The organism is Polaromonas sp., from assembly GCF_035638815.1.
Classification (GTDB): Bacteria; Pseudomonadota; Gammaproteobacteria; order Burkholderiales; family Burkholderiaceae_C; genus Polaromonas.
Genome location: NZ_DASQZG010000013.1, coordinates 1 through 115,343, shown reverse-complemented (window position 1 = coordinate 115,343; position 115,343 = coordinate 1). Strand labels below are relative to the sequence as shown.

The window sequence follows — 115,343 nt, the reverse complement described above, 5'->3', positions numbered from 1 at the left end:
GGCACATCCAAGGGGAAATCAAAATGGTCGGACCCGCGCCCGAGCAATGCCGCAGCCCAGATGCGCAGGACCAGAAGATAGGCCAGATAACCAATACCCAGGGTTGCCAAATAGCGCACGGCCAGCGAGTCTGATCCCATCAGCATCTGCAAATGGGATGCCGCCCACATCACGCCCAGCACGGTGGAGCCGATCAACATCCCGTGAAGCCATAGCCGATGACGCTTGCGCAGTTGCCTTTCGACCCTGGTTTCCCACAGCCGAACTGATCGCCAGTTCGACAGATTGATCATTCGGCCACGTCCACCGGCACTCGCGCGGCGAGTGCGCACATCAGCTCATATCCCACCGTCCCCGCCGCGTGTGCAATTTCGTCGATAGACAAAATTGCTCCGCTGCTGGCCCGGCCCCACAGCGTTACCTCAGAGCCCATCCCGGCATCAGGCACAGGCGTGAGATCTACCGTGAGCATGTCCATGCTCACGCGCGCCACCATGCGGGTACGAACACCGCCCACCAGAATGGGCGTGCCCGTGGTGCAATGCCGCGGGTAACCGTCGGCATAACCACAGGCCACCACACCGATGCGCATCGGCCCGTCTGCTGTAAAGCTCGAGCCGTATCCCACCGCGTCGCCAGCAACCAGATGCTGAACCGCGATGATTTCTGACGACAAGGTCATGGCCGGCAGCAAGCCCCAGTCGGCTGCGGATTTTTCAGGATAGTCGGGTGCGCTGCCGTAAACGGCAATGCCGGGTCGCACCCAGTCGGATTTTTCGCCGATGTCCGGAGAGTGCCGTAGAGTGGCTGCGCTGTTGCTGATGGTGCGCTCGCCGGGCAGATCGTGCGTCACGGCTTCAAACTTCTGCATTTGATGCGCAATACCCTTGGGGCCGTCAGCGTCGCTGAAATGGGTCATCAATGAAATTTCTTCCACCTGTGGCAGCGCATTAAGCCGCGTCCACGCTGCGCGGTAGCGCTCCGGCGTGAAGCCCAGCCGGTTCATGCCGGAGTTCATTTTGAGAAACACGCGGTGCGGCAGCTGTGTCTTGTGCGCGGCCAGCATGTCAATCTGCTCATCGCAATGAACGGTGTGCCAAAGTCCCAGACGTGAGCACAGCTCCAGATCCCGCAGCTCGAAGCAGCCTTCAAGCAACAGGATGGGGCCGCGCCAGTCCAGCGCGCGCAACCGCTGCGCCTCAGAAAAATCCAGCAGCGCAAAGCCGTCGGCAGCGCGCAAACCGTCGAAGGCGCGCTCAATGCCGTGCCCGTACGCATTGGCCTTGACGATGGCCCACACGCGTGCATCAGGCGCCGCGCTACGGCAGCGCGCAAGGTTGTGCCGAAGTGCTGCAGTGTGAATGGTGGCAAGAATGGGACGAGGCATGGCGGGCTGGATGTTACAAACGGACGACTGATCAGCGGACTTAACGCAGGCCTGTCAAGGGCTATTTATCGATTCTGCCACCCTGCCGCGTGCTATAAACCTTGATCCTCAGGAGACATTCACTTTTATCGATGTGTATCAGCACGACTGATGTGCACGCCCCGGTGATCAAAACAGTTTAATGAAGCGCGGTTTTTACACCATCATGGCGGCCCAGTTTTTCAGCTCGCTGGCTGATAACGCGCTGTTTGTCGCTGCCGTGGAATTGCTCCGGACGGGCGGCGCACCCAAGTGGCAACCGGCTGCACTGGTTCCCATGTTCGCGCTCTTTTATGTGGTGCTGGCGCCCTTTGTCGGCGCCTTTGCCGATGCGCAGCCCAAAGGCAAGGTCATGTTCATCAGCAACGCCATCAAGGTGGCGGGCTGCCTGCTCATGCTGTTTGGCACTCACCCGCTGGTGGCTTACGCCATCGTCGGCCTCGGCGCCGCTGCCTACTCCCCCGCCAAGTACGGCATCCTGACCGAGCTGCTGCCCGCCTCGCAACTGGTCAAGGCCAACGGTTGGATTGAAGGCTTGACCATAGCTTCCATCATCCTGGGCGTGCTGCTTGGCGGTCAACTGGTTGGGCATTCTGTCTCGCACCTGTTTTTGTCATTCGACTTTCCGATTTTCGCCACCGGCGTAGATACCCCGCCAGAAGCCGCCATTTGCGCGCTCATTATTCTGTACGCGGCCGCTGCCTGGTTCAACACACGCATCCCGCACACCGGCGTTGAAATGCGTGCCATGCCCCGCAACAAGCTGGAGTTGTTGCCCGACTTCTGGAACTGCAATGCGGCGCTGTGGCGCGACAAACTGGGGCAGATTTCGCTGGCGACCACCACGCTGTTCTGGGGCGTGTCGGGCAACCTGCGTTACATCGTGCTGGCCTGGAGTGCGGCCGCACTGGGCTACAGCACCACACAGGCATCGTCTTTGGTGGGCGTGGTGGCCATAGGCACTGCGGTGGGCGCCATCCTCGCATCCATGCGGATGCGGCTGGAGCACGCGACCATGGTCATGCCACTGGGCATTGCAATGGGCCTGCTGGTGATTCTGATGAACTTCATCACCAACGTCTGGGTGGCAGCACCATTCCTGATTTTGCTGGGCGGTCTGGGCGGCTTTCTGGTAGTACCCATGAACGCGCTGCTTCAGCACCGGGGCCACAACCTCATGGGCGCAGGGCGCTCGATTGCGGTGCAAAACTTTAACGAGCAGGCCTGCATTCTGGCGCTGGGCGCCGGCTACAGCCTGTCTACCGGCATGGGTCTCTCGGCGTTTGGCGCCATCACCGCTTTTGGCGTGGTTGTGGCCGGTTTCATGTGGCTGATCCAGCGCTGGCACAAAAGCAACTGTGTCAAACACAAAGAGCAGCTGGATCATCTCCTGACTATCGCGCGCAGCGACAACTCTCACTGATGCACAACGCCGGGCAGGTCTTGTCCCGATGGGGGCGGCGCTCCTTTGTTCCTTGCCGGCCTTACACATCATGACTCAACGAGCCTTGCTACTTGCAGCCGGCGCCCTGGTGGTCAACGCCTTGATCTGGGGCTTGTCCTGGTGGCCGTTTCGCGAGTTGCATTCGCTTGGACTGCATCCGCTGTGGGCCACCGCGCTGATCTTTGTTTTCTCACTCGCTTGCATCACGGTGTGGCGCCCCGGCGGCTGGGCCGTGTTTACAAAACACCCCCTGTTGTGGCTGCTGGCAGCGGGGGCAGGGTTCACCAATGTGGGCTTCAATTGGGCCGTCACCGTCGGCGACGTGGTGCGGGTGGTGCTGCTGTTTTACCTGATGCCGGCATGGTCCGTCTTGCTGGCCTGGGCGGTGCTGGGCGAGAAGCCCACACGGATGTCTTTGCTGCGCCTGCTGCTGGCCATGACGGGCGTCATCATTGTGCTCAAGTCGCCCGACTCGCCCTGGCCTGTCCCTAAAGATATTGCGGACTGGCTTGCACTGATGGGTGGGTTCAGTTTTGCCGTCACCAACGTACTGCTGCGCAAATTGCAGTACACACCCAGTGAGGCCCGCATGATCGCCATGTTTGGTGGAGGTGCGTTAACGGCCTCTGGCACGGCATGGCTGGGCATGACTTTGAGCGCCGTACCCGCACCGTTATGGAGCCTTTCGTGGATCTGGCTTGCACTGGGGCTTGGCCTGGCTTTTTTGATCAGCAACATGGCGCTGCAATACGGTGCGGCGCGGCTGGCCGCCAGCACCACGGCCATTGTGATGCTCACCGAGATTCTGTTTGCCAGCCTGTCCGCGGTGGCCCTGGGGGCGGCCGAGCTGAGCTCGCGCACGTTGCTTGGCGGCGGCCTGATCGTGCTTGCTGCTGCTTTGGCGGCGCTTGCACCACCGAGTAAATAGCCCCCACGCTTGTCACTTCGTGTACTGGGCTGCCCCACCCCGGGGGGCCGCTGCCCTGCGGACTGGCAAAGCCAGATCCGCGGCCCCTGCTTGAAGGGGAGAAAGCCCCCGCGCTTGCTTACTACAGTACAGTGGCAGCTCAACCAGGAGCACATCATGAGCAGCATTTACGACTTTGAAGCCCAGCAAATCAACGGGAAGAGCGTGGCCCTGTCCGAATTCAAAGGCAAGGTCCTCCTGATCGTCAACACCGCCAGCAAGTGCGGCTTTACGCCGCAATTTGGCGGTCTGGAAGATCTGCACAAGAGCTACACCGGGAAGGGCCTGGTGGTGCTGGGTTTCCCGTGCAATCAGTTTGGCTCGCAAGACCCGGGCGCCGATGGCGAGATTGCCGAGTTCTGTCAGGTCAACTACGGCGTGAGTTTTCCGATGATGGGAAAGATCGATGTCAACGGTCCGGCTGCCCACCCGCTGTACAAGTGGCTGTCGTCCGAAGCGCCGGGGCTGCTGGGCAGCAAGTCGATCAAATGGAACTTCACCAAGTTCCTGATCGGTAAAGACGGACAGGTGATCCGCCGCTATGCGCCAACAGACAAGCCGGCTGATCTGGCAAAGGACGTCGAAACCGCGCTCGCCGCCTGACGCTGGCGTAGACCCCCGCGTGGGCAAGCGGCATCAGTAATTCCCGCGCATCCCACTCACGCCTGTTGATTCAACGCCTCGTCCAGAACCTCTATCCAGTGTTTGACGGGTGTGGCTGTGCCACTCTGCAAATGCGTGATGCAGCCGATGTTGGCCGAGACAATCACGTCGGGTGACATATCGCCCAGGTGTCCGAGCTTGCGGTCACGCAATTGGTAAGCCAGTGCCGGATTCAGTACCGAATACGTTCCTGCAGAGCCGCAGCACAGGTGCGGTTCACTGCTGGTGGTCTTGACCTGAAAGCCCATTTCGCCAAGGTATTTTTCAACCCCGCCCCGTAGCTGCTGGCCGTGCTGCAATGTGCAGGGTGGATGAAACGCGATGGCCGCTGCACTGCCTTTCACCTTGCCTCTCAAAGCGGGTGTCAGCTCAGGCAGCACTTCACTCAGGTCGTGGGTAAGCTCGCTGATGCGTGCTGCCTTGACTGCGTATGCTGCATCATCTTTCAGGATGTAGCCATACTCCTTGACGGTGACACCACAGCCTGAGGCATTCATGACGATGGCCTCAACCCCCGCGCCTTTACCGGCCTCTACATGCGGCCACCAGGCATCAATGTTGCGGCGCATTTCGGCTTTGCCACCGTCCTGATCGTTCAGGTGAAACTTCACGGCGCCGCAGCAGCCGGCTTTGGGTGCGACCACGGTTTCAATCCCCGCCGCATCGAGCACGCGCGCAGTGGCGCTGTTGATGTTAGGCATCATGGCCGGCTGCACGCAACCCGCGAGCATCAGCATTTTGCGGCTGTGCGTGCGCACCGGCCAGCTGCCCGCTTTTTGCGGAGGCGGTACCTTGGCTTGCAGGGTCGCGGGCAACATGCCGCGCACTGCCTGACCCAGTTTCATGGCCGGCGCAAACAGCGGCGAAGGCAAGCCTTCCTTTAGCGCCCAGCGCAGAACTTTTTCACCCACGGGCCGCGGCACACTCTCATCCACCAGCTTGCGGCCTATGTCCACCAGATGGCCGTATTGCACGCCACTCGGGCAGGTGGTTTCGCAATTGCGGCAGGTCAGACAACGATCCAGATGCATCTGCGTCTTGCGCGTCGGCGTCTCGCCTTCCAGCACCTGCTTGATCAGGTAGATGCGTCCGCGCGGGCCGTCGAGCTCATCGCCGAGCAGCTGGTAAGTGGGACAGGTGGCCGTGCAAAACCCGCAGTGCACACACTTGCGCAAAATCGCTTCGGCAGCCTGGCCATCAGCGGTGTTTTTGAATTCGGGGGCGAGCTTGGTTTGCATCAGAAGTCCGGGTACATACGACCACGATTAAAAATGCCTGCCGGATCGAATTCGCGCTTGAGTTGGCGGTGAATCCGGTCCAGTGGCGGTTTTAATGCATTAAATCGGCCATTGGCCCTTATTCCGCGGGCGGGAGATGCTATGAAAAGAGTAGCGCTACCGCCGACTGCGCCTGCTGCGGCGCGAATACGTTGTCCGTCTTCCGGCGCGGCGCGGACCCAGCGCTCCGCCCCATGCCACTCCACCAGCGGCTGCTCGGGCAAATCGAGCACCGGCGCCGTTTGCGGCACTGACAGGCGCCACAGATCACGATCTCCGCGCTCCACAAACCAGGGCAGCTTCTGGTCACGGCAAAGTGTCCAGTCCGGGGCCACCGCCGCGTTGTCCAGGCGATCGCCGCCCATGGTCTTGCAGGCGGCCTCCACAGCAGCCACCGCACCGCGCAAGCGCAGGTAAAGGGTTGCCGCACCCGCGTCGTCAACCCAGCAGCTGGCATTGAGCGGCAAAGGATGTGCACCCCAAGCGTTAAGTTGCTTCAACGCCTGCGACTGGCTCATGGCAAATTTCAGCGTGGCCTCGGCCGGCGCCATCGGAACCACTTTCAGGCTCACTTCCACAATCAGGCCGAGTGTGCCTAGCGCCCCCACCAACAGACGCGAGACGTCATAACCCGCCACATTTTTCATGACCTGCCCGCCAAACGTGAGCAACTCGCCTTTGCCGTTGAGCAGGGTCACGCCGAGAACGTAGTCGCGCACCGCGCCCACGCTGGCGCGCGCGGGCCCACTCAGCCCGGCAGCAACCATGCCGCCCACCGTGGCGCCTCCGGCGAAATGCGGTGGCTCAAAAGGAAGGCACTGGCCGCTGGCGGCAAGTAGAGCTTCAAGTTCAGCCAGCGGTGTGCCGGCCTTGACCGTGACCACCAGCTCCGTTGGCTCGTAGCTGGTGATGCCATTCAGGCTTGCGGTTTCAAGCAGCGCACCAGCCGCAGGCTCGCCATAAAAGTCCTTGCTCCCCCCACCCCGAATGCGCAGCGGGGTGCTGTCGGCTGCAGCGGCCTGCACCCGGTCGATGATGTGTTGAAGCGCTGGATCCATGGGCCCGATGGTACGGTGGTCTTCGAGATGGCAGTTTGATTTTTTTGAACAGCGCCCGTTCGCTTTTTTATCGCAGGGCCGTGGCGCCTAACGCCATGGCCGCGTCAGTCAACGAAAAAATTGACCGGTAAACCGGGCACATCGACCCGCATGGAAAACACGCAGCCCGACTGCGGCATGGCTTCAAGCTCGGCAGCCGGTCGGCCGTGGCGGGCGGTGGTCAGGTACAACGTCTTTAAATCGTCACCGCCAAAGCAGGGCATGGTGGGGCATAGCGCAGGCGTCGCGATGTCTGCCAGCACCTCACCATCAGGGGAAAGTTTGAGCACGCGTCCGCCTTCAAACATGGCGACGTAGTAGTTGCCCTCGACATCCACTGCGGCACCGTCGGGCCGCCCGCCGTAACCCGGCGCGCCCGGCTGCCAGCCTGGGGGTTTGGGTGGAAACTGTTTGAACACGCGGCCATGTTGCATCGCGTTGGTCGCCGCATCCCAGTCCCATGCGCGTATGACATGCGCGGTGGTGTCGGTCCAGTAAACCGTGCGGTTGTCTGGCGACCAGGCCAGGCCATTGGCTATGGTGGCGTTGTCGGCCTTCAGCTCAAATGCTGGGGCCTGACCATCACGGCAATCCATTGAAAAGAGCTGCGCTGCGGCTTTGTCGCGCGGCTCATACATGCTGCCAGCCCAAAAGCGACCTTGGGTGTCGCACTTTCCGTCGTTGAAACGCGTGGTCGCGGTGTCGTATCCGGCAACGATCAGTTGGGTCATTTGGCCGCCCCAGTCACGCGCACGGTAGATGCCGTCGCGCAGAGCCACCACCAGTCCGCCCCCGCGCGCTGGCGCAATACAGCCGGGCTCGGTGTGCATGGCCCAGCTTTCCACCGTACCCATAAAGACGTTGCAGCGGTGGATTTTCCGGCCCGGAATATCCACCCAGTAAAGCATCTGTTCATCCGGGTGCCAAAAAGGTGATTCGCCCAGTTCACTGGGCTGCCCAACCACGGTTTGCCATTGCATCGTCATCAAATATGCTCCACTTGAATACTCATCTGCGCACTCATCGATTCGCCTGGCGCCAGCACGCGGATGCCGAGTTCCTCAGCCTGCAAGGCCGACCCCTCCAGCAGGTTGATGGCGTTGTTGACATGACTCACCGGCTCAATCGCTACAAAGTCACGCGTTGCGTTGGTAAACACCACCAGTCGGTTCAAGTTGGAACTGATCCGGGTAGACAACGCCTCGTCACGCAGGTGCACGACGCCACTCCAGCCTTCGAAGCAATGATCCACGTCCAACGACGCGCAGTCCTGCCGCAATCCGCGCGATGGTTCGCGGTGGGTTGGCAATTTTTCGTCGCTCATTTCCCAGCGCCCCGTCGCTTCAAACATGACATGGCTGCGGCTGCGCTTGACAAAATAAGGGTGCCATCCCAGTCCCGCAGGCGCCGGAGTGGAGGCTTGATTGGTCATGCTGAGTGTCAGCTCCAATTGATTGCCGTTCAGTCGAAAAGTTTGTGAGGCGTCGAAGGCAAAGGGCCAGGACGCGTCTGCCCTGTGCTCACAGGCGAGCATCAAAAGGCCTTCGTTCTGGTCCAGCACCTGCCACGGGCGCTGCCAGCCCAGTCCATGAATGGCATGTGGTTCGGGCGCGTTGTTCTGCACCAGGGGGTGGCTGGTGCCCTGCCATTTCAAGGTGGCATGGCCGATACGGTTGGAATACGGCACCAGGGGGTAACTGCCGGCTTGGCGCGCAGTCACCAGCTGCGCAGCCGGCGTAGAGCGCAAAACGGGTGTGTCACCCAGCCACAGGCCCGCAATACAGCCCCCCAGCCCGGGCTTGATTTCGCAGCGCAGGCTGCCACTGGACAGGATGATGGAATCGGTCATGCTGCCATTGTGCATCGACCCTTTCACAGGCCGTTTCGTAACCGATATCTACCTGACAAAAAAAATGGCCCGCAAGAACCTGGGTTCTTGCGGGCCAAACATCCAAAGGAGATTTTCGCTGTTGTAACTCTTGCCCATGGCTGCGCGGCAGCCACGGTGTATACCGATTAACGGCTGTACGCAGTCTCGCCGTGAGAGGTGATGTCCAGACCTTCGCGCTCGTCTTCTTCATTGACGCGCAAACCGATGGTCATGTCCACAATTTTGTAGGCGATGAAGGAAACAACGCCGGACCACACGACTGTGATCAGCACGGCTTTGAGCTGGACCCAGACCTGGCTGACGATCGAGTAATCCGCTGCAGTAACCATGGTCACCGTGACCCAGTCGGCCACATAACCGGGGCCACCCAGGCTTGGTGAATTGAACACGCCGGTCAGCAACGCGCCGAGGATACCGCCAATGCCGTGCACGCCGAAGACGTCGAGGGAGTCGTCCGCACCCAACATTTTCTTCAGGCCATTGACACCCCAGAGGCAGGCGAAACCAGCGATCAAGCCGATGATCAGGCCGCCGCCGATGCCGACGTTGCCGGCTGCCGGCGTGATGGCCACAAGGCCAGCCACTGCACCCGACGCAGCACCCAGCATGGAGGCTTTGCCGCGCATCAGCGCTTCACCCACGCACCAGGCCAGCACCGCAGCCGCCGTGGCACCCAGGGTGTTGATGAAGGCCAGTGCGGCAAACCCGTTGGCTTCCAGCGCAGAACCGGCGTTGAACCCGAACCAGCCCACCCACAGCAGGGCCGAACCAACCATGGTCAGTGTCAGGCTGTGCGGGGCCATTGCTTCCTTGCCGTAACCGATACGCTTGCCAACCATATAGGCGCCGACCAGGCCCGCCACAGCGGCATTGATGTGCACGACGGTACCCCCAGCGAAATCAAGCGCGCCCGATTGCCAGATGTAACCAGCTTTGGACGTCATCTGCTCAGCGACTTCCTTGGCGGTATAAGCATCAGGACCCATCCAGAACCAGACCATGTGCGCGATCGGTGCATAGCTGAAGGTGAACCAGATCACCATGAACATCAGCACAGCGGAGAACTTCATGCGCTCCGCAAACGCGCCAACAATCAGTGCGCAAGTGATGCCGGCAAACGTGGCCTGGAAGGCTGCGAAGATAATTTCGGGAATCACGACGCCCTTGCTGAAGGTGGCTGCGTTGGCAAACGTGCCCGCGGCATTGTCCCAAACACCTTTCATGAACAGGCGGTCGAATCCTCCAAAGAAGGCGTTGCCCTCCGTGAAGGCCAGGCTGTACCCGTAGATAAACCACAGCACAACGATCATCGAGAAGGTGACCATGACCTGCATCAGCACCGACAGCATGTTTTTGCTGCGGACCAGACCGCCATAGAACAGGGCGAGTCCTGGGATGGTCATCAAAATGACCAGCATGGTAGAGACCATCATCCAGGCGGTGTCGCCCTTGTTGGGCACGAGCGCCGGAGCGGCTGCGGCCGCCGGGGCGGCGGGGGTTGCTGCAGCGGGAGCCGCGGCAGCGGCAGGGGTTTCTGCAGGCGCGGCAACGGCGGGAGCTGCGGGTGCAGCCGCCTCAGAAGCTGCTGGCGCAGCAGCAGGAGCCTGCGCGAGGACCGCGGTGGCACCGCTGAACAGGCTGAATCCCAATACAAGGGAAGCGAGTAGTTTTTTCATGTCTTGTTCTCTCTAGGGTTGGTGCCTTACAGCGCTTCTTTGCCGGTCTCGCCGGTACGGATACGCACAACCTGCTCCAGGTTGTAGACAAAGACCTTGCCGTCGCCAATCTTGCCGGTGCGGGCTGCGCCCTCAACGGCTTCGATGACGCGGTCCACCAGGTCGTCGGATACGGCGGCTTCAATTTTGACCTTGGGCAAAAAATCGACAACGTACTCAGCGCCGCGGTACAACTCGGTGTGCCCTTTCTGGCGACCAAATCCCTTGACTTCAGTAACGGTGATGCCCTGCACGCCAATGCCGGACAGGGCCTCACGGACCTCATCGAGCTTGAACGGTTTGATAATGGCGGTGACGAGTTTCATTTGTTCTCCTTTGCCTCAGCTTTCAAGCCGTGTTATTTCAGAAAGTTTTCTTGATGGACAGGACCAAGCCATCTTTGGCAAGGTCACGGGTACCCGAGCCAGGCAGGGTGTAGGGGGCGCCTAACCCGTTGGTGCCAACCGCTGCCAGGCTGATCACCAAACCGTCGATGTCTTTGTTGACGGCCAGAGAATAGTCCGTATAGGAATTGCCATTTTTGATTTTCTGTGCGCCGATGTGCGGCACGATGGACCAGCCGGAACCCAGGTCAAAATTGGCGCTGAGGTCTAGGTAGCCGCTGTTTTTGCTGTTGGCCGTTCCAAACAGGTTGGTCGTGGCATGGGAATATTTGGCGGTAACGACACCAAAGGTAAGGGCGCCGTAGAGCTCGAAGGTGTTAGGACTGACAAAACCAGCCGTCTTCTTCATGTTGTTGCCGGCATACCAGTAGTAGAGGCCGCCGACGTCGTAACCTACGCCTTCGGCGAGGGACCCCTTGTAGCCGCCGTAAAAGTCGATTTCAATTGGGCCTTTGGTTGTGCTTGGACTTGTCGAATCCTTGATCCAGGTGATGGTCGAAGCCCAAGTACCCAAGTAGAAACCGCTTTTGTGGGCGTAATCGATTCCGCCGTTTAGCGCGGGCTTTTTGCCAGACTGGGATATGCCGCGATAGCGGTAGTCGGAGGTGGCCCCCACGTTATAAGAAAGGGTGTAGTCCGGTGCAGGGGCTGCGGTTTGGGCAAAGGCAGAACCTGCCAGGGCAAGTACCATGACCAGCATTGATTTTTTGGCGGCTGAATTCATTGAAGGCTCCATGGAGAATTAAAAGAGGAATTGGACGACTTGAACCGTAAGCATGGAGCGTGCCAAAATTTGTAGGCATTAACTCCTTCATAGTCGCGAGAAGGGAGTCTCGCGTTTGAACTGAAATAAATACAAGAAGCACCGAAAGCGTGCACTCGCACGCGCTCAGTTTTGGTGCAATCAACGTAGGAGATACAAATGAGCCTGTCTTTAGTGCGGAGCCGAGCCTTGCTTGGGATGCAAGCGCACCCGGTGTGCGTTGAAGTACACTTGGCCAATGGCTTACCCAGCTTCACTTTGGTGGGGCTGGCCGAAACCGAAGTGAAGGAGGCCAGAGAGCGGGTCCGTTCAGCCATTCAAAACACGGGGCTTGAGTTTCCAAGCAACAAACGGATCACCGTTAATCTCGCCCCGGCCGATTTGCCCAAGGATTCTGGAAGATTCGACTTGCCCATCGCCCTGGGGATTCTGGCGGCCAGCGGTCAGCTCGACGCGCGCAAGCTGGAAGGCCACGAATTTGCAGGGGAACTTTCACTGGGCGGAGAGCTTAGAGCCATCCGCGGTGCTCTGGCGATGAGCCTGGCTTTGCCCGAACAGGCACCGGGGCAAGCCCCTCCCAAACTGGTGCTCCCCGAAGGCAGCGCCCAGGAAGCCGCGCTCGTGCCGCAGGCCGAGGTTTATCGGGCGCACCACTTGCTCGATGTGGTCAGGCAGTTTTTGCCGGGTGACGCACCGCCCGAACCGACAGAAGGCTGGCTCAAACTGGAGGCCATCGCCGCTCCGGGCGCCGCCACATACCCTGATCTGTCTGATGTGAAAGGCCAAGCTGCGGCCAAACGCGCCCTGGAGATTGCCGCGGCTGGCGGACATAGCCTCTTGATGATGGGCGCGCCAGGCTCGGGCAAGTCGATGTTGGCCCAGCGATTCGCGGGCTTGCTGCCCGCCATGAGCCCTGAGGAGGCGCTGCAAAGTGCGGCGATTGCCTCGCTAAGCGGCCGTTTCTCACTGGATCAATGGGCTGTGCGACCGACGCGATCTCCGCATCACACTGCCAGCGCGGTGGCACTGGTGGGCGGCGGATCCCCCCCAAGGCCGGGCGAAATCTCTTTGGCGCACCACGGCGTGCTGTTTCTGGACGAACTCCCCGAGTTCCCACGTGCTGCCCTGGAAGCCCTGCGCGAGCCATTGGAATCGGGAAACATCACCATCTCACGCGCCGCCCAGCGTGCGGAGTTTCCGGCGCGCTTTCAGTTGATTGCCGCCATGAACCCCTGCCCATGTGGATACCTTGGCTCCTTGCTACGCGCCTGTCGCTGCTCGCCCGACCAGGTGTCGCGCTACCAGGGCAAGCTCAGCGGGCCTCTAATGGACCGCATTGACCTGCATGTGGAAGTGGGATCCCTGGCTGCGGACGACCTGGTCAATGCCCCGCCCGGCGAAAGCACAGACAGCATTCGCCAGCGAGTGGTGGCTGCGCGCGCGAGGGCGATCAACCGTCAAGGAATGCCAAACCAGGCGATGCAGGGTGATGTCATTGATGCGCAGTGCCAGCTGGACGAGGCGTGCGCAAAGTTTCTCAACACCGCTGCTGCCCGCCTGGGGTGGTCGGGACGGAGCATTCATCGCTGCCTCAAGGTCGCCCGCACCATTGCCGACCTCGCCGGCGCGTCGACCGTGCAGCTGACCCATGTGGCGGAGGCAGTGCAATACCGTCGCGTGCTCAAGGCGGCTCAATAAAAGTTGTTATTGCTACTGACTTGCGCAGAGAAACTTCCGACCCGTTCAGGACTGCGCGTCAGCTGATTCAGCCTGTTAGCGATCGTTGTATCCGGTTTGTTGTTGATGCACGGGCTGGGCCAGCGGGGCGGGTGCACGATAGGTCACGCCATCGTTGGCCCGAATGCCAGAACCGTCAACTGTCACGCGGCTGCCAACCGCCGGCGCCTGAGGCACTTCTACGACACGGCGTGAGCCGTCTTCCATGCGTACACCCACCTGGTAAACCGTTTCCTTGCGCACGTGTTTTTCAATCGCGTTGCCGGCAAAACCACCGCCGACAGCACCGATCACCGTGGCCACGGCCCGACCATTACCGTGGCCCACCTGGTTGCCCAGTACCGCACCCAGAACGCCACCAGCCACCGTTCCGACACCGACGCCCGATGGCTTGGTGGAGCGCTCGATCGGCGTGACGGACTCAACGGATCCACATGTCGCGCACACCTGAACAACAGGGGCCGGGGCTGGCGGGTAGTAGGGCGCAGGTGCCGTAGAGGCCCGCGCATAACTGGGCGCAGACGCTGGTTTAGGCACTGGCTTGGCAATTTTTTTGGCAGGGGCGGGCGCAGGCTTGGGAGCGGCGGCGGCTGGTTTTTCTACGAGATCATCCGCCGCATTGCCTTGTGTGTAGGCCGCCACTTTGGGCATGGTGGACTGGGTGGTCGCACCTAGTGTGGTGGTGGGCGCCGGGGTGCGCTGCTGGTAGATCATGGTGGCGCCCATGGCCAGAACCGCGACGCCAAGAATGCCTACCGCGGCCCACAGGGGCTTGCTGGAGGGGGAGGCTGCCTGCAAACCAGGTTGAGGATTGTCGATAGAGGTGTTCATGGCTTTTCTTCCTGTAAAAATATTCCTGAAGGGTCATCATCAGGACTTCGAACATTGCGTCGTGCGAGCCCGGGCTTGATCACACACTGGGGGACATCCAGGCACGCTGCCCTTCTGTAACGCCTTCCAAACCCCGAAGGTACACACCGCCGGGTAAAACGCGGTGTGCATGGCGTAAAGCCGTGCCAAGCCGCGGTAAAGGCAGGGTAAAGCGGCTCGAAGCTTGTGGCCAATTCACGCCCGGCAACGTGTTAACTCCACAAACGCTAGGATCGCTGCATGAAAAATCAACGCCAAGTCCTCTTCCTCACCGCTTCCACCCGGGAAGCTCCAGAAGATGGCGGCCATATTGGCAATACCGAATGGCTGGCCAGGCAGGCGGCCAAGGGTTTAACCGCCGGCACACCAGAAACCTGGCACCACTTGTCCCGCATGCAGCTGCCGATGTTTGTAGACCAGCGTCACACCACCGGCCAGTACGACATGCCCAGCGGCGACATGAAAACCCTGCTTGATGCGACCATGGCCGCGACCGACATCGTGTTTGTCGCGCCCGTCTACTGGTACAGCATCCCCGCGCCACTAAAAATCTATCTGGACCACTGGAGCGGGTGGATGCGCGTGCCTGGGCTGCCTTTCAAGGAGCAGATGGGTGGCAAAACTCTGTGGCTCATCGCCACCAGCGGCGACCGTACCAAAGCACAACCCATGATCGACTCCGTCAGGCTGTGCGCACAGTTCCTGTCCATGACTTATGGCGGTGAGCTTTGGGGCAAAGGCGGGCCACCCGATACGGTGAAGACGGATACCGAAGCCGTGGCTCAAGCCGCCACGTTTTTGGTTGCCTGAGTGCTCCGGCTGAAGCGCTTACAGATTGGGCGCCAGCAAACGCTGCAAATCTTCGGCTTTTGCCCCGCGACGTTTGGCAAGATCCTGCAACTGATCGTCCCCAATCTTTCCGACGTTGAAGTAAACGCTGTCGGGATGGCTGAGATAAAACCCGCTGACGCTCGCCGCGGGCGTCATGGCCAGACTGCTCGTCAGCGCCATGCCAATGTCGGCGGCCTGTAGCAACGCAAACATCTCCTGCTTGACGCTGTGATCCGGACAAGCCGGATAGCCCGGGGCCGGGCGTATGCCCCGATATTTCTCCCCGATCATCTCTTCGGTGCTGAGAGACTCTGTGGATGCATAGCCCCATAAATCCTGCCTCACCCTTTTATGCAGGGCTTCGGCGAAAGCTTCGGCAAGCCGATCCGCAAGGGCCTTGAGCATGATGGACGAATAGTCGTCGTTGTCATCATTGAAGTACTTTTCTTTCTTCTCGGCACCCAGCCCCGCCGTGACGGCAAACAGTCCGATGTAATCCTGAAGAGCTGAACCTTTCGCGCCCTTGGGCGCCACAAAATCGGCAAGACAGCGACTGGGGCGCATCACACCATCGATCGCCGTTTTTTCCGACTGCTGGCGCAGACCGTACCAGGTCATGGCAATTTGGGAGCGCGTCTCATCGGTATAAATTTCAATGTCATCACCCACGCTGTTGGCCGGATAAAGACCAACCACGCCACTGGCCGTCAGCCAGCGGCCTTCAACCAGACGCTTGAGCATGCGCTGGGCATCGGCATACACACGAACAGCCTCGGTGCCCACCACCTCGTCTTTGAGAATCGCCGGAAAAGGGCCAGCGAGATCCCAGGTCTGGAAGAAGGGCCCCCAGTCGATGTAATTCGCCAGCTCCGCCAGATCGAAATTCTTGAACACCCGTCGGCCAATGAACTTGGGAGCTGGCGGTGTGTAATGCGCCCAATCCATCGGCGTCGCGTTTGCACGGGCTTTGGCCAGTGACCACATCGGCGTTTGCTTCTTGTTGGCGTGCTGGGTCCTCACCTTTTCGTAGTCGGTATTCAGCTCGTCGATGTATTTGGCCGCCTGGTCAGACAGCAGGCTTTGCGCCACGCTGACGCTGCGTGAGGCGTCGGGGACGTAGACCACGGGCCCTTCGTAATGCGGAGAAATCTTGACCGCTGTGTGAACCCTTGAGGTGGTGGCGCCGCCTATCATCAACGGGATTTTCTTGATGCGGAAGTGATCGTCCTTTTGCATCTCACCCGCCACGTACTGCATTTCTTCCAGGCTGGGCGTGATCAGCCCGGACAAGCCGACGATGTCCGCACCTTCAACCTTGGCACGCGCCAGAATTTCGTGGCATGGCACCATCACGCCCATGTTGACCACGTCAAAGTTGTTGCACTGCAAAACCACCGTGACGATGTTTTTGCCGATGTCATGCACATCGCCCTTGACGGTGGCGATGATGATCTTGCCCTTGGATTTGACATCGCCGCCTGCGGCTTCAAGCAGCAGTTTTTCGGCTTCAATATAGGGGAGCAGATGCGCAACAGCCTGCTTCATCACGCGGGCGCTTTTTACCACCTGCGGCAAAAACATCTTGCCCTGACCAAACAGGTCGCCGACGACGTTCATGCCATCCATCAGCGGGCCTTCAATGACGTGCAACGGACGCCCGCCCTCAGCTTTGATGGACTGCCAGACTTCTTCCGTATCCACAACGATGTGTTCGTTCATGCCGTGCACCAAGGCATGCGACAAGCGCTGGCGCACCGGCAGGGCGCGCCATTCGTTTTTCTTGCTGTCGTCTTTGGCGCCGCTTTTTGCCGTCTCGGCGACTTCAATCAGACGCTCGCTTGGCGTTAGTTCAGGCTCACCCGGTTTGTGGACCGGCGTGCGATTCAGCACCACGTCTTCCACCCGTTCACGCAAGGTGGGTTCCAGGTCGTCGTACACGCCGACCATGCCGGCGTTAACGATGCCCATGTCCATGCCGGCCTGAATCGCGTGGTACAGAAACACGGTGTGAATCGCTTCGCGCACCGGGTCGTTGCCGCGGAAAGAAAAGCTCACATTCGACACGCCGCCCGACACCTTGGCGCCCGGCAGGTTGGCCTTGATCCAGCGCGTCGCGTTGATGAAATCCACAGCGTAGTTGTTGTGCTCTTCAATCCCGGTTGCGATCGCAAAAATGTTGGGGTCGAAGATGATGTCTTCTGGCGGAAAGTCCAGCTCGTCCACCAGCACACGGTAAGCGCGCTCGCAGATTTCGATTTTTCGCTCGTAGGTGTCGGCCTGGCCCTGTTCATCAAAAGCCATGACCACAGCAGCTGCGCCATACCGCTTGAGCAACTTGGCTTGGTGCTTGAAAGGCTCAAGCCCTTCTTTCATGGAAATGGAGTTGACGATGCCTTTGCCCTGAATGCAGCGCAGGCCGGCTTCAATGACGCTCCATTTGGAGCTGTCGATCATGATGGGCACGCGCGCGATATCGGGTTCGCTGGCGATCAGGTTCAGGAAGCGAACCATGGCGGCCTGGCTGTCCAGCATGGCCTCGTCCATGTTGATGTCGATGATCTGCGCACCGTTTTCAACCTGCTGGCGCGCCACGACCAGAGCCTGCTCGTACTCGCCATTGAGAATCATGCGGGCAAAAGCCTTGGAGCCGGTCACATTGGTGCGCTCACCGATGTTGACAAACAGGCTGCCTGCGTCAATGGCGACCGGCTCCAGGCCGGACAGTTTCATGGGGGGAACGTGAACTTCGGACATTGACTCACCTTGGATAAGGAAGCTTTAAACAAGCTTCCTGAGGTGAGCGCCGTTGCATAGGCAGGCCGCAGGCACTGCTGTCACCCAAGCCTGACGAAACATGGGTTTCGCTGCAACGCTCCTTGGGTTGCGATTATTTTAAACCAAGGATCGCAGCAGACATGGGGTCATCAGGCTGTCAACCGGGTCAGGGCTTCCTGGTATTTGGCCGCCGTCTTTTCAATCACGTCTTGCGGCACTTGAGGCGCAGGTGGTGTCTTGTCCCAGGGCTTGCCATTGATTTGTGTTTGCTCCAGCCAATCACGAACAAACTGTTTGTCGTAGCTGGGCGGGTTGCTGCCTTCAGCAAAGGCCTGCTCATAACCCTCGACCGGCCAATAGCGCGATGAGTCCGGCGTCAGCACCTCGTCCATCAGCGTCAAAGTACCCTGCTCGTCGAGGCCGAATTCGAACTTGGTGTCGGCAATGATGATCCCCTTGGTCAGCGCGAAAGCCGCAGCGGTTTCGTAAATGCGGATGCTGATGTCGCGGATCTGCTCAGCAAGTTCAGGCCCCACCACCTTGACCATCTGTTCGTAGCTGATGTTTTCATCATGCTCGCCGACTGCGGCCTTGGCCGCGGGCGTAAAAATGGGCTGCGGCAATTTGCTCGCATTTTTGAGGCCAGCAGGCAAAGACACGCCGCAGACAGACTGGCTCTCCTGGTATTCCTTCCAGCCGCTGCCGGCAAGGTAGCCACGCACCACCGCCTCGACAGGCAAGGGCTTCAGGCGCTTGACCAGCATGGAGCGATCTCTGACCAGCGCAACTTCAGCGGCAGAGACCACGGTTTCGGGCGACTCGCCGGTTAGGTGGTTTGGGCAAATCGCACCAAGCTTGTCAAACCAGAACAGCGCCATCTGCGTCAGAAGCACGCCTTTGCCCGGGATCGGCTCGCCCATGATGACGTCGAACGCACTGAGCCGGTCACTCGCAACCATAAGCAACCGGTCCTTGCCAACGGCGTAGTTGTCACGAACCTTCCCGCGCGCGAGCAGTGGCAGGGAGGTCAGGGCGGAGGTGTGCAGGGCAGTGGTCATGGTGGCTTGTGAATGCAAAAGGCCCGCGCAACTCACGGCGAGTTGCCTGCGGGCCTTTAATTATCGCTAATGGAACTAGTGAACGACTTGAGCCAGTTCACCCTTGGCGTAACGCGCAGCCACAACCTGCAACGTGTCGCCCTTGATTTTCGCACCCTGACCTTCACAACCGAACTCGATGTAACGCTGTTTGCAGATGGCCTTGGCGGCCTCGCGTGCGGGCTTGAGCCATTCGCGGGCGTCAAATTTTTCGGGATTTTCGGCCAGAAACTTGCGCACGGCGGCAGTCATGGCGAGGCGGATGTCGGTATCAATGTTGATCTTGCGCACGCCGTGTTTGATGGCTTCCTGAATCTCCTCGACAGGAACGCCGTAGGTTTCTTTCATGTTGCCGCCGTACTGGCGAATGACGGCCAGCAGATCCTGCGGAACGGAAGAAGAACCGTGCATCACCAGATGGGTCCCGGGAATGCGGCGGTGGATTTCCTTGATGCGCTCAATGGCAAGAATGTCGCCCGTGGGCTTGCGCGTGAATTTGTAAGCGCCGTGGCTGGTGCCGATGGCAATGGCGAGGGCATCGATCTGGGTTTGCCTGACAAAGTCGGCCGCTTGCTCAGGATCGGTGAGCAACTGTTCGCGCGTCATGGTGGCGTCTGTGCCGTGGCCATCTTCCTTGTCGCCCTTCATGGTTTCCAGTGAACCGAGGCAACCTAGTTCGCCTTCAACGGTGACGCCCACTTTATGCGCCAGTTGCGCCACTTTCCGCGTGACGTCCACGTTGTACTCGTAGCTGGCAATGGTTTTGCCGTCGCCTTCTAGGGAGCCGTCCATCATCACCGAGGAAAAACCGAGGTTGATGGCGCCCTGGCACACATCCGGGTTCTGACCGTGATCCTGGTGCATGACCAGAGGAATTTGCGGATACATCTCGATCGCGGCCTGGATCAGGTGCTTGATAAAAGCCTCCCCTGCATATTTGCGCGCACCGGCGCTGGCCTGCAGGATCACGGGAGCGCCGGTTTCTTTGGCGGCCTCCATGACGGCTTGCACCTGCTCAAGGTTGTTGACGTTAAAAGCTGGAATGCCGTAGCCGTTGAGTGCCGCATGGTCCAGCAGCTCGCGCATGGAAACGAGTGCCATAGATAGATCCCCGGGGAAGTTGGTAACTGGTTGGTAACTGCCCACATTTTAGCGGCAGCGACCTATGTCCCCGTAGGCCGGGGCGCACAGCAGCAGCCAGCCCAGACCTATTCGGCGGCCACCGCGGCCGGGCTCTGGACAAAGCGCTCAATCCGCTCCAACACCGGCGCCAGACCCCGCAAAGGCCTCGCAAGGGCGGCCACCAGGGTGACGTGGCTCACTTTTTCATAAATACTGATCCCCGCAGGGGCGCCTGCCGCCGTTAGTTTGCGGGCCAGGGCTTCGGAATTGCGCACAGGATTTACCGTGGTGTCGGCGCGCGCAGCCATCAGCAGCGTCGGCGGGGCCTTGCGTGATACATGAAACAGCGGCTGGGAGTCGGCAGGCGTACCAGGCCACTCAAATGCCACCTGAACATCAGGATTGACGATCGGCAAGAAATCGTAGGGACCGGCCATCCCAATCCAGCCGGCCAGCTGTGCGGGGTTCAGACCCACGCCACCCAACCATCGTGCGTCCAGCGCCAGCATGGCGGCGTTGTATGCGCCGGCGCTATGACCCATCACAAACACCTGGCGCGGGTCGGCACCCAACTCGGCCAGATGATCAAACGTCCACAGCACGGCCTGTGCGCTGTCCTGTAAAAAGACTGGATACCTTACCTGCGGGCTCAAGCGGTAGTCAGCAATCACTGCGGTGATGCCCTTCGACGCCAGCGCCTCACCCACAAAGCGATAGGTATCGCGCTCGCCCATAGTCCAGCTGCCGCCATAGAAGAACACGACCACGGGGCCAGGCTGTTGTCGCGTCACGGGCAGATAGACGTCCAGCTGTTGGCGGGGATCCGGTCCATAAGGAACCGCAGAGCGCAGGGTGTAGCTGTCCGTGGGCACCAGGGCATTGAGCGCACCGGCAGCCGAGCAGCCGCCCAGCGTGCCGACAGCGGCTACCGATGCGAGGACCAGCCAGCTACGCCAGAGTAAAAAGCAGTTTTTCAGGGTCATGTCAGAGGTACGCCCGCCAAGCCGTGCCGGATTCAGCTCAACGGAAGGGGATGCACCTGAATTGCTACATTTTGTATAGCGAAAAATCCCCGTGGTACCTGGGAAAAAGCCCTATTTGATCACGCAACCCGGCAGATTTTGAGCATATTGGTGCCCCCAGGCGCACCCATGGGTTCGCCGCAGGTGATGGCATAAACGTCTCCACTTTGCACAATCTCGCGGCGCAACAAGTGGCCCTCGGCCTGTTCCAGAGCGGTGTCGCGGTCGGCGCTGGTGTCCATGAGCAGCGGACGCACATTGCGGTACAGCGCCATCTTGCGCTGTGTCGCCAGACGCGGTGTCAGGGCATAAATCGGCACGCGAATGTCATGGCGGCTCATCCACAACGGGGTGGACCCGCTGTCGGTCAGGGCAACGATGGCTTTGCAGCCCAGATGGTGCGCCGTAAACAGCGCGCCCATGGCAATGGACTGATCAATGCGCGCAAAGGTCTTGCCGCTGAAGTCAGCGTCCAGCGGCGCGTACTCCGCCTTCTCGGCCTCCAGGCAGATGTTGGCCATTTCTTCAATGGTCTCCAGCGGGTACTTGCCCGCCGCTGTTTCAGCACTCAGCATCACGGCGTCGGTGCCGTCAAGCACGGCATTGGCCACGTCGCTGACCTCGGCGCGGGTTGGCACCGGATTGAGAATCATGGACTCCATCATCTGGGTGGCGGTAATGACAACCTTGTCCTGTGCGCGCGCCATCTTGATCATGCGTTTTTGCAGGGCCGGCACCGCGGCGTTGCCAACCTCAACAGCCAGGTCGCCACGCGCGACCATGATGCCGTCGCTCACCCGCAAAATGCTTTCCAGATTCGGGATTGCTTCGGCGCGTTCGATTTTTGCAATCAGGCCCGGCTTGTGTTTGTACTGCGCTGCGGCGACGTTGCAGAGCTGACGCGCCATTTCCATGTCGGTGGCGTTTTTCGGGAAGCTCACCGCCACATAGTCGGCCTGAAAGCTCATGGCGGTACGGATGTCCTCCATGTCTTTGGCGGTCAGCGCCGGAGCCGTGAGACCACCGCCTTTTTTGTTGATGCCCTTGTTGTTGGACAACTCGCCGCCAAGCTTGACGGTGGTGTGCACCTCTTCACCGCGCACGGCATCGATGGTCAGCACAATCAGGCCGTCGTTGAGCAGTAGAACGTCGCCAGCTTTGACATCGCGCGGCAGTTCTTTGTAGTCCAGCCCCACGCCCTTGATGTCACCCAGCTCGGTACGCGACGCATCGAGAACAAACTTTTCTCCAGACTCGAGCATCACCTTGCCTTCGGCAAATTTGCCGACGCGGATTTTCGGGCCCTGCAGGTCAGCCATGATGGCCACTTCGCGCCCGGCCCGCTGGGCTGCCTCGCGCACCAGACCTGCCCGGTCAATGTGATCCTGCGCAGTGCCGTGACTAAAGTTCAGGCGGACTACATTAACGCCCGCGCGGATCATTTTTTCAAGCAGGGCGGGGTCACTGGATGCGGGGCCGAGGGTGGCAACAATCTTGGTAGCGCGGCGTTGCAGGCGGGACATGAGGGCGGTCTCCAATGTAATTAAGTTCCCATTTTCACACGCACAGGTTACAACCCGGTTACCAGGGCGTAGCGCCCGAGCAGACTGACCGTTGCCAGCGCAGCACCCGGAAGCGCAGAGACCGTGCGCGAGCACATTTTGCAAAAAAAGTGGCTTGGGCCCAGTATCGACGGCGCAGTTAGCTATGTTTTTCGTAGCGAACGAACAACAATCAGCCTTCGGCGCGCGTCGAAAGGATTTCAAAGGCAGGCAAGGTCTTGCCCTCCAGCACCTCCAAAAATGCCCCACCACCGGTCGAGATATAACCCACATCTTTTTCGATGCCGTACTTGGCGATCGCAGCCAGGGTGTCGCCCCCGCCGGCAATGCTGAATGCGCTGCTTGCAGCGACAGCCTCGGCAATGGCTTTGGTGCCCCCCTCAAACGCTGCAAATTCGAACACGCCGACTGGCCCATTCCAGACAATGGTGCCCGCTGCCATCAACTGCTCGGCCAGTTTTTTAGCTGTCTCGGGACCAATGTCCAGAATCAGATCGTCTTCTTCCACATCACCGGCAGCCTTCACGCTGGCGGCAGCCTCGGCACTGAAAATCTTGGCTGTGACCACATCGGTCGGAATCGGCACCTCGGCACCGCGCGCCTTCATCGCGGCAATGACGGCTCTGGCTTCATCAAGCAGTTCTCGCTCGGCCAGGCTTTTGCCGATGGCAAGGCCATTGGCCAGCATGAAGGTGTTGGCAATTCCGCCGCCCACAATCAATTGATCTACCTTGCCAGCCAGCGCCTTGAGGATGGTCAGCTTGGTCGAGACCTTGCTGCCGGCGACGATGGCCACCAGCGGACGCTTGGGGTTGGCCAGCGCTTTGGAAATGGCGTCCATCTCTGCGGCCAGCAAGGGACCGGCACAGGCGACTTTGGCAAACTGCGCAATGCCGTAGGTAGAGGCCTCGGCGCGGTGCGCCGTGCCAAAAGCGTCGTGCACAAAAATATCGCAGAGGGCGGCCATCTTGCGGGCCAGCGCCTCGTCGTTTTTCTTCTCGCCTTTGTTGACGCGGCAGTTTTCCAGCAGGACCAGCTGACCGGGCTGCACGTCCACACCGTCAGTCCACGCCGTCAACACCGGAACCTCGCGCTGCATCAGTTCACCCATGCGTTTTGCCACGGGCGCAAGTGAGTCCTCGGGCTTAAACTGCCCCTCTGTCGGGCGGCCAAGGTGCGAAGTCACCATCACGGCAGCGCCCGCGTCCAGCGCCATCTGGATGCAGGGAATGGAGGCGCGGATGCGTGTGTCTTCCGTGATGCTGCCGCTATCGTCCTGCGGCACATTCAGGTCGGCACGAATAAATACGCGCTGGCCTTTGACAAGACCCTGGGCGCAGAGATCGGAAAAGCGGATGAATTTCATGAAGGGCTCGCAATAAAAGACAGGGGCAAATCGCCCAAGCCTCAAATTGTAGGGCGCGACCATGGCGCCTCCGTACGAGCCGGGGCCGCGGAACCGGCTTTGGCGGGCCGCAGGCGCAGCGGCCCCCTCGGGGGGCAGGGAGCTACACGCAGTGAGCGACCGTGGGGGCGATATTTACCACCCCAAGCCTACATGCAAGGGAAGGTACACGGCCATGCCGGCAATGATGGTGCCCAGCACGCCCTTGCGCCAGAAAAACCAGGCGGCGCCAGCCAGTGCTGCAAAAATTCTGGCGTCTTGCCAGGTGCTGATCAAATGACCCTGGGTCATCACAATTTCGGGGACGATGACGCCCGACAGCGCTGCAATCGGGGCATAGTGCATGCCGCGTTGTGCCCAATTCGGGAGCGTCCAGGAGCGGCCGGAAATAAAGAAAAACGACCGGGTGATCACCGTGACGACAGCCAGCCCGACGATGGTGACGACGGTCCATATATCCGTCTGGTTCATGCAGCACCTCCAGCATGCGGCGCGGGAGGCCGGGACTTTTCCAGAATCAGGCACACAGCGACTGCAGCCGCAATGGCTACCAGAATATTAAGCTTGAGCGGCAGGGCAAATGCAGCGACCGCTGCGGCCCCGGCCACACCAGCAGCCACCACACGCAAACGATCCGTCGCGAGCGCGCACGTGATGCCGACCAAGGCAAGGATTCCCGCAAAACCCAACCCCCACGCAGGCGGAATGGAGTTGGCCAAGGCGATGCCGAGCAAGCTTGCCCCCACCCAGCTTCCCCAGTTGACCGCGCAATTGCCCGCCAGATAGGCCTCCCGCGCCTGCAGTCCTGGAGTGTCGTCGTGCGCAGCCGGTTGGGGATAACGCTGTGTGAACAACACATAACTCAGATCTGCAGTGAAATACCCGCTGGCCAGGCGACGCCACAAGCCTTGGTGCATGAGGTACGGACGCAAATGGGCGCTGTAGACAACAAACCGCAGGTTGACGCAAAACGCAGTGGCCAGAATCACCCACATGGGTGCACCGGCAAGCATCAAAGGAATGGCCGCCAGCTGCGAGCTGCCCGCAAACACCAGCGTGGCCATGAGTACCGCTTCAAACAAACTCATGCCCGACTTGACCATGGCTACCCCTGTCATCAAGCCCCACGCCGCGATGCCGGGGGCCACCGGGAGCATGTCTCGCGCACCCACCCGAAACTCCGGATGCCTGAACAGGGAAGCGATCACGAACCTTCCCCCTTGACGGCAGTTGATTGAAAAACCATGCCTGGCTGCATCGCAAATCCCCGCACGAATTCAGCGGCCTCCAGCGGTTTTCCGCCGGGTTTTTGCAAGCGGGTGGCGCGCACTACGCCCTGTCGGGCGGCAATGTCTACCCCCTCCGGGCCAACCGCCAGAATCTGTCCCGGCACTGCACTCTCAGGTCGGGCGGTATTGCCCAATGCGGTGACCTGCCAGAATTTCACCGGCACACCCGCCAACGTGCTGACGGCGACAGGGAAAGGGTTGAAGGCGCGTACGCGGCGTTCAATCAGCGCCGAACTGGCAGCCCAATCAATGACCGCTTCATTTTTTTCAATTTTGTTTGCGTAATTAACGCCCGACTCCGGCTGTTTGCGGGCTACCAGCTCGCCACTCGATGTCAGCTCGAGCGCCTTAACAATCATGCGCCCCCCCACGGCCGCGAGGCGGTCATGCAGGGTGGCCGTGGTGTCGTCCGGGGAGATGGCGAGTTTTTCCAATAGCAACATGTCGCCCGTGTCCAGACCCGCATCCATCTGCATGATGATGATGCCGGTCTCTGCATCTCCCGCTTCAATTGCACGGTGGATGGGCGCGGCGCCACGCCAGCGCGGCAAGAGCGAGGCGTGAATGTTGAAGCAGCCCAGAGGGGGCGCGTCCAGCACCCACTGCGGCAGGATCAAGCCGTAGGCCGCAACCACCATGGCATCAGCCCGCGCCGCCTCAATCGCAAGCAGCGCGGCGGCGGCATCTTCTGGGAACTTGCCGTCCAGGCGCAGACTGCGCGGCTGGGCCACGGCGATGCCATTTTCCTGAGCAAACTGCTTGACCGGCGAGGCCTGGAGCTTCATGCCGCGACCGGCGGGCCGGTCGGGTTGGGTGAGCACGAGGGGGATTTCAAAACCTGCCGTGTGGAGCTGCGCCAGTGCCACACGGGCAAACTCAGGGGTACCTGCAAAAATAAGACGCATGCTGGTATTTTCACCGACGCGGCGACGACGGGTGATGCGGCGGGCGCCAGTGGGCTATCGCCCCAGCTTGATCATCTTGGTCTTGATGCGATTACGTTTGAGAGGAGACAGGTACTCCACAAACACCTTGCCCAACAAGTGATCCATCTCATGCTGAATGCACACCGACAACAGGCCTTCGGCGTTGTGCGTCTGCTGCTCGCCCTTCAAATCGAGGGCTTGAACGCGAACGGCAGTGGCGCGTTCTACGCCGTCATAAATTCCGGGCACCGAAAGGCACCCTTCATCGTTGACCACGGTTTCCGGGCTGGACCACACAATCTCGGGATTGATCAGCACCAGCGGCTGGTCACGCCCTTCGCTTACATCAATGACAACAACACGCTCGTGCACATCCACCTGCGTCGCAGCCAGACCAATCCCATCGGCCTCATACATGGTGGCCAGCATGTCCGCGACCAGTGCGCGGATGCGGCCGTCCACGGTGATCACGGGCTTGGCCACCGTATGCAGGCGTTGGTCGGGGTATCGGAGAATCGTCAGTTGGGTCATGGGGGCAGGCAATCAGATGTCGCTATTTTCGCTAATTTTCGCTAATTTTCGGTGCTTGCGTTGCCGCCAAATCGCATATTCGTTGCGTAATCAAGGGCTTAAGTACAGAATCGCTAGTGATTTATCAAGAAAAAACGCGGAGACGGCCAGCCGGCCAGCACCCGTGCCAGCCCCAAGGGCCTCAATGATGTACACAATTTTTGGTCGTTTTAGTCAAGTTTCAATAGCGCTCGCTCTGCTAGCCCCGCTTGGCAGCCTGCAGGCGCAAAACTTTCCTATCAGCCCCGACCAGAAGGCCACCGCCAGCCAGGTCGCCCAAACCGGCGTGCCCCTGAGCGAGCTGGCACCCAACGCCCCGGATGAATACACCGTCAAGCGCGGCGACACGCTGTGGGCCATTTCGGGCATGTTTTTGAAGAGCCCATGGCGCTGGCCCGAGCTGTGGGGAATGAACATCGACGAAATTCGCAACCCCCATCGGATTTATCCCGGTCAGCAGCTTTACCTCGACAAATCCAACGGCCGCGCCAGGCTGCGCACCAGAGGGTCTGCTTCAATGGATGGCCAGCCCGGCGACACGGTGCGGGTTTCGCCGCGCACGCGCTACGAATCCCTGTCTGATGCAGCTGTGCCAACGCTCTCCCCGCAGGCCATTGAGCCCTTTCTGGCTGAAGCCCTGATCGTTGACGAGGCCACCTTTGCGATGGCACCGCGCATCGTGGCCACTCAGGAAGGGCGGGTTTTGCTGAGCCGGGGAGACCGGGCTTATGCGAGAGGCACCTATTCCAGCAAGGAGGGCGGCAAGCCTCTGAGCGACGCCAAGGGTGAGCCCATCGATTACCGCGTGTTCCGCAACGCCACGCCGCTCAAGGACCCCACAACCGGTGAAATTCTGGGCTATGAAGCGCAGTTTGTCGGCAAGGCCGAGCTCATCCGCGGCGAATCCGTGGAAAACGTCAAAGACAAGGACGGCAAAGTCACCACAGAAACCGTCCCGGCAACCATCAACATCGTTGTCTCCAAAGAAGAAATGCGCGTCGGAGACCGGCTGGTGGCCGAGCCGCCACGCGAAGTTCTGAGCTATGTGCCCAGGGCTCCGGCCACCGCTATTGAAGGACAAATCGTCTCCATCTATGGCAGCGCCGTCCGCCTTGCGGGTGGAAACCAGGTGGTGGTGCTCAATCGCGGCAACCGGGATGGGCTTGAGCGTGGTCACGTCATGGCCGTTTTGTTAAGCGGGGCTGTTGTCACCGATCGCACAGATTCGCCCCGCACGCGGATCCGCCTGCCCAATGAGCGCAATGGACTTTTGATTGTTTTCCGTACATTCGAAAAAGTGTCTTATGCACTTCTGTTGCAGGTCGACGAGGGTGTAAAAGTGGGCGACCGCTTCAAAAATCCGAACTGATCAACCCTTCAACCGTCCCCACCATTCGTTGCGCCTACATTCGCGTGGTTTCACGGGTGTCTGACTGACTGTGCCGAACGCAATGGATTCCGCTGAACTCGCCGCCTGGTTGCGCCTCACGCTGACGCCGGGCCTGGGCAACACCGGCGTCCGGAAAGTGCTGGCTGCTTTTGGTTCGGCTCAAGCTGTTTTTGAACAAAGCACCCTCACCTTGCGCCAACTCGGCTCGGACCGACTGGCAGACGCCCTTCAGACCGAACCCGAGACCCTGGCCGCTCAACTGCAAACCACGCTCGACTGGCTACAGGGCGCCGACAACCGGCGCGTGATCACGCTTGGCGATGCCGCCTATCCGGCAGGGTTGCTCGACATCGAAGATCCGCCTTCCATGCTTTATGTGCTCGGGACCCAGGATTCACCGGCGCAACTTGCTATCGAAAGCAGAGCGTTTTGCCTGGCTATCGTAGGCAGCCGCAACCCCACGCCGCAAGGCGCTGCCAACGCCCGCCAGTTCGCAAAGGTTTTTGCACAATCCGGTCTTTGCGTCGTATCGGGATTGGCACTGGGCGTAGACGGCGCAGCGCATGATGGCGCGTTGCTGGGCGGCGGAACAACGGTGGCCGTCGTTGGTACCGGGCTGGACCGGGTCTATCCCAAACAACATCTTGAACTGGCGCACCGGATTGCCGAGCACGGTTTGATCATCAGCGAATTCCCGCTCGGAACACCACCCTTGATGTCCAACTTCCCCAAACGAAACCGCATCATCTCGGGGTTATCCCAAGGCACGCTGGTGGTCGAAGCGGCGCTGAAGTCCGGGTCCCTGATCACCGCGCGTCTGGCTGCCGAACAGGGCAAAGAGGTGTTTGCCATCCCGGGATCCATTCACTCTCCCCAATCGCGGGGTTGCCATGCATTGATCAAGCAAGGCGCCAAATTGGTGGAGTCTGCGCAGGACGTGCTTGAAGAACTCCAACTGCCACATGTGCCAACAAGTCAGGATACCGCTCGCGATACCGAAGACGCCGAACCACCACTTTTACCAGCGCTGGGCTTTGACATGGTGAGTCTGGACACTTTGCAGGCGCGAACCGGCATGGCAACAGCAGACTTGCAGGCACAACTCCTTGAACTGGAGATGGCTGGCCAGGTCACCCGACTTCCGGGCGGGCTGTATCAACGCCTGGGCTCGGCGTAATCCCAGCGAGGAGGGCTGAAGGGCAGCTTGGGTGAATTGGAAGGGCTGGCAGGCTGGGGCTTTAACTGCGTTATATTGGGTGCATGTTTGAAGTCTTGGTGTACGTTTATGAAAACTACTGGCAGGGTGATGCCTGCCCCGAGCTGCACCAGTTGAGCCGCAAGCTCACAGCAGTCGGCTTTGATGCTGAAGAGATCCAAGCAGCACTGGTCTGGCTCAATGGCCTGAACATTGCCGCCCAAAATACCCAGATTGACCTGCTGGAAACGGCCCCGGCTGACGATGCCAGGGCAACTGCGAAGCTTCCAAAGGGGTTTCAACCCCAATCTGAAGGCAGCCTGCGCGTCTATTCCGTGACCGAGCAGCAACACCTGGGTGCGCAGGCACTCGGGTTTGTGAGTTTTCTTGAATCTGCGGGTGTGCTGCCTCCGCACATGCGCGAAATCGTCATCGACCGTGCCATGGCCGCTCCGGGAGAGCCGTTGGCTCTGGATGATCTGAAAATCATTGTCCTGATGGTTTACTGGAGCTTCGGCGAAGAGCCGGACGCCTTGGTGCTGGACGAGCTGTGCGACGACGCCGATTTTCGCGTGGCTCATTGAGCCCCCACGCTTTTCACTTCGTGTAATGCGCTGCCCCCCGAGGGGGCGCTCGCCTGCGGCCCGGCGAAGCCGGTTCCGCGGCCCCGGCTGGTTTCAAACAGCCCCCCGCGTTCACATCAGGCTGGAGCTGAAATCTGTCTTAACCTAACAAGCGCTCGGGATTGGCGTCGAGCTTGGCCAGCGCGTCGCGCGTGGCGCGCACGGTGAGTGCTTCTTCTTCGGTGGGGACCAGCAGGCCTGCTTGCAGATAAGCCGCGAGACGGCGGGCCTGGATGAGGAAATTGCGTCCATCGGTCGAGGCAAACAGGTGCAATTGCCTGCGATCACTGCGCCAGGCAAATTGAACGTGGCTGACCTTGCTGTTGTGGTCCAGGCTAAACCAGGCACCCAGCTGCAACTCTTGCGCCCACGCGATCATGGCTTCGCTTGGCTGACTGCCCCCGTCGCCAATCACTTCGATATCAGATGCATCAATCCCCAGCATCATGACCAGGTTTTCGGTATCCAGTGGCAGGTCACCCACGTCTTCGTCCGAAAGATAGTCTTCCAGGTTGGCCAGTCTTTTGGACATTTCCTCGATGCGTTCCATGGAAATGGCGTCGGTCTTGGACATAAACGCATCAGCGAGGGTATCGCTGATGACCTTGAGATGTTGATCCTGAACCGGTAGCGTCATCCCCAACATGGACATGCCCGATCGCAATAGATGCAACAACTTGGGCAGGTCGGCTATCACGCGCGCTCTGTCGTTGCGGTTGGGCTTGGCACTTGCGGCCCAGACCAGATCGGCCGCAGCCTGCTTGAGAGTGACGGTATCTTTATGCTGGGCGCCGTTTTTCATGGCCGCAATCGCGAGTACTTCGGCCCAAATTTTGAAGAGAAATTCCCGAATTTCTTCGCGCACCGGCATGTCATTGAGCATGTTGCGCATCTCGATGGTGTACTGGATCGCCATGGTCTCCTTTTGCTCGATCTGCTGCGCCACGGTCACCACCCGTGCAGCGCTTCCCTGCTCGGAGAGAAATCTGGAGAGAAACTTCTGGAATTCGTCATACACCAGCTGAAACACCCGCCTCCCGGTCTCTGGATACTGCTCAATGACCTGCACAACGCGCTTGATTTCAATTTCCAGTGCGCCGCCCGCCACAGTTGCGTCAAAGCCCAGAACACACGAACCCATGCGGTCAATCAGGCGACGTGCCGGATGCTGCAGTGAACCGAAAAATTCCGGCTCGGAAATCGCGACGCGAAGAACCGGCATTTGCAGCCTGGCAAACCACACGCGGATGGCCGGCGGAATCCGGTCTTCAGAGAGAATGCTCTGAAACATCAGCGCCACAATTTCAATGGTGGCCTTTTCACTGGGGGTGGAGGCTGCTTGCTTCAGCTCGGTAGTGCGCTGACGTAATGCGCTTGCTGCACGCTCTACATGCTCGGCTCCGTAGACCTGGTCGGGGCCATCGGCTATTGCGTGCTCATACGCAGTGCTTGCTGCAGCGACACTCGTCGCCTGTGGCTTCGACAGCGCCCGGGCCAGCTGAGGCGACGCTTCGTGAATATGGGTTTCATCGAAATCAACCGCATGATCAGATAACAGGCGTTTAAGGTGCCCCATCACACCCTGTGCCCGCATACGGGCGCGCGCCAGCGGCGATGTGCCGGTTTGCATCCGGGTTTCGTCCTGTATGCCGTTCCGGGTGGCGCCCGCCTCTGCCCGTCCAGTCTCCCCCCCGGACCCGGCTCCTCCCGAGCGGCCCCCGCCTCGTTGCCCACCGCCGCCACCACCACGAAGGTGAGGGCTTTCGCGGAGATCCGTCGAATCGCCACTTTCAGCGCCGGGCGAAGTTCTGTTCGAGTTCGCAGCTTCCTGCCGGGCCGGTCGCTCTGCGGCGTCGGGCTTGCGCGCCGCGGGCGATGGTGTGCCGGCAGCAGACGGTGTACGCTTGACCAGCGCCCGTAAGTCAATGTCCACCATCACGTTTTCCTTGATCAGGAATTCGTTGGCGGCGTGATAGGCGGCCAGAAGATGTCCGGTAAGTTGTTGCTGGATCACATCCTGCGCACTGAGCCATAGCTCACGTGAAAGAGGCGTCAGAGTCCACTGTTCCACCAAGTTCTGCGACAAAACTTCCGGACGGAGAATGTCTTCCTTCCTCAGCTCCTCAACTTCTTCCAGCCCCTGAATACGCAGTCGCAAATCGTTGAGCTCCCAACTGGCGCTATCGAGCAGGCGCAAAGCCAGACGCGAGGCGAGGATTTTGTTCTCCATCACCTCATTGCCCATCAACTCGAATTTTCCGCTGTCCAGCGCCATCCGTGACACAGTGGCTGTAGGAGGCGTCAAAGCCTTTTTCCAGGCAACAATCGTGGCATTGACCCAAATCGCCTGGTTTTCCTGAAATGACAGCCAGGCATCGCGGCGATCCTGCATTTCCCGTGCATTACCGCTGACGTCCATCAAAGCCGAGAGTTTTGCCTTGACGGCATTGGCCACTTCCGGAAGCACACGCGCCGCATGTGCGACAAACAACTCCCGTGCTTGCCTTGCAAGAAAAAGATCGTTTTTGTTGTTTGCAGCCACGAATGGGATGGGTAGTTAGCGGTGCCTAAACCGTCGCACCGGCATTCGGGTCACTGGGATCCACGTCCTTCTTGACGGGAGCCTTGACCAGATCTTCACGCTTGATGCCTAGCCACATGGCGATAGCTGCGGCCACGAACACGGATGAATAAATACCAAACAGGATGCCGATGGTCAGCGCAAGAGCAAAATAAAACAGCGTCGGACCACCAAACAGCAACATGGAGAGCACCATGATCTGGGTAGAGCCGTGGGTGATGATGGTGCGGCTAATGGTGGAGGTAATGGCGTTGTCAATGATGCCCGTCGTGTCCATCTTCCGGTACCTGCGGAAATTCTCCCGGATACGGTCAAAAATCACCACGGATTCGTTGACTGAATAGCCCAGAACGGCCAGCACAGCCGCCAGCACCGACAGCGAAAACTCCCACTGAAAGAAAGCAAAGAAGCCAAGAATGATCACCACATCATGCAAATTGGCAATAATCGCCGCGACCGCATATTTCCATTCAAACCGGAATGCCAGATAGATCATGATGCCGACCACAACCATGGCGAGCGCCTTCAGCCCATCCTCGGCAAGTTCCTGACCCACCTGCGGCCCGACAAATTCGGTTCTCCGAAGAACAACCTGACCATCTGCGGCTTTCAGGGCCGCCATCACCTTATCGCTTTGCTGGGCAGTCGTCACGCCCTTTTGAGCCGGCAAGCGAATCATCACATCACGCGCCGTGCCGAAATTTTGCACCTGCACGTCCGTAAAGCCCAAACCCGCTACCGTTCCGCGAATCTTTTCAACGTCGGCGGGTTGGGAATAGCCCACCTCCATCACCGTGCCGCCCGTGAACTCTACCGACAGATGCAGGCCTCGCGAAAACAGGAAAACGACAGCCAGCGCAAAGGTTACGAAGGAGATCACATTGAAAATCAAGGCATGCCGCATGAACGGAATGTCTTTGTGGATTTTGAAAAATTCCATGAGCGCTCTTCTTGTCTTTTGTCTAGTTTGCCGACAGGGTTGATTTAGCCCCATGACCGGCGACATCTGTACCAACCGCCGGCCGCCAAACCGTGCCGATGGACACCGATTTAAGCTTTTTCTGCCGCCCGTACCAGAGATTCACCAAGCCGCGTGAGAAGAATACCGCAGAGAACATGCTGGTCAAAATGCCAATGACGTGGACCACAGCGAAACCCCTTACCGGCCCCGAGCCAAAGGCCAGCAAGGCCAGACCGGCAATCAGGGTCGTGATGTTTGAGTCCAGGATCGTCGCCCAGGCCCGCTCGTAGCCGGTATGGATCGCCGCTTGAGGCGCCGCACCGTTGCGCAGCTCCTCCCTCACCCGCTCATTGATAAGCACATTCGAGTCGATCGCCATACCCAGCGCCAGCGCCATGGCAGCCATACCGGGCAAGGTCAATGTGGCCTGCAGCATGGACAGCACCGCCACCAGCAACAGCAGATTCACGGCCAGAGCCAGACCGGAGAACAACCCAAAGAGCATGTAATAGCCCCCCATAAAGAGGCAGATCACCAAAAAGCCCCAGATCACACTCTGGAATCCCTTGCTGATATTTTCTGCACCCAGGGTCGGACCAATGGTGCGCTCTTCAATGATCTCCATGGGGGCGGCAAGCGAGCCGGCGCGCAGCAACAGCGCCAGATCGGCGGCCTCGGTCACACTCATGGTGCCGGAAATCTGGAATCGGTTGCCCAACTCGCTCTGGATCACGGGCGCCGTCAATACTTCACCCTTGCCCTTTTCAAACAGGACAATGGCCATTCGCTTTTTAACGTTCTCGCGGCTCACATCACGCATGATGCGCCCGCCCTTGGCATCTACCGTCAAGTCCACTTTTGGCTGCTGGCTTTGGGAATCAAACCCCGGCTGTGCGTCGGTCAGGCTTTCGCCGGTCAGGATCACCTGCTTTTTGACAATAACCGCCTGGCCGCTTCGCTCCAGAAAACGCTCGGAACTGAAGGGAACAAGCCCGGTGCCGGCCTCTGCAGCACGTCCCTCGGCGCTTTCATCAACCAGGCGCATTTCCAGCGTGGCAGTGCGTCCAAGGATGTCTTTGGCTTTGGCTGTGTCCTGCACGCCCGGCAACTGCACCACGATCCGGTCCAGGCCCTGCTGCTGAATCACGGGCTCGGCCACGCCAAGCTCGTTGATGCGGTTGTGCAAGGTAACAATGTTCTGCTTGAGTGCTTGTTCCTGAACCAGTCGCGCGGCTTCCGGTTTGATGCGGGCCGTCAGGCGGTATTCCGTACCATCGGGCGCGTCTGTGGCCTGAAGGTCCGGAAACTGGTCCTGAAGGATTCGTTTAGCGGCCTCCAGCGCGGGGGCTTCGCGGAATTTGATCTCGATGGCCTGGAGGTTGCGACTGATGCCGCTATGACGAATGTTCTTCTCGCGCAGCGCCAGGCGGATGTCACCCGCCACTGATTCCGCCTTTTTGGTCAGGGCCGCCTGCATGTCGACCTGGAGCATGAAATGCACCCCGCCGCGCAGATCAAGCCCAAGGTACATAGGCCGGGCATTCAACGCGGTCAACCAGTCGGGCGAGCGCGACAGCAAATTAAGCGCCACGACGTAAGAAGGCGACGCCGGATCTGGCGACAAGGCCTTTTCGATGGCGTCTTTCGCCTTAAGCTGGGTGTCGGTATCCCCAAAACGGGCCTTGACCGATGTGCCGTCAAGCGCAACAGCATCAGCATTGATACCGGCAGCCTTGAGTGCCTGCTCAACCCGCGAGACGGTTGCTGCGTCAATTTTGCTGCTGGCCTTGGCGCTGGAGACCTGCACGGCGGGTGCCTCGCCAAAAAAGTTGGGCAGCGTATACAGCGCGGCAATCAGCAATGCGAAGGCGATGATCGCGTATTTCCAGGCGGGATAACGATTCATGAGCGTGCGGTTCCTGGGGAAACTGGGAGCGTAGAAGGACGATGACTGTTGTATCGCCAGTCGGTAAGGAAGCGCTTACTTGATGCTGCCCTTGGGCAACACCTGAACAATGGCGCTGCGCTGCAGCTGGACTTCAACGCCGGTGGCCAATTCGATGCCGAGGTAAGCATCGCCCATTTTGGTGACTTTGCCCAGCAGACCGCCAGCGGTGACCACCTCGTCACCCTTCGCCAGCGCGTCAATCATGGCGCGGTGTTCTTTTTGCTTCTTCATTTGTGGTCGGATCATCACGAAATACAACACCACAAACATCAATACCAGCGGCAACATGCTTGTCAACGAGGCCATCATCCCGCCCTCGGCAGCAGCGGCAGGGGCGGTTTGGGCAAAGGCAGAAGAAATGAACACAGCAAACTCCACAACAAAAAAGATGGGCGCCCCTGACCAAACGCCGGGGGGCGCAAAGAGTCTGATTGTATGCGGCCCAGCGGCGTAAAGACTTGTAACCCCAGCGTTTCAGGGCCCTTCGCGCCCTGCGAAACTCAGGCTGCCTTTTGCCGCTCGGCGCTGGCGGGGCGGTGAAAAGCGGCCATCAGATCTGGCCATTGCTGCTGAGCCTGCCGGACGTTGCGCGCCTTCACATGGCCATAACCCCTGATCAGCTCGGGGATCCGGGCGATTTCAACAGCAGCGGCGTGGTTGGCCGGCGTCAACGCGCTTAGGACTTCCTCCATGCTATCCAGATACTGCCCGATCAGCGCACGCTCCATTTTGCGTTCTTCGGTGCGGCCAAACGGGTCCAGACCCGTACCGCGCAGGCCTTTCAACTTGGCCAAAACCCTGAAGGCCCTCAACATCCAGGGCCCAAACTTCTTCTTTTGCAGCTCGCCCTTGTCGTTTTTCTTCGTAATCATGGGGGGGGCCAGGTGGTAATTGAGCTTGAAATCACCTTCAAACATCGCATTCACCTTGTCATGGAAGCTGCGGTCGGTGTGCAGCCGCGCCACTTCGTACTCGTCCTTGTAGGCCATAAGTTTGAAGAGGTATTTGGCGACGTTTTGGGTCAGCAGCGTTTTTCCCAATGCCGATTCGGCCTGTTGCACGCGGTTCACAAAGCTTTCATACCGTTTGGCATAGGCCGTATTCTGATAAGCCGTCAGGAATTCCACCCGGCGCGCCACCAGATCCGCCACACCCTGGCGGGGCGTCGGCATGGCGATGATCTGCGCTGATACAAACAGCTTTTCCATCGAAGGCAGGTCATGAGCGGCGCGGCGGCCCCACTCAAAGGCGGTCTTGTTGTTCTCAATCGCCACGGCGTTGAGCTCGATGGCGCGCATCAGCGACGCGTATTCCAGCGGAATCCAGCCTTTTTGCCAGGCGTAACCCAGCATCATGGGGTTGGTGTAAATGCTGTCACCCATCAGTATGGTGGCAGCGGCATCGGCATTAAAAACACCCACACCGTTCAGACCGACGGCCCGGGCGATTTCTGCGGCGCAGGCTTCGGCCGGGTTTTGCCAGTTGGCGTTGTGCACAAAGGCAGCCGTCGGCGAGCTGTAGGAATTGAGGGCCACGTGGGTGCGGCCCTCTCGCATGCGCATCATCGTTTCCTTGCCTGCGGTAACGATGGGGTCACAACCGATGATCAAGTCCGCCCCGGCCATGCTGACCCGGGTGGTGCGAATATCGTCCTGGCTGGCGCCTATCAACACATGGCTCCAGGTCGCGCCGCCTTTTTGCGCAAGGCCTCCGGCGTCTTGCGTCACGATGCCCTTGCCTTCAATGTGGCCCGCCATACCCAGTAACTGCCCGATGGTGATGACACCGGTGCCGCCCACGCCCGCCACCACAATGCCCCAGACATTGCCGTTAACACCGTTGGTAGACGGAATTTGCGGCTCGGGCATCGCGCTCAACTCAAACGGCGAGGCGGATTTTCCCTTGGCCTTTTTCTTGAGCTGCCCGCCCTCGACGGTGACAAAGCTTGGGCAAAAGCCCTTCAGGCAAGACATGTCCTTGTTGCAGGTGGACTGGTTGATCTGGCGCTTGCGGCCAAATTCGGTTTCCAGTGGCTCGACGCTCAGGCAGTTGGACTGAACGCTGCAGTCGCCGCAGCCTTCGCAGACCAGCTCGTTGATGACCACACGTTTGGCCGGGTCCACCATGGTTCCGCGTTTGCGCCGCCGACGCTTTTCGGTGGCGCAGGTCTGGTCGTAAATGATGACGGTCGTGCCCTTGATTTCACGGAACTGCCGCTGGATGGCATCGAGCTCATCGCGGTGGTGCACCGCCACGCCTTCGACCAGGGTGACACCTTCGTATTTCTCCGGTTCATCGGTGACCACCACGATTTTGACCGCACCCTCAGCTCGCATCGACTGGGCGATTTGCACCACCGAGAGCCCTTCCGGCCGCTCGCCGATCTGCTGGCCGCCGGTCATGGCTACCGCGTCGTTGTAAAGAATTTTGTAAGTGATGTTCACACCAGAGGCAATCGACTGGCGCACCGCCAGCGAGCCGCTGTGGAAGTAAGTACCGTCACCGAGGTTGGCAAAGATGTGCTGGTCGGTGGTGAAAGGTTGTTGCCCGACCCAGGGCACGCCCTCGCCGCCCATCTGTGTGAAACCGACGGTAGAACGGTCCATCCAGGTGGCCATGAAGTGGCACCCAATGCCGCCCATGGCGCGCGAGCCTTCCGGCACCACGGTGGAGGTGTTGTGAGGGCACCCCGAGCAGAACCAAGGCGCGCGGTCGCCTTTGACTTCCAGCACCTGCATGGACTGCTCTTTGGCTTGCAAGATGGCAAGCTGCGCGTCAATGCGCGCGGCCATGTCGCCGTCCACACCCATCTTCTTGAGGCGCTGTGCAATCGCGCGCGCAATGATGGCCGGCGACAAGTCGGCGTTGGCACGCAGCAAGGTGTTGGCCATGGGGTTGGGCATGGACCATTCACCGCCGGAGAAATCACCCTCCGGCTCGCTGAACTTGCCCAGCACGTTGGGCCGCACGTCGGGGCGCCAGTTGTACAGCTCTTCTTTCAGCTGGTATTCAATGACCTGGCGCTTTTCTTCCACCACCAGGATCTCGCGCAGGCCGTTGGCAAATTCGCGCGTGCCCTGCGCTTCCAGAGGCCAGACCACGCCTACCTTGTGCAGTCGAATGCCCAGCTGGCGGCAGGCCGCGTCGTCCAGCCCCAAGTCGATGAGGGCCTGGCGGGTGTCGTTGTAGGCCTTGCCGCTGGCGATGATGCCGAAGCGATCGTTCGGGCCTTCGATCACGTTGTAGTTCAGGCGGTTGGCGCGAATATACGCCAACGCGGCGTACCACTTGTAGTCAAAGAGGCGCGCCTCCTGCTCCAGCGCATGGTCGGGCCAGCGGATGTGCAGGCCGCCGGGCGGCATCTGGAAATCCGTGGGAATCTTGATCTGCACACGCTCCGGGTCAATCATCGCCGTGGCGCTGGATTCAACGATTTCCTGAATCGTCTTCATGCCGGCCCAGACGCCGGAGAAACGGCTCATGGCAAACGCGTGAATGCCCAGGTCGAGAATTTCCTGCACGTTGGCGGGAAAAAACACCGGCAGACCGCAGGCTTTGAAGATGTGATCGCTCTGGTGCGCCGCGGTGGAGCTTTTTGCGACATGGTCATCACCGGCAACGGCAATCACGCCGCCCCAGGCCGTGGTGCCCGCCATGTTGGCGTGTTTGAACACGTCCGAGCAGCGGTCTACGCCCGGCCCTTTGCCGTACCAGATGCCGAACACGCCATCAAACTTGTTGGTGCCCGGTGGCGAAAAACCCAGTTGCTGCGTGCCCCACAGAGCGGTTGCGGCCAGCTCTTCGTTGACGCCGGGCTGGAACACGATGTTCTGCGCCTTCAGAAATGGCGCTGCCTTCCATAGCGCCTGGTCATATCCGCCCAAGGGCGAGCCACGATAGCCGCTGATAAAACCCGCCGTGTTTTTGCCGAGAAGTGCGTCGCGCCGGCGCTGCAGCATCGGCAGCTTGACAAGGGCTTGCACCCCGCTCATGAAAGCCTGGCCGTGCTCTAACGAATATTTGTCGTCCAGCGTGACGGTTTCCAGGGCTTTGCGAATGTGTTCGGGTAGCGGGGCGTTCATTGTTTTGTCTCCAGTCGTGGGCATTTGCCAGCCTTGTGGGCGGGTTGTGGCTAGGCGTGCAGGATAGGCGGGCGCCTCTAGCTTCAAGCAAAGTGTAGGCGTGATGGGCAGATAAGTCTTTGCTTTTTATGCCCAATTAAACCGACTTAAAGAAAGAATCTTGCTTAAAATTGGAGGATATGGACACCTTAGACAAGTTTGACCTCGCTATCCTGAATGAATTGCAAAACGATGGTCGTCTCAGCAATACTGAACTCAGCGCCCGTGTCGGCCTGAGCGCGGCGCCCTGCTGGCGGCGTGTGCGGGCGCTGGAGGAAGGTGGGTTTATCAAGGGCTACCGCGCCGAGATAGACCGCCACAAAATCGGCCTGGGAGTGCTCGCTTTTGTCCGGCTGGACGCAGATCGCAACACCGGCGATGCCACCACACGCATGGAAGAAGCCATTCGCAAGCTACCGGAAATCATTGCCTGCCACTACATCAGCGGCACCGGCACCTTTGAACTGCAGGTGGTGGCGCAAGACCTGGACAGCTTTTCACGCTTCGCCTTGCGCAACCTGCTGAACCTGCCCAACGTCAAAGACATGCACACCAGCTTCTCGCTGGGTGAAGTCAAGGCCAGCAGCGTGCTGCCGCTGGACCATCTTCGGAGCAAATCCAGCTAGTTCTTGTGTTGGTCTAGCTGGATTTAAGCAAAACAGGCCGTTTGCCCTTGTTTAACGGGCGAAGTCAGCTATTGTTTTGATAGCGAACCGACTCGCAGCCCTCAAGCCCAACCGCCTCCCAGCGCACGGATCAGGCCCACGGTGGCCAGGTATTGCGCAGCCCGCACCTGCAGCGCCTGACGGCGATTGCGCAACTCATTGCGTTGCGCATCCAGGAGCTCCAGCTGGCTCACCAGCCCGTTGCGGTAACGCGAATCAGACAACACAGTGGCGCGGCTGCTGGCGGCGACAGAGCGGGATTGCGCGTCGGATTGCTCGTCCAGCAGCTTCAGCGTTGACAGCTGATCCTCTACATCCCGAAAGGCCACCAGGATTTGCTCCCGGTAATTGGCCATGGCGATGTCCAGCTCAGCGTTTGCGTTTTGCACACCGGCCTCGCGTCGGCCACCGTCAAGCAGCGGCAATGACAGCAGCGCAGCAACCCCCCACACCCGCGTGGACATTTTGAACAGGTCCTGGATTTCGGGCGCTGCCCACCCGCCGCTTGCCGTGAGTGAAAAGCTGGGAAACCACGCGGCTTTGGCCACACCTACACGCGCTTGGGCCGCCTGCAGCGAATTTTGCGCGGCGGCAATATCGGGGCGGCGCTCCAGCACCGTGCTGGGCACACCTGCCGGGATCAGCGGCAAGGCACTGGCCCAGGCAGCGGGCGACAGTTGAAAGCTGGACGGCTGCTCGCCGACCAGAACCGCGAGCGCATGCTCTGTCTGCGCGCGGCGGCGGTCCAGCGCCAGCGCTTCTGTTTCTGTCGACGCGACCTCGGTTCGCACGCGCGCCACATCCAGCTCGGCAATGTCGCCTTCCCTGAAGCGCACTTCGGTCAGGCGCAAGGTGTTGCGATAAGCCTGCAGCGTGTCACGCACCAGCGCGCGCTCGGCGTCCAGTGCCCGCAGGCTCAGATAAGTCTGGGCCACGTCGGCCTGCACCAGGAGGCGCGTGCTTCGCAGCAGGGCTTCGCGCGACGCTGCGTCCAGCGAGGCGGCATCGGACGCGCCCGACAACTTGCCAAAGAGGTCAATCTCATACGACAGATTGGCGCCTGCGCTCACCACGGTTCTGGGCTGGTTGCGGGCATTCGGGTCGGTCTGGCGCACCACGCCGCCGCCCAGCCCCAACTGCAGGGAACGGTCGGCATCGGTGGAACGCGCAATGGCACGGGCCTGCGCCAGGCGGGCCGCAGCCACCTGCACCGTGTTGTTGTTGCGTCCCGCTTGGTCCACCAGTTGATCGAGCACGGGATCGGCAAACACTTTCCACCAGGTGCCCTGGGCTTTCGCCTCAGGCGCCTGAGTGGCTACGGCAGCGGAAGCCGTCGGTGCCCTGAAGGCAGAGGGCGCGGCAGGCACGCTGGAAAGGTCCAGCGCGGGGCTGGTGGCGCAGCCAGCCAGCACCAGCGCCAACGTAAGCGGGGCCAGCCGTAGCAGGGCAAGGGAAGAGATTTGTTGATTCATGTTGTGACTCCTGCGATCAGCTTGTTCGTGCTTATTCGTGCTGCTTCAGTGCAGCAGCCGGTTGCGCTTGCGGCCCGGCGCCACCGCCGGCGTGGCTGCCAGCAAAGGGTTCCAGGTGCGGCACTTCACCATGCAGCTTGAGCGGACGATTGCCCGTGAGGCCGCGCAAGGTCACATAAAAGACGGGTGTGAGGAAGAGGCCAAAAGCTGTCACACCAATCATTCCGGCAAATACGGCCACACCCATGGCGTGGCGCATCTCTGCGCCAGCGCCAGAGGCCAACACCAGCGGTAACACACCCATGATGAAAGCCAGCGAGGTCATCAAAATGGGGCGCAGACGCAGGCGACTGGCCTCGATGGCGGCTTGCAGCGGTGTGCGGCCGGCAAACTCCAGCTCACGCGCAAACTCCACAATCAAAATAGCGTTTTTCGCTGACAAGCCCACCAGCACCACCAGTCCGATCTGCGTGAAGATGTTGTTGTCACCCCCGGTTAGCTTGACGCCCAGCATCGCGGCCAACAGGCCCATGGGAACAATCAGGATGATGGCAATCGGCAAGGTCAGGCTTTCATACTGGGCAGCCAGCACAAGGAACACCAGCAGCAGCGCGAGCGGGAAGACCCATATCGCCGAGTTGCCGGCGATGATTTCCTGATAGGTGAGATCGGTCCACTCATAGCTGATGCCGGGCGGCAGGGTTTCTGCAGCGACGCGGGCAACCGCGTCCTGCGCCTGGCCGGAGGAAAATCCTGGCGCTGCGCCGCCATTGATGTCGGCCGCGAGGAAACCGTTGTAGCGCATGGCGCGCTCCGGCCCAAAGCTAGGCGTGACCTTCATCAGTGCGGAGAGCGGCACCATTTCGCCCGTGTTGGAGCGAACCTTTAACAGACCAATGTCTTCAGCGCGTGCGCGGTAGGGCGCATCAGCCTGAACCCGAACGGAATAGGTGCGGCCAAACTTGTTGAAGTCATTGGCGTACAGGCTGCCCAGGTAGATCTGCATGGTGTCGAACACCTCGGTGATCGGCACACCCAGCTGACGCGCTTTGGTCCGGTCGATGTCGGCATACAGCTGCGGCACGTTGACCTGAAAGCTGGAAAACAAGCCAGCCAGCTCGGGCGCCTGGCGGGCCTTGGCCATAAAGGCTTTTGTCGCGGCGTCGAGCGCGTCATAACCCAGCGAGCCCCGGTCTTCCAGCTGCAACTTGAAGCCGCCGGTCGTGCCCAGGCCCTGGACAGGCGGTGGTGGAAACATCGCGATAAAGGCTTCCTGAATGCCGCCGAACTTGCCGTTGAGTTGGCCCGCGATGGCGCCCGCGCTCAAGTCTGCAGTGGTGCGCTGGTCAAACGGTTTCAGCGACAGAAACACGATGCCCGAGTTGGAGCTGTTGGTAAAGCCGTTGATCGACAGGCCCGGGAAAGCAATCGCGTGCTCCACACCGGACTGCTTCATCGCGATGTCGCTGATGCGGCGGATCACGTCTTCCGTGCGGTCCAGTGTGGCGCCGTCGGGCAGCTGGGCAAAGCCGATGAGGTACTGCTTGTCCTGCCCGGGCACAAAACCTCCGGGCACGACCTTGAAGATGCCCACCGTTGCCAGCACCAGCACCAGGTACACGCCCAGCATCACGGCCTTGCGTGAGATCGCGCCTTTGACACCGCGGCTGTAGTTTTCGGAACCGCGGCTAAAGGCCTTGTTGAAGGCCCGGAAAATTGGGCCAAACACTTTGTCCATGCCGCGGGTCAGTGCGTCTTTGGGTTCGTTGTGTCCTTTGAGCAGCAATGCCGCGAGTGCTGGAGACAGGGTCAGCGAATTGATGGCTGAAATCACCGTCGAGATCGCAATCGTGAGCGCAAACTGCTTGTAGAACTGACCCGACAACCCACTGATAAAGGCGAGTGGGACAAACACCGCAATCAGCACCAGCGCAATCGCAATGATGGGGCCCGATACCTCACGCATGGCACGGTAGGTGGCATCGCGTGGGCTCAATCCCGCCTCGATGTTTCGCTCGACGTTTTCGACCACCACGATGGCGTCGTCAACCACAATGCCGATGGCGAGTACCAGCCCGAAAAGGCTGAGCGCGTTGATCGAAAAGCCGAACAGGTGCATGACCGCAAAAGTGCCAACCACCGACACCGGTACCGCCAACAGGGGAATGATGGAAGCACGCCAGGTTTGCAAAAAGATGATCACCACCAGCACCACGAGGGCGATGGCTTCGAGCAATGTGTGCACCACAGCCTCAATGGACGAACGCACAAACTGGGTGGTGTCGTAGACGATTTCGTAGTCCACGCCCTCGGGCATGGTTTTCTTCAGATCCCGCATCACGGCCTGCACGTCGTCTGAAATCTGAATGGCGTTGGAGCCTGGCGCCGCAAACACCGGAATCGCCACGGCCTGTTTGTTGTCCAGCAAGGAGCGCAAGGCGTAGTCGGACGAGCCCAGTTCCAGACGGGATATGTCGCGCAGGCGGGTCACCGCGCCGCCCTTTTCGGTTTTGACAATGATGTCGCCAAATTCCTCTTCGTTTTGCAGCCTGCCCTGCGCATTGATCGAGAGCTGCAAGTCCACACCGGGTAGCCCCGGAGAGGCGCCCACCACACCCGCTGCGGCCTGGACGTTTTGCTCACGAATGGCGCGCACCACGTCGCTGGCCGACATGCCGCGCTCGGCCACCTTTTGCGGGTCCAGCCAGACGCGCATCGAGTAATCACCCGAGCCGAACAGCAGCACTTGGCCCACGCCGTTGATACGCGCCAGCCTGTCCTTGATGTTGAGCACGCCGTAGTTGCGCAAATAGGTCATGTCGTAGCGGTCGTTTGGCGACAGCAAGTGCACCACCATCGTGAGATCGGGCGAACTTTTGACTGTTGTCACACCCACGCGGCGCACCTCTTCGGGCAGGCGCGGTTGGGCTTGCGCCACGCGGTTTTGCACCAGCTGCTGCGCTTTGTCCGGATCGGTACCGAGCTTGAAGGTGACGTTGAGCGTCATCAAGCCATCGGTCGTTGCCTGGCTGCTCATATAGAGCATTCCGTCGACGCCGTTAATGGATTCTTCGAGCGGAGTGGCGACCGTCTCGGCAATCACTTTGGGATTGGCACCAGGGTATTGCGCGCGCACGACGATGGTGGGCGGCACCACATCCGGGTACTCGGCAATGGGCAGCGCCCGCAGGGCGATCAACCCGGAGATAAACATCAGCAGTGACAACACGCCGGCAAAGATCGGCCTGTCGATAAAAAACTTGGATAGATTCATGATGTGCTTGTTCTGGTTTTTCCGGCGGCGGGGCTCAGGACTTGGCCGCAACCGCCACAGGCTTGCCGCTCAACTCGGCCTTGGCGGACATGTCCACCATTTGCGGCTCCACCACCGCGCCAGGCCGAATGCGCTGCAGTCCGTTGACCACGATGCGTTCATTCGCGGCCAGCCCTTGCTTGACAACGCGCAGGCCGTTGACCGAGGCGCCCAGCGTGACCTCGCGGTAGATAGCCTTGTTGTCGGCGCCCACCACCATCACAAACTTTTTGCTCTGGTCGGTACCGACCGCACGCTCGTTGATCAGCAAAGCGGCGCTTTTGCTCGCCTGGCCCATGCGGATGCGCGCAAACTGACCGGGCATCAGCTGGCCGTCTTTGTTGTCAAACACAGCGCGTGCGCGCACGGTGCCGCTTTTGGCGTCCACCTGGTTGTCCACGAGTTGCAGCCGACCTTCGTGCGGCGTGTCGGTGTCCGCGGCCGTGCCCATCATGACGGGAATACGCTCCAGACGACGCCCGCCGGACCCCGCCTGCACGTCTTTCAGTGCCTTGGCCACGGCCTGCTCATCGGCATCAAAGCTCGCATAGATAGGGCTCACCGATACCACGGTGGTCAGCACCGGCGCACCGGGCCCGGCTGCAACCAGATTGCCAGTCGTTACTTCCAGTCTTCCCGCGCGGCCCGCCACTGGTGCCCGCACTTGGGTGTAGCCCAGGCTGAGCCGGGCGGTTTGCAAAGCAGCTTGCGCCGCACGCAGGTTGGCTTCGGCCTCACCCTTGCCATTGGTTCGTTCGTCAAATTCGCGCTTCGAAATCGCCTGCTCGCTCCACAGGCGCTGCGAACGCTCCTGCTCGCCTTTGGCCTGTGTGACCCGCGCCAGCGCTGCGGCCACCTGGGCGTCGGCCCGCTCCACCTCGGCGGCATAGGGCGCAGGGTCCAGGGTCAGCAACAGCTCGCCTTTTTTGACCAGTGCGCCTTCACGGAAATGCACGCGTTGAATGGTGCCGGCTACGCGAGGACGGATGTCGACCCGATCCACGGCTTCGAGCCGGCCAGAAAACTCATCCCATGCCGCCACATCACTTTGCACGACCGTGGCAACGGACACCGGCGTGGCTGCCGGCGCAGCGCCTGCGGCAGACTCAGCTTTGCTGCTGGACACGCCGAAAACCACCGCAGAAATACCGGTTACTGCGAGCACCGCCACCACGACGGCCAACAGGCGATGTTTGGGGCTGATTGTTTGAAACGACTGCATGAAAACTCCCTCCAGAGATATTGGAAAAAAAAACAAACTGCCGCCCGACTTCAAATCGGGCTGCAAGAATCACATGAATAAGGTTATTTGTGTACGCTGTTCACAATAGCGTATCAGAGGTAGTGGACATCGTCCACATATTTGGGTTTGATCCTTTGTGCATCAGGCAGCCTCCCCGCGACCACTGCCTTTTGCGCGCGCAATGTTGCTTAAAAACTGACTTAGCTGCTCGCGCACTTCGGGCATCCAGGCCGCTTCCTCACACGAAGGCGAGTGGTAGCTGCACGGCCAGCCCGTTGAAACAGACAACACCAGGGCGTGCACTGATACCCCACTCGCCCGTAGCCGGGACGCATAAGCCAGCGTTTCATCGCGCAGGGGATCGTCCTCAGCGGTGATCAACAGCGTGGGCGGCAAGCCCGCCAAACGCAGCGACGCGCCTGGGGCCGCATAGGGATGGGTGGCATCCTCTGGCCGCGGAAGGTAGTGGTGCCAGCCGTCTGCCCACATGCAGCCCACCGGACCAGCGGCTGCGCCCCGCAAAGAGGCGGTTCCCAGGCAGGGATCCAGCATGGGCGAAAACAATATCTGTCCGGCCGGGGGCGGCTCACCGCGGTCCCGCGCCATGAGCGAAACCGCTGCGGCAATGTTGCCGCCGGCTTCTTCACCGGCCACAAAAAGGGGCGCCTGATGGCCCGCCAGCTTGCGGCGGAATTTGCCGGCCCAGACCAGCGCGGCATACCCAGCCTCCACCGCGTCTGGAAAGGGATGGGTCGGGGCGAGCGGGTATTCGAGCGAAACCACCACCGCACCGGTGGCAGCCAGCAGACTGGCGACGCAAGTCCCGTTTTCCAGCTTGCCGGCGACAAACGCTCCGCCGTGAAAGTGCAGGATCAGGGGTAAAACCTTTCCACGCTGGGGGCGACCGTAAATGCGCACATTCAGCAGTTTTTCGACGCCCGGGGCGCCCACGGGAATCTGCCGGTCTTCCCAACAGCGAGCAGGCAGCGCCGTCGGGGAGCGAAGATGGGGTGATGTGGACATGACGGCAGTAACGGCGGGTGCGTGTGGGGGAAACCGTGACGATATGCCAAGCCTTCAAAACAATAAATAGCCGAATTGCCTATACTTTGTTTCAGATTTGGAACAATGACTGGCTCAGATCGCACTAGCATTGCGGTCTTCACAAAGGAAAAAGCCCCAATGGACAAATTCACTGCCATGCAGGCTTTCGTTCGGGTCGTCGAAGCCGGGACCTTCACCAAAGCGTCCGACTCCATGGGCATGCCCAAAGCCACGGTGACCCGGCTGATCCAGAATCTTGAAAAAGAGCTGGACACCAAGCTGCTGAACCGCACCACGCGAAAAGTGACGGTCACCGCCGACGGCGCGGCCTACTTTGAAAGGGTCGGCCGCCTGCTGGGGGACGTGCAGGAGCTGGAGTCGAGCATGTCGCGCGCCAAGGCCAGCCCCCGCGGACGGCTGAAGATTGACATTCCGGGCTCGCTGGGCAGCACCGTCATCATTCCAGCATTGCCCGACTTTTATGCCCGATACCCTGACATCCAGATTGAACTGGGCGTGAGCGACAGGCCGGTGGACATCATTGCCGACAACGTGGACTGCGTGGTGCGCGGCGGTGAGCTGGTAGACCAGTCGCTGGTGGCCAGACGGGTGGGCGAACTCCACCTCATGACCTGCGCAACGCCTGCCTATTTGCGGCGCCATGGCACACCCACGCACCCCAGCGAGCTGGCGCATGGCCATACCCTGGTGCGCTACATGTCGCCGCGCACCGGACGCCTTTTCCCGATCGAGATGTACAAGGATGGTGAGTCCTTTGAAGTCACTGGTCACCACATGCTGGCGCTGAATGACTCCGCGTCTGGCGTTGCCGCGGCTCTGGCTGGCTTGGGTGTCACCCACACCCTGAGCCTGCTGGTGCAGGGACACATCAGCACGGGCGCTTTGGTCCCCCTGTTTGCAGGCTGGTGCTCCGAGTCGCCGCCCATTCATGTGGTGTACCCCCCCAACCGGCATCTGAGCAACAAGGTCCGCGTGTTTGTGGACTGGGTGGCAGAATTGTTTGCCTCCCACGACCTGATGCAGCGCAAATGCAGCTTGCCAAGGCCAGTCACAGCTTTACTGGAGCCCGCATGAGCCACAAGCGACGCCGCTGCCTTTCGGCACTACTACTGGTGATGGTCGGGTCCGCCATGCCGGCAGCCTGGTCACAGACCTTCTCCGGCGCAGAGCAACTGCCGCCGAGAAACCTGCAGATTGAGGTGCGGCAAATCCGGGACAGCAGTCAGTCACAGATCCAACTGGGCGCATCCGGCGTCGTGGTGTTGCAGCCCGGCCAGTCGGGCGGACGCGTAGACATCACCGCCGCCAGAAACCAGCGCAGCGATTCTGGCGACCTGGTCCAGCGTGTGCTGGTGCTCAACGGCCGCGGCGCCAACATCATGCTGGGCAACAGTGTGCCCCTGCGCCTGCTGCAGGGATATGTGCGGAACGGCGTCGTTCGCTACACCAGGAGCACCGTGCTGGTGGATACCAACAGCGGGTTTTCGGCCAGGCCCATCTGGCGCGGAGACAACATCGCAGAGCTGGAGCTGTCTGCGGTGCAAAGCAACCGAAACTCAGCGGCACTGCCAGCGCAGACCAGCGTTGTCACCACCCTGGCCCTGCCGTTGAACGAGTGGGTGACCGTGGCGCAATCGGATGATGCGATGAATGGGAGCAACAGTGGCTCATGGAGCAGCGGCCAAACAGCGGCGTACTCTTCGCTGACGGTGCAAGTCAGGATGACGGCGCGCTAAGCGCTATTATTTCAATAGCAAACCATTGCCGTCCTTTATGGGCAAACCGCCATTTTCATCACTCAAACCAGGTAAAAGCGGCTTGAGGAGCCCGTTCAGGCAAAAACCGCTATTTGGGCCACAACACCCATAAGCGCAGGGGCTGGTTGACGCGACTGGCCAACTGACCCGCCTCCGGACCTGTGCCGGCAAAATAATCGGCCCGCACAGCACCAACGATGGCGCTCCCGGTGTCCTGCGCCATCACCAGTTTCTGTAAATCAAGCGTTGCGCCACGTGAGGCCAGCCACACCGGCGTGCCGTAGGGAATGCTTTCCCGATCCACCGCAATCGAGCGTCCGCCGGTTAGCGCCACGCCTTGCGCGCCGCGCGGACCGGACGATGCGTCCACCTCATTCAGAGCTTCTTCGCGGAAAAAGATGTAGCGCGGGTTGCTCCACAGCAGTTGCGGCACACGCTGCGGATTTTGTGAGGCCCACATCTTGGTGGATTCTGTCCAGGGGGCCGTCATGCGGCCCTGACCCTGCTCCGCCAGCCACTGGGTGATGCTGCGAAAGGGCTGGTCATTGGTGCCCGCAAAAGCCACGCGCACGGTGCGCTGCGTACCGTCAGCCTCAGTAACCGCCAGCCTCCCCGAGCCCTGAATGTGCAGGGACATCGCGTCAATCGGGTCGGCCAGCCACGCAATTTCTTTCCCGCGCAACGCGGCCTGCGCCTCGGGCAACGTGTCGATTTCCTGTCGGGTGTACCAGGGTTTGCGGCTGCCCAAACCGGCCGGTGGCTGGTAGAGCGGCACGGTGTACCCGGCGCCGGGCTGGCGCGCAGCCTTGAGCACGGGCTCGTAATAACTGGTGAGCAGGCCCTCAGCCTGACCTTGCAGTGTTTCCACACGGTAAGGTTGCAGCCGGTTCATCATCCACGCGCGCTGCTCGGCGCCGGTTGCAATGCTCAAACGCCGCACATCGCCGCACAGAGGCGCAAAAACCGGTCCCGGCCGCTCGCAACTTTTCAGCCAGGCATTCCAGGCTTCAAACAGGGCATCGGTTTCAAAGCCTGGCAACTCTGCCCAACGTACAGGGACCCAACGGCTTTTCCCCTGCGTCCGGATCCCCGGCAAAGTAGAGACATCGTCAGGACGGGGTAGCGTGACAGTACCGCCCGGCGTTGCCGGCGGCGGCACAAGTACAGGTGGACTGCCACAAGATGCCAGCGCAAGTGCGACGGCGATAATGGCGAGAGGTTGCGTAATAATTCGGGAAAAAACAGTCATGGCCTTACTTTTACTGGAAGCCCTGGGGGCCTTAATGATTCTGGTTTTCATCGTCTGGTGGACCATGTTTTCGGGCCGCAAGAACGGCGAACTCAAGGACAGCCACCAGGAAGCCGACCCTGACACGCAGAACAAGCCGGACAAGCCGCTATAAATTACGTAGCAGGTTGGCAAGCTCTACAGCAGACTTGACCTTCATTTTGTCAAACACCCTGGCGCGGTGGACCTCCACCGTACGCACGCTGATGTCGAGTTGATCGGCCACCAGCTTGTTCGGCAAGCCCTCCACCACCAGCTTCATCACATCCCGCTCTCGCTCGGTCAGGCCGTCCAGACGTGATTGCAGGCTGGTGTGCTCACTGCGCTGGGCCAGTGCCGCAGCAGACTGCGCCAGAGCTTGCTCGATGCGGTCCACCAGCACGTTGTCGGAAAACGGTTTCTCGCAAAAGTCAAAGGCCCCGCGTTTGACCGCGTCAACGGCGGTCGGGACATCCGCATGACCGGTCAGAAAAATCACCGGCAAGGTTGGCAGCAGGCCATAGGCAATCAGGTTCTCGAACATCGCCAGACCACTCATGCCGCCCATGCGGACATCGAGCAGGGCGCACGAGGGCGACTTGATCTGAAACTGCCCGGAGATGCGCTCGTCAAACGCTTCAGCGCTGTCAAACGACTCACTGGGCAAGCGCCTTGAGCGCAGCAACCAGGCCAGCGCCTCGCGCACACTCGCATCGTCGTCAACGATATAAACCGTGGCATTTTGGGTCGGCTCCATCGCAACTCCTTTGCAATCTAGGCAAGCAGCGCTGCAGGTGCGGATGCAGTTGCGGTCGCTACCGGCAGGGTGAAAGTGAAGATGGTACCCCGGGGTTGCCCCGGCTCGAAGCCGAGAAAGCCGCCATGCTGCTCGATCACCGTCCGGCACAGGCTCAGGCCCAGCCCCATGCCTTCAGCCTTGGTGGTGAAAAACGGGGTAAAGAGCTGCTGCGCCACATTCTCGGGAATGCCTTCTCCCTGATCGATGACAGCAAACTCCACCCAGCGACTCTGCGCATTGGAGGCCGCTGGCCGTACACGCAGGGTCAGCAGCTTTTCAATCTGGCTTGTATCCAGGCCTTGCATGGCCTGCATGCCATTGCGGGCCAGATTGAGCAAAACCTGTTCGACCATGGTTCGGTCGCACACCACCGGGCCGCAGGTCTCGTCCACCTGCATCAACACCCGCACCCCCAGCTTGCGCGCCTGAAGGCTGACCAGCGGCATCACCGCGTCCAGCAGCGCGCGGGGCGCAATGGGCTCACGCACCTGGTCGCGCCGCCGCACGAAGTCATGCACGCTCTTGATGACCTTGCCGGCGCGCTCGGCTTGTTCTGCAATGCGCCGCATGGCTTGCTGCAGATCTTCGCTGTGGGGCAAGGTCCCTGCCTCTCCGGGCGACTCTGAGGCGCTCTGCAGCAAATTGAGCGAGCCGGTGGCATAACTGGAAATGGCTGCAAGAGGCTGGTTCAATTCATGACTCAGCAAGGAGGCCATCTCGCCCACCGTGGCCAGCCGGGCCGTGGCCTGCAGGCGGTCCTGGCTGGTACGCGACAACTCCTCAATGCGCCGCTGCTCGCTGACATCAAGCACCGCGCTCATCCAGCCGGTCTGCTTGCCGACCGCATTGATCAGGGGGGCTTCAATGATGAGAACCGGAAAACGCGCGCCATCGCGGCGCATGAAAACCGATTCAAATCCTTCGCGCGGCAGATTTGCGCCTACCGACAGCCGGCTCGCCTGACGTTTCTGATATTCGCTGACCTGCTCGGGCGGCCAGTAAGGCGGGGGAGTGCTCTGCTGCAGCAACTCTTTGGCCTCAAGACCCACCATCTGGCAAAAAGCAGGGTTGACATAGGTGACGCGTCCCTGAAGGTCCCGGGCCCGCATGCCAGTTACCAGCGAGTCCTCCATGGCCTTGCGAAAAGCAAGCGCCTCAGCCAGGTCATGTTCGACCTTGAGTCGGCGACGCATGTCGCGGCCCAGCAAGGTCAGCACGGCCACCAGCGCCAATGACATGGCGGCCACCAGCGCGGTCAGCAAATTGGGAAAAAGGGCCGGGGTTCCGAGGCGGCTCTCAAGCCGGACCACCAGGGTGTTGCCCGGCAAGTCCAGCAGTTGCTGGGCGACATAGGCGCGGCTACCGCGCGCCGGGCTTCCGTACATGGCCAGCCGGGTGCCGTCGGCCTCGGTAAACGCAACGCCCTGGTCGCGCGCCACTTGCTTGCCCACCAGTTCGGACAGGATTTCCGGCAGCGAGTAGGTAGCCACCAGGTACCCTGTGAGCTGACCGGCAAATAGCACCGGCAGACACATGTCCAGAACTTCAAGGCCTAGTCCATCTGCCTGCGGCAAAAAATAACTGCTGGAGTATGCGGGGCCGCTGAAGCGGCGCGCGGCAGCGCAGGCAAAGCTGACATCGGTGAAGGAGCTGTCCCGACCAAGCTTCTCAAACACCGAGGTACGGTAGGGCGTTTCGACATGCGCCACGGGGGTCAGCGCAGCATCGCGCCACTCAACGCGCACCATTTCCCGGTGGGTGCGAAGCAGCTCTGCGGCAGGGCCCAGCCAAGAATCCGGCGTAGGGCTGCTGGCCTGCAGGGCCTGAAACCCCTGAATGTTCCGCGTCAGTGCTGCCCGGATATCGGTGGCCGTTTGCGCAGCGTCCTGCTCCAGCCGGCTTTGCACCTGACTCGATTCGTAGCGCCCCGCCAGCCACACCAGTGTCGACAGCAGGGCAACCAACAACGCGACCAGCAACACCCACAATCCCCAGCGCCGGCTCCAGCGTCGGCGCCATGCGGGCATGGGCACCCGGTTTGCAGCTTCAGCGCTCAACGAGTTCACAAGACCCCGTGATTGAGAGCCGGCAACTGCTGACGAACAGCCTGCAGGCGACTGGCCAGTACCTCGCCCAGCACTACCGCAGGTCCCTGCGCATGCTGCGCCACGATCTCGCCCCAGGGATCGGCGATCAGGCTTTGGCCCCAGGTGCGACGACCGTTCTCATGTTCGCCGCCTTGTGCTGCTGCCACCACGTAAGCCAGGTTTTCGATGGCACGCGCGCGCAGCAACACTTCCCAGTGGGCGCGACCCGTGGTCACCGTGAAAGCGCTGGGCACCACCAGCAAGTCGGCTTTGAGTGCGCGGTACAACTCGGGAAAACGCAGGTCGTAGCAAATGCTCAACCCCACGCGATAAATGTGCCCGTCAACCGACGGCAGGTCAAAAGTCACCGGCGCTGCGCCGCGCTCAATCACCCGTGACTCGTCGTACTGCTCCTGCCCGTTGTCAAAGCGGAACAGATGAATCTTGTCGTAACGCGCAGCACATTGCCCGGTGGGCGCGTAGACCAGCGAGCTGTTGCGCACATGTTGCTCGTCACCGGCGCGCAAGGGCACGGTACCGCCAGCAATCCACACCTTGAACTTCCGCGCGCTATCGGCCAAAAAGTCCTGAATTGGCCCCTGGCCAGGCGATTCCTGCGCACCGAGTTTGTCGGTTTCCTTCAAGCCCATCAGGCAAAAATATTCCGGCAGTACGGCCAACTCAGCCCCCTGAGCGGCTGCACTCTCCAGCAACAAGCGAGCAGCATCCAGATTGCCCTGAACACTGGCACCTGAGACCATCTGAAGTGCGGCGACTTGCATGGCTATCTGGTTTCCCCGGAGTCTTCCGCGGGCTGCAGGGGAGGCGGGGTTTTGTTATTGCCCATCTTGGTAACTTTTGGATTGGCCCAGGTTCCGTCGATATGGAACTCCTGCGTGGCCGCCTGCGTCAGCGGTCGCTTCAGGATGTATTGCGCCAGAAAAGTACCCAGACCAATGGCGGGATTGATAACAGTTGCAATCAGCGACGCGGTGCCTGCATTGATTTCAGGCACGACCACCACCCTCAAATCCTGGGTCTCTCTGGCGATATCGGCAGTGCCCTCCATCAGCACCGCAGCATTGACACCCTTCATCTGCAGATTGTTGGTAAAAGCCAGTCCCTGCGTGATGGTGACGTCACCACGCACAAAATCAAATGAAAAACCGTCTGAAAAAACATCCCGAAAATCCAGCGTCAGGCGGCGGGGAAGTGATTGCAAACTCAAAACGCCGAGCAGCTTGGCAATCCCCGGTTCAGCCTTGAGAAACTGGCCAGACGCCATGTTGACATTGAACTGGCCGTTCAGGCTGGGATAGTCCAGGCTCAAGGGCGAGCCAACCCAGGCAACCTGCCCCTCCATGCGGCCTTTGCCCCGGCGAATCACGTCGCCCATGCCAAAACGCTTGAGCAGCTCGCCGGAATCGGCAATGTCCAGCTTGAAGTTCATCACCGTGCGCCGGCGATCAACCAACGCAGCCCTGCGCGGCGCTCCGGGTGCTGCGACGGGGCCTGCGGCAGGTTGCTGCGCATTGATCGCTGCCCAGTTGCCAGTTGCTGTGAACGTGGCCTCCGGCAAGATCACGTTGAACTTGTTCAGTCGCCATTCGCGCGCGCCGCCATCTCGCGAGGCGGGGGCCGCGCCGCGGTTGATTGCTTCAATTTCAATGCGGCCCAGTTTTCTGCTGCGCAATTCGAAGTCTTCGACCACGATGTCCAGTGCGGGAATATTGGCCGGCTGCTCATTGAGAATGGCTTCAACCTCGCTGGCCGTGCTTTGACCAAGGCTGAGCCGGGACAAGCGGCCATACACCCGGCCCGCATTGGCACCGCTGGCCTGACGGAACTCAACGTATCCATTGAGTTCAGCAGCGTCAATATTGGAGCGCCAGGTCAATCCTTCGCGCGAGCCACCCAACACCACGTTGTGCAAGGTGCGCCCATCCAGCGTCAGCTCTTTGGCACGTATGGCCATGGTCGTGGGCAGGTAGCTGAGTGCCGCGGCCGCCGCGCTGGCGCGGCTTCCGGCGGTCCCTGCGCTGGACTCGCTGCCGCCTGCAACTGCGCCAGTTGTGGCGCTCAGGACTTTTTCCCAGGCATCCAGATTCACGGTGGCCAGGTTGATATTGGCTGCTACGCCTGCGTCTGGCATCGGCGCACTTTCGCCGGCCTCCAGTCCCACTGCCATGCTGCCGCGCAGCACTTTGGGCTCCGGCCCGGTGATATCGCGCAGGTAAACAACCGAGGCCAGCCGCCCGACACTGAGCGCGAGCCTGTCCTGCAGGACCTGCCCGGCGCCGGTTGATTCGCGCACCAGCGTGTTGTCAAAGCGCACGGGCAAAACGGCCTCTGCCGTCTTGCTGAGCGGCGCCGGCAGACTGAGGGCCATGCCCTGCAGGTTGCTGGCAATGCTGACCTCGGTCATGCCGCCCCTGAAACCCAGGGTGGCTGAATAAGCGGTGGTTCCGCTGGCGTTGCTGGCCAGGCGCGAAGCGAGCGGAATTTCTTTGGCCTGACGCAGCCCTTCTGAACTCACCGTACCCTGGGCGCGTATAACCACGCTCGCATCAGCCATGTCTGGCGCGCCTGCTGCGGGCCGGACGCCAGCTGCACGTGAGCCTCCTTCCAGGCGCAAATCTCCACCCAACATGCGCCCCTGGCCCCCGGCGATGGTGAATCCCTTTTCGCTGAAGTTCACCACACCTTTGAGCCGGGTGAGCTGCGGTGTGTCGGGCGTGAACTGCACGTCATTCCCGGCCAGGGTAACGCTGCCAGAAACCTTGCTGTTGTCGATCGTGTTGATGGGCAGGCTGAGCTGAACCTTGTAATCCGCCGAACCGCCCGCTACCGCTTTGGCCAGCGCCTTTTCGGTCATGCTGGCCAGCGGTGAGGTGTTGACAAAACTCAGCGCTTCCGCGAGCGGGCCCTTGACGTCAGCGTTGACCTGCACGGTGGCTGCATGCATCAAGTCCGGAATGCGCGCATCAGCCTTGACAAGCTGCAATCCGGGCAGACCCGCGATGCGGCCTTTGGCGCCGTTGACCTGCATGGAGGCACGGTCAAAAACAAGCTCGCCGTCAAGCTCGGTCAACGCGGGCCAGACCCCCGCATTGCGTGGCTGGATGGAAGCCGGGACATACGCAAAATGGGCGTTGTTCACCTTGGCCGAAATGCGAAATTCTCCCAGCTTTGGATCAGAGAAGGGGAGTTCATTCAAGTCACCCCTAACCAGAAATTTGACGTCGGAAAGCGCCCCCTGGGTGACCGCGTCGCGCACGTAATGACGCACCGAATCCGGTAACACCAAAGGCAGATACCGGTGAACCTTGCCGCCATCACCCCGGCCGAGGGTGCCCTGCAAATCAAGCACGCCGGGAAAGCGGGTGTCGCTTGCGCCGTTGGCAACAGCGCCAGGTGCCAGCTCGGCCGTACGCCAGCTGGCCTGGGCTGCGCCCTGAAGATCCGCATTGGCGAAAACCATGTTGCGCAGCTGCAATTCCACTTTGGGACCTGTCAGTTTCCACTGGGCATCTGCGGCAAACTGATCCAGCAGCACGTGAGGGTCTTCAAAAATGCCGGGCAGATCAACCTCCCCCTTGGTGATCCGGACCTTGGCCTGCCCCCCAAGATGGGTTACATCGAAGTCCACCGTGGCGCCCCGAATGCCTGGCCTGGATCCGGGGGCAGAGCCCGCAACGCTTGCGCCGGCCGAGGCGGTCCGGGATGCCAACTCAAGCTGCGTCACCCTTCCCTTGCCGGAAAAGGTGCTCGGCGCATCCAGTGGCCCTTGCCATTTGGCCTCGACAAGTTCGACCATCCCCTTGGGTGCCAGGGAGGAAATCATCGTATGCGTGGCGCCGCCCAACGGCAGGCGATTGGCAATCAGTGCCAGTGCGGCGAGATCGAGCTTGTCGGCCTTGAATTCACCTCGCGCAGGCGCATTTCCTTCAGCCTCCGTGTAGACCAGGGCGGCATTGCCACCCGGCCAGCGCAGCCCGTCACGGGTACGAAACTGCAAACCCTCGGTGGAGAAATCGAAACCGTTGGCAAGGTGCCTACCGCCAAATCGCCCCGTGACCGCTTCCAGCGCAAGCGGCTGCAAGGCTCGGCCAAGACGGGCATCGACCTCGAGCAGGGCAACATCGGCGGTCCCGCCCACCAGCTGCCCCCGGCTCACGTCAGCCCAGGCGCGCAGCGCACCAATGCCCGCTTTCAGATCAATACCCAGTTTGTCCAGGCTGGCATACCGTTTGACCTCGGAGACATCAACACGGCTGAACTCGGCATAGAACTGGCCGCTCCAGTGCTTCCAGCCCTTGCCCCCACCCGACAACAAGGGCTCACGAAAAACGCCACGCACGTTGAATCGATCACCCCATGCTGCGGGTGGTGTGGCATCGATACGCGTGGAATGCCTGCGACCCGAATTGCGCAGCGTCCAGTCCACCTCGGTCAGGGCCAGAGCAGGGACAGCCCTTGAGTCATCCACCCAGCGCACCGTGCCGCCGCGGATCAACAATTCCGATTGCGAAAAAACCCAGTCCGCGATGGCACCGCCGCCGTCTTCGCGATCCAGCGAAACCTCCAGCCCCGCAACGTAAGTTTTGCCGTCTGCGGTGCGCCGGACATCCAGTTCGGGCTGGTGAATGTAAAGCTGCTCGAAACCCAGGTTCCACAACGACGATATGGACAACGAAGCCTGCACCAGTGGCAGGCGCAAGGCTTCCCGGCCCTGCGCGTCCAGAAGGCTCAGCCCCTGCAGTTCAAACGCCGGAAACAAGCCGTTGGCCTTGGCGGTCAGCTGGCCAATACGTACCGGGACGCCCAGCGCCCGGCTCGCTTCAATTTCCAGCCTTGGGCGAAACTCATCAATTCGCGGCACAATCCAGCCGTGGAGAGCAGCCCAGGCGATGCCAAACAAAACCCAGCAAGCCAGCACCAGCCATAGCAACAGGCGTGCAGCGGCAGCAACCACTTTGAGACGCCTTGCGGGAAGCGCTGGCTGAAATTGAGTTGTTTGATCCATCGGCATCAGAATTATGACCTTCGGCCCCACCGTCCGTTCCATGCAACACGGAGAAGTTTCTGTCTACTAGTGTGAAGTCCGGCTCGCCGGATACGCCTCTGGCCACGTCAGGCCATTCCCGCTTTGTGCAACGGATACGCCGTCGCTATGCCGATGAACTCGCCGTTTTGCCTGCGGGCGCCCCTGTTCGCGCGACCATGCAGGCTGCCTACGACACGCTGTGTGGTCAAGGCCTGGAATGTGGGGCCGCCATGCGGGTGCTGCGGCAGCTGGTCATGGAGCGGCTGGCCGTCCTCGATTGCGACTTGCAGTCCCCTTTACAAACCGTCACGCAAGCCATGACCGAGCTGGCCGAGCTGACCCTGGACATCGCTGTTCGCGAATCACGCGCACCACTGGAATTACTCTACGGCGAGCCACGAGTCCCGGGGCAGCCGGAGCAGTCCGCGTGCTTGTGGGTCATCGGTATGGGCAAACTGGGGGCGAGAGAGCTCAACGTTTCCAGCGACATTGACCTCATCTACGTGTACGACCATGATGGTGAAACCAGCGGCCGTGATGGCGGCCGCGGCGTGATCTCCAACCACGAATTTTTTGCCCAGCAGGTCAAGGCGATTTACAACCTGATCGGCGACACGACAGAACACGGGTTTGTGTTTCGGGTCGACCTGGCGCTGCGGCCCAACGGCAGTTCGGGGCCTGCGGCAGTATCACTCAGCGCTCTGGAGGAGTACTTTCAGGCGCAGGGGCGCGAATGGGAGCGTTTTGCATGGCTGAAAAGCCGGGTCGTGGCGCCTCTGGACTGCATTCAGAGCGGGTCGGCCCAGGCATTGCGCGGATCGGTCCTTCCCTTTGTATTCAGGCGTTATCTCGACTACAGCGTCTTTGACGCACTGCGTACGCTGCACCGGCAGATCCGCGAGCATGCGACCAAACGCACCGCAGGCCATCCCGAGCGCGCCAACGACGTCAAGGTGTCGCGCGGTGGCATTCGCGAGATCGAGTTCACCGTGCAGCTACTTCAGGTGGTGCGCGGCGGGCAATTTCCCGAGCTGCGTACCCGACCAACCGTGGATGCGCTGCAGCGCGTTGCGGACGCTGGGCTAATGGCTCAGGAAACCGCCAAGGCATTGGCGCAGGCCTACGTTTTTCTGCGCCGCGTGGAGCACCGCATCCAATACCTGGACGATCAGCAAACCCACGTGCTGCCCACGCGAGACGAGGACCTGACCTGGATTGCACAAACACTGGGGTACAGCAGCTGCTGCCCGTTTCTCAGCGAACTCGATGCGCACCGCGAGTTGGTCGCACACGAGTTCGACACGCTGCTTGGCAAAAAGAGCGAGTGCAAGGGTTGCGACAAGACGGGTGGCACCACCGCACAGGACCTGGAAGAACTGCTGGTGCAGTTTTCAACCCGCTGGCCCGCAAGTTTTCGCGCGCGCCTGGAAGTGCTTTGCCGGCACCCGCGGGTACTGGGGCTGCGCGAGGATGCCCGTGCCCGGCTGACCAGGCTGGTTCAGCGCACGGCCCAGTGGCTGCTTGATGGCGAGGTCAACGAAGAGTCTGCGGTGCGCATGCTGGACTGGGTCGAGCCCCTGCTGCGCCGTGAAAGTTATCTGGCCTTGCTTGCCGAGCGCCCCGCCGCCCACAAGCGGTTACTCCGAATGTTGGGTGCCGCCAAATGGCCAGCGCGGTACCTGCTGGCTCATCCCGGCGTGATAGATGAACTGGTCAGCGACGACCTGCTGCAGGAGCGTTTTGACGCCGCCGCGTTTACGCGGGAAATGCAGCAACGACTGGCGTCTTTGGAGCGCACCGGTGAAGACGGCGAAGAGACCTGTCTGAACCTGCTGCGCCGGGCCCACCACGCGGAGGTTTTTCGTACCCTCACGCGCGACGTCGAAGGGGTGCTGACAGTAGAGCAGGTTGCCGATGACCTGAGTGCGCTGGCAGAGGCTGTCCTCAAGGTCACCGCAGATTGGTGTTGGCAGCGTCTGAAAATCCGCCACCGGGAAACGCCGCAGTTTGCCATCATTGCCTACGGCAAACTGGGCGGCAAAGAGCTTGGTTATGGAAGTGATCTGGACATTGTTTTCGTCTATGAGGATGAGGACGAACACGCCTCGGAAATTTACGCAGCCTTTGCCCGCAAACTGATCAACTGGCTGACCATCAAAACAGGCGAAGGCGACCTGTTTGAAATCGATACCGCCTTGCGCCCCAACGGAAACTCGGGCCTCCTTGTCACACGGTTTGAGGCCTACTCCAATTACCAGCAGCAGCGCGGCAGCAACACCGCCTGGACCTGGGAGCATCAGGCCATCACACGGGCGAGGTTTGTCCTGGGAGACGCGTCACTGCAAAAGCGTTTTGACCAGGTCCGGCAGGCGGTGATCACCGCACCAAGGGACATTCCTGCGCTGACCCGCGAAATCATGGCCATGCGCGAAAAGGTCCGCTTGGCCCATCAGATCAAGGGAGAAAAAAGCAGCGACAAATTCGACGTCAAGCACAGCGCCGGAGGCATGGTGGATGCCGAGTTTGTTGTGCAGTTCCTGGTATTGTCACAGTCCATCGTGCATCCGGAGCTGGCAGACAACGTGGGAAACATTGCCTTGCTGCAACGCGCGGAAGCTGCGGGGCTTGTCCCGGCTGGCCTGGGCCAGGCGGCGGCCAGCGCGTATCGCGAGCTGCGCAAAGTACAGCACCAGGCCCGCCTCAACGAAGCGCCTACACAAGTGGTCCCGCCGGCCTTTCAGGCGGAAAGAGACGCGATATTGGCCCTGTGGGATGCCGTGTTTCGGTCCCGGGTTGATTCTTGAGTCGCCGCAACTGAAGCCACAGCGGAGGCCTCCGTCACCGGACTCAGGCTCGAATCAATCAGTCTTTTCTGGCGCGGGTGCAGCGGCGATGCCACCCAGGCTGAGGTGCGCAAATTTTTGCAGCACCTTGCTGTCTGCGGCATGGAAAACAAAAAGACCGCGGCCACGGGCCCGAACGATGAGGCGCGGTGCGATCAACCAGCCCATGTAGGGGACATAAAAGAACTTGGCCTGCGTGATGTCGGCCAGCGCAACTTGCTTTGGCCATAACCAGCTTTGTTGAATGCTTGCCGCATCGATCCGGGTGCGGCTGCGAAGAATCCAGAAGTAACACAAGCCGATCACGGTTAGTGTGACCGCCATAAAGGCAGCCGCCGGCTTGGACCAGCCAGCTCCCGCGAATTGGTCTGCGGCTCGTACACCCCAGACAACAAGCGCCACCATCAGCAGGCTTGCAAGAATCTTGACGGGCAGGGGGAACGCAGCCCCCTCTGCCGTTTCGATGTCGGTTTCAAGCAAGTTGGGTTGCATGCTATTTTTTCTCGTCGGCCGCTGCGGGAGGCACCTTGGCAGCGTCCGATTGGGCGGCATCCTTGAAAAGATCGTCAATCTTGCTCTGCTCATCCTTTTCGCTCTGCTCGGTCTTGGCGCCTTCTTCTTCTGCGGGCATTTCGATCTGGACTTTGTCGATATCAATCTTGTTCTCCTTGTCCAGGAACATGGTCACTGTCTGGGGAACAAAAATCACAATGACCACCAGCATCAACTGCAGGAGCACCCACGGAATGGCGCCCAGGTAAATGTCGCGTGACAGAACCTTTTTCGGGATAGCCCCATTCTTGAAAAGGGTGTCAGAAATGCCGCGCAAATAAAACAGGGCAAAACCGAAAGGTGGATGCATGAAGCTGGTCTGCATGTTCACGCACAGCAAAACCCCGAACCAGATCATGTTGATGCCCATCTTGTCGGCCACGGGGCCAAGCATTGGCAAGATGATGAATGCAATTTCAAAGAAATCGAGGAAAAACGCCAGGAAGAAAATGAAGATGTTGACAACAATGAGGAATCCGGTCTGCCCGCCGGGCAGGCCGGTCAGCATGTGCTCGATCCAGACGGCGCCGTCCACACCCTGGAACACCAGCGAAAACACCCGTGAGCCAATCAGGATAAACACCACCATGGCCGTGATGCGCATGGTTCCGGTCATGCCCTCCTTGATCATGGGCCACGACAGTCGGCGATGAAGCGCTGCGAGGATGAAGGCGCCCACGGCACCCATGGCCCCAGCTTCTGTAGGGGTGGCGATTGCAGTGTTGATGCCGGGCAAACCGCCCATGCTGCCCAGTACGGCAAAAATCAGAACAGCCGACGGGATGATGCCCCGCAGACATTTCTTCCACAAAGCCCAGCCATCCAATGTTCTCGCAGACGCCGGCACGCCAGGCAGGTAAGTGGGCCGCAGGCGGGTCAGGAGAAAGGTGTAAAGGGCAAAGATCAGCACTTGCAGAATGGACGGTCCCCAGGCGCCCTTGTACATGTCGCCAACTGGCTGCCCAAGCTGATCGGCCATGACCACGAGCACCAGCGAAGGCGGCACCAACTGGGTGATGGTTCCGGATGCAGCCAGCACTCCCGTGGCATACCGCATGTTGTAGCCGTAACGCATCATCACGGGCAGCGAGATCATCGCCATGGCGATCACCTGCCCGGCGACGGTGCCGGTAATCGCTCCAAGGATAAATCCGACGATGATGACGGAATAACCAAGCCCGCCGCGCATCGGACCAAACAGCTGGCCCATGGAGTCGAGCATGTCTTCCGCCAGGCCGCACTTTTCCAGAATGGAGCCCATCAAGGTGAAAAACGGAATGGCCAGCAGCAACTCGTTGGAGAGGATGCCGAACACGTTGAAAGGCAGGTTGGCCATGAAGGCCGCAGGGAACCAGCCCATTTCAATGGCAATGAAGCCGCACAGCAGGCCCAGGGCCGACAATGAAAACGCCACCGGAAAACCGATCAGCATGACGATAATCAAGCCGCCAAACATCAGCGGTGCGAAGTCCTGCATGTTCATGCTGTCCTCCGGCCGAGTGTGTTGGCGCGGGGAGACCCCGCACGCTGACCGCGCGGTTCTGCAAAACAAATCATTGGAGAGGCCTTTCGTAATGGAGGTCCATCTCGTAGACATGCAGGAGCCAGCCGATGCGCTTGACGATCTCGGACAGGCCTTGCAGCAGGACCATGGTGAATCCAAGTGGCATCATCAAAATGACCGGCCACCGTATCAGGCCGCCAGCGTTGTTGGACATTTCCTGCGAGATGTAAAAGCGCAAAAACAGGGGGGCGGTGTAATACACCATCAGCGCCATGACCGGCAGCAGAAAGCACACCAGGCCGAACAGGTCGATCCAGACCTGTCCACGGCTGGAGAACTGGCCATAGATCACATCAACCCGCACATGCTCATTGACGCGCAGCACCTGGGCCGCACCCAGCATCACACATGCGGCAAACAGGTACCACTGGATTTCGAGCCAGCCGTTTGAACTGATATCAAAACTGTAGCGAAGGGCAGCATTGCCAGCGCTGATCACGCATGCAAGGATGACTGCCCATTTGGCCAGGGTCGCAAAGCGGTCATTGACCCAATCAATCAAATGGGCCAGGAGAAGAAGCGTTTTCAATGGAAACCTCCGGAACCTGTGGGGAAACGATGGGTGAACTCTATCGACGGGGGTGTAAAAAACCTGTAAAAATCCGCCCCTGGCACTGACGGGGAGCTGACGGCCAGGCGGCCGGCCCCGGGGAGTCAGTCCAGCGGATCGGGTCGCGGTGGCGCGTCCGTCGATGGCACAAGCAGGCGATAACCCACGCTGGTCTCGGTCAGAAGCAACACCGGCCGGGCGGGCTGCAATTCCAGTTTCTGGCGCAACTGGCGAATGTAGATGCGCAAATAGTGGCCCTGCTCGGCGTGCCCCGGCCCCCAAACCTCTTGCAACAATTGGCGCGACGTCACCACCCGGTCGGCACGTTTTGCCAGCGCCTCCAGCAAACGCCACTCGGTTGCCGTCAGGCGCACCACCTGGCCTGTCCGAACCACCGATCTGGCTTCGAGATCGATCCGCACCTCTCCGAGGTTCAGTACGGGCTTCCCGCCGTGGGTGGTCTGGGCCGCATGGCGCAGCGCAACGCGCAGGCGGGCATGCAACTCGTCCACGCCAAAGGGTTTGCTCAGGTAGTCGTCGGCTCCGGCGTCCAGCGCGTCCACCTTGTGCCGCTCCTGCGAGCGTGCAGACAACACAATGATGGGCCGCTGCGTCCAGCCGCGCAGCTGCCGGATCAACTCCACCCCGTCACGATCCGGCAGTCCCAGATCGATCAGAAACACATCGATCCGCCGGTTGGCTGCCAGTGTGTCGGCATCCTGCGCGGTGGCGGCGGCAAAAACCTCGTACCCTTCCGCCTCCAGTGTGGTGATCAGAAAATGCCGGATCGGCTCCTCATCCTCAACCAGCAAGACGCGCGCAACGGGTGCACCAGCGGTCATCAGCTCACCTCATCCAGGGGCAGGCCGTGCTGAACGGGCTGCGGCAGACAAAGCACAATCCGGGCGCCATTCTGGTTGACGCCCTCGATAGTGCCGCGATGCAGCCGGGCCACTGCCGCACAGATGGCCAAGCCCAGACCGGTGCCGGCGCCGGCAGTTTCAGGGCGGCCACGGTAGAACTTCTTGAAAACGTCCCGCTCGTGGTCCACCGGCAGCCCGGGTCCGTTGTCGGACACGCTGAGCTGCCAGTGATCTGCCGTCACCCCCACTTCAACCACGATGGTGCTGCCCGCCGGGGTGTAGCGCACCGCGTTGTCCAGCAGGTTGCTCATGGCCTGAACCAGAAGGCGCGGGTCACACCAGACCACGGCGTCCGGGCCGACCCGGGTCTGCACCGTGTGGGCCAGTAGCCGGTCTCCCACGGTTTTGATAGCCTCTTCGATCAACTCGTCGGCGGGACACCACTCGTAGACGGGCTGCACACCGCCTTCCTCCATGCGGGTCAGGTCCAGCAGATCACTGACCAACGCATGCATGCGCCGCGCTTCGTCAAGGATGGACTGCGCCAGCGCACACCGCCTGTCGTTGTCCAGCAGGTGATCCTGCCGCAACAGGCTGGTGGCTGCGCCAACAATGGTCGTCAGCGGGGTGCGAAAGTCGTGCGAGATGCCAGACAGCAGCGTGCTCCGAAGACGCTCGGTTTCAATCTCTACCGCCGCCTCCGCACTCTTTCGCTCAAAAATCGCGCGCTCCAGGGCCAACGCTGCGTGATTGGCAAACGCTGTGAGGAGGTCGGACTGGTGCGGCGTATGAACGCGACCCGGCAGCCAGTGGATAGCCAGCACGCCGAGCGAATGGCTGGCACCACACAGCGGGACATAAAGCGTCTGGGACAGCCCCACTCCTTCGCGCCCGGTTTCAGCGGGCTTGTGACCTTGATCAAAGACACCTTGCGCCACCGCCAGCGGCGAATACACCCCTGTTTCGGGCGACTGCGATAGCCCTGCCACGTGCCCGCAAAACCCTGCGGGGTCGCAGAGTTGCCCCGCAGAGTCGGGCAACAGCAGCGCACTCGGAGCGTCAAAATTTGAGCGTACCGCCACTTCCAGCCCCGCTGCAACCGCTTCCGGGGAGCGCGCGAGCGCAAGTTGGCCCGCGAGGTCGTTCAGCGCGTGCTCCCTTTGAGCCCGCTCGTCAGCGACCAGGGCCTGGTCACGCGCGTGCGCGACCAGCCGGCTGATCAACAACCCGACCAGCAGCATCACGGTCATGGTGAAGACATGCTGTGTATTGGTGGGATTCAAGGACCAGCGCGGTGGCACAAAGATCAGGTCAAACAGGAAGACGCTGGACAACACAGCCACGACTGAAGCGGACTGACCGAAACGCAGGGCCGCGTACACCACACCCGCGAGATACACCATGATCAGATTGGCCAGATCAAAGTAGGGCGTCATCAGTGCACAGATGCCGGTGGCTACAAGGACCACGGCGAGCGCATACACCCACCCATGCCTTTGCACCGGAGCAGCCCACCTGACCAGCGGGTGAAGCATCCCCCGGGGTACCGCGATCGTGCCCGCCTTGCGGAACGCCGGGTCTGCTGAGCGATGGTCGGACATGGGCAATCGGGTGGTTAGGGACTCGCGTGGATTGTTGCATGCGAGCCGAAGCGGGCAGCGGTGCCGTCAGTCCGCCCGCCAGAAGGCCCGCGGTCGGCAAAATGCATGAAATTGAAACAGTTGGCTTAAGTAAATCAATCGTTTGATTTATGTGTTGTAATCGGGCGTATGAAGTCCACCGCACCTGACGCGCCCTCTGCCCCGGGCCGCGATACCCGCAAACAACGCTCGGATGGTGTGGAGGCCCGCGAACACCTGCTGCTTGCAGCACTGCGCCTGTTTGCTGAAAAAGGGTTTGCCAAGACATCAACCCGCGAGATCGCGCAGGCGGCCGGCGCCAACATCGCAGCCATCAGTTACTACTTTGGCGACAAGGCAGGGCTTTACCGCGCCGTGTTTACCGAGCCCCTGGGCAGCGCAAAGGACGACATTGCGCTGTACGACCAGCCTGACTTCACACTGCGGCAGTCGCTGCAGGGGTTTATCGGCAGTTTTCTCGCCCCCATGAAGCAGGGTGAGCTGGTGCAGCAGTGCTCGCGGCTTCATTACCGTGAAATGCTGGAACCCACCGGTGTGTGGGCCGAGGAAATTGACAAGGGAATCAAGCCGGCGCATGCCGCTTTGGTGGCCTTGCTCGGCCGTCATCTGGGTGTCGCGCGGGTTGACGATGATCTGCACAGGCTGGCGTTCAGCATCACAGGGCTGGCCCTGCAGATGTTTATCACCCGCGAAGTGATCGAGAGCGTACGACCCAGGTTAATCAACACACCCAAAGCCATTGACCTGTGGGCCTCGCGCCTGGTTGACTTTGCCGAAGCCATGGTTGCCGCCGAAGCCACGCGCCGCCAATCTGAATGACCCAAAACCTAGAGTTGAGCATGATCAAGAACGCGTTTTTAGCCTGCTTTGCGCCTTTGCTGCTATCAGCCTGCGCACTACAGCAGCCCCCGGCCACGGTGTCTGCGCCTGTCCCTAGCCGGTGGTTTGCGCCGCTCCCGGCAGCCACACCGGTGACCGGTTTGCCGCATCAAGGCAACTTGTCCGACCTGAGCCAATGGTGGCAGCAGCAGGGCGATCCGCTGTTGGCCGAGCTGGTTGCGGCCGCTCAGGCGGTCAGCCCCACGGTGGCGACCGCCAGGTCGCGCATCGAACAATCCCGTGCCACGCGCGTTGCAGCCGGGGCGGCCCTGCTGCCATCCCTGGACGCATCAGCCAGTGCTACTCGGGGTCGGTCGCAACCCGCGGGCGCCGCTACGGCACCCGTGGCCACCACGATGCAGGCCGGGCTGCAAACCGCCTGGGAGCTTGACTTGTTTGGCGGCCAAAGCGCGAGCCGCAACGCCGCCCAGCTTCGATATGAAGGATCGCAAGCCCAGTGGCACGACGCCAGGGTGCTGGTCGCGGCCGAAGTTGCCAACCAGTATTACAGCCTGCGCACTTGCGACAGGCTGGCGCGCGTGACGCGCTCTGACGCGGCTTCGCGCGCAGAAACCGGCCGCCTCGCCGCTCTGAGCGCCGATGCGGGTTTCACGGCGCCAGCCACCGCTTCGCTGGCCCGTGCCAGCGCCGCAGAGAGCAATGGCAGGGCGACCCAACAGGCAGCGCAATGCGAGCTCGACCTGAAGGCGCTGGTGGCCTTGACTGCTTTGCAGGAACCTTATTTGCGATCAAAACTGGCAGCTACTCCTTTCGACATTGAAAAGATTGCTCCTGTTTTTGTAGCGAGCGTGCCGGCCGAAGCCCTGGCGCAACGCCCCGACGTGTTTAATGCCGAGCGTGAAGTGGCCGCCGCAAGCGCCGATGTGGGCAGCGCCCAGGCCGAGCGCTACCCGCGCTTGAGCCTGAGCGGCTCGATCGCGGCCAATCGCGTCAGCAGCAGGGGCGTCAGCACAGACTTCAACACCTGGTCCATCGGCCCGCTCGCCCTGTCCTTGCCGCTGTTCGACGGCGGAAGGCGCGCGGCCGACGTGGATTCCGCTCAAGCGCGTTATGACGAGGCCGCTGCCGTCTACCGCGGTCGCGTGCGGCAAGCCGTACGGGAAGTCGAGGAAGCACTGATCACCCTACAGAGCACCGCTGCCCGCAGCGAAGACGCGCGGATTGCCGCAGAAGGTTATCGCGCGTCCTTTACCGGCACTGATGCGCGCTACCAGGGCGGGCTGGCCAGCCTGGTTGAACTGGAAGACGCACGCAGAACCCTGCTGGCTGCGGAAACCGCTTTGCTCTCCTTGCAACGTGAACGGGCCAGCGCCTGGGTGGCGCTGTACCGGGCCATGGGTGGCGGCTGGGCGCCCCAGCTGCAGGGCCCCGCACCCGTGAGTACCTCGGCGCGACCCTGAAGACACACGACCCCAAAGAAGCCACAAAGCGACACCCGCCCTGACTGACAAACCATCATCATGAACAAACTCAAGCTCAAACCGGTTGCTATTATTTCCATAGCTGTCATCGCAATAGCCGCGCTGGCTATTGCCTTCTTTTCTTCAAAACCAGAGGAAAAAGCCGAGGTGGCAGCGCCCAAACCCGCCCTTACGGTGACGGTCGCCCAGCCCGCGCAGGCAAGTCTGCCCATCAACCTCAGCGCCAACGGCAACGTCGTGGCCTGGCAGGAGGCCGTGATTGGCTCCGAGTCCAATGGCCTGCGACTGACGCAAGTGCTCGTGAATGTGGGCGACTCGGTCAAGGCGGGGCAGGTTCTGGCGCGGTTTTCAGGCGATAGCGTGCAGGCCGATGTAGCGCAGGCGCGCGCCAGTCTCGTCGAGGCGCAAGCCACCGCCGCAGACGCAGCTGGCAATGCCGCCCGCGCCCGCACACTGCAAAATTCCGGCGCGCTCAGCACGCAGCAGATCAACCAGTACAACACCACCGAGCAAACGGCCAAGGCGCGTGTGGCTGCGGCACAAGCCGTGCTGGACGCCCAGCAGCTGCGCGGCAACAACACCACCGTGCGCGCGCCAGACAGCGGGATTATTTCCGCGCGCAATGCAACCGTGGGCGCCGTGGTTGGCAGCGGCACCGAACTGTTTCGCCTGATCCGCGGCGGACGGCTCGAATGGCGCGCTGAAGTGACCAGCGACGAAATCAGCCGCGTCAAGCCGGGTGCTGCAGCGACGGTGACAGCCGCCAGCGGGGCACAGGTCAAAGGCACGGTACGCACAGTTGCCCCGACGGTCGATCCGCTGACCCGCAACGCACTGGTCTATGTGGACCTGCCACGCAACCCGGGCGTGAAGTCAGGCATGTTTGCCAAAGGAGAGTTTGAACTGGGCACCAGCGCCGCGCTGACCCTCCCGCAGCAGGCGCTGGTTTTACGCGACGGTTTCACCTATGCCATGCGCATCGATGCCAGCAACAAGGTCACGCAGGTCAAGCTGCAAACCGGTCGGCGCATCGGCGACGCGGTAGAGATTCTTCAAGGTGCGCAGGCTGGTGAACGCTACGTGGCCAGCGGTGCGGCGTTTCTGGCTGACGGTGACACAGTACAAGTGGCCGCCACTGCTGCTCTTCCTGCAAGTGCAGCCAGCGCACCCAGCACTGCCCCTTCTGCGCAAGCAGCTGCGAAATAAATGGCGATTTGCCGGAGTAAAGCATGAACGTTTCCGCCTGGTGCATTCGCAACCCCATCCCCGCCATCATGTTCTTTGTGATGCTGTGCTTTGCCGGCCTGCTGAGCTATCAGAGCATGAAGGTACAGAACTTTCCCGATCTGGATGTTCCCAACATCGTGATCTCAGCCAGCCTGCCCGGCGCGTCGCCAGCGCAACTGGAAACAGACGTCGCCCGCAAGCTGGAAAACGCCATCGCTTCGCTGCAGGGCCTTAAAAACATCTACACCAAGGTGCAGGATGGCGCAGTCACCATCACGGCCGAGTTCCGCCTTGAAAAAGCCACGCAGGAAGCCTTGGACGAAGTGCGCTCTGCAGTGCAGCAAGTGCGGGCCGATCTTCCTGCCGACGTGCGCGACCCAGTCGTCAACAAGATCAATCTCGCCTCGTCCCCGGTCCTTGCCTACACCATCCGCAGCAAAGCGATGGACGATGAAGCCATCTCCTGGTTTGTCGACGACACGCTGACCCGCCGTCTGCTGGCCGTGCCCGGCGTAGGCGCCGTCACCCGGGTGGGCGGCGTTAACCGCGAAGTACGTATTGCGCTGGACACCGCCAAAATGGCATCTCTTGGCGTGAGTGCTTCCACCATCTCGCGCCAGCTCAGTCAGGTGCAAATGGATACCGCCGGTGGCCGCACCGAGCTGGGTAGCAGCGAGCAGCCCGTGCGCACACTGGCCACCGTCAAATCCGCTGCCGAACTTGCTCGGCTGGAGCTGTCGGTCGGTGAAGGTCGCAAGATCCGCCTGGGTCAGGTTGCTGACGTGCAGGACACCATTGCCGAGCAACGCTCAACCGCCTTGCTCAATGGTGTACCAGTGGTCGGGTTTGAAGTGGCGCGTAGCAAAGGCGCCAGCGAGGTGGAAGCTGGACGCGGCGTGCGTGTGGCATTAAAGGCCTTGCAGGCCAGCAACCCCGACATCGAACTCACAGAAGCCTTTGACTTTGTGACCCCGGTGGAAGAAGAGTACAGCGCCTCGCTGACCCTGCTGATTGAGGGCGGCCTGCTGGCGGTGCTGGTGGTCTGGCTATTCCTGCGTGACTGGCGGGCAACCTTTGTGTCTGCAGTAGCTTTGCCGCTGTCGGTGATCCCCGCCTTTATTGGCATGCACTACCTGGGCTTTTCCATCAACATCGTGACGCTGCTGGCGCTGAGTCTGGTGATTGGTATTTTGGTGGACGACGCGATTGTGGAAGTGGAAAACATCGTGCGCCACCTGCGCATGGGTAAGGCACCCTATCAGGCGGCCATGGAAGCCGCCGATGAGATTGGCCTGGCGGTGATTGCCACCACCTTCACACTGATTGCGGTGTTTTTGCCAACCGCATTCATGAGCGGTATTGCCGGCAAATTTTTCAAACAGTTTGGCTGGACGGCTGCGCTGGCCGTGTTTGCCTCGCTGGTGGTGGCGCGGATGCTGACGCCCATGATGGCGGCCTACATTCTCAAGCCCATCGTCAACTATGTTGAAAAAGACGGCCCCGTGATGCGCTGGTACATGCGCACCAGCGACTGGTGCATCAAACACCGCTTGATCACCAGCCTTGCAGCGGGCGCGTTTTTTGTCGGCTCGATCATGCTGATTCCCTTGCTGCCAACGGGTTTCATTCCACCCGATGACAACTCCCAGACACAGGTCTATCTGGAGTTGCCACCCGGCACACGGCTGAACGAAACCAAGGCGGCCGCCGAGCTCGCACGCGGTTTGATTGCGGCTGTGCCAAACGTCAAAAGTATTTACACCACTATTGGCGGCGGTGCAGCTGGTTCAGACCCATTTGCGCCCGGCGGCGCTGCAGAAACACGCAAGGCCACCCTCACGATTCTGCTCACCGAGCGTGGTGAACGGCCACGCAAGCAAGGCATCGAGAACGACATCCGTGCGGCGCTCAAAAACCTGCCCGGCGTTCGCAGCAAAGTGGGCCTTGGCGGCTCCGGCGAAAAATACATCCTGGCCTTAACTGGAGAAGATCCCGTGGCCCTGGCGGGCGCCGCAGCGGCGCTTGAGAAAGACCTGCGCACCATTCCGGGCCTTGGTTCGGTGGCATCCAGCGCAGCACTGGTCCGGCCCGAAGTGACCGTGCGTCCGGACTTTGCGCGCATGGCGGATATGGGTGTCACGAGTGCTGCGATTGGCGAAACACTTCGCATCGCCACCGTGGGCGACTACAACGCAGCGCTGCCCAAACTCAACCTCTCACAGCGGCAAGTTCCCATCGTCGTTCGTCTAACGGACGATGCCAAGTCCGACCTGTCCAGCCTGGAGCGCTTGATGGTGCCGAGCACCAAGCCGGGTGTCGGACCGGTCATGCTGGGCCAAGTTGCGAAGGTGGAACTGGCTGGCGGACCAGCCGTGATTGACCGCTTCAACCGCTCGCGCAATGTGCAGTTTGAGGTAGAGCTTTCTGGGGCAGCGCTCGGTGATGTGACGGCGGCGGTTGAAAAGCTGCCGGCCATCGTGAACCTGCCCGCCGGGGTAAAACAGGTGGTGATCGGTGACGCCGAAGTGATGGGCGAGCTGTTTGCCAGCTTCGGCCTGGCGATGCTGACCGGCGTGCTGTGTATTTATATCGTGCTGGTGCTGCTGTTCAAAAACTTCCTGCACCCGGTGACCATTCTGGCGGCGCTGCCCCTGTCTTTGGGCGGCGCTTTTGTCGGTCTGCTGATTGCGGACAAAAGTTTTTCCATGCCGTCGCTGATCGGTCTGATCATGCTGATGGGTGTGGCGACCAAAAATTCGATCTTGCTGGTCGAATACGCGATCGAAGCCAGACGCGGCCGTGCGGCCACCGACAGCCAGCCCGAACAAGCACCGATGTCGCGCATGGAGGCCTTGCTGGATGCGTGCCACAAGCGGGCCAGGCCCATTGTCATGACCACCATTGCCATGGGCGCCGGCATGATGCCGATTGCACTGGGTTGGGGCTCTGCGGACAGCAGTTTCCGGGCACCCATGGCGGTGGCGGTCATCGGCGGGTTGATTACTTCCACCTTTTTGAGCCTGCTGGTTATCCCCGCAGTGTTTACCTATGTGGATGACCTGGGCCAGTGGTTTGGACGCATGACACGCAAGCTGCGCGGCAAGCCGGCCATCACACAGTCCGAGGTGCTTGGTCCGAACGAATCCGCGCCTTTGCTAGCAAAATAATAGCAAAGTATTCCCGTGAAATAAGGGCAAGTGGCAGATTTGCTCTGCAACGTCAGCCGAGGGGCTGCTTCCAGCCTCTCGGCCCCCGGCACTTAGCTCGTTCGGATTTTTTCCACCAGGGCGCTTGTCGAGTAACCGTCGACAAAAGGGATGGCAAGCGCGGTTCCGCCATAAGCCTGCACCACGGCGGTCTCGGCCAGCTTGTCCATGTCGTAGTCCCCACCCTTGACCAACACATCAGGCCTCAGCTCGGTGATGAGCTCCAGGGGCGTGTTGTCGTCAAACCAGGTGACCAGGCTGACTGACTCCAGCGCAGCGAGCAAAACGGCCCGGTCTTGTTCGTTGTTGAGCGGCCTGTCCGGGCCTTTGCCCAGCCTTCTGGCGGAGGCGTCTGTGTTCAGCGCTACAACCAGGCTGCCGCCCAGCGCACGCGCTTTGGCAAGGTAGGTCACATGCCCGCGGTGCAAGACGTCAAACACGCCGTTCGTAAAAACAACGGGCTTTTCCAGCGCGGCAACGGCCCGCGCTGCTGCGTCACGGGATACGATTTTCTGTGCGAAATACGGGGCTTGCGGTGATGAGGCGGCGCTGTTCATCGCGCCACTTTAACGGAAGGCGACAGCGACCATCTCAACGAGCAGGCCGCCATCAAGTTGCGCGCCAATCACCGCACGTTGCGGCCATGCGGCTTCGTCGTCGCCAATCCACTTTCGCCACGCCAGGTCCAGCTGCTTCTTGTATTGCAGATGGCTCAGGAAAATCTGCACGCTGAGCAGGTTGGTACGGGACGCGCCCACATGCGCCAGATGCTGATCCAGCATCTGCAGGGTCTGGGCAAGCTGACCGGCAAAGTCAGCTTGCGCATCAGTGGCGTTGGCCACTGCAAACACCTGTGCGCCGCGCGCAACCACCCGGCTTCGCCCACCCGAGGAGCTGGGCCAGCGGATGTCCGGCATCAGGTGCTGGTTGGGGCTGGCTTGGCAGCAATGGAAGCTGCGATTTCCTTGCCAAGCTCCTTGCGGTAGCGGTTGAGTTCCTGCACGCTCTTGAAGCTCTGGTTCATGAGCAAACTCATGTTGTGCAGAATGCGCTCGACAACCTTGCCTTCCCACACCGCATCAAAGTTGATCTGCTTGTCGAGCCAGTGCTCCAGCCACTCCGGATTGGGCAGGCGCGACTGAATGGTGTCGCGGGGAAACAGGTCTTTGTTCACATGCAGATTGGTGGGGTGCAGCGCCTGCGCGGTGCGGCGCGCGCTGGCCATGAGCACACCTACCTTGGTGAAAGCGGCTTTTGCATCATTGCCAAAGTTGTTGATGGCGCGCTTCATGTAGCGCAGGTACGCGCCGCCGTGACGAGCCTCGTCCTGGCTGAGCTGGGTGTAAATCTGTTTGATGACCGGCTCGGTATGCCACTCGCTCGCGCGGCGGTACCAGTGGTTCAGCCGTATCTCGCCGCAGAAATGCAGCATCAATGTCTCCAGCGCGGGCGCCGGCTCGAACTCGAAACGTACCTCGTGCAACTCTTTCTCCGTGGGAACCAGATCGGGCCGAAAGCGCTTGAGGTATTCCATGAGAACCAGCGAATGCTTCTGTTCTTCAAAAAACCAGATCGACATGAAGGCCGAAAAATCGCTGTCATCCCGGTTGTCGCGCAGAAACATTTCTGTAGCTGGCAGTGCCGACCATTCAGTGATGGCGTTCATCTTGATGGTCTGCGCCTGCTCGTCAGTCAACTTGGAGGCGTCGAAACTGGCCCATGGAATGTCTTTGTCCATGTCCCAGCGGACTGACTCAAGCTGCTTGAAAAGTTCTGGGTAAAGCATAGTGTTCCTTGCACGGCATATGCCGACTTAAATGCAACTCAATTTTAGAGGCTGAATATGACAAATTGTTCAAGGCCGTCTTTTGCGCCATTTTCATGGAGGTTAAAAGCTTTTCCGGCACGTTCTGTCCTTCGATATCTCTTTCTACCCGATTTTCCCCGGGCGGGGAAGCGGATGAAGCGCCACATATGGGCGCCAGGGTGTCTTGAATCCAAAGCTACGGGCTCCGCGTATTTTCTGAACAGATCCTTCCTCAATTTTTCGCGGGAAAAGCACCTCATGATCAGCCTGCTGTTCAAGCCCCTCTTAATGGCTACGCTCCTGACGCTCGCCCTGCCTCCTGCGTTGGCCCAGACAGGGGCGACCAACTCCGCCGTCGCCCCGGCCGCATCCGGCTGCACCCCCCTGCTACAGCACACCTTTTTGCGGCTGCAGGACGAAAAGCCCCAGTCGCTGTGCCAATACCAGGGCAAGGTCCTGGTGGTCGTCAACACGGCCAGCTTTTGCGGTTTCACCTCGCAATACGAAGGGCTGGAGGCTTTGTATGCCCGCTACAAAGACAAGGGTCTGGTTGTGTTGGGCTTTCCGTCCAATGACTTTTCACAGGAGACCGGCAGCAACAAGGAAATCGCCGACTTTTGCCAAAACACCTTCGGCGTGAAGTTTCCGATGTTCGCCAAGTCCGGCGTGACCGGCAAAACAGCCAATCCGCTGTTTCAGCAGCTCGCAGACCGCACCGGTAGCCGTCCGCGCTGGAACTTTCACAAGTATGTGGTGGCCCGGGACGGCCAGACAGTCAGGAGCTTCAACACCACTGTGGATCCCAAAGACCCCATGTTTTTGGCGGACATAGAAAAGAAACTGCTAGCCAAATAATTACTCTTCAGTAATAATGCGACCACTCGGTTTTTATTTCTTCAATTTCCAAGATCACCACTTTTTACTCAACCATGCGCTCCGTCTTCTTAACAAATCTTTACCAGCGCAATGAAGCGCGGGCGGGGAACTGTGGACGGCGCAATTCACTCGTATCCCTGCTGGTGAAAGGTTTCACACCTTTTTCCGGCAACCTTTTTTTGTTGCGAAGTCTTCGGGTCCCTTGTGGACCGGATGCAATCCCGGGGCGGTTCTCCTCCTCCTCCCTCCCTCCCTTGTTCGCGCCGGGGCGCTTCGCAGCATTTTTGTCTTCAGGCCGCTGAGATGGCCGCGTCCATCCCGCCATCTCACCGCCGGCCCAAAGTCGCCGTCGTCGGCTCCGGCATCTCCGGACTGGCGGTGGCGCATGCCCTGAAGGGCCGGGCTGACATCACGCTTTTTGAAGCGGGCAGCTACTTCGGCGGCCACACTCATACTGTCGATATCACCTTGCCCACAGCGCAAGGCCCCAGGACCCACGGCGTAGACACCGGCTTTCTGGTTTTCAATGAACGCACCTATCCACACCTGATCAAGCTCTTTGCAGAGCTGGACGTCAAGACGGTGCCGACCGACATGTCGTTTTCGGTCAAGGTTCCGCGTGCGCAGGGTGGCACGGCTCTGGAGTGGAGCGGATCCAGCCTCAACACCGTGTTTGCCCAGCGGCGCAACCTTCTGAACTGGAAATTTCTGCGCATGCTGCGCGATATCGTCCGTTTCAACCGCCTGGCCACCGCCATTGCCGAGAGCCAGACCGAGGCCAGCATGATGCAGCCGCTGGGCGAGTTTTTGAGCGCCAGCCGGTTTTCAGATGAGTTCCGCGACTGGTATTTTCTCCCCATGCTGGGCTGCATCTGGTCCTGCCCGACGGACCAGATGCTGCAGTTCCCCGTGGCCACGATGATCCGGTTTTGCCATAACCACGGACTCATTCAGGTTGCCAACCGGCCACGCTGGTGGACCGTGACGGGCGGCGCCAAACACTACGTTGACAAAATCATTGCCGGCATCACTGACAAACGACTGAACACACCGGTGCGCGCAATCGAGCGGGATGAAAACACAGCCGCTGGCGGCGTGCGGATCACTCTGGATACAGGGGTTGAGCGCTTTGACAAAGTGGTCCTGGCGACCCACTCGGACCAGTCGCTGGCCTTGCTGAACAATGCCAGCGATACCGAGCGCGCGGTACTGGGCGCCATCAGTTATCAGCCCAACCGGGCCGTACTGCACACCGATGCTTCTGTGCTTCCTGCCAACAAACTCGCCTGGGCTGCCTGGAACTATGAACGTGCGCAGGACGGCCGCCAGGAAGCCAATCAGGTTTGCCTGCACTACCTGCTCAACATGCTGCAGCCGCTGCCGTTTGGGCAACCCGTGATCGTATCGCTGAATCCGGTGCACCCCATCGCAGCGCAACACATCATCGGTGAGTTTGACTACGCACACCCTGTATTCGACGGGGCCGCGATTCGTGCGCAAAAAGATGTGGGCGGGCTGCAAGGCCAGCAAAACAGCTACTTCTGTGGCGCCTGGACAGGTTATGGCTTCCATGAAGACGGCCTCAAATCCGGCCTGCGCGTCGCGCAGCAGTTGCTGCAAGACTTTGCGGGAGCTAGCCGATGACCGCCGCAAATCCTGTCGCGCCGTCCCCACTTCTGGGTTTCGGTCAGGTGCGGCACACGCGGCTCAAGCCGGCGCGCAACGCCTTCAGCTACCCCACTTACTTCTTGATGCTGCCCCTGCGCAGCATGCGGCTGCACGGCAGCGGCATGCTGGCGCACAACCGTCGCAGCGCACTGAGTTTTTACGACTGCGACCATGGCGACGGCCGCGCCGACTGTGTGAGCTGGCTGGACGAGTTGTTGCTCCGTGAAGGCGTGGAGGATGCCAGCGGCGAAATCTGGCTGCACACCTACCCCCGCGTGCTGGGCTACACCTTCAAGCCGGTGAGCTTCTGGTATTGCCACAACACAGAAGGCGATCTGCGCGCCATCGTGGTTGAGGTCAACAACACCTTTGGCGAGCGCCATTGCTACCTGCTCGACCGGCCGCACTACGGCCAGGAGCTGAAAGCAGACAAGGTCTTTCATGTGTCTCCCTTTTGCACACTGGAAGGAAACTACCGCTTTCGCTTCATGCACATTGACAACGACGGCTTGAAGAAAACCGTGGCGCGGATTGACTATGACGACGCCACCGGTCCGCTGCTGGAAACCAGTGTCAGTGGCACGCTGGAAGCCGTTACCACCGCAAGCCTGCGCAAAGCTTTGTGGCGCCACCCGGCCATGACCTTCGGCGTTGTGGCACGCATTCACTGGCAAGCCTTCAAGTTGTGGCGCATGCGTGTGCCACTGATCAGCAAACCCAAAACCCCCGACACCTTTGTCACACGATGAACACAGCCACCAACTCCTCCGCCACTGCCGCTTCGCGTGTTTCATCGACCCTGGCGTCGCTTTCACTGCCAGGCGGCACGCCCGCAGCCGCGCGAACGGTTCTTCAGCTTCTCACGCGCCTCAAGCACGGCACCCTGCATGTGCAGTTGCCCGACGGTTCGATTCAGCACTTTGGTTCGGGCAAAGCACCAACGGCCAGCTTGCGGCTGCACAACTGGAATGTCTGCAGCGCATCACTGAAATCGGGTGACATCGGTTTCGCCGAAAGTTACATCGCCGGCGACTGGAGCACACACCACCTGAGTGATTTGCTAAGCGTGCTGATCGTCAATCGCAAGGAAGTCGAAGACGTTATCTACGGCACCTGGCTGGGCCGTTTTGCCTATCGCATCAAACACCTGCTTAACCGCAATACCAAAACAAACAGCAAGAAAAACATTCACGCCCACTACGACCTCGGCAATGCTTTTTATGAGCTGTGGCTGGACGGCACCATGAACTACTCGTCCGGCATCTTCGCCTCGCCCGAGACCTCGATGAAAGACGCCCAGCATGCCAAAGTGCGCCGCGCGCTCGAACAGGCAGGGGTCAAGGCCGGAGATCGGGTACTGGAGATCGGCTGCGGTTGGGGCGCACTGGCGGAAATGGCGGCAACGGAGTTTGACGCATCCATCGTCGGCGTGACGCTCAGCAGCGAACAACTGGCCTGGGCCAACGCGCGCATGGCCCGACTGAACGTGGCCGGGAAAGCTGATCTGCGTTTGCAGGACTACCGTGATATCGGCAAGGCGGGAAGCGATGAGACTTTTGACGCCATATGCTCCATTGAGATGGTCGAAGCCGTCGGCCGTGAGTACTGGCCCGAATATTTTCAGACGGTTGCCCGTTTGCTCAAGCCCGGGGGCCGCGCCTGCATTCAGAGCATCGTGATCGCCGACGATTTGTTTGAGCGTTATGTCTCGTCTACTGACTTCATTCAGCAATATATTTTTCCGGGGGGCTGCCTGCCAAGTCCCACGGAGTTTCGCGCCCAGGCGCGCGCCGCAGGGCTGGAAGTGATCGACGAGTTTTCGTTTGGCCAGGACTACGCCCGCACGCTTGTTTTGTGGCGCGAAGAGTTCATGGCACAAGAATCACGGGTGCTCCAACTCGGGTTTGATAAAAGGTTCATCCGCATATGGGAGTTCTATCTGGCCTACTGCGAAGCAGCGTTTGCCCAGGCCAATACCGACGTGGTGCAGTACACGCTGCGAAAAATATGACCGGCGGCCTGCTGCTCGCGCTGACGCTGGTCCTGGGCGTCGGTGCCGCCGCGCCAGCTGCAGCGCAAACAGCCTCCGAAGCCACGGCGGGCAGCCCCAAGCCACCCGAGTTGTTTGACGCCCTGCCGCAAGGCCGGCTGCTGGGCGGTGGGCGCCTGCGTGTATTTGGCTTTCAGATCTATGACGCACGACTGTGGGCAGGACCGGGATTTCGGGTGGAGAACTTCGCCAATCAGGCGCTGGCGCTGGAGCTGAGCTACCTGCGCGCTTTTGAAGGCCAGGCGATCGCCGAACGATCGATCACTGAAATGCGTCGCACCGCCCCGGTCAGCGACGACCTCGCAGCCCAGTGGCTGGCCGCGTTGCGCGGGGTGCTGCCCGATGTCAAAAAAGGTGATCGCATCATGGGTGTCCACCGACCCGGGGTGGGTGCGTCCTTCTGGATGAATGGCAAACCAATGGGCGATATCCGCGACGCGGAGTTTGCGAAACGCTTCTTCGGCATCTGGCTGGCGCCCGGCACCTCTGAGCCCGGCCTTCGCAACGCGCTGGTGACCGGAGCGGGTACGTGAGCTCTGCCACCGCCACGGGCGCCTTTGGCACCCGCAATGGTCTGGCCTACGGCATGCTGGGCCTGCCGCTGGCTTTTGTGGCACTGCCACTGTATGTGATTTTGCCGAACCACTACGCCCGTGAATTTGGTGTGCCGCTGGCCACGCTGGGGGCGGTGTTGCTGGGCGCGCGCCTGTTTGATGCCCTGATCGATCCCCTGCTGGGACGCCTGAGCGATCGCCTGTTTGCACGCTCGGCCAAGGCGGTGCTGGGCTTGGGCGCCATCGCCGCGCTGGTTCTGGCGCTGGGGTTTGCGCTGCTGTTTTTTCCGCTGGTGAGCGCACCGTCGGCGCTGGTGGTCTGGGCCAGCCTGATGTTGATGCTGACCTATGCCGGTTACAGCGCGCTCAGCGTTTCGCACCAGTCCTGGGGCGCAATGCTGGGCGGGGACGAGCGTCAGCGCAGCCGCATCGTGGCCTGGCGCGAGGGGCTCGGTCTGGTCGGCGTGGTGCTTGCGTCGATCACACCTGTCGTCTTCGGCCTGCCGGCCAGCACCGCACTGTTTTTTGTGGCCCTGGCAGTCGGCTGGCTGGCATGGGCGCACGCCGTCCGGCCGCTAGCCCGTCCGGTGGCCGTCGGCCGTCAGGTGGCAACGTCGATCTGGATGCCGTTTCGCCAGCAGGGCTTTCGCCGTCTGCTGGTGGTCTTCCTGCTCAACGGTACGGCGAGCGCGGTGCCGGCGACGCTGGTGCTGTTTTTCATCCAGGACCGCCTGCAGGCGCCGTCCAGCCAGGAGCCGCTGTTTCTGGGCAGCTATTTTGTGAGCGCGGCACTGTCGATTCCGCTATGGCTGGCGCTGGTCAAACGTATCGGGCTCGCGCCCACCTGGCTGCTGGGCATGCTGCTCGCGATTGCCACATTTGGCTGGGCCACGCAAATAGCAGCCGGGGACACGGCGGGTTTTGTGATCGTGTGCGCGCTGTCCGGCATTGCATTGGGCACTGACCTCGCGCTACCCGGCGCCCTGCTGGCCGGCGTGATCCAGGCGAACGGGCAATCAGGCCAATCGGAAGGCGCGTACTTTGGCTGGTGGAACTTTGCCATCAAGCTCAACCTGGCATTGGCAGCCGGGTTGGCGTTGCCGCTGCTCGGTGTTTTTGGTTACGCGCCCGGGGCCCGGGATGCCCAAGCGCTGAACGCCTTGCTGGTGGCTTATTGCGTGTTGCCCTGTCTGCTCAAGCTCGCAGCCGCAGCCTGTCTTTATTTTTTTGTCATCAAACATCCTCAAGGCCTTACCCCATGAATCAAACAAGTTTTGGCTGGCGTCAAGCCGCAGCTGCCCTTATTGCATCCTTGACGCTGCTTATTGCCGGCTGTGCTGGCCCTCAAATCAACGACTACGCCGCAGAAAAGCCAGTGCTCGATCTGCGCCAGTATTTCAATGGCACGGTGGATGCCTATGGCGTCTTCACCGACAGATCCGGCAAGGTGGTCAAGCGTTTCACGGTGGTCATGACCTGCAGCTGGCAAGGCAAGCCCGGCGAAGAAGTTGGCGTGCTGGACGAAGTCTTCACCTACTCCGATGGGACCAAAGACAGGCGCGTCTGGACCCTCAAGCGCGGTCCTGGTGGCAGCTACGTGGGCACGGCTGCTGACGTGGTGGGCGAAGCCAAGGGGCAGGAGAGTGGCAATGCATTCCGCTGGGGCTACACGCTGCAACTGCCGGTGGACGGAAAGATTGTCGAAGTGCAGTTTGACGACTGGATGTACCTGATAGACGACAGGGTGATGCTGAACAAGGCAGAGATGAGCAAGTTCGGCATCAAGCTCGGTGAAGTTACCTTGTCTTTTGTGAAGCGCTGACACGCTCCACAGGCCGCAACTTCAAGCAAAAACAGCACTTTGCCCTTTATCCACGGGCGCAGTTAGCTATCATTTTTATAACAAGCTCCTGTATGTCTTACAACCCTCCCATGAACGACTGGCACGGCAAAACCGTGTGGCTGGTTGGCGCATCCAGCGGCATTGGTCTGGCCACGGCCCACCTGCTGCACACGCGCGGCGCCCGGGTCGTGGTCTCGGCCCGAAACGCCCAGGCACTGAAGGAGTTTGCAGACACCCATGCCGGCGCGGTGGTGGTGCCACTGGATGCGACCGACCCCGCCGCCGTCCAGCTGGCTGCGCAAGAGGTGCTGGGCAGTGGCTCGCTGGACGTGCTGATGTACTGCGCGGGCTACTACAAGGAACAACGCGCCACTGCATTTGATCTTGATGAAATGCTCAGGCATCAGCAGGTGAACTACACGGGTGCGCTCTACTTGCTGGACGCGGTGCTACCTGCCATGATCCAACGCGGCAGCGGCCACATCAGCCTGATCAGCAGCGTCGCCGGCTATCGGGGCTTGCCGAAAAGCCTGGCTTACGGGCCCACCAAGGCGGCGTTGATTAATCTGGCCGAAACCATGTACGTGGACCTGCAGGCGAGCGGCGTGGGGGTCAGTTTGATCAACCCGGGTTTTGTTGAAACACCGCTCACAGCGCAGAATCAGTTTGATATGCCCGCCCTGATCACCCCCGCAAAGGCCGCTTCAGAAATTCTCGCCGGTTGGGCAAAGGGCGAGTTTGAAATTCACTTTCCCAAACGTTTCACGCGCTGGATGAAAACGCTGCGCCTCTTGCCCTACGCGCTGTATTTCCCCGCCGTCAAAAAATTCACCGGGCTGTAAAACACGCATGAATTCCGTCATCGACAAGCTGGTGCCTTTTTTTGAAGGCATGCGTCCTGAAAGTATTGCCCGCCTGGGCGAGTTTTACGCGCCCGATCTTTACTTCAAGGACCCTTTTAATGAGGTGCGTGGCGTGGTTCCTTTGCAGCGCATCTTTAGCCACATGTACGAAACGCTGGACCAGCCCCGCTTCGTGGTCACCGGGCGGGTGGAAGAAGGAAACCAGTGCTTCCTCACCTGGGACTTTGAATTTCGTTTCAAAAACAGCGGCAAGGCGCCTTTGCAAACGATTCGCGGCTGCTCGCATCTCAAGATCAATGACGCCGGCTTGATCGACTTCCACCGCGATTACTGGGATGCAGCTGAAGAGCTGTACGAAAAGCTGCCAATAATTGGCAGCTTGATGCGCTGGCTTCGCAGAAAAATCAGCGCGGAGACCTGAGAGGTCTCAGGCTGGCCGGGTATCCATGAAGCTGGGGCGCTGGCTCAGCTTTTCAAAAAGCCGTGCCAGGTTGGGATGGTCGGCCCGCCAGTCAATCTGGGGGAAGCGGAAATCCAGATAGCCCAGCGCACAACCGACGGCGATGTCGGACAGGCTCAGGTGGATGCCGCTGCAAAAAGGTTTTTCGGCCAGCCCGGTGCTCATGGCCGCTATGGTTCCGTTGATCTTGTCCAGCTGACGGTCAATCCAGACCTGACTGCGCTGTTTGTCGGTGCGCCCGGTCCAGGTGGCTTCAAGACGGGCCAGGATGGCCGCGTCGAGCAAACCATCAGCCAGTGCTTCCCAGGTTTTCACCTCAGCCCGCTCGCGACCCTGCACCGGGATCAGTTTGCCCACAGGGGATAACGTGTCCAGGTACTCAACAATCACGCGCGAGTCAAAAACCGCCTCTTCAGAGCCATTTGAGCCTTCCATCACCAGGCAGGGCACTTTGCCGAGCGGGTTGGACTCGCCTATGGTGGTACCGGCCGCCCAGACATCTTCCAGTACGAACTGATAGTCGAGCTTTTTTTCCGCCATCACAACGCGCACTTTGCGTACAAAAGGGCTGGCGCTGGATCCAATGAGTTTCATAGATGAGTTTTTTGTCGTGAGCCGAAGTCCATTGCATTCTATCGAGGAAGGCGCGCTGCAGCCGCTCACTGCAGGAAAGTGGCGCGTAACAAACACCGGGACGCCGGAACTGGCCGCCTACAATTGACCCCATGACCCCTTCCAGCAGCTTTACCCTCACCGCCCTGTCCCCTCTGGATGGCCGTTATGCCGCCAAACTCGCCGCCTTGCGCCCTCTTATGTCGGAACTCGGCTACATGCACCGGCGCGTGCAGGTGGAAGTGGTGTGGTTTATTGCGTTGTCTGACGCAGGGTTTGCGGAATTCAAGCCCCTCAGCCCCGGAGCACGTACTTACTTGCTCGGTTTGACCAAACATTTCTCTGAAGCGGACGCCGCAGCCATCAAGGAAATCGAAAAAACCACCAACCATGATGTCAAGGCGGTGGAGTACTGGATCAAGTCCAAATTTGAAGCCAGGCCTGAACTGCAGGCGGCGGCCGAGTTTGTGCACTTTGCCTGCACCAGTGAAGACATCAACAACACCAGCCACGCCCTGCAACTCAAAAGCAGCCGCGACCAGGTTTTGCTGCCCACGCTGGACAAAGTGATTGCCCAGCTGCGTGAGATGGCTCACCGCTTTGCCGACCAGCCCATGCTTAGCCGCACCCACGGCCAGACCGCCAGCCCCACAACCGTGGGCAAGGAAATCGCCAACGTGGTGGCGCGCCTGGACGTCGCCCGGGAGCGAATCGCGGCCGTGAAGCTGATGGCCAAAATGAACGGCGCGGTGGGCAATTACAACGCGCACCTCTCAGCCTGGCCAGACTTCGACTGGGAGGCCCTGAGCCGGCGAGTCATCGAGTCGCCAGAACCGCTGGGCCTGGGCTTGACCTTCCAGCCCTACAGCATCCAGATCGAGCCGCATGACTACATGGCTGAGCTGTTTGACGCGGTGGCACGCGCCAACACCATCCTCATCGACTTTTCGCGTGATGTCTGGGGGTATGTCAGCGTTGGCTACTTCAAGCAGCGCCTCAAAGCCGGTGAAATTGGCTCCAGCACCATGCCGCACAAGGTCAATCCGATTGATTTTGAAAATGCCGAGGGCAACCTGGGCTTGGCTAATGCATTGCTGCGCCACCTGAGTGAAAAACTGCCGATCAGCCGTTGGCAACGCGATTTGACCGACAGCACCGTCCTGCGCAACATGGGCGTGGCTTTTGGCTATGCCGTGCTGGCTTACACCTCGCTGGGTACGGGCCTGGGCAAGCTGGAGCTCAACCAGGAGGCTCTGGATGATGACCTGAACGCATCATGGGAAGTGCTGGCCGAGCCGATCCAGACCGTGATGCGGCGGTACGGTGTGCAGGGCGCTTACGAAAAACTCAAGGAAGTCACGCGTGGCAAAACCGTGACAGCCGAGGCGCTGCACGGACTGATCCGCTCGCTGGAGATTCCGGAAGCTGAGAAGCAACGCCTGCTGGACATGACACCGGCCACCTACGTGGGCAAGGCAGCAGAGCTGGCCAAACGAATCTAAAGCCCCCACGGTCGCTCACTGCGTGTAGCTCCCTGCCCCCCGAGGGGGCCGCTGCGCCTGCGGCCCGGCGAAGCCGGTTCCGCGGCCCCGGCTGGGCTGAAGACATCCCGCGTATTCCGTTCGTCCTCAGTTTTGCGATTTTAGGGAAGCACTGGCATGTCGCCGCCGCATTGCCAGCACTGCTCAAACCCACCTTCAACGGTTTCCCCGCAACTGCAGACCCAGTGCCGCTGCGGCGGGTTTTGCAAACTGTGCAGCAAAGCCTCGGCACGGGGTTTTTCATCATCGTGCGCCAGCCAGACTTCTGGCTGGCACTGGTCTGGCGGCAACTCGCCTGCCACGCTACCCAGAAAATACCGTTGCACACTGGCAGAAAAGCCTGCTTGCTGCAAAGCATCGGCCCACAATGAGGCAATGGCAATGTTGGGGGCGCGTGCGAGGCGAAGCATGCGGCCAGTTTACTCCTGAATCTATAGCTAACTGCGCCCGTGGAATAAGGGCCAAAGGCTAAAAAGACCGTTAACTGACTTTATGGGACTCCACCGGCACATCCTTGTTCTCAAGCGCCCGGTCAGCGTACCGGCCAAAACGCCAGGCCGTGGCTTCCTGTGTGATGCGCCGCCAGGTGCTGCGCTTTTCGACGGGACCCAGTTCGGGCCAGTGCTGCACTTCGTCGAAGGTGCGGCCACATCCCTTGCAAACATCGTCACCCTGGCTGGTCGAACAAATGGCGATGCAAGGGGTGTCGGCGGTTGAGTCGTACCAGACGCGCCAGGCTGCCATCGCCGGTGCCGGAAAGCCCGCTTCGTCTGCTTCCTCCTCATGGTAGAAAACCAGCAAGGCGTAGACCTCTGCCAGCGCACGCAGTTCCGGCGCCAGGGTGACGCCATCAGGTGAAGGCTTTTTCTCGCGCCAGTAGTTAATGGCCGCTTCGATGTCGGTGATGTGAATGGCTGGCATGAGGTGTGAAAGGGGGACGCTAAATTATCGATGAGCGGCCGAACCGGAAGCATCCTCGGGCCTAATTGGGGCGCTCCCCGATACGACTGAAGGAATACCGGTCAGCTAGAATACCCACACGAAGGGGAGTAACTCCCTCATTTTGCTGCATGGCGCGCAGGGCCGCCCAGGCAGCAATATTGTTTCAGCAAGTCGTCAATTCGAAGCTCACACTTCCGGCTTGCTGGACATGCACATCAGCTGCATGTCGAGCCAGACCTTCGATCGAAACCTGTACAGGTTTGATCGAAGCGTTCAAGGCTCCTTGCACCGCTTCATTCATCAACCTGTCCTGCTTCAACCCTGTCGGCCATTTGCCTGCGACTGGCCTTGTCGAAATCTGGATACGGAGTGATATGTCATGGAGCTTTTTTCTACACCTTGGTGGTCTGCCCTGCTCGCCATTATTTTGATTGACCTGGTACTGGCTGGCGACAACGCGATCGTGATCGCGCTGGCAGCACGCAACCTGCCGCCGCATCTGCAAAAGAAGGCCATCGCGTGGGGAACGGTGGGCGCCATCGCCGTGCGGTCTGTCATGACGGTCGGCGTCGTCTGGCTGTTGAAAATTCCGGGCCTCATGCTGGTCGGCGGCCTGGGGCTGTTATGGATTGCCTACAAACTGCTGGCCGATCAGGGAGGCAAAGAGCACGACGGCCCTGTCGCCAGCACCTTTTGGGGCGCCATGAAGACCATCGTGGTGGCTGATGCCCTGATGGGTGTTGATAACGTGCTTGGTGTTGCCGGCGCGGCCCATGGGGCGTTTGACCTGGTGGTGATTGGCTTGCTGGTGAGCATCCCCATCGTTGTTTTTGGCAGCACCATGGTCCTCAAGCTGGTCGAGCGCTTCCCCGTCATCATCAGTGTGGGTGCCGCCGTACTGGCTTTCACCGCCGCCAAGATGGTGGTGAGTGAACCCCTGCTGGCCGCCATTTTTGGCGGCGCGAACGTCCCGGCAGGCAAAGAAACCCTGCAGCTTGCAGCGCGCTGGGGTACCTACGCTTTGGCGGTTGCCGGGGTTCTGGGCGCAGGCTGGTGGGTGACGCGTCGCTCCCGCAGGGATGCAGTTGGCAACGCCCTGACGGAATAAGCAACTTCGGGAAACGCGAAGGACCAGGCATCAACGATTTTGTGAGTGCGCGGTTCCCGTTGATGTCAGTCGATCAACGGGGCCGGACCCCTAGCGTGCCGCTTTTTCGTCCGCTGCCTGTTCCCGCAAAATCTGGTCTACCTCGCGGGCCCGGGTATCGATGATGGAACTGTCGATGTAGTTCTCGGGCGCCGAACTGTTTCGATTGCTGCGCACCATGTCCTGCGCGGCCTTGAGCCGGTCTCGGGCCGCCGGGTAATCGAGCTGGGCCACGCGCGCTTCCGCATCAGCGCGAATCGCCCGCAGGAGCTGTCCCTGCTTGCCATAGGCTTGAGAAAGCAACTCCCAGGCAATCGCGTCCTTTGGATAATCAGTGACCCACCTTTGCAGGCGGCCTGAAGCCTCAGCGGCCCGGCCGGCGCCAATGTCCGCCCTGGCTTGCAGCAACACGGCGGGGCGACTACTGGTGTTGGTGAGCTTGATTGCAGCTAAAGGGTTTTCGGCAGCCAGCTCCAGCTCCATCGCCAGCCATTGAACCTGGTCAGTCAGCGGACGGCTGGAGGCGACAGCTTGCCTGAGCCTGGCAACAAAGCTGCGCCCCAAAACGTAATCCCGCAAACGAATGGCTGCAAGCGTTCCTGCGTAAAGCGCACCTGCGTCGCGCGCCGTGACGGCGGTCGCAGGACTGGCCGCACGTTGCGCGTTGGTCACTGCAGTTTGCAAGGCATCGCTGCTGGTGTCACCCATGACACGCGCCCGCCCGGCCATCATCGCGTGAAGCAGGCTGGCGGCAGCCGCGTCCGTCGCCGCCGCACCCGATGGGGCTGGCGTGTTTGCTTCCAGCTGCAGCCTGCTCTTGGCCTCGGCAATCCGCTCGGTGTTTAAAGGGTGGGTGCGCAAGTAGGGAAAAGAGCCACTGTCGGTAAGGCGTGACGCTTGCTCGAGCTTTTCAAACATGCTGGTAAAGCCCTGCTTGTCAAACCCGGCTTCGGCCATCACCCCAAAACCGACCCGGTCCGCCTCACGCTCCATGTCGCGGGAAAAATTGAGCTGATTCTGAATGGCCAAGGCCTGCCCCCCAGCTATCGCGGCGTTGGCCATATCCGCATTTCTGCCAGCAGCCATGATTCCAAACAGGATGGTGGCAATCAGCAACGGGACTTGCTGATCTTGCTTGCTCATCAGCCGGGAAATGTGACGCTGCGTGACGTGGCTCAATTCGTGCGCCAGCACCGAGGCCAGCTCGTCCCGCGTACTGACCACACTGATCAGCCCCAGATGCACGCCCAGGTACCCCCCCGGCAAGGCAAAGGCATTGACCGACCGGTTACGGATCAGCATGAGATCCCACGCAAATCGCTCTTCCAGCTCCGCGCTCAGCTCTCCCCGGGCCCGAGCCGCGACCATCAGAGGCTTCCAGATACCCTGCAGGTAATCCCCCAGCACCGGGTCGTCCAGATAGTCGGGGTCCCGGTAAATACTGCTGGCAATGCGATCGCCCAAGCGCCGCTCCGCGCCCGCAGTCAGTTCGGACGTATCGCCCAAGGTGGGCAGGGCTCCGCTGGGTCGCCCCGGTGATTGAGCCTGGGAAAGACCGGCGGATGCGATAAAAATGGCAGCTGCGAGAGCAACGCTGCGAGGTGCATGATGAAACAAAGGCAATTACCTCAAGTGGTGCAGAGCAACCTCAAAACGGCGCTCCGGACGATGGTGTCATGCGGACAAGCTCTTATGATGATGGAAGCTTGTAAAGGTTTTGTAACAGTATGACTACAACTTCAGGGTTAACTCACTTCGACGGGCAAGGCCATGCTCACATGGTTGACGTCGCAGCCAAGCCCGCCACACACCGCGTCGCCGTGGCACGAGGAAGCATCGTCATGAATGCAGCCACCCTCGCCATCATTATGGAAGGCACGGCCAAAAAAGGTGATGTGCTGGGCATCGCCAGAATAGCCGGCATCATGGCCGCCAAAAAAACGGCTGAACTGATCCCCCTGTGCCACCCGCTCGCGCTAACGCGCGTGGCCGTTGATTTCCACCCAGACGCGGCTAATGCGTGCGTGATCTGTTCATCCAGGGTTGAGACGGTGGGTCCAACTGGTGTTGAGATGGAAGCCCTCACCGCTGTGCAGGTTGCGTTGCTGACAATCTACGACATGTGCAAGGCAGTCGATCGGGGCATGACGATCACCGACGTGAAGGTGCTTGAGAAACATGGCGGCAAGTCGGGAAGCTTCACAGCGCCGGCCTAGGAGGAGACTGGCTACTTCTCCATTTTTCGTAGTCTTGCGGAAAAGCCCTGCGGTAGCGGTGCTGATGCAGAAGTGCCTGCTCGTCCAAGCCCAGGAGAATAGCGCTTTCGATCAATTTTTCGATGACCTGCGGCTCCGGAGAGAAATGAAGCATCTCATTCGCCAGGCTATAGACGCGTGAGGCGTTGGTTGCCACCGGTGCCGTTGTGGCCAATTCAGCAAATTGCACCTGCCCGCGATACAACCAGCTTCCGCGGATTTTGATCAGGGTGTCTTCCTGAAAAGCAGGATGTCGCGCGGCCGGAGCCAAGTAGATTTGGCTGACCCGGTAGTAGTCCCAAGCCGCATACACCAAAAACGCTATGGTTACGATAGCAAACATTTGGCATGAATATAGGGCCTTTCTCGTTTTTTTCACTGAACTCCCAGCGCCAGCGGTTTGCAGGGAGGACTCAGGCAATTTTTTCAAGAGCATGGCCACGCACAGGCCAAGAGCTATCTGGAAGGGGCCGTACCACAATGGGTACTCGAGCAGGCTGTGCAACCCGATTACGGCCAACACTGCCCATGCCATCTGTCGGGTGGGATTCCTATCTCGCCAGGGACGTGTGCGCACAACCACCCATATTGCCGAGCCGCACAATAGCAAAGCTGCGGGAATGCCCAGCTCAACCGCTAGGTGCAAAGGCAGATTATGGGCATTGTCAAGAATGTCGCAAAACCGCTCTCCGGGATAAATGCTCATGTAGTGTGCATAGTCCAGCTCGCCCCAGCCCCATCCGAACCATGGCTTCTGCGTGATCAGGTGAAGAACATTGGACCAAAGGGTCAGGCGACTGGCGCAAATCGCATCTCCAGCCCGCAAGCGGCCAAGCATCCCCCGCTCAGGGTCTAGGCCAGCGAGCCAAGGCAACGCCAGCATGGCCACGGCGTAGGCCAGCAAAGCCACCAGCAAAACACGCCAAATTATCGGCCTGCGCCAACTTGTCCACGACCCGCAAAGCAAACAGAGCAGCCCCAGCTGCAGCATTCCCGTACGAGACGAGGATGCCGCGTTGCCCGCCGCCAGCAAAGCCGCACCGGCGAACGCCATCCACATCCTGGCACCCGCCCACCCTTGCCTTGCCGTCAGCCAAAGCAGGCCCACCAGTGAGATGTTGGTCAAAGTCGCGAACTGGTTGCGCTGTCGCAAGTTGGCAAACGCCTCGCCCACCGCAGTTTGGTTCATCCATGGAAGAAATCTGTCCTCCGCTCCAAAATACTGAGCCAGGCCCAGAAAGCTACTGAGGACACCCGCGAGCAGCCAAGCCCAGGCGGCGACCGACGGCAACCGTTCAGGCGGGTGAAAGTCTGGGCGATGCGCTCGGCTGTACATGCCGATCAGGATGGCGATGCATCCCCCCGATACCAACAGCGGAACAACTGAGGGCGTCGGCCCCGGGGCAAAAGGATTGATCCAGGGCAGGATGAGAAAGACGATGGCGGCAGCGGATTGCATTTGACGCGAGGGTCTCGGCGTTGAAGGTCAGACGGTGAGGGGCTGCAGACTGGTGCGCTGGCACACTGATCTGCTGGCGGTAATGGTAATACGCAGCAGCAACTGCGGCGCGATCCGCGTGCCCTCTGCAGGTGGCACATGCTGTACGCAAGCAGTTGAGTCATGCCTCTCGAACAGCTTGCTGGGCATGGCGCAGCAAGCTAACACCCTTCTAGCGAATCAGTGATAGTCCGTTACAGTGTGATCGAGGGGTAGGATAATCGACCAGGCAAGGTCGAGCACAAGCGCACGGGCGCGCTATCACCCTCTACTGCCCCCGCGCGCCGACATGGTGATTTCTATTCGGAAACCGCAGCTGGAAAAAATGCTCAGCACTTAAAGGGAAACAATCGATGCCACCCAATGTGATTTCCATCTGAGCTTGTTTGCATCTCCGCCAAGAGCTTCTCAATTCATGAAGATTACCGCCCTGAACCCTTTCCAGATTTTTCTCGACATCTGGCGCCACCGGTATTTGCTCGGCCAGCTTGTCAAGCGGGACGTGCTGCTGCGTTATCGCGGCGCGATGTTGGGTGTGTTGTGGATTTTTCTCAGTCCGCTGCTGATGCTGAGCATTTTCGCCTTCATCTTCGGCCAGGTCTTTCATGCACGTTGGCCCCAGGAACACGGCGCCCTGCCCTTTTGGCTGGTGCTGTACAGCGGGTTGATAACTTTTAACATCTTTGCAGAAACGGTGGCTCGTGCCCCGATGTCCGTGCGCGGCAACCCGAATTTCGTGAAGAAAATTGTTTTCCCCGTGCACATACTCCCCATGGTTCCGTTGGGAGTCGCGTTGGTTCACGGCACCTTTAACTTTCTGCTCATGCTCGCAGCACTTGCCGGGACAGGAACTCTGACATTGCAGGCGCTGACCTTTCCGCTACTGCTCCTTCCGGTTTTATTTTTGGCGCTGGGACTTTCCTGGTTCGTAGCTGCTTGGGGGGTGTTCATCAAGGACATCACGCAGGTTGTGCCCATGCTGACGCAAATGCTGCTTTTCTTGTCACCTGTCTTCTACCCGGTCAGTGCCGTCCCCGCTTTCCTGCAGCCGTTTTATCGGTTCAACGCCTTGGGCATCGTCATCGAAACGTCCCGTGCGGTGATTGTCGGCCAGCCGGTCCTGTGGAGCGCATGGGGGTTAGCTTTTGTCGCTTGCTTTGGCGTCTTATTACTCGGCTATGCCTTCTTTCAATACAGCCGGGGAGAGTTCGCCGATGTGCTCTGACGTCTCCATATCGGTCAGACATCTAGGAAAGGCATACCGCCTCTTTTCTCATCCCCAAGACCGCGTAAAGCAGTTTCTGTTCTTTGGGATTAAGAAATACCATCGCGAATTCACTGCACTGCAGGGTATTTCGTTCGACCTCATTCGGGGTGAAACCGTAGGCATCATTGGCAGAAATGGCTCCGGCAAAAGCACGCTTCTGCAGATCATTTGCGGAATACTCAAAGCAACGAGTGGAACGGTGGAGGTCAACGGGCGCGTGATTGCCTTGCTTGAACTCGGATCGGGTTTTAGCCCTGAGTTCACTGGGCGCGAAAATGTTTACTTTCAGGGCGCGCTTATGGGGTTTACCAAAGCGGAAATGGACACGCGTTTTGCGGACATCGCCAACTTCGCAGAAATTGGCGAATTCATCGACCAGCCGGTAAGAACCTACTCTAGCGGGATGTTCGTGAGGCTGGCATTTTCAACTGCTACGCACATGGACCCGGAAATTCTCATCCTGGACGAAGCTCTTTCTGTGGGTGACGTAGGGTTCCAGAAAAAATGCTTCGACCGCATAGATGCTGTCAGGCAGCGGGGAGGGATCGTGCTCCTGGTCTCCCACGCCATGGAACAGATAGCTCACCACTGTGACCGCGTGATTGTTCTGGAAGGGGGTGAGATGGTCTTCATTGGAGCCGCCCCCGAAGCCATACATCAGTATTTAACGCTTCTCAGCCTGCCTCCAGCCCAAGAGGGAGGTCAGCGAAAAAAACGCCCTGCCGACGCGCAAGACCGATTGGTTCACCGCTCTCACTACAATCCCGCCGAAACCCGCTGGGGAGACCAGTCCTCCACCATCATCGACGCATGTCTTGTTCAAAATGGAGTGGAAGACCCCCAAGTCTTGACTCTGGGCGTGAAAGTAGAGCTGAGGTTTTGGAGTGTCTACCACGCCGACAGCGAAAGCCCTGTTTTCGGCATTGCCATCAAGTCCAAAACCGGCGCCATGATGCTGACCACGAATTCACGAATTTTGCTTGGTCCCGGCGAACCGCAGAAACAGAAAGCGGGCCAGACCCTGGGCATCAGTTTCTTCTTCACGCCTTTTTTTGGGCCGGCAGACTACCTGATCTCCCTTGGAGTGACAAGTGAAACAAGCGAAGGCTTGCTTGCTCATGATCGGCGCTATGACTGCATGGTCCTGAAACTGAGAAACACGCAGCCTCATGGCAGTCCGGATGCCGGTTTGAGTTGTCAAATTGAAGTTGCGTAAAAGTGCTTGCTTCAATATCCAACGGATAATGCTTTTACCCTTTATCCATACCCTCGCATGACAATTACATCGCTGGTTAATGCGCTTCCTGAGATCTACCAGCCGGTGTACGGACATCCGGAATTCGATATCCATGCCGCCAGGCCCTCTGCCGATCGGCTTCGCCTGATTGTTTCTGTTTATACATTGCTGTCAGCAGAACTTGATCGTCCCCTGCGGGTTCTTGATCTGGGTTGCGCGCAGGGCTACTTCAGCCTTCATCTTGCTGCGTTGGGCGCAACAGTAACAGGCCTTGACCGCCTTGATCAGAATATCAGTTTATGCAATGCGCTTGCGGGCGAACGCTCCAGTTACTCTCTGCAGTTTGAAGTCGGAAGCATTGAGGACAAGCTGCGGCGCATGGCACCAGGTGAGTTTGACTTGGTCATTGGCATGAGCGTCATGCATCACATTTGCGCACACAGAGGAGCGCAATGGACGCAGGCACTTCTGGGGGAGGCAAGCAACAAGATTGAGGCTGGTTTGTTCGAGGCGGCACTCCGCGAAGAACCCGCCGAATGGGCTGAGCAACAACCAGAAACGCCAGATGGGCTGTATCAGGATTTTGCGTTTCTGGTCCGCGCCGGGGAGTTCGCCACTCATCTGTCCACACATACTCGACCCGTCTATTTCGCAAGCAACAAGTTCTGGCTCTTGGACAACTCTCTTTCCAGGTTCGACCATTGGGCAGTCGCTGCACATGAATTTGACCGGGTCAGCAATGAGCGGGGACGACGTTACTTCCACAACGAGACACAATTTCTAAAGCTTGTGCATTTTCACGGCCCCCAAGGAGCCTTGAACCGGCAAGAGTTTGAGCGGGAGATTGGGTTTCTTTGCCGCCCCGAGAGCACGCAACTCGGTTTCCCCGCAAAAATCCACAGCGCCTTGGGTTCTCACGAAGGATGGATTTTGAGAGAACGTATCTCTGGAGAACTGCTCAGCACGCGGCTGCTCGGAGACAAACATGTAAATCCAGTTTCCGTCATCAGCGATTTGCTGCGGCAGCTCGCCGCTCTGGAAGCGATGGGCCTGTTCCATGAGGATGTGCGCACATGGAATATCCTGATACGACCCCAGGGAGAGGCGATTCTCATCGACTACGGCTCGATCAGCAGCACAAGAGCTGACCGTGAGTACCCAAAAGACTGGCGGATACCTTTGCTTGTCCTTCTCACCCAGCTTTTCAGACACCCACAGGAAATTCAATGGCCTCCGGATCTGACTGAACTCCACCCTGATCACTTGCCTGAGCCCGCTGCAAGTCTTGCCTGGAAAATGTGGGGCACACCCTTGAATGACTGGACCTGGAAAAAAATTGCCAGCGAGTGGGCTAGCGGTTTAGCCTCTCCACCATTTGACGGAAGGGGTTTACGGGACAGTCTTGGAACGCCTACCAAGGAGGAGGTACGACGGCTCGCCTCCCGCGTCCAGGACCTTGAAACAGGCCTCACCATGATGCAGGACAGGCTAAGCAGATGGAGCAGTTCTCTCGCTTTTATGAAACCGGTGTGGCGTGTCGTTCGAGCCATTGTTCCCCGAAGATTTTTCCCAAAGCATGTTTCCCACGTACACGGGGAAACACCCCGGAGCATTGCTTGCCACGTCTGTCGGCGAGGGCAAGGGCAGCTCTACAACGATGCCAACTGGACCGGCTATCCCGGTTACGTTTTGCTGCAGTGCGACTGGTGTGGCTCAATCTGCTCCGACCCCCTGCCAAGCGACGAGGTGTTATCCAGGCTGTATCAAACAGATTTCGACTACCGGTGGTACCAGGATCACTATGATGCCAAGCTTAAGGACTGCCGAGCGCGCATCGTGGAATACGCCCCGTTACTAGGCAAGCGCGTGCTGGACTTTGGCGGTGGAGTGGGATACTTTTCCAGAGCCGCAGCTGAAGCAGGTTTGGATAGCACGACCTACGACCCCTATCTTCATGACTCCGCGCCCAAAGGTCTGGGCTGGGACAGCGTTGTCGCTCTTCACGTTCTCGAACATTCAAACAATCTGGACAAAACCATTACCCAAATCAAGGAATTTCTCGCTCCGGGTGGAAAAGTGATCCTTGCTGTTCCGAACGCCTCGGGGCTAGGCTACAAAAAACTGGGCATGCGGTGGGTATGGGCGCAACCACCGCTGGTACACATATTTCATTTCACTCCAAAAGGACTGAAAGCGCTGCTGGCTCGTCACGGCTTCACCAATCTGGCAGAAAGTTATCACGAACGATGGGATGCCAACTTGCATTGCGATCTCATACATGCGGAACAGTTTCACAATTGGGACGCTGATTGGGGACGCAGGCCATTTAAGCCTTTCCAGCTGTATCGGCGATGGATTGCAAGGCGCAATGCCAAGCGGCGCTTTGAAGGACTGGATCAATCTTTATCAAACTACGACCCTCACAGTGACGCCTATTCTGAACTCCAGATCACAGGAGTTCTGGAAAATAAATGAAACTTGGTGTTGTCAGTGAATCACGCTACCTTGTCAGAGATATAGATCCTGACTGGAAGCTTTACAGTTTCACCATTTCTCCCGACACGCTATCCTTTTCCAGAATTTTTTACTCTGCGTTCGCCACCCCGGCGCGCTACGTACAAGAGATCTTTCTGAAACTGAAGGAATCGGCGCGACACGCGGAAGTTGCTGCAACATTTGTCTTCAATCCACTGTTCAGCAGCTCGTCTCTGGACGTCCTGCTGACACTTGCGGCTCTTAAGGGTGCGTCGACCTTCGACGGTATTACTGTCGTTGCCGACAACGACAACCGGCCTGTCGGATATCTTCTGCCAACTCACCTGGATGCCGAAGATTCGAATTTTCTGATTTTGCTTTCTACTGTAGACGCAGAGCTGGACGCAACGCTTTGCCAATCGCTCTTTCGGATCGAAACGCGGGTCTTAAAGGTCCTCGATATCACTCTCGGCAACTCCCAACACAATGGCTTTGTCTACGACGACAACTACAGCACGTACCGGTGGGTCGCCGAACGCGCGATTTTGATGCTTAAAGCACAGACGTCCCGTGCAAATATTAGCTTTACCGCCGTCATGCCGCATCACGCCGGTGATGTGCTCTTTTTTACGTTGGCATTCAACTGGTCGAGCTCTCCAATCAAACGCATCGCTGTCAATCGTGCCTACCAAAACATTGTGGATGACAACGCTCCAGGGCTGGCAGTTCTGCCTATCGAAGCGCCGCTAATCAATCGCGGGACCGATTTTCAACAAGGCAAAGTGACATCCGAAAGTACCTATTTCGAATCGATCAAGGGCACACTGCCGCAAGACAGTTTCTACACCTACTTTAGACCCTCGCGTGACTACAACGCCTCGTTGTTTCATTTGATCGATCATTTTGCGTTTGCTTTGGGTCAGCGTTTTCACTCAAATCAGGATTTGTTCGCCACCGCTGTGGCCCGCCCTCATACGTTTCAGCCGCAACCGCAACCCAACAGCCCCATGCGCGTTTTGCTGCACTTTGACGGCGGCTGGGCACTGAAGGTGTACCCCGAACCACAGCAGAAGCAGCTCATCGAATTGCTGCGCCGCAAAGGCTATTCATTGACTGTTTTAACAAATGGCGGGCATGACTATTCGGGTTGTGAGGTAACTGCCTTCCAAAATTTTGCCCACTTCAAGACATTGCTGAAGACCCACCATCTGATGGTGGGAATGGATTCTTTTCCGGCCCACTACGCTGCGCATGTACTTGGGCTTCCTACGGTGTGCCTTTTCGCCAGCACCCGTCCGGAGAATTCAAATGCACCACAAACGCAAAATTACGCATGGCTGGAAGCGGGCTTGCGTTGCCGACCTTGCTATGGCCTTATTCGCTGCCCCTTATACGGGGGGTCTTACTGTCGGAACTTTGTCGACCCTGAAACAGTGGCTTCGGTGGTAGAGAGAATGCTGCGAGCTGCACACGAAGAGAAGCGCTCGCCCCTGACTTCTGGGCCCGTCCCAGCCTCCAGCTTGGCGGGACCAAGACCCATCCCGCCAAAAATCAAACGCATTTCGCTCAGGTATCTGCGCATGAAAGTCATGCTTGCGCGGATGGTCATTCCGCAAATGAAGTATCTGGGCCTTCTGTATCGGGAATATGCAACCATCGCTCGAAGAGACGGGTTCCTGCTCGCCACATTGCACACATTGCGTTTTTTGCGAAAGGCGCTGCGTTAGGGCAGCGCTCACAGCAAGGAGCTTGGCGGCTTGCGAGCCAATACAAGAATATGGTGAGGCGCAATTTCCTCGGCGGCGCAAAGCTCCAGTCCAACGTATTCAACAACACTGACAGCCAGGCGCCTGTCAAACACATGATGGTGCAAAGAACGATTCTCAAAATTGCGCATGGAGCGCGACTTGAAGGAGTCAATATCGCCGGCGTCCGGGTCGCGCTTCAAATCATGAAGCGCCAGGATTTCGGGTAAATGGGTCAGATCATCTTCGGGCATGCCAGCCTGAAAGTCTTCAATCAGATGCTCAAGAGTTGTCACCGGACGCCGATGATCGAAAGTGTGGCTCTTGTTGGGCAGAACCAATGCTAGAAGGCCGTTATCAGTCAGCAGCTTTTTCCAGAGAGACAAAGCCAGAAGTGGGTTGGCAGTGTGTTCCAGCATATGAGAGGAAAGCACAAAATCATAGGTTCCCGCAAGAAGCTGATGCAGCATGGAGGATTCGCCAATGTGCTGCCGTCCCAACGGCTTGCCCGGATGGAAGAAATACGTTCCTCCATTGGCGGATGATTCTCCCCAAATCGTAGCGTCGGAAAAATTGCAGTTATCAAGATTTTTGACCAGGGAGTACACAGGGAACATCCCTCTGGCCGAAAAAACTGCGCTGGGGCCACCGATTTCTATTCCTGACTTTTCCGCAAAGTGGTGCTTGTTCGGGGCAAAGGATTTGGCCCGCCCCGCGTTAAGGCTTCGCAGCCGCGAATAGGTCACACGTAGCAGCCCCCAAACGCCCCGCGACCGAAGCACCGCAATCGCCCGTTGAATCATTGTGTTTCCAGTGAATCGCGCTTGAAAAATGCGGGTTGGCCAAAACCCTCCAGGCACCAATCTCACCACTAGCAATCATTGCTGAAGGCGCAAAATACTTTCCCTTCCACAAGGTCCCATGCGTCGGCTCAGACCGTCAACTATGCCTAAAAAAAATGCGCGCACCTTGTCAATACGCTGTTCTTCGAGGAGCGCCATTTCCCCCAAGCCCAGAAGTAATCGGGTCATCCGTCGCAAACACCACTGCGGTTCGCGCCACCAGTATTGGGCTACCGTGACCACAGTGTTGCGTGCAATATAGTATTTTCGCAATGGTGGGTGGCGTGGCAGGGCGCCGAGAAATGGGATTTTTGCCCCACCTTCTCTGCCAACGCTGTGAGTCATAACGGGTTTGCAGCTGATGACAACTTTTCCGCCCCTGGCTCTGACTCGCAGGCAGAATTCGTGATCGACCTGATCAATAAAATAATCCTCCCGAAAACCGCCGATTGATACCGCAAAACGCACATCAATCAAACTTCCCGAGGTGATGACCGTCTTTTGCTCATAAAAACATTCTCGCTCCCCGGCGGCCACCTTCGTACGCCCGCTTCTGGGGTCGTGATAGTTCCCGCCAATCACCGCAGCCGCGGGCCCGCAGGCGCGAGACACCGCAACCAGCGTACTCACCATGTCCGGCAGGCAATCGGTATCCTGATCCAGGGTCACTATCCATTTGTATCCAGCCTCAACCGCATAGCTCAATCCTTGGTTGAGGGCTACCGCGATTCCTGCGTTGTGCCCGTTGGCAATGTGATGAACCCGCGGCACGAACTCTTTTTTCTTCTGGAGTAGCGAGGCGCTAGTTGCATCAGGGGTGTTGTCGATGACAACGACTTGTGCGACCTGTGCCGGGAGCTGCTGCAGCAGAGCGTCGAGTTCCTCGCCTGGAAAATAGCTAACGACTACGGCACAAACCAGACCGGCTGCGTCAGAACCTGATTCTTTTTGCTGAGGTGCAGCGGTCCGTGAGTAGCCGTTTCCAGCCATAACAGCAGCGTGCTTGCTCATGTAGTTTCCTGAAGCCACTTCCAGGTCTGTTTTATCCCCCCCTCAAGACTGGTCTGCGGCTTCCATAAAAGCTTCGCTTCTGCCCGCGCGGTATCCAGCACAATTGCGCGAACGTCGGTAAGCTTAGGTGCGTGATGGATCGCTGTCAAGGCAATGCCGGTTACCCGCTCAACCATTGCTCTTGTCTCATTGACGCTGTATCCCCTGCCGCTTCCCAGGTTGTATGTGTCAGCGTCCTGCGGAAGCTTGATCAAGCGAGAACAGGCTTCGACAATATCGTCGATGTAGATGAAGTCGCGCACATTCTCTCCATCGCCCCAGATTTCCACAGGCGTGCCAAGCAGCGCGTGTTCCAGCATGGTTCGAACCAGTCCAAACCCATTTTTCATACCCTGCCCTGGACCATAAGCGTTTGAAGGCCTCACGACAGTGACAGCATGCCCTTGCGTGCGAAATATCTCAAGGAAGCCCTCCTGAGCAGCCTTTCCCGCGCCGTAGTTGGAACGGGGGGCGATGCGGAAATCTTCGTTCACAGGCAGCCGGCCCGGGTTGCCGTACACCGTACCGCCGGAGGAGAAAAATATCAGGTGTGTTTGAGGACGGATGCGCACCAGCTCCAGCAGCCGGGTGGTCAAGGCTAAGTTTTCAATCTCCATTCCCGGAAGGCCAGCTGATGAGCCCGGCGTAGTCGTGGACGCCAGGTGCACTACTGTTGCGCATTGCCTGAGCAAGCCTTCCACCTTGTCCGCATCCTGGCGGCCCAGGACATGCACGCGAATTCCGTCCCGCGTCAAACGTCTGCCCAATGCGGTGCCGATGAAGCCACCACCTCCGAGCAGCAGGACGTCATGGCGACCCATTATTTAAGCCGCCAGCAACTGGGAATACGCAGCTACGTAGCGGGAGGCGCAGTCGTCCCAGCTGCCAACCGTACTTCTGACCCACTGACGAGCAGCACTGCCGGCATTCCTGTTGTTTGCCAAGTCCCCGAGCCATTGAAGCCCTTCCCGAAACTCCTCCCTGCTTCCTGCCAACCAGCCAGTAGTGCGATGCTGGATCATGTCGCGGTGCGCGGGCAAATCCGACGCCACTATCGGTATTCCCGACGCCATCGCCTCCAACATGACTTGAGGCCGCCCTTCATCATGACGGCTTAAAGTGATCAACCCACTTGCGATTGGAAACCAATGCTTCAGCAGATCGGCCGGATAAGTAGGCCCGTGATAGTGCGCCCAGGAAGGTAGCACGATTTCTTCTTGCATCGGTCCAAACAAATGCAATCGCTGGTTCGGACCAAACAGTCCTTCGCCCCACTCAAACAAATCACCGATTTTGTTCTTGGTCACCCGTGTCACGACTAGCCAATGAGAAACGTTGTCCACCGCCGAGCCCCGCACAACATCAAACCAGGAGCCATCGACGCCAAAGGGGATCGTGCGGACTTCAGCAATGTCGCCGAAGGCCTGCTCCAGCAAGGGTCGCATCCAGTCCGCGTTAGGCGCCAGGATGGCGCGCCGCTGCCGCAGCACCGACCGCAACATCGCCTTCATGCCGGGCAAGCGTAGCAGCGCAAAGTCGGTGCCCAGCACGGTAATCAATGCGGGTGTGCGCGTTCCCCAAAGTGGCAACGCGTTCTGCAGCCAGTTGACGTGAGCCACATCGATGCGCTGGCGGCGATAGGCGCGGCCAAGGCGCAACAGCAAGCCCAGTATGGTTGTGGCGGCCAATGCTTTGCGGGTGCGCAGCAGGTGTGCGATGCCCCCTTGTTTCGACAGGCGCGCGAGCCATAAGGCATCGGCCGGAGTCGCTACGCTGACCGCATCGGCCGGCAACTCACCCGGCGGGGCCCACACTGAAAGCGTGATGTTCTCCTGTTTCGCCAACGCCGTAACCATATTGGCAATGAAACGGCCGCGCCAATCCTGTAGGCTCTCCGGGTAGGAGGTGCTGCTCATCAAAACGTTCAAGCTAGTCGCCTTCATGGTCGGTAGTGTCAATATTTTTGTAATGCAACGCAGAAATCTGCTCGGATACGATACCAATCAGGAAGGTAAAGATGGCAGAAATGAACAGCAGAGCGCTCATGTTGGTAAACCTGCCAGCACTAAGGTAGGTGTATAAATAGTAAGAAAGACCCGTCAGAAAAAAGCCAGCGCTAATGGGCAGAAACAGCTTTTGTGGCGAGAAAAGCGTACCGATCTTGATGATGATCAGCAGGAAGCGCAAACCGTCTCCCAATGGACGGATATGGCTTGAGCCACTGCTTCTGCGTGGCGAATGAATAGGCACATAGGCTACGCTGTAACCAGCACGAAAGAAGCTCATGGTGATCGTTGTAGGGTACGAAAAGCCATTAGGCAGCAGATATAAAAATTGCCGAAAACGCGCCGCCCGCACCACCCTGAAGCCTGAGGTGAGGTCAGCTATCGGTTGCATCACCATCCAGCTCGCGAAACTACTGAAGACTTCGTTGGCTACAGCGCGGTGCAGCCCCGCTTGTGAGCCTGACTGGCGCGCCCCCACCACCATGTCAAAGCCTTCGTTTAGTTTTCCCAGCAGAGCCGGAATGTCTTCAGGTTTGTGCTGACCGTCAGCATCCATGAAAACAATCACGTCGCCGCGAGCCGCCCGCGCCCCGGTTTTGATGGCCGCGCCATTGCCTTTTGGGTAGGGGTGGCGCATGTGCTTGGCAGTCGATTCAGCGCAAACAGTAGCTGTGTCATCGCTTGAGCCGTCGTCAACCACGATTATTTCTGCATCGCCCATCAGCGCCAAAAGGCGGGGCAGGATGTCGCGCAGGCTGGTCGCCTCGTTTCTGGCGGGGATGACAATGGAGATTTTTACTGGGTGAGACATTGGCAAAATAGGCAAATGGCGTCAAGGGTCAACCATGTTATATGGTTGCCAGCAGTTCATTGAGGGTCTTGCGCTCATCCGCTGAAAAATTCAGGTCGCGCAACTCAAGCAGCAATAGCCTTGCCTGCGCCCGCTCGCCGGCAACAACAAGCAACTGCGCCCACTTGAGGCGATTGCTCGGGTTGGCTGGATTCAGCGTTAGTGATCGCCCCAGCGCGGCACGGGCAGCTGGCAAGTCGCCGGCGTGCAACCACAAATAGTCGGCATGCCAAGAGTGCAGCATTGCCTGTACCCCGGAAGTGACGCCGGGGTTGGCCAGCGCGGCGGCAAACAGACCGTCGATCTCGGGGCGGGCCAAACAGATCGAGTTGGCTATGGCCATTTCCTTCAGGCCGTACAACACGCCTCTGTCGCCCGGCGCAAACGGTGTCTCGCGCAGACGGCGCGACAGCTCTGCAAGCTCGGCGTGCTCTACCGGCAGACCGGCCTGGCAGTTCAAGTCGATCAACGCAAGCCCCCCCATTTTGAAAGCCGGATCTAGGCTGTTGGCCAGCTCATAGTGCTGCCGGGCGAAAGCGTGAGTAGGTGAGTTCGGGGACGCTGCATCGGCGAGCCTGGCCAGGTTCAACCCCGCCTCGTACTGAGCCCGGGCCGAACTCCGGTGATGCTGGGCCTCGATCTGGGTGCGTCGCAGTTCGTCGCCGAACTGGTGCGCGCGCAGTGCGGTGACAAAAGGAAAATAGACCAGCGCGGCGGCGGTGAGCGCAACGGGTATGGTCTTGGTGGTGCCCTTGTGTCCCAGAGCAGTGAGCAGCACCGACCCACCTGCCACCAAAATGCCAAACAGCGGCAAATAGTTGCGATGCTCGTGGGCAAGCTCCAGCGGGAGGAAGCTGGACTCCAGCGCATGCCCCATCAGGAACCAGGCAATCCCGAACGCCACGAGCGGTGCGCCGCGGCGCAGCCGCCAGGCCAACCAGACCAGGACGGCCAGCCCAACCCATGCGGTCATCGTCGTCCAGGGTAAAAAGAGGCCCGTTGAAGGCGCAATATCGTCGTGGTACAGGCCCAGCGCCTCCAGGCGGGGGGCCAAGAGCAAGCCCAGATAGAACCACAACACGCGCCCCTCGGTCAGCATGCGCTCCAGCAGGGTGAACTGGCGAAGCTCAAAACCAGACCACAGCCACTGCGCGCGCGGTGACAGCAGGTAAGCAAGCGTCCCCGCCAGACCCAGCCCCGCCAGCACCGCAAAACGCCGGGCAAATCGGTCGAGCCCGCCTGTACTGCTTCTGCGTACGATCAATTCCCAAGCCAGAGCGAACGCCGGGAACAGCGCCCCGGTTTCCTTGCTGAAGAAAGACAGAGGCCAAAGGATTCCCCAAGCGAGCATGAGCCATGCCGCACCGGCGCGCCCACCCCGTTCCCGGCCACGCAGATGGAGCAACAGCGCCGCCAGCAGAAACAGGGCCGACAGGCTGGTCATGCGCTGCACCACATGCAAGACAGGCAGAAGCTGGATCGGGTGCAGCAGCCAAAGCGCCGCCACGGCGCCAGACGCAAAAACAAGCTGCTGCGGTTTGCACTGCGTGCCGTTCTGCGTCAGCAGCCGCAGCGCCAGGCTGAACACCAGCGCCGCACAGGCCAGGTGAATGACCAGATTGGTCGTCTTGAACGCAAAGGGGCTGAAGCCGCTGAAATAATGGTTGAGCGCAAAGCTCAGCTGCGCCACTGGTCGCCCGGTGGGGCCGGCGCCACCGCTGGTCCAGGCCTGCTGCAAGGACTCCAACGATAAGTTTTGGAGACGTACCCCGTCAGCCAGCAGGATACTAGGCCCGTCATCGAAGAAAAAGCCGCCCTGCAAGCCCGGCCAGTACAGGGCCGTAGCCAGTGCGCCCAGCAGGAACGCAGCCAGCCCAGTGAGATACGGGGTTCGCATAGCGAGCGCAAAAGAAAAAGCCTCTTGGGTTTAATCCAAGAGGCTTTTGATTAAATCAACCGTTTTAGAAGTCTTTGCAAGAGCTGGGACGGAAGTTGGCGGGGACTGGGTCAGTACCGCCACCACATGTCCAAATCACCTGGCCCGTCGTAGTATTAGGGACGTTTCCACGCAATATAATTGTTTTACCCGCAGCTGCCGTTGGCAACCCAGACGCCGTTCCGTTTGTGGTCACAATGATATCGCCAACAGTGGCGGAGGTTCCCGTGTATGTGAGGTTATTCACATATTTCGACGATAGGGATTGCACGCCCATGGATGCCATACCTTTCTGCATCGTACCAAATTGTGAATACGCTTCCGCAACGGCCGTGCGGCCAGACGAACCGGCCAAAATAACCTCGGATACCTTGGCCCGCACCAGGTAATCCTGGTAGGCAGGCAAAGCCACAGCGGCCAAAATACCAATGATCGCGACCACGATCATCAACTCGATCAGGGTAAAACCCTTTTGTAGAGAACGTTTCATGAATAACTCCTTGAATTGACAACAAAAACCAACAAACGGACGCTGGTTTAGAGCAGGTTTCGTGCCAAAGGTTTAAACCGGAAAATTGGCTTGCTTCTCGAAGAATCCGCTTAAACAGGCATGAAAAGGCGTTGTTTTTGTCACTTTTTGTCCGGACTATGACATTTTTGTCGGCGTCCGGTGAATGGCATTATCCAATCTGCAGCATCAGCCACTTTGTCAGCTGATCTGCATAGTCAGGTTCAATACCGGCATCTCTCAAAGCCCATTTGAAAGCATTGCCAAGCTGGGCTTTTTTGTAGGTGTTCAGCTGGTGCTGCTGCTTGAACCGAACGATCTGATCGGCCATTTGCCTCAAAATCTTGTCGGTCTTCTGCTCGAAGGCCTTATCGCCAAATTGCTTGGCCGATGGAAGTTTTTCAGTGAAGAAACGCGCGAGGGAGCTGCCAAACTCTTTCGCTTCTGCAGCATTAAACCAGTTGAGAATCATGTTGCCTCCAAATTTCAGTCATTTTCATCGCTCGGCCTTGTCTTTGGCTTCAGCTATCGCGCAATTCATCTCGCGTTCGGCAATATCATAGTGGGACATATGGACCGCCCGTCCAGCGGCGGCAATTGAAAAGGGGAGCAGATGGGTTTCTTTGAAAGATTTCAAAAATCCAGAGCTGTATCAGGCCTCAGCGCCCCAATTGACGAAGCGGCTGCCAAGCTGGAGGCAGAGGGCTTGGTGCAAAAAGGTATGGCACTTGAGCTGCAAGACCGGTTTGATGAAGCCCTGATTTGCTACGATGAAGCCATTCAATTGATGCCGGAGTTGGCCCGGGCGCATTTCAATCGCGGCAACATTTTGCTGGACCGGGGCGACGCTCAACTTTCATTAAGCGCCTACCTCACCACCCTGAAGTACAAACCTGACTCTGCGGCGGCCTTCTACAACCTGGGTAATGCCCGCGTGGCCCTGGGTCAACCCGAGGCCGCCATCGACAATTACCGCCGGGCCATCGCCCTGAAACCAGAGTTTACGGACGCTCACATCAGATTAGCAAGTCTTCAGCATATGCTTGGCCAACTGGATGACGCAGCGGCTAGCTATGGCCATGCACTTTCCCTTGATGCCGGGAACGCCGACACGCATCTTAGCCATGGCATTGCACTGCAGGAGCTCGGGCGTATAGAGGCCGCGCAGGAAAGTTATTGTCGTGCGCTACAGATCAAGCCCGACTTTGCCGAGGCGCACTGCAACCTGGGCGGGATCAAAAAAAAGCTGAACGATATTGAGGCTGCGGTGGCGTGTTTTCAGCGAGCCATTGAGATCAATCCGGATTTTGCCGAAGCGCACAGCAACCTCGGCAATACCTTGCAGGTTTTCGCAAAACACGATGAAGCTGCGAAGTGTTTCCAAAAAGCACTTGAACTCAAGCCCGACTTTGCCGAAGCACACTTAAGCTACGGCACTGTCTGGCAACATTTTGGGGAGCTTGATCTCGCGGAGGAAAAATATCGCCGGGCGATTGAGCTAAAACCCTCGCTGGCCAAAGCCCACATGAACCTGGGCATCGTGTTGAACCTGTCTCGACGATTTGACGAGTCACTGGCTTGTTATCGCCGCGCTCTTGAAATAACTCCGGACTATGTCGACGCACTGGTGAATCTGGCTAACGTGCAGAAAGACATGGGCCAGCTTGATGCCGCACTGGCAACACTTCGACGGGCATTGGCGCTTGACGGCAATTGCATCCAAGCCCACCACAACCTGCTATTTATCCAAAACTACCTGGCTGAGCATCCCGCCAAGCAGATATCTGGCGACGCAAGGCGATTCGGAGAGGTGGTAACCCGGCAGGCCCGTCCCTACACCAGCTGGCCTAACTCCCCTCTACCTGAACGACGATTAAAAGTAGGCTTGGTTTCCGGTGACCTGTGCAGTCATCCAGTCGGCTATTTTCTGGAAGGTGTATTGAAAGCACTCGCATCACAGGCCATTGAACGACTGGAAGTCATTGCATACCCCAACCGTGTGTGCGATGACGCAACCAGCCAGAAGCTCAAGGCCTGTTGTGCAGGGTGGCATTCTGCGCTTGGGCTGTCGGATGAAGCCCTCTCACAGCGCATCCGTGACGACGGAATCGATATTCTGCTTGACCTTTCCGGACACTCCGCGAACAGTCGCTTGCCCGCATTCGCCTGGAAGCCGGCCCCCATTCAGGCGTCCTGGCTGGGCTACTTTGCCACTACCGGAGTGCCCGCTATGGATTACTTGATCGCCGATCCTTGGACGCTGCCACCGAGCGAAGAGGTATTTTTTACTGAGCAGGTCTGGCGCCTGCCTGAAACACGGCTTTGTTTCACACCGCCGCATGTAGAGATAAATGTGGGGCCACTGCCCGCTCTGACCAAGGGCAGCATCACCTTTGCTTGCTTTAACAACCTGAGCAAGATGAATGACGCTGTGGTGAATACATGGGTGCGGGTGTTAAACGCCGTACCGAAGAGCCGCTTGTTTATCAAGTCTCAATTGCTTGCTGAGCCAGCTTTGAGTCAGCACATATGTGAACTTTTCACCTCGCAAGGCATTGGCCTGAACAGGTTGATCCTGGAGGACTATGGACCGAGGGAGGAATATCTGGCCGCCTACAACCATGTAGATATCGCACTGGATCCTTTCCCTTATCCTGGCGGAACAACCACGGCAGAGGCCTTATGGATGGGCGTTCCGGTACTGACGCTGGCCGGCGAGCATTTCTTGTCGCGCCAGGGAGTTGGGCTGATGGCAAATGCGGGTTTGCCTGATTGGATAGCCAAAGACACCGATGACTATGTGGCCAGAGCGGCTTCGCTTGCCAGCGACCTGCCAGGTTTAGCCCAGCTTCGCGCCGGATTGAGACAGCAGGTATTGGCCTCTCCGGTCTACGACACAAAACGCTTTGCCGGGCATTTTGAAGCGGCTTTGCGCGGCATGTGGACCCAATGGTGTTCCCGTAATATCGGAGCGCCGCTTCAACTTTGAGAGGACGCTGATGGGGCTGTTAAACCGATTTTTGAAAAGAGTAAGCCCTTCCACCGTTGCGACAACGGGTGAGCCTGCCAATAGCGCGCAAGACGCAGAGCGCAAACTTGAAGAAGGAGTGGCCTTGGAGAAAGAAGGGCTGGTGGATGCCGCTTTGAGGTCCTACGACGCGGCCATTCTTTTGGCACCGAACCTGGCCCGTGCCCACTTCTATCGGGGCAATTTGCTGCTAGATCAAGACGAGGCGGCACGCGCGCTCAGTTCCTATTCAAAAGCTTTGGAACTGAAGCCAGATTCTTCAGCAACCCACTACAACATGGGCAATGCCCATCTGCGCTTGGGAGATTTGCAAGCCGGAGTGGCTGCATATCGTCGAGCCATCGCTTTGAAACCGGATTTCGCGGATGCGCATCTGTCTTTGGGCGTAACCCTCGGCAGGCTCGGACAAGCCGCTGAAGCTGTGACGTCCTATATGCACGCCGCCAATTTCAAGCCCGACTCTGCCGAAGTTCATTACAACATCGCTATTGGCCTGCTGGAGATAAATCAGCTTAGAGAAGCAGTTGCCAGTTTTGACACGGCTTTGGCGCTGCGGCCAGACTACATTGACGCTCTGCACAATCGGGGCATCGCGCTGCACGATCTGGGTCAATTTGGAGAGGCCATCAACAGTTATCGCCACGCCCTTGAAATTGATGCCAAAGTGGCAGCAATACACAGCAATCTGGGAACAGCCTTGAAAGAACTTGGGCAGTTCGATGAGGCGATTGCCAGTTATGAGCGTGCTTTGAAAATCGATCCTGCCTTGGTTCAAGCACATTACAACCTGGGTGTTACGCTGCAGAGCCAAGGGCAACTGGATCGGGCGATTGCCTGTTATGAGCAATTGCTTGAGCTTGCCAACGATCACTTTGATGCTCATATCAATTTGGGAGCGGCGCTTCGCGAGCTTGGGCAGTATGAAAATGCGCTGACGCGTTTTAGACTGGCTATAGAGGTCCAACCCGGCAACAGTAAGGGATACGTCTACCTGGGTGTCACGCTGGCAATGGCGGGGAGGCTCGTTCCGGCTATCAAGAGCTACCAACAGGCACTGGAAATCCAACCGAATAACGCAGATGCGCACTTGGGTTTGGGCATTGCACTGAAAGATGTTGGAAAGCTGGATGAAGCGCTACGGAGTATTCGGCACACGCTGAGCATCCAGCCCGACTATGCGTTGGCGCACAACAACCTGCTGTTCATCAACAACTACGTGGCCGACCAACCTGCATCGCGTCTGCTCGCAGATGCCCAATGCTTCGGTGACATAGTGGCGCAGTCGGCTCAGCCACATACAGATTGGCCAAACTCTCCTGAATTGCACCGGGTGCTGCGGGTTGGTTTTGTGTCGGGCGATCTATGTGGCCATCCTGTGGGCTATTTCTTGGAAGGAGTCCTGGCCGCACTCAGGTCCCAAGCCTTCGACAAATTGGAGTTATTCGCGTATCCGACCCGCGCTTGTGATGACGAGACCAGCAAACGATTGCGCGCTTGCTGCCGGGGCTGGCATTCGGCGGTTGGGATTTCTGACAAGGCACTGGTGAAGCGCATTCGGGAGGACGCGATCGATATTTTGGTGGATTTATCCGGACACACCGCACACAACCGGCTGCCCGTGTTTGCCTGGAAACCGGCGCCCATACAGTTGAGCTGGCTAGGTTATTTTGCGACTACTGGAGTGGCAGCCATGGACTATTTCCTGGCCGATCTTTGGACTCTTCCGGCGAGTCACGAATCTTATTTCACTGAAAAAATATGGCGTCTGCCAGAAACGCGCCTGTGCTTTACGCCACCCGATGCGCAGCTTGAGGTTGGCGCACTTCCACGGCTCACCAATGGCTACATCACATTTGGTAGTTTCAACAACTTGAGCAAGATGAATGATGCGGTGGTGCAGCTGTGGTCGCGGGTGCTTCATACGGTTCCGGACAGCCGTCTTTTTCTCAAATACCAGCAGCTCGCAGAAGCGTCTGTACAGCAGAATACCTATGAGCGTTTCGCCGCTCACGGCATAGATGCCGGGCGCCTGATTTTTGAAGCTTATGTACCTCGTGCAAGCTATCTGGCAGCTTACCACCGGGTAGATATTGCTCTCGATCCCTTCCCTTTTCCTGGGGGTACAACCACTGTAGAAGCCCTTTGGATGGGTGTGCCAGTGTTAACTCTGGAAGGAGATCGTTTTCTGTCCCGCCAGGGAGTCGGTCTTTTGATGAATGCCGGACTGCCAGACTGGATAGCGGCAGGCGCTGACGATTACGTCGTCCGCGCCGCAGCACACGCCAACGATGTGAACCGCTTGACGAGCTTGCGCGCAGGGTTGCGTCAGCAGGTGTTGGCCTCCCCAATCTTTGATTCGTCGCGCTTTGCTGGGCACTTTGAAGCCGCCCTGCGCGGCATGTGGCAGAAATGGTGCCTCGATCAACAGATGTCAGCAATCGAGCCGAGCCCAACTGATCCGCTAGGAGTCTGGGCCGCAGAAGGCAGGGCGGTTGAGTAAACGGCTGGCAAGATGAATGGGTTGAGGAAGGCATGAACACCAGCTACATGCCCTACCAGCCGAGCTATGAACGCATGAACGAATCGGAAGTGACGCTCACAGCCTAGATCGACGCGCAAGAGCGAAACCAGCCCGAGCTGGATATCCCCGCTGAGATCGCCTGCAGGCAGGACCGGCTGGTTGCTATTGCAGCGGCCAAAGTGCGGCTCGAAGAACGCCAGAGGCACGCCGACGCGGCCCGTGGGCACAGCGCCGATGACCATCGCAAGCCCCGCGACAAGGACGGCAAGTCCTACCAGAGAGACTTTGGCGCTCCCCCCGACAAAGCCCAGGACAGTTTCACCGATCCGCCGGCGCGCATCATGAAGCGCGCCGGTGGCGACTTGACTACACCTACAACCCCCAGCCCGCCGTGGACGAGGCAGCGCACATCATCGTGGCCGCCGGGTTGGCCAACACCAGCTCGGACGTGCAGCAGGTGCCGCGGGTGCTAGATACGGTCAAGACCAACCTGGATGCCCCGACAGCATAGCGATAGCGAACTGGTCATCGCACTGGGGCGAGAAGGCAAGCTGGCCGCCTCAAAGATCGACAGTCAGCGCTCTCCACACACAGCTGCGATGACCGCCTAGCTGCAAACCGAAGAAGGCAAGGCGGCTACCGCAAGTGCAAGTGGATTGCCGAGCCGCCGAACGGCTGGATCCAGAGTGTGCTGGCGCTTCGCCAGTTCAGCATGCGGGGCCAGGCTAAGTGCGATGCCGAGCTCAAGCTCGTGTGCATGGCGCCGAATCTGCGAAGAATGTGTGCGTTGGGCCTGAGTTGACGCCCCGATGGGGCGCAAAACCTGTTTGGCGCGGTGCCCTGCGCATCAAACCCAGCTCGGTCCCTTCGGTCGGCACTGAAACAACCTCGCCTTCTATCTCGTATACCCCAACATCGCCAACATAAGCTGATCAGCGTTTCGAATTTGCTCTGCCGCCCAGACTCCTATGCAATCTTTCAAAGCAGGCGCAAGACTGCCGCAAAATCATTCTCGACAAGATTCAGATGATCGTCGATCTTCGGTTGAAATGTATCGAGCTCGAATGCCATTGTCTGGTCACGGATGAGCTCAAAGTCATTCCAAAGCGTTGTTGAATCCGCGTTTAAACCAGTAACAACACCCAATCCGCTTGGATATGTCGGTATCGTGAATACCTTGAGGTCTGGCCTGAATTTCATAAGAATCGGAATCACCTTCCAGGTGTCGCCAACCCAGAATTTCGTACTCCGATCCCTCTTCGCCGTAGCCGCAGTGACTGGAAAAATGTCATGAAACAACACGACTGTACCTGCATCTGAAAATTTCTCGATATTCATGAAGTCTTTTAACGCTTGATCGAAGGTATGCAACCCGTCGATGAAGGCCAAACTGACGGTCTTCACTTCCAACACTTGCCGAAGGTCGTGGTTTGCAAAGAAATCGTCACTGGGAAGCTGATAGAGTTTGACCCAAGCTTCCTGTGGATAAACTATTTGAAGGGCCGGGTCAACTCCGACCGCTCGCGTTGGCGAGCGGGCGAACTGAAGCGATCGTCCGGATTCAACCCCAACCTCCAAATATGCGGCCGGTTTTAACGTAGCGTGAAACCATTTAAGCCAATCCAGATAGGTTGGCCCAGGAAATCGCTTCTCAACTGCAGCGCTGCATTTGACAAACTCAATTTCTGAAAACAGGAGATTGGTTTCTGCATTTTCCGGAAAGCGTTTCAATGCATCGGCGCAGATTTTTTCAGCCCCAGCTATGTCACTTGCTTTTAATTTGTCATGCCCGATTTCTAATAGTTCCGATAGGAAAATTTGGTCGGAACTTTGATGTAAGGTATTTGTGCGTGGCTTGCCAAAAATTAATTCCCTTAGCAAATTCGACAGAATGGACAACACGCTCTCCTGATAAGCTTTCTACTCTTCAAACCGAAAACGGTCCCGGCAACTATCCACCAGTTGAGCAATCCGAGTTTAAATTCATTATGGTTGGGACTGTGAGCCTGGCATGCACTCGCAGCTGACATCACCAAGTGTCAATAACTCAAAGTGATACTGATTGCCGTCAACGTTTGGCAAGAATGGCGTTTTGCCCTAGTTACTTGATGCAAACCGATCTAACCATTTTAATATCTGTCATCCCCATTAGAACCTTTTCCATACCGTCCATTTTGAGCGTGCGCATACCACTGTTTACGGCGGATGAAAACAGCTCGGCGACGCGGGCGCGCTCCTGAATCAGCTTTTTCGCGGCGTCGTCGGCAATCATCAACTCGTGTAGTCCGATACGGCCTTTGTAGCCGGTCTTGTTGCATTTATCGCAACCTACCGCACGGTACATCTTCAGCTTGCCGCCCTCTCCGTGCTCTGCAATCCAGCCGTCAAGAAGTTTTTTGGCTTCAACCGCTGGGTCGGCTTTCCAAGCAGCGGTATGGCGCAACTCCTCAGCGTATTCGGCGACGAACAGCTTGATTTCCTCGGCTTCGGGAAAATATGCCTCCTTGCAATCGCAAAGCTTTTTGGCAAGCCGCTGCGCAAGAATTCCGAGCAAAGCGTCGGCAAAGTTAAATGGGTCCATGCCCATGTCCAACAGACGCGTAATGGATTCCGGTGCGGAGTTGGTGTGCAGGGTGGAGAACACCATGTGGCCAGTCAATGAAGCCTCCACGCCCATCGATACGGTTTCTTTGTCGCGCGACTCACCGACCATGATGATGTCGGGGTCTGCGCGCAGGAAAGCTCGCATCACAAGCGCAAAATCAATGCCGGCTTTTTTGTTGATCTGCACTTGGCGCAGACCTTTCTGCGTGATCTCGACAGGGTCTTCGGCGGTCCAGATTTTGGTGTCTGGGGTGTTAAGAAACTTCAGAATCGAGTGGAGAGTCGTCGTCTTTCCGGAGCCGGTCGGGCCACAGACGTAAAACAGGCCGTACGGTTTGGATACGGTTTTCTCGAGGCGCTCCTTGTTGTGCACTGTCAGGCCCAGCTTTTCAAGCGGAATAGGTTCTCCGGCGGCCAGGATACGCATGACCACATCTTCGACGCCGCCTGCCGACGGAATGGTCGCTACGCGCAGTTCGATATCCAGCGGCCCGTATTTTTTGAACTTTATCTTTCCGTCTTGCGGTTTTCGCTTTTCCGAAATGTCCAGGTCACACATGATCTTGAGCCGCGTCACCATGGCCTGACGGAACTGCGCAGGAACTTCGATATAAGGCTGCAAGGTTCCGTCGATACGAAAGCGTATTCCCGTCTTGGCTTTCCCGGGCATGGGTTCGATATGGATGTCCGACACTTTTTGCTTGTACGCATCAATGATGACCTTGTTAACGAACTTGACCAGTTCGTTGTCGGCGGCCGCAGATTCCAGCGCCGAGTCGTCGGTTGCATCATTTTCGAGCGGCGAGTCCATGTCGGCCAAGAGCTGATCGATTGACCCTCCCTCATTGCCTGCTCCGAAAAGCTGACTCAGTGTTTCCTCAAACTCCGTCTGCGTAGTAACGCAATAAGCGAATTTGCTGGTCTTGGAAAACACCTGGGGGACGACCCGGGCACCGCGCACGGCCTCCGGATCCAGGCACATGATCACCAACCCGTCGGGCGTTTCTTCCAGTGGCATCCACCCCTGCTGCTCGATAAAGTGGCGCTTGAGCGCGCCATGCAGCATCTCGGACCGAATGCGTCCGGCGTTGAAGGCTTCATAAGGCACGCCAAAAAACTTGGACAGGGAAGCGCCTATTTGCGTTGGCCGGATACGAAAGTCGGCCATCAAAAGGTACTCTACCGTCTGGCCTTCTTCGCGCGCCTTCTGAACACATTGCAGCAGTTCGTCCTGGGAGAGCACGCCTTCCGTTACCAGTCCATCGTACTTGGTGGCTTTCCGCCGCAGTCCATCCTCAGCTCGTTGCATACGCTGGCGAATCGCAATGCCCAGCGTCTTGCACAACTGCTGCGCACCGTCCTCCTCAAGCTTGGCGAACGGTTGGTCACTACGGTTGTTGATGACCTGCAGAACGCCGTAGAGGGTGTTGCCGTCCATGACAGGTGCAACAAGCATTTGTTTGGTGCGGTAACCAGAACGCTTGTCGACTTCCTGCAAGAAGCTCAGCTTCGGATGGATTGTTTTGAGCGCTACATCGTCATACACGTCGGCTATGTTGACCATCTGTTTGGCCAGTGCAACGTACCCCGCAATGCTCTGCGGACTAATCGGAAGCTTTAAATCGCGGCTCGTGTTCAGCCCTGTTTTGACCTTCGAAATAATGGCCGTGCGGTCTTCGTTAACAGCGTAAAGGGTCAATCGGTCTGCGTTGAACAGCTTGCAGATGTCCTGGCTGGCCTCCAGCATGATCTGGTCGATGTTCTCGGTCTCGTGGATCTTGGTCGTGACCAGCTGCAGCTGGCGAAAGAACAAGGCCTCGAAGGTGACGCCGCGCTTTTCGGGAGGCAGCTGCTGCGAGTCGTAGAACGCCTGCGAGTCGCGCTCGGTGCGAAGCACGGCGCTCATCGAGGGGCCTGCATGATCTGCACGCGACGGTTTGGCTGGAAGGACCGGCGGTTCACAATATAAACTCCTGCCCAGCGCGCAGCCAGCGGATGTCATGCA

At 59.3% G+C, this 115,343-nt stretch carries 92 protein-coding genes, 1 pseudogene and 1 riboswitch (1 of these 94 running past the window's edge); of the genes and pseudogenes, 37 read left to right on the top strand and 56 right to left on the bottom strand.

Annotated features, from left to right (window positions below; all coding sequences use genetic code 11):
• Positions 1 to 293, bottom strand: the 5' portion of a protein-coding gene (locus VE934_RS08650; RefSeq protein ID WP_324886400.1) for a hypothetical protein. It extends 508 nt beyond the left edge of the window; 293 of the gene's 801 nt are visible here — the first part of the coding sequence; the start codon lies at positions 291 to 293; the stop codon falls past the left edge of the window.
• Positions 290 to 1,387, bottom strand: coding sequence for an alanine racemase (gene alr / locus VE934_RS08645; protein WP_324886398.1), 1,098 nt, complete (start codon positions 1,385 to 1,387; stop codon positions 290 to 292). The genes VE934_RS08650 and alr overlap by 4 nt, the downstream gene beginning before the upstream one ends.
• Before the next feature lie 181 nt (positions 1,388 to 1,568).
• On the opposite strand from alr, the gene lplT reads away from it, so the two are divergent.
• The 3 genes from lplT (at position 1,569) to VE934_RS08630 (ending at position 4,440) form a co-directional block, all read left to right on the top strand.
• The gene (gene lplT, locus VE934_RS08640; protein WP_324886396.1) at positions 1,569 to 2,849 is read left to right on the top strand and encodes a lysophospholipid transporter LplT; all 1,281 of its coding nucleotides are present in this window, start codon (positions 1,569 to 1,571) and stop codon (positions 2,847 to 2,849) included.
• A 70-nt stretch (positions 2,850 to 2,919) separates the two neighbouring features.
• Positions 2,920 to 3,798, top strand: coding sequence for a DMT family transporter (locus VE934_RS08635; RefSeq protein ID WP_324886394.1), 879 nt, complete (start codon positions 2,920 to 2,922; stop codon positions 3,796 to 3,798).
• Between the two features lie 156 nt (positions 3,799 to 3,954).
• Complete coding sequence (locus VE934_RS08630) at positions 3,955 to 4,440, top strand: glutathione peroxidase (protein WP_324886392.1); 486 nt, start codon at positions 3,955 to 3,957, stop codon at positions 4,438 to 4,440.
• Between the two features lie 56 nt (positions 4,441 to 4,496).
• On the opposite strand, the gene glcF is transcribed toward VE934_RS08630, so the two are convergent.
• The 7 genes from glcF to VE934_RS08595 form a co-directional block, all read right to left on the bottom strand.
• A complete protein-coding gene (glcF, locus tag VE934_RS08625; protein ID WP_324886390.1) occupies positions 4,497 to 5,738 on the bottom strand; it encodes a glycolate oxidase subunit GlcF in 1,242 nt (413 codons plus the stop codon).
• Positions 5,738 to 6,835: a glycolate oxidase subunit GlcE gene (gene glcE, locus VE934_RS08620; protein WP_324886388.1), complete on the bottom strand. Its 1,098-nt coding sequence runs from the start codon at positions 6,833 to 6,835 to the stop codon at positions 5,738 to 5,740. The genes glcF and glcE overlap by 1 nt, the downstream gene beginning before the upstream one ends.
• Positions 6,836 to 6,939: 104 nt before the next feature.
• The gene (locus VE934_RS08615) at positions 6,940 to 7,854 is read right to left on the bottom strand and encodes an SMP-30/gluconolactonase/LRE family protein (RefSeq protein ID WP_324886433.1); all 915 of its coding nucleotides are present in this window, start codon (positions 7,852 to 7,854) and stop codon (positions 6,940 to 6,942) included.
• A 5-nt stretch (positions 7,855 to 7,859) separates the two neighbouring features.
• Entirely contained in the window at positions 7,860 to 8,723 is an 864-nt protein-coding gene (locus VE934_RS08610) for an aldose 1-epimerase (RefSeq protein ID WP_324886386.1), read from the bottom strand.
• Positions 8,724 to 8,890: 167 nt separating this feature from the next.
• Positions 8,891 to 10,441 carry an ammonium transporter gene (gene amt, locus VE934_RS08605; RefSeq protein ID WP_324886384.1) on the bottom strand — a complete coding sequence of 517 codons (1,551 nt, stop codon included), beginning with the start codon at positions 10,439 to 10,441 and terminating at the stop codon, positions 8,891 to 8,893.
• A 26-nt stretch (positions 10,442 to 10,467) separates the two neighbouring features.
• Complete coding sequence (glnK, locus tag VE934_RS08600) at positions 10,468 to 10,806, bottom strand: P-II family nitrogen regulator (RefSeq protein WP_007873831.1); 339 nt, start codon at positions 10,804 to 10,806, stop codon at positions 10,468 to 10,470.
• A gap of 37 nt (positions 10,807 to 10,843) precedes the next feature.
• Positions 10,844 to 11,608: a TorF family putative porin gene (locus tag VE934_RS08595; RefSeq protein WP_324886379.1), complete on the bottom strand. Its 765-nt coding sequence runs from the start codon at positions 11,606 to 11,608 to the stop codon at positions 10,844 to 10,846.
• A 198-nt stretch (positions 11,609 to 11,806) separates the two neighbouring features.
• Here VE934_RS08595 and VE934_RS08590 point away from each other — a divergent pair, with 198 nt between their 5' ends.
• Positions 11,807 to 13,345: a YifB family Mg chelatase-like AAA ATPase gene (locus tag VE934_RS08590; RefSeq protein WP_324886377.1), complete on the top strand. Its 1,539-nt coding sequence runs from the start codon at positions 11,807 to 11,809 to the stop codon at positions 13,343 to 13,345.
• 75 nt (positions 13,346 to 13,420) lie between these two features.
• Here the strand turns inward: VE934_RS08590 and VE934_RS08585 are convergent, their stop codons facing one another.
• A complete protein-coding gene (locus tag VE934_RS08585; RefSeq protein WP_324886375.1) occupies positions 13,421 to 14,215 on the bottom strand; it encodes a glycine zipper 2TM domain-containing protein in 795 nt (264 codons plus the stop codon).
• Positions 14,216 to 14,494: 279 nt separating this feature from the next.
• On the opposite strand from VE934_RS08585, the gene VE934_RS08580 reads away from it, so the two are divergent.
• Positions 14,495 to 15,064, top strand: coding sequence for an NAD(P)H-dependent oxidoreductase (locus tag VE934_RS08580; RefSeq protein ID WP_324886373.1), 570 nt, complete (start codon positions 14,495 to 14,497; stop codon positions 15,062 to 15,064).
• Positions 15,065 to 15,082: 18 nt separating this feature from the next.
• Here the strand turns inward: VE934_RS08580 and metH are convergent, their stop codons facing one another.
• The 10 genes from metH to def all read right to left on the bottom strand — a co-directional run bounded on the left by metH (position 15,083) and on the right by def (position 26,814).
• A complete protein-coding gene (gene metH / locus VE934_RS08575; protein ID WP_324886371.1) occupies positions 15,083 to 17,839 on the bottom strand; it encodes a methionine synthase in 2,757 nt (918 codons plus the stop codon).
• Between the two features lie 37 nt (positions 17,840 to 17,876).
• Positions 17,877 to 17,969, bottom strand: a riboswitch (S-adenosyl-L-homocysteine riboswitch).
• A 40-nt stretch (positions 17,970 to 18,009) separates the two neighbouring features.
• Positions 18,010 to 18,918 (bottom strand): phosphoribosylaminoimidazolesuccinocarboxamide synthase, encoded by a 909-nt coding sequence (locus tag VE934_RS08570; RefSeq protein ID WP_324886368.1) that lies wholly within the window; start codon positions 18,916 to 18,918, stop codon positions 18,010 to 18,012.
• A gap of 75 nt (positions 18,919 to 18,993) precedes the next feature.
• Positions 18,994 to 20,058, bottom strand: a complete 1,065-nt coding sequence (gene fba / locus VE934_RS08565; RefSeq protein WP_324886366.1) for a class II fructose-bisphosphate aldolase — start codon at positions 20,056 to 20,058, stop codon at positions 18,994 to 18,996.
• A 107-nt stretch (positions 20,059 to 20,165) separates the two neighbouring features.
• Entirely contained in the window at positions 20,166 to 21,062 is an 897-nt protein-coding gene (locus VE934_RS08560) for an alpha/beta hydrolase (RefSeq protein ID WP_324886365.1), read from the bottom strand.
• A gap of 119 nt (positions 21,063 to 21,181) precedes the next feature.
• Positions 21,182 to 22,624 carry a pyruvate kinase gene (gene pyk / locus VE934_RS08555; RefSeq protein ID WP_324886363.1) on the bottom strand — a complete coding sequence of 481 codons (1,443 nt, stop codon included), beginning with the start codon at positions 22,622 to 22,624 and terminating at the stop codon, positions 21,182 to 21,184.
• 211 nt (positions 22,625 to 22,835) lie between these two features.
• Entirely contained in the window at positions 22,836 to 24,029 is a 1,194-nt protein-coding gene (locus tag VE934_RS08550) for a phosphoglycerate kinase (RefSeq protein WP_324886361.1), read from the bottom strand.
• A gap of 174 nt (positions 24,030 to 24,203) precedes the next feature.
• Complete coding sequence (locus tag VE934_RS08545) at positions 24,204 to 24,539, bottom strand: AzlD domain-containing protein (RefSeq protein WP_324886359.1); 336 nt, start codon at positions 24,537 to 24,539, stop codon at positions 24,204 to 24,206.
• Positions 24,536 to 25,225 (bottom strand): AzlC family ABC transporter permease, encoded by a 690-nt coding sequence (locus VE934_RS08540; RefSeq protein WP_324886431.1) that lies wholly within the window; start codon positions 25,223 to 25,225, stop codon positions 24,536 to 24,538. Before VE934_RS08540 ends, VE934_RS08545 begins: the two co-directional genes overlap by 4 nt.
• A 47-nt stretch (positions 25,226 to 25,272) precedes the next feature.
• Positions 25,273 to 26,262, bottom strand: a complete 990-nt coding sequence (gene fmt / locus VE934_RS08535) for a methionyl-tRNA formyltransferase (protein ID WP_324886357.1) — start codon at positions 26,260 to 26,262, stop codon at positions 25,273 to 25,275.
• 54 nt (positions 26,263 to 26,316) lie between these two features.
• Complete coding sequence (gene def / locus VE934_RS08530) at positions 26,317 to 26,814, bottom strand: peptide deformylase (protein ID WP_324886356.1); 498 nt, start codon at positions 26,812 to 26,814, stop codon at positions 26,317 to 26,319.
• Positions 26,815 to 27,001: 187 nt separating this feature from the next.
• Between def and VE934_RS08525 the strand changes: the two genes are divergently transcribed.
• From VE934_RS08525 to VE934_RS08515, 3 genes are all read left to right on the top strand, one after another.
• Positions 27,002 to 28,222, top strand: coding sequence for a LysM domain-containing protein (locus tag VE934_RS08525; protein ID WP_324886354.1), 1,221 nt, complete (start codon positions 27,002 to 27,004; stop codon positions 28,220 to 28,222).
• Positions 28,223 to 28,304: 82 nt separating this feature from the next.
• Entirely contained in the window at positions 28,305 to 29,420 is a 1,116-nt protein-coding gene (gene dprA / locus VE934_RS08520) for a DNA-processing protein DprA (RefSeq protein WP_324886352.1), read from the top strand.
• 83 nt (positions 29,421 to 29,503) lie between these two features.
• Positions 29,504 to 30,022 (top strand): DUF494 domain-containing protein, encoded by a 519-nt coding sequence (locus VE934_RS08515; protein ID WP_324886350.1) that lies wholly within the window; start codon positions 29,504 to 29,506, stop codon positions 30,020 to 30,022.
• A gap of 139 nt (positions 30,023 to 30,161) precedes the next feature.
• Here VE934_RS08515 and VE934_RS08510 read toward each other — a convergent pair whose 3' ends face one another.
• From VE934_RS08510 to VE934_RS08490, 5 genes are all read right to left on the bottom strand, one after another.
• Positions 30,162 to 32,603, bottom strand: a complete 2,442-nt coding sequence (locus VE934_RS08510; RefSeq protein WP_324886348.1) for a DUF1631 family protein — start codon at positions 32,601 to 32,603, stop codon at positions 30,162 to 30,164.
• Positions 32,604 to 32,628: 25 nt separating this feature from the next.
• On the bottom strand, positions 32,629 to 33,582 hold the full coding sequence (gene secF, locus VE934_RS08505; protein WP_324886346.1) for a protein translocase subunit SecF: 954 nt from the start codon (positions 33,580 to 33,582) through the stop codon (positions 32,629 to 32,631).
• A 22-nt stretch (positions 33,583 to 33,604) separates the two neighbouring features.
• The gene (gene secD, locus VE934_RS08500) at positions 33,605 to 35,509 is read right to left on the bottom strand and encodes a protein translocase subunit SecD (protein WP_324886344.1); all 1,905 of its coding nucleotides are present in this window, start codon (positions 35,507 to 35,509) and stop codon (positions 33,605 to 33,607) included.
• Positions 35,510 to 35,584: 75 nt separating this feature from the next.
• Positions 35,585 to 35,917, bottom strand: a complete 333-nt coding sequence (gene yajC / locus VE934_RS08495; RefSeq protein ID WP_324886342.1) for a preprotein translocase subunit YajC — start codon at positions 35,915 to 35,917, stop codon at positions 35,585 to 35,587.
• 134 nt (positions 35,918 to 36,051) lie between these two features.
• Positions 36,052 to 39,633, bottom strand: coding sequence for an indolepyruvate ferredoxin oxidoreductase family protein (locus VE934_RS08490; protein ID WP_324886340.1), 3,582 nt, complete (start codon positions 39,631 to 39,633; stop codon positions 36,052 to 36,054).
• Between the two features lie 179 nt (positions 39,634 to 39,812).
• Here VE934_RS08490 and VE934_RS08485 point away from each other — a divergent pair, with 179 nt between their 5' ends.
• Positions 39,813 to 40,298 carry an Lrp/AsnC family transcriptional regulator gene (locus VE934_RS08485; RefSeq protein ID WP_324886338.1) on the top strand — a complete coding sequence of 162 codons (486 nt, stop codon included), beginning with the start codon at positions 39,813 to 39,815 and terminating at the stop codon, positions 40,296 to 40,298.
• 101 nt (positions 40,299 to 40,399) lie between these two features.
• On the opposite strand, the gene VE934_RS08480 is transcribed toward VE934_RS08485, so the two are convergent.
• The 4 genes from VE934_RS08480 to VE934_RS08465 all read right to left on the bottom strand — a co-directional run bounded on the left by VE934_RS08480 (position 40,400) and on the right by VE934_RS08465 (position 47,388).
• Positions 40,400 to 41,809 carry an efflux transporter outer membrane subunit gene (locus VE934_RS08480; protein WP_324886336.1) on the bottom strand — a complete coding sequence of 470 codons (1,410 nt, stop codon included), beginning with the start codon at positions 41,807 to 41,809 and terminating at the stop codon, positions 40,400 to 40,402.
• Between the two features lie 31 nt (positions 41,810 to 41,840).
• Complete coding sequence (locus VE934_RS08475) at positions 41,841 to 45,083, bottom strand: efflux RND transporter permease subunit (protein WP_324886334.1); 3,243 nt, start codon at positions 45,081 to 45,083, stop codon at positions 41,841 to 41,843.
• Between the two features lie 34 nt (positions 45,084 to 45,117).
• Complete coding sequence (locus tag VE934_RS08470; RefSeq protein WP_324886332.1) at positions 45,118 to 46,344, bottom strand: efflux RND transporter periplasmic adaptor subunit; 1,227 nt, start codon at positions 46,342 to 46,344, stop codon at positions 45,118 to 45,120.
• A gap of 162 nt (positions 46,345 to 46,506) precedes the next feature.
• A complete protein-coding gene (locus VE934_RS08465) occupies positions 46,507 to 47,388 on the bottom strand; it encodes an alpha/beta hydrolase (RefSeq protein WP_324886330.1) in 882 nt (293 codons plus the stop codon).
• Between the two features lie 159 nt (positions 47,389 to 47,547).
• Between VE934_RS08465 and VE934_RS08460 the strand changes: the two genes are divergently transcribed.
• The gene (locus VE934_RS08460; protein WP_324886328.1) at positions 47,548 to 48,504 is read left to right on the top strand and encodes a LysR family transcriptional regulator; all 957 of its coding nucleotides are present in this window, start codon (positions 47,548 to 47,550) and stop codon (positions 48,502 to 48,504) included.
• Positions 48,501 to 49,166, top strand: coding sequence for a hypothetical protein (locus tag VE934_RS08455; RefSeq protein ID WP_324886326.1), 666 nt, complete (start codon positions 48,501 to 48,503; stop codon positions 49,164 to 49,166). Before VE934_RS08460 ends, VE934_RS08455 begins: the two co-directional genes overlap by 4 nt.
• 109 nt (positions 49,167 to 49,275) lie before the next feature.
• Here VE934_RS08455 and VE934_RS08450 read toward each other — a convergent pair whose 3' ends face one another.
• Entirely contained in the window at positions 49,276 to 50,502 is a 1,227-nt protein-coding gene (locus VE934_RS08450) for a murein transglycosylase A (RefSeq protein WP_324886324.1), read from the bottom strand.
• Here VE934_RS08450 and VE934_RS08445 point away from each other — a divergent pair.
• Entirely contained in the window at positions 50,435 to 50,590 is a 156-nt protein-coding gene (locus tag VE934_RS08445) for a hypothetical protein (RefSeq protein ID WP_324886322.1), read from the top strand. The two genes, VE934_RS08450 and VE934_RS08445, sit on opposite strands and share 68 nt — an antisense overlap.
• Here VE934_RS08445 and VE934_RS08440 read toward each other — a convergent pair.
• The 4 genes from VE934_RS08440 to VE934_RS08425 are packed head-to-tail and all read right to left on the bottom strand — an operon-like array spanning position 50,585 to position 58,366.
• A complete protein-coding gene (locus VE934_RS08440) occupies positions 50,585 to 51,211 on the bottom strand; it encodes a response regulator transcription factor (protein WP_324886320.1) in 627 nt (208 codons plus the stop codon). The genes VE934_RS08445 and VE934_RS08440 overlap by 6 nt on opposite strands.
• A 17-nt stretch (positions 51,212 to 51,228) precedes the next feature.
• On the bottom strand, positions 51,229 to 53,280 hold the full coding sequence (locus tag VE934_RS08435; RefSeq protein ID WP_324886318.1) for a sensor histidine kinase: 2,052 nt from the start codon (positions 53,278 to 53,280) through the stop codon (positions 51,229 to 51,231).
• Between the two features lie 35 nt (positions 53,281 to 53,315).
• Positions 53,316 to 54,122, bottom strand: coding sequence for a carbon-nitrogen hydrolase family protein (locus VE934_RS08430; protein WP_324886316.1), 807 nt, complete (start codon positions 54,120 to 54,122; stop codon positions 53,316 to 53,318).
• Between the two features lie 2 nt (positions 54,123 to 54,124).
• The gene (locus VE934_RS08425; RefSeq protein ID WP_324886314.1) at positions 54,125 to 58,366 is read right to left on the bottom strand and encodes a YhdP family protein; all 4,242 of its coding nucleotides are present in this window, start codon (positions 58,364 to 58,366) and stop codon (positions 54,125 to 54,127) included.
• A 71-nt stretch (positions 58,367 to 58,437) separates the two neighbouring features.
• Between VE934_RS08425 and glnE the strand changes: the two genes are divergently transcribed.
• Positions 58,438 to 61,191, top strand: coding sequence for a bifunctional [glutamate--ammonia ligase]-adenylyl-L-tyrosine phosphorylase/[glutamate--ammonia-ligase] adenylyltransferase (gene glnE, locus VE934_RS08420; RefSeq protein ID WP_324886312.1), 2,754 nt, complete (start codon positions 58,438 to 58,440; stop codon positions 61,189 to 61,191).
• Positions 61,192 to 61,245: 54 nt separating this feature from the next.
• On the opposite strand, the gene VE934_RS08415 is transcribed toward glnE, so the two are convergent.
• From VE934_RS08415 to VE934_RS08395, 5 genes are all read right to left on the bottom strand, one after another.
• Entirely contained in the window at positions 61,246 to 61,722 is a 477-nt protein-coding gene (locus VE934_RS08415; RefSeq protein WP_324886310.1) for a hypothetical protein, read from the bottom strand.
• Position 61,723: 1 nt separating this feature from the next.
• Complete coding sequence (locus VE934_RS08410; RefSeq protein WP_324886308.1) at positions 61,724 to 63,265, bottom strand: TRAP transporter large permease subunit; 1,542 nt, start codon at positions 63,263 to 63,265, stop codon at positions 61,724 to 61,726.
• Positions 63,266 to 63,335: 70 nt separating this feature from the next.
• Positions 63,336 to 63,875, bottom strand: a complete 540-nt coding sequence (locus VE934_RS08405) for a TRAP transporter small permease subunit (protein WP_324886306.1) — start codon at positions 63,873 to 63,875, stop codon at positions 63,336 to 63,338.
• 125 nt (positions 63,876 to 64,000) lie between these two features.
• Positions 64,001 to 64,738, bottom strand: coding sequence for a response regulator (locus VE934_RS08400; protein WP_324886304.1), 738 nt, complete (start codon positions 64,736 to 64,738; stop codon positions 64,001 to 64,003).
• The gene (locus VE934_RS08395; RefSeq protein WP_324886302.1) at positions 64,738 to 66,360 is read right to left on the bottom strand and encodes a DUF4118 domain-containing protein; all 1,623 of its coding nucleotides are present in this window, start codon (positions 66,358 to 66,360) and stop codon (positions 64,738 to 64,740) included. Before VE934_RS08395 ends, VE934_RS08400 begins: the two co-directional genes overlap by 1 nt.
• 168 nt (positions 66,361 to 66,528) lie before the next feature.
• Here VE934_RS08395 and VE934_RS08390 point away from each other — a divergent pair, with 168 nt between their 5' ends.
• From VE934_RS08390 to VE934_RS08375, 4 genes are read left to right on the top strand one after another with little or no spacing between them, the layout of a single operon-like run.
• Positions 66,529 to 67,218, top strand: coding sequence for a DUF1956 domain-containing protein (locus VE934_RS08390; protein ID WP_324886300.1), 690 nt, complete (start codon positions 66,529 to 66,531; stop codon positions 67,216 to 67,218).
• Between the two features lie 20 nt (positions 67,219 to 67,238).
• Positions 67,239 to 68,699 (top strand): efflux transporter outer membrane subunit, encoded by a 1,461-nt coding sequence (locus VE934_RS08385; protein ID WP_324886298.1) that lies wholly within the window; start codon positions 67,239 to 67,241, stop codon positions 68,697 to 68,699.
• A 60-nt stretch (positions 68,700 to 68,759) separates the two neighbouring features.
• Positions 68,760 to 69,926, top strand: a complete 1,167-nt coding sequence (locus tag VE934_RS08380) for an efflux RND transporter periplasmic adaptor subunit (protein WP_324886296.1) — start codon at positions 68,760 to 68,762, stop codon at positions 69,924 to 69,926.
• A 23-nt stretch (positions 69,927 to 69,949) separates the two neighbouring features.
• Positions 69,950 to 73,114: an efflux RND transporter permease subunit gene (locus VE934_RS08375; RefSeq protein ID WP_324886294.1), complete on the top strand. Its 3,165-nt coding sequence runs from the start codon at positions 69,950 to 69,952 to the stop codon at positions 73,112 to 73,114.
• Between the two features lie 92 nt (positions 73,115 to 73,206).
• Here VE934_RS08375 and rfaE2 read toward each other — a convergent pair whose 3' ends face one another.
• From rfaE2 to VE934_RS08360, 3 genes are read right to left on the bottom strand one after another with little or no spacing between them, the layout of a single operon-like run.
• Positions 73,207 to 73,710, bottom strand: coding sequence for a D-glycero-beta-D-manno-heptose 1-phosphate adenylyltransferase (gene rfaE2, locus VE934_RS08370; RefSeq protein WP_324886292.1), 504 nt, complete (start codon positions 73,708 to 73,710; stop codon positions 73,207 to 73,209).
• A 9-nt stretch (positions 73,711 to 73,719) separates the two neighbouring features.
• Positions 73,720 to 74,070 carry a Rid family hydrolase gene (locus tag VE934_RS08365; RefSeq protein WP_324886290.1) on the bottom strand — a complete coding sequence of 117 codons (351 nt, stop codon included), beginning with the start codon at positions 74,068 to 74,070 and terminating at the stop codon, positions 73,720 to 73,722.
• A complete protein-coding gene (locus VE934_RS08360; RefSeq protein ID WP_324886288.1) occupies positions 74,070 to 74,939 on the bottom strand; it encodes a ferritin-like domain-containing protein in 870 nt (289 codons plus the stop codon). The genes VE934_RS08365 and VE934_RS08360 overlap by 1 nt, the downstream gene beginning before the upstream one ends.
• 279 nt (positions 74,940 to 75,218) lie before the next feature.
• Here VE934_RS08360 and VE934_RS08355 point away from each other — a divergent pair, with 279 nt between their 5' ends.
• The 9 genes from VE934_RS08355 (at position 75,219) to VE934_RS08315 (ending at position 83,235) form a co-directional block, all read left to right on the top strand.
• Entirely contained in the window at positions 75,219 to 75,815 is a 597-nt protein-coding gene (locus VE934_RS08355; protein WP_414693828.1) for a glutathione peroxidase, read from the top strand.
• Positions 75,816 to 76,139: 324 nt separating this feature from the next.
• Positions 76,140 to 77,480 (top strand): NAD(P)/FAD-dependent oxidoreductase, encoded by a 1,341-nt coding sequence (locus tag VE934_RS08350; protein WP_324886286.1) that lies wholly within the window; start codon positions 76,140 to 76,142, stop codon positions 77,478 to 77,480.
• The gene (locus VE934_RS08345) at positions 77,477 to 78,253 is read left to right on the top strand and encodes a DUF1365 domain-containing protein (protein WP_324886284.1); all 777 of its coding nucleotides are present in this window, start codon (positions 77,477 to 77,479) and stop codon (positions 78,251 to 78,253) included. The genes VE934_RS08350 and VE934_RS08345 overlap by 4 nt, the downstream gene beginning before the upstream one ends.
• Positions 78,250 to 79,515, top strand: a complete 1,266-nt coding sequence (locus tag VE934_RS08340; protein WP_324886282.1) for a cyclopropane-fatty-acyl-phospholipid synthase family protein — start codon at positions 78,250 to 78,252, stop codon at positions 79,513 to 79,515. Before VE934_RS08345 ends, VE934_RS08340 begins: the two co-directional genes overlap by 4 nt.
• The gene (locus VE934_RS08335; protein ID WP_324886280.1) at positions 79,512 to 80,087 is read left to right on the top strand and encodes a chalcone isomerase family protein; all 576 of its coding nucleotides are present in this window, start codon (positions 79,512 to 79,514) and stop codon (positions 80,085 to 80,087) included. Before VE934_RS08340 ends, VE934_RS08335 begins: the two co-directional genes overlap by 4 nt.
• A 53-nt stretch (positions 80,088 to 80,140) precedes the next feature.
• On the top strand, positions 80,141 to 81,370 hold the full coding sequence (locus VE934_RS08330) for an MFS transporter (protein ID WP_324886427.1): 1,230 nt from the start codon (positions 80,141 to 80,143) through the stop codon (positions 81,368 to 81,370).
• Positions 81,367 to 81,930 (top strand): DUF3833 domain-containing protein, encoded by a 564-nt coding sequence (locus tag VE934_RS08325; protein WP_324886278.1) that lies wholly within the window; start codon positions 81,367 to 81,369, stop codon positions 81,928 to 81,930. The genes VE934_RS08330 and VE934_RS08325 overlap by 4 nt, the downstream gene beginning before the upstream one ends.
• A gap of 92 nt (positions 81,931 to 82,022) precedes the next feature.
• A complete protein-coding gene (locus tag VE934_RS08320) occupies positions 82,023 to 82,793 on the top strand; it encodes an SDR family NAD(P)-dependent oxidoreductase (protein WP_324886276.1) in 771 nt (256 codons plus the stop codon).
• A gap of 7 nt (positions 82,794 to 82,800) precedes the next feature.
• Positions 82,801 to 83,235 carry a nuclear transport factor 2 family protein gene (locus tag VE934_RS08315; RefSeq protein ID WP_324886274.1) on the top strand — a complete coding sequence of 145 codons (435 nt, stop codon included), beginning with the start codon at positions 82,801 to 82,803 and terminating at the stop codon, positions 83,233 to 83,235.
• A gap of 6 nt (positions 83,236 to 83,241) precedes the next feature.
• Here the strand turns inward: VE934_RS08315 and VE934_RS08310 are convergent, their stop codons facing one another.
• Entirely contained in the window at positions 83,242 to 83,868 is a 627-nt protein-coding gene (locus VE934_RS08310) for a glutathione S-transferase C-terminal domain-containing protein (protein WP_324886272.1), read from the bottom strand.
• A gap of 131 nt (positions 83,869 to 83,999) precedes the next feature.
• On the opposite strand from VE934_RS08310, the gene purB reads away from it, so the two are divergent.
• Positions 84,000 to 85,388: an adenylosuccinate lyase gene (purB, locus tag VE934_RS08305; RefSeq protein ID WP_324886270.1), complete on the top strand. Its 1,389-nt coding sequence runs from the start codon at positions 84,000 to 84,002 to the stop codon at positions 85,386 to 85,388.
• Between the two features lie 140 nt (positions 85,389 to 85,528).
• Here purB and VE934_RS08300 read toward each other — a convergent pair whose 3' ends face one another.
• Together VE934_RS08300 and VE934_RS08295 are read right to left on the bottom strand one after the other, a co-directional pair.
• Positions 85,529 to 85,837, bottom strand: a complete 309-nt coding sequence (locus VE934_RS08300; RefSeq protein WP_324886268.1) for a DUF2007 domain-containing protein — start codon at positions 85,835 to 85,837, stop codon at positions 85,529 to 85,531.
• 70 nt (positions 85,838 to 85,907) lie between these two features.
• On the bottom strand, positions 85,908 to 86,348 hold the full coding sequence (locus VE934_RS08295; RefSeq protein WP_324886266.1) for a DUF3717 domain-containing protein: 441 nt from the start codon (positions 86,346 to 86,348) through the stop codon (positions 85,908 to 85,910).
• 400 nt (positions 86,349 to 86,748) lie between these two features.
• Here VE934_RS08295 and VE934_RS08290 point away from each other — a divergent pair, with 400 nt between their 5' ends.
• Positions 86,749 to 87,477: a TerC family protein gene (locus VE934_RS08290; protein WP_324886264.1), complete on the top strand. Its 729-nt coding sequence runs from the start codon at positions 86,749 to 86,751 to the stop codon at positions 87,475 to 87,477.
• A 90-nt stretch (positions 87,478 to 87,567) separates the two neighbouring features.
• Here the strand turns inward: VE934_RS08290 and VE934_RS08285 are convergent, their stop codons facing one another.
• A complete protein-coding gene (locus tag VE934_RS08285; RefSeq protein WP_414693829.1) occupies positions 87,568 to 89,091 on the bottom strand; it encodes a M48 family metalloprotease in 1,524 nt (507 codons plus the stop codon).
• A gap of 152 nt (positions 89,092 to 89,243) precedes the next feature.
• On the opposite strand from VE934_RS08285, the gene moaC reads away from it, so the two are divergent.
• The gene (moaC, locus tag VE934_RS08280; RefSeq protein ID WP_324886260.1) at positions 89,244 to 89,732 is read left to right on the top strand and encodes a cyclic pyranopterin monophosphate synthase MoaC; all 489 of its coding nucleotides are present in this window, start codon (positions 89,244 to 89,246) and stop codon (positions 89,730 to 89,732) included.
• Here moaC and VE934_RS08275 read toward each other — a convergent pair.
• Positions 89,716 to 90,960: a PglL family O-oligosaccharyltransferase gene (locus VE934_RS08275; protein ID WP_324886425.1), complete on the bottom strand. Its 1,245-nt coding sequence runs from the start codon at positions 90,958 to 90,960 to the stop codon at positions 89,716 to 89,718. The two genes, moaC and VE934_RS08275, sit on opposite strands and share 17 nt — an antisense overlap.
• Positions 90,961 to 91,684: 724 nt before the next feature.
• Between VE934_RS08275 and VE934_RS08270 the strand changes: the two genes are divergently transcribed.
• The 4 genes from VE934_RS08270 to VE934_RS08255 are packed head-to-tail and all read left to right on the top strand — an operon-like array spanning position 91,685 to position 97,975.
• Entirely contained in the window at positions 91,685 to 92,494 is an 810-nt protein-coding gene (locus VE934_RS08270; RefSeq protein WP_324886258.1) for an ABC transporter permease, read from the top strand.
• Entirely contained in the window at positions 92,448 to 93,752 is a 1,305-nt protein-coding gene (locus VE934_RS08265) for an ABC transporter ATP-binding protein (protein ID WP_324886256.1), read from the top strand. Before VE934_RS08270 ends, VE934_RS08265 begins: the two co-directional genes overlap by 47 nt.
• A gap of 57 nt (positions 93,753 to 93,809) precedes the next feature.
• A complete protein-coding gene (locus VE934_RS08260) occupies positions 93,810 to 96,248 on the top strand; it encodes a methyltransferase domain-containing protein (RefSeq protein ID WP_324886254.1) in 2,439 nt (812 codons plus the stop codon).
• Positions 96,245 to 97,975 carry a glycosyltransferase family 9 protein gene (locus VE934_RS08255; RefSeq protein ID WP_324886252.1) on the top strand — a complete coding sequence of 577 codons (1,731 nt, stop codon included), beginning with the start codon at positions 96,245 to 96,247 and terminating at the stop codon, positions 97,973 to 97,975. Before VE934_RS08260 ends, VE934_RS08255 begins: the two co-directional genes overlap by 4 nt.
• An 8-nt stretch (positions 97,976 to 97,983) precedes the next feature.
• Here VE934_RS08255 and VE934_RS08250 read toward each other — a convergent pair whose 3' ends face one another.
• The 7 genes from VE934_RS08250 to VE934_RS08220 all read right to left on the bottom strand — a co-directional run bounded on the left by VE934_RS08250 (position 97,984) and on the right by VE934_RS08220 (position 105,167).
• Positions 97,984 to 98,796, bottom strand: coding sequence for a methyltransferase domain-containing protein (locus VE934_RS08250; protein ID WP_324886250.1), 813 nt, complete (start codon positions 98,794 to 98,796; stop codon positions 97,984 to 97,986).
• 75 nt (positions 98,797 to 98,871) lie between these two features.
• Entirely contained in the window at positions 98,872 to 99,846 is a 975-nt protein-coding gene (locus VE934_RS08245) for a glycosyltransferase family 2 protein (protein ID WP_324886248.1), read from the bottom strand.
• Entirely contained in the window at positions 99,843 to 100,706 is an 864-nt protein-coding gene (locus VE934_RS08240) for an NAD-dependent epimerase/dehydratase family protein (protein ID WP_324886246.1), read from the bottom strand. The genes VE934_RS08245 and VE934_RS08240 overlap by 4 nt, the downstream gene beginning before the upstream one ends.
• A 3-nt stretch (positions 100,707 to 100,709) precedes the next feature.
• The gene (locus VE934_RS08235; RefSeq protein ID WP_324886244.1) at positions 100,710 to 101,813 is read right to left on the bottom strand and encodes a glycosyltransferase family 4 protein; all 1,104 of its coding nucleotides are present in this window, start codon (positions 101,811 to 101,813) and stop codon (positions 100,710 to 100,712) included.
• Between the two features lies 1 nt (position 101,814).
• Positions 101,815 to 102,702 carry a glycosyltransferase family 2 protein gene (locus VE934_RS08230; protein WP_324886242.1) on the bottom strand — a complete coding sequence of 296 codons (888 nt, stop codon included), beginning with the start codon at positions 102,700 to 102,702 and terminating at the stop codon, positions 101,815 to 101,817.
• Positions 102,703 to 102,739: 37 nt separating this feature from the next.
• Entirely contained in the window at positions 102,740 to 104,638 is a 1,899-nt protein-coding gene (locus VE934_RS08225) for a pilus assembly protein PilF (RefSeq protein ID WP_324886240.1), read from the bottom strand.
• Between the two features lie 64 nt (positions 104,639 to 104,702).
• Entirely contained in the window at positions 104,703 to 105,167 is a 465-nt protein-coding gene (locus VE934_RS08220; protein WP_324886238.1) for a pilin, read from the bottom strand.
• A 184-nt stretch (positions 105,168 to 105,351) separates the two neighbouring features.
• Between VE934_RS08220 and VE934_RS08215 the strand changes: the two genes are divergently transcribed.
• The 4 genes and pseudogenes from VE934_RS08215 to VE934_RS18175 form a co-directional block, all read left to right on the top strand.
• Positions 105,352 to 105,786: a hypothetical protein gene (locus VE934_RS08215; RefSeq protein WP_324886236.1), complete on the top strand. Its 435-nt coding sequence runs from the start codon at positions 105,352 to 105,354 to the stop codon at positions 105,784 to 105,786.
• Positions 105,787 to 105,798: 12 nt separating this feature from the next.
• Positions 105,799 to 108,174, top strand: coding sequence for a tetratricopeptide repeat protein (locus VE934_RS08210; RefSeq protein WP_324886235.1), 2,376 nt, complete (start codon positions 105,799 to 105,801; stop codon positions 108,172 to 108,174).
• A 10-nt stretch (positions 108,175 to 108,184) separates the two neighbouring features.
• Positions 108,185 to 110,713, top strand: a complete 2,529-nt coding sequence (locus tag VE934_RS08205) for a tetratricopeptide repeat protein (RefSeq protein ID WP_324886234.1) — start codon at positions 108,185 to 108,187, stop codon at positions 110,711 to 110,713.
• 110 nt (positions 110,714 to 110,823) lie between these two features.
• Positions 110,824 to 111,536, top strand: a pseudogene (locus VE934_RS18175) (transposase); the annotation flags it as partial.
• A gap of 176 nt (positions 111,537 to 111,712) precedes the next feature.
• On the opposite strand, the gene VE934_RS08200 reads toward VE934_RS18175, so the two are convergent.
• Both VE934_RS08200 and VE934_RS08195 read right to left on the bottom strand, forming a co-directional pair.
• A complete protein-coding gene (locus VE934_RS08200) occupies positions 111,713 to 112,633 on the bottom strand; it encodes a class I SAM-dependent methyltransferase (RefSeq protein ID WP_324886232.1) in 921 nt (306 codons plus the stop codon).
• 202 nt (positions 112,634 to 112,835) lie between these two features.
• Positions 112,836 to 115,244: a GspE/PulE family protein gene (locus tag VE934_RS08195; protein ID WP_324886230.1), complete on the bottom strand. Its 2,409-nt coding sequence runs from the start codon at positions 115,242 to 115,244 to the stop codon at positions 112,836 to 112,838.
• Positions 115,245 to 115,343: the final 99 nt, after the last annotated feature.

Excerpts from the sequence above, each read along its gene's own strand:
- alr (WP_324886398.1), bottom strand. The coding sequence starts at position 1,387 with ATGCCTCGTCCCATTCTTGCCACCATTCACACTGCAGCACTTCGGCAC.
- lplT (WP_324886396.1), top strand. The coding sequence starts at position 1,569 with ATGAAGCGCGGTTTTTACACCATCATGGCGGCCCAGTTTTTCAGCTCG.
- VE934_RS08635 (WP_324886394.1), top strand. The coding sequence starts at position 2,920 with ATGACTCAACGAGCCTTGCTACTTGCAGCCGGCGCCCTGGTGGTCAAC.
- VE934_RS08630 (WP_324886392.1), top strand. The coding sequence starts at position 3,955 with ATGAGCAGCATTTACGACTTTGAAGCCCAGCAAATCAACGGGAAGAGC.
- glcF (WP_324886390.1), bottom strand. The coding sequence starts at position 5,738 with ATGCAAACCAAGCTCGCCCCCGAATTCAAAAACACCGCTGATGGCCAG.
- glcE (WP_324886388.1), bottom strand. The coding sequence starts at position 6,835 with ATGGATCCAGCGCTTCAACACATCATCGACCGGGTGCAGGCCGCTGCA.
- VE934_RS08615 (WP_324886433.1), bottom strand. The coding sequence starts at position 7,854 with ATGCAATGGCAAACCGTGGTTGGGCAGCCCAGTGAACTGGGCGAATCA.
- VE934_RS08610 (WP_324886386.1), bottom strand. The coding sequence starts at position 8,723 with ATGACCGATTCCATCATCCTGTCCAGTGGCAGCCTGCGCTGCGAAATC.
- amt (WP_324886384.1), bottom strand. The coding sequence starts at position 10,441 with ATGAAAAAACTACTCGCTTCCCTTGTATTGGGATTCAGCCTGTTCAGC.
- glnK (WP_007873831.1), bottom strand. The coding sequence starts at position 10,806 with ATGAAACTCGTCACCGCCATTATCAAACCGTTCAAGCTCGATGAGGTC.
- VE934_RS08595 (WP_324886379.1), bottom strand. The coding sequence starts at position 11,608 with ATGAATTCAGCCGCCAAAAAATCAATGCTGGTCATGGTACTTGCCCTG.
- VE934_RS08590 (WP_324886377.1), top strand. The coding sequence starts at position 11,807 with ATGAGCCTGTCTTTAGTGCGGAGCCGAGCCTTGCTTGGGATGCAAGCG.
- VE934_RS08585 (WP_324886375.1), bottom strand. The coding sequence starts at position 14,215 with ATGAACACCTCTATCGACAATCCTCAACCTGGTTTGCAGGCAGCCTCC.
- VE934_RS08580 (WP_324886373.1), top strand. The coding sequence starts at position 14,495 with ATGAAAAATCAACGCCAAGTCCTCTTCCTCACCGCTTCCACCCGGGAA.
- metH (WP_324886371.1), bottom strand. The coding sequence starts at position 17,839 with ATGTCCGAAGTTCACGTTCCCCCCATGAAACTGTCCGGCCTGGAGCCG.
- VE934_RS08570 (WP_324886368.1), bottom strand. The coding sequence starts at position 18,918 with ATGACCACTGCCCTGCACACCTCCGCCCTGACCTCCCTGCCACTGCTC.
- fba (WP_324886366.1), bottom strand. The coding sequence starts at position 20,058 with ATGGCACTCGTTTCCATGCGCGAGCTGCTGGACCATGCGGCACTCAAC.
- VE934_RS08560 (WP_324886365.1), bottom strand. The coding sequence starts at position 21,062 with ATGACCCTGAAAAACTGCTTTTTACTCTGGCGTAGCTGGCTGGTCCTC.
- pyk (WP_324886363.1), bottom strand. The coding sequence starts at position 22,624 with ATGTCCCGCCTGCAACGCCGCGCTACCAAGATTGTTGCCACCCTCGGC.
- VE934_RS08550 (WP_324886361.1), bottom strand. The coding sequence starts at position 24,029 with ATGAAATTCATCCGCTTTTCCGATCTCTGCGCCCAGGGTCTTGTCAAA.
- VE934_RS08545 (WP_324886359.1), bottom strand. The coding sequence starts at position 24,539 with ATGAACCAGACGGATATATGGACCGTCGTCACCATCGTCGGGCTGGCT.
- VE934_RS08540 (WP_324886431.1), bottom strand. The coding sequence starts at position 25,225 with ATGCTCCCGGTGGCCCCCGGCATCGCGGCGTGGGGCTTGATGACAGGG.
- fmt (WP_324886357.1), bottom strand. The coding sequence starts at position 26,262 with ATGCGTCTTATTTTTGCAGGTACCCCTGAGTTTGCCCGTGTGGCACTG.
- def (WP_324886356.1), bottom strand. The coding sequence starts at position 26,814 with ATGACCCAACTGACGATTCTCCGATACCCCGACCAACGCCTGCATACG.
- VE934_RS08525 (WP_324886354.1), top strand. The coding sequence starts at position 27,002 with ATGTACACAATTTTTGGTCGTTTTAGTCAAGTTTCAATAGCGCTCGCT.
- dprA (WP_324886352.1), top strand. The coding sequence starts at position 28,305 with ATGGATTCCGCTGAACTCGCCGCCTGGTTGCGCCTCACGCTGACGCCG.
- VE934_RS08515 (WP_324886350.1), top strand. The coding sequence starts at position 29,504 with ATGTTTGAAGTCTTGGTGTACGTTTATGAAAACTACTGGCAGGGTGAT.
- secF (WP_324886346.1), bottom strand. The coding sequence starts at position 33,582 with ATGGAATTTTTCAAAATCCACAAAGACATTCCGTTCATGCGGCATGCC.
- secD (WP_324886344.1), bottom strand. The coding sequence starts at position 35,509 with ATGAATCGTTATCCCGCCTGGAAATACGCGATCATCGCCTTCGCATTG.
- VE934_RS08490 (WP_324886340.1), bottom strand. The coding sequence starts at position 39,633 with ATGAACGCCCCGCTACCCGAACACATTCGCAAAGCCCTGGAAACCGTC.
- VE934_RS08485 (WP_324886338.1), top strand. The coding sequence starts at position 39,813 with ATGGACACCTTAGACAAGTTTGACCTCGCTATCCTGAATGAATTGCAA.
- VE934_RS08480 (WP_324886336.1), bottom strand. The coding sequence starts at position 41,809 with ATGAATCAACAAATCTCTTCCCTTGCCCTGCTACGGCTGGCCCCGCTT.
- VE934_RS08475 (WP_324886334.1), bottom strand. The coding sequence starts at position 45,083 with ATGAATCTATCCAAGTTTTTTATCGACAGGCCGATCTTTGCCGGCGTG.
- VE934_RS08470 (WP_324886332.1), bottom strand. The coding sequence starts at position 46,344 with ATGCAGTCGTTTCAAACAATCAGCCCCAAACATCGCCTGTTGGCCGTC.
- VE934_RS08465 (WP_324886330.1), bottom strand. The coding sequence starts at position 47,388 with ATGTCCACATCACCCCATCTTCGCTCCCCGACGGCGCTGCCTGCTCGC.
- VE934_RS08460 (WP_324886328.1), top strand. The coding sequence starts at position 47,548 with ATGGACAAATTCACTGCCATGCAGGCTTTCGTTCGGGTCGTCGAAGCC.
- VE934_RS08455 (WP_324886326.1), top strand. The coding sequence starts at position 48,501 with ATGAGCCACAAGCGACGCCGCTGCCTTTCGGCACTACTACTGGTGATG.
- VE934_RS08445 (WP_324886322.1), top strand. The coding sequence starts at position 50,435 with ATGGCCTTACTTTTACTGGAAGCCCTGGGGGCCTTAATGATTCTGGTT.
- VE934_RS08450 (WP_324886324.1), bottom strand. The coding sequence starts at position 50,502 with ATGGTCCACCAGACGATGAAAACCAGAATCATTAAGGCCCCCAGGGCT.
- VE934_RS08440 (WP_324886320.1), bottom strand. The coding sequence starts at position 51,211 with ATGGAGCCGACCCAAAATGCCACGGTTTATATCGTTGACGACGATGCG.
- VE934_RS08435 (WP_324886318.1), bottom strand. The coding sequence starts at position 53,280 with ATGCCCGCATGGCGCCGACGCTGGAGCCGGCGCTGGGGATTGTGGGTG.
- VE934_RS08430 (WP_324886316.1), bottom strand. The coding sequence starts at position 54,122 with ATGCAAGTCGCCGCACTTCAGATGGTCTCAGGTGCCAGTGTTCAGGGC.
- VE934_RS08425 (WP_324886314.1), bottom strand. The coding sequence starts at position 58,366 with ATGGATCAAACAACTCAATTTCAGCCAGCGCTTCCCGCAAGGCGTCTC.
- VE934_RS08415 (WP_324886310.1), bottom strand. The coding sequence starts at position 61,722 with ATGCAACCCAACTTGCTTGAAACCGACATCGAAACGGCAGAGGGGGCT.
- VE934_RS08410 (WP_324886308.1), bottom strand. The coding sequence starts at position 63,265 with ATGAACATGCAGGACTTCGCACCGCTGATGTTTGGCGGCTTGATTATC.
- VE934_RS08400 (WP_324886304.1), bottom strand. The coding sequence starts at position 64,738 with ATGACCGCTGGTGCACCCGTTGCGCGCGTCTTGCTGGTTGAGGATGAG.
- VE934_RS08395 (WP_324886302.1), bottom strand. The coding sequence starts at position 66,360 with ATGTCCGACCATCGCTCAGCAGACCCGGCGTTCCGCAAGGCGGGCACG.
- VE934_RS08390 (WP_324886300.1), top strand. The coding sequence starts at position 66,529 with ATGAAGTCCACCGCACCTGACGCGCCCTCTGCCCCGGGCCGCGATACC.
- VE934_RS08385 (WP_324886298.1), top strand. The coding sequence starts at position 67,239 with ATGATCAAGAACGCGTTTTTAGCCTGCTTTGCGCCTTTGCTGCTATCA.
- VE934_RS08380 (WP_324886296.1), top strand. The coding sequence starts at position 68,760 with ATGAACAAACTCAAGCTCAAACCGGTTGCTATTATTTCCATAGCTGTC.
- VE934_RS08375 (WP_324886294.1), top strand. The coding sequence starts at position 69,950 with ATGAACGTTTCCGCCTGGTGCATTCGCAACCCCATCCCCGCCATCATG.
- rfaE2 (WP_324886292.1), bottom strand. The coding sequence starts at position 73,710 with ATGAACAGCGCCGCCTCATCACCGCAAGCCCCGTATTTCGCACAGAAA.
- VE934_RS08365 (WP_324886290.1), bottom strand. The coding sequence starts at position 74,070 with ATGCCGGACATCCGCTGGCCCAGCTCCTCGGGTGGGCGAAGCCGGGTG.
- VE934_RS08360 (WP_324886288.1), bottom strand. The coding sequence starts at position 74,939 with ATGCTTTACCCAGAACTTTTCAAGCAGCTTGAGTCAGTCCGCTGGGAC.
- VE934_RS08355 (WP_414693828.1), top strand. The coding sequence starts at position 75,219 with ATGATCAGCCTGCTGTTCAAGCCCCTCTTAATGGCTACGCTCCTGACG.
- VE934_RS08350 (WP_324886286.1), top strand. The coding sequence starts at position 76,140 with ATGGCCGCGTCCATCCCGCCATCTCACCGCCGGCCCAAAGTCGCCGTC.
- VE934_RS08345 (WP_324886284.1), top strand. The coding sequence starts at position 77,477 with ATGACCGCCGCAAATCCTGTCGCGCCGTCCCCACTTCTGGGTTTCGGT.
- VE934_RS08340 (WP_324886282.1), top strand. The coding sequence starts at position 78,250 with ATGAACACAGCCACCAACTCCTCCGCCACTGCCGCTTCGCGTGTTTCA.
- VE934_RS08335 (WP_324886280.1), top strand. The coding sequence starts at position 79,512 with ATGACCGGCGGCCTGCTGCTCGCGCTGACGCTGGTCCTGGGCGTCGGT.
- VE934_RS08330 (WP_324886427.1), top strand. The coding sequence starts at position 80,141 with ATGCTGGGCCTGCCGCTGGCTTTTGTGGCACTGCCACTGTATGTGATT.
- VE934_RS08325 (WP_324886278.1), top strand. The coding sequence starts at position 81,367 with ATGAATCAAACAAGTTTTGGCTGGCGTCAAGCCGCAGCTGCCCTTATT.
- VE934_RS08320 (WP_324886276.1), top strand. The coding sequence starts at position 82,023 with ATGTCTTACAACCCTCCCATGAACGACTGGCACGGCAAAACCGTGTGG.
- VE934_RS08315 (WP_324886274.1), top strand. The coding sequence starts at position 82,801 with ATGAATTCCGTCATCGACAAGCTGGTGCCTTTTTTTGAAGGCATGCGT.
- VE934_RS08310 (WP_324886272.1), bottom strand. The coding sequence starts at position 83,868 with ATGAAACTCATTGGATCCAGCGCCAGCCCTTTTGTACGCAAAGTGCGC.
- purB (WP_324886270.1), top strand. The coding sequence starts at position 84,000 with ATGACCCCTTCCAGCAGCTTTACCCTCACCGCCCTGTCCCCTCTGGAT.
- VE934_RS08300 (WP_324886268.1), bottom strand. The coding sequence starts at position 85,837 with ATGCTTCGCCTCGCACGCGCCCCCAACATTGCCATTGCCTCATTGTGG.
- VE934_RS08295 (WP_324886266.1), bottom strand. The coding sequence starts at position 86,348 with ATGCCAGCCATTCACATCACCGACATCGAAGCGGCCATTAACTACTGG.
- VE934_RS08290 (WP_324886264.1), top strand. The coding sequence starts at position 86,749 with ATGGAGCTTTTTTCTACACCTTGGTGGTCTGCCCTGCTCGCCATTATT.
- moaC (WP_324886260.1), top strand. The coding sequence starts at position 89,244 with ATGACTACAACTTCAGGGTTAACTCACTTCGACGGGCAAGGCCATGCT.
- VE934_RS08275 (WP_324886425.1), bottom strand. The coding sequence starts at position 90,960 with ATGAACCAAACTGCGGTGGGCGAGGCGTTTGCCAACTTGCGACAGCGC.
- VE934_RS08270 (WP_324886258.1), top strand. The coding sequence starts at position 91,685 with ATGAAGATTACCGCCCTGAACCCTTTCCAGATTTTTCTCGACATCTGG.
- VE934_RS08265 (WP_324886256.1), top strand. The coding sequence starts at position 92,448 with ATGCCTTCTTTCAATACAGCCGGGGAGAGTTCGCCGATGTGCTCTGAC.
- VE934_RS08260 (WP_324886254.1), top strand. The coding sequence starts at position 93,810 with ATGACAATTACATCGCTGGTTAATGCGCTTCCTGAGATCTACCAGCCG.
- VE934_RS08255 (WP_324886252.1), top strand. The coding sequence starts at position 96,245 with ATGAAACTTGGTGTTGTCAGTGAATCACGCTACCTTGTCAGAGATATA.
- VE934_RS08250 (WP_324886250.1), bottom strand. The coding sequence starts at position 98,796 with ATGATTCAACGGGCGATTGCGGTGCTTCGGTCGCGGGGCGTTTGGGGG.
- VE934_RS08245 (WP_324886248.1), bottom strand. The coding sequence starts at position 99,846 with ATGAGCAAGCACGCTGCTGTTATGGCTGGAAACGGCTACTCACGGACC.
- VE934_RS08240 (WP_324886246.1), bottom strand. The coding sequence starts at position 100,706 with ATGGGTCGCCATGACGTCCTGCTGCTCGGAGGTGGTGGCTTCATCGGC.
- VE934_RS08230 (WP_324886242.1), bottom strand. The coding sequence starts at position 102,702 with ATGTCTCACCCAGTAAAAATCTCCATTGTCATCCCCGCCAGAAACGAG.
- VE934_RS08225 (WP_324886240.1), bottom strand. The coding sequence starts at position 104,638 with ATGCGAACCCCGTATCTCACTGGGCTGGCTGCGTTCCTGCTGGGCGCA.
- VE934_RS08220 (WP_324886238.1), bottom strand. The coding sequence starts at position 105,167 with ATGAAACGTTCTCTACAAAAGGGTTTTACCCTGATCGAGTTGATGATC.
- VE934_RS08215 (WP_324886236.1), top strand. The coding sequence starts at position 105,352 with ATGGCATTATCCAATCTGCAGCATCAGCCACTTTGTCAGCTGATCTGC.
- VE934_RS08210 (WP_324886235.1), top strand. The coding sequence starts at position 105,799 with ATGGGTTTCTTTGAAAGATTTCAAAAATCCAGAGCTGTATCAGGCCTC.
- VE934_RS08205 (WP_324886234.1), top strand. The coding sequence starts at position 108,185 with ATGGGGCTGTTAAACCGATTTTTGAAAAGAGTAAGCCCTTCCACCGTT.
- VE934_RS08195 (WP_324886230.1), bottom strand. The coding sequence starts at position 115,244 with ATGAGCGCCGTGCTTCGCACCGAGCGCGACTCGCAGGCGTTCTACGAC.